Annotated in this window: 105 protein-coding genes and 1 riboswitch (1 of these 106 running past the window's edge); of the genes, 57 read left to right on the forward strand and 48 right to left on the reverse strand. The window is 64.4% G+C overall.

The genetic code is table 11. The annotated features are described in order from the left end of the window. Window positions 1-448: 448 nt before the first annotated feature. From DFS21_RS14870 to DFS21_RS14910, 9 genes are all read left to right on the forward strand, one after another. Window positions 449-2,092 carry an acetolactate synthase large subunit gene (locus DFS21_RS14870; RefSeq protein ID WP_102685196.1) on the forward strand — a complete coding sequence of 548 codons (1,644 nt, stop codon included), beginning with the start codon at window positions 449-451 and terminating at the stop codon, window positions 2,090-2,092. 221 nt (window positions 2,093-2,313) lie between these two features. Next, the gene (locus DFS21_RS14875) at window positions 2,314-4,260 is read left to right on the forward strand and encodes an FAD-dependent oxidoreductase (protein WP_111532567.1); all 1,947 of its coding nucleotides are present in this window, start codon (window positions 2,314-2,316) and stop codon (window positions 4,258-4,260) included. A 135-nt stretch (window positions 4,261-4,395) separates the two neighbouring features. Continuing rightward, window positions 4,396-5,292, forward strand: coding sequence for a nitrilase family protein (locus DFS21_RS14880; RefSeq protein WP_111532568.1), 897 nt, complete (start codon window positions 4,396-4,398; stop codon window positions 5,290-5,292). A 93-nt stretch (window positions 5,293-5,385) separates the two neighbouring features. After that, entirely contained in the window at window positions 5,386-6,453 is a 1,068-nt protein-coding gene (locus DFS21_RS14885) for a hypothetical protein (RefSeq protein WP_232968190.1), read from the forward strand. Next, the gene (locus DFS21_RS14890; protein ID WP_111532569.1) at window positions 6,450-7,427 is read left to right on the forward strand and encodes an asparaginase; all 978 of its coding nucleotides are present in this window, start codon (window positions 6,450-6,452) and stop codon (window positions 7,425-7,427) included. Before DFS21_RS14885 ends, DFS21_RS14890 begins: the two co-directional genes overlap by 4 nt. Before the next feature lie 82 nt (window positions 7,428-7,509). After that, complete coding sequence (locus DFS21_RS14895; RefSeq protein WP_111532570.1) at window positions 7,510-8,064, forward strand: UPF0149 family protein; 555 nt, start codon at window positions 7,510-7,512, stop codon at window positions 8,062-8,064. Window positions 8,065-8,241: 177 nt separating this feature from the next. After that, window positions 8,242-8,871: a glutathione S-transferase family protein gene (locus DFS21_RS14900; RefSeq protein WP_111532571.1), complete on the forward strand. Its 630-nt coding sequence runs from the start codon at window positions 8,242-8,244 to the stop codon at window positions 8,869-8,871. An 18-nt stretch (window positions 8,872-8,889) separates the two neighbouring features. Beyond that, on the forward strand, window positions 8,890-10,905 hold the full coding sequence (locus DFS21_RS14905) for a pyridoxamine 5'-phosphate oxidase family protein (RefSeq protein WP_111532572.1): 2,016 nt from the start codon (window positions 8,890-8,892) through the stop codon (window positions 10,903-10,905). A gap of 46 nt (window positions 10,906-10,951) precedes the next feature. Next, window positions 10,952-11,851, forward strand: coding sequence for a LysR family transcriptional regulator (locus DFS21_RS14910; RefSeq protein ID WP_111532573.1), 900 nt, complete (start codon window positions 10,952-10,954; stop codon window positions 11,849-11,851). Between the two features lie 50 nt (window positions 11,852-11,901). Here DFS21_RS14910 and DFS21_RS14915 read toward each other — a convergent pair whose 3' ends face one another. The 5 genes from DFS21_RS14915 to DFS21_RS14935 all read right to left on the reverse strand — a co-directional run bounded on the left by DFS21_RS14915 (window position 11,902) and on the right by DFS21_RS14935 (window position 18,481). Next, complete coding sequence (locus tag DFS21_RS14915; RefSeq protein ID WP_111532574.1) at window positions 11,902-13,320, reverse strand: PLP-dependent aminotransferase family protein; 1,419 nt, start codon at window positions 13,318-13,320, stop codon at window positions 11,902-11,904. A 23-nt stretch (window positions 13,321-13,343) separates the two neighbouring features. Further along, window positions 13,344-14,768, reverse strand: a complete 1,425-nt coding sequence (locus DFS21_RS14920; RefSeq protein ID WP_111532575.1) for an L-lactate permease — start codon at window positions 14,766-14,768, stop codon at window positions 13,344-13,346. A 288-nt stretch (window positions 14,769-15,056) separates the two neighbouring features. After that, window positions 15,057-16,361 carry a type II toxin-antitoxin system HipA family toxin gene (locus tag DFS21_RS14925; protein ID WP_102685186.1) on the reverse strand — a complete coding sequence of 435 codons (1,305 nt, stop codon included), beginning with the start codon at window positions 16,359-16,361 and terminating at the stop codon, window positions 15,057-15,059. Then, a complete protein-coding gene (locus DFS21_RS14930; protein WP_178082022.1) occupies window positions 16,358-16,735 on the reverse strand; it encodes a helix-turn-helix domain-containing protein in 378 nt (125 codons plus the stop codon). The genes DFS21_RS14925 and DFS21_RS14930 overlap by 4 nt, the downstream gene beginning before the upstream one ends. Window positions 16,736-16,981: 246 nt before the next feature. Beyond that, entirely contained in the window at window positions 16,982-18,481 is a 1,500-nt protein-coding gene (locus DFS21_RS14935) for a PLP-dependent aminotransferase family protein (protein ID WP_111532576.1), read from the reverse strand. Between the two features lie 224 nt (window positions 18,482-18,705). Here DFS21_RS14935 and DFS21_RS14940 point away from each other — a divergent pair, with 224 nt between their 5' ends. Together DFS21_RS14940 and DFS21_RS14945 are read left to right on the forward strand one after the other, a co-directional pair. Then, on the forward strand, window positions 18,706-19,176 hold the full coding sequence (locus DFS21_RS14940) for a GNAT family N-acetyltransferase (protein ID WP_110701207.1): 471 nt from the start codon (window positions 18,706-18,708) through the stop codon (window positions 19,174-19,176). A 242-nt stretch (window positions 19,177-19,418) separates the two neighbouring features. After that, window positions 19,419-19,739, forward strand: coding sequence for a helix-turn-helix domain-containing protein (locus DFS21_RS14945; RefSeq protein ID WP_023628809.1), 321 nt, complete (start codon window positions 19,419-19,421; stop codon window positions 19,737-19,739). Window positions 19,740-19,778: 39 nt separating this feature from the next. Here the strand turns inward: DFS21_RS14945 and DFS21_RS14950 are convergent, their stop codons facing one another. The 4 genes from DFS21_RS14950 to DFS21_RS14960 all read right to left on the reverse strand — a co-directional run bounded on the left by DFS21_RS14950 (window position 19,779) and on the right by DFS21_RS14960 (window position 26,707). Further along, window positions 19,779-20,318 carry a Bro-N domain-containing protein gene (locus DFS21_RS14950; RefSeq protein ID WP_111532577.1) on the reverse strand — a complete coding sequence of 180 codons (540 nt, stop codon included), beginning with the start codon at window positions 20,316-20,318 and terminating at the stop codon, window positions 19,779-19,781. Between the two features lie 399 nt (window positions 20,319-20,717). Further along, window positions 20,718-22,256 carry a hypothetical protein gene (locus tag DFS21_RS26485; protein ID WP_146603144.1) on the reverse strand — a complete coding sequence of 513 codons (1,539 nt, stop codon included), beginning with the start codon at window positions 22,254-22,256 and terminating at the stop codon, window positions 20,718-20,720. 78 nt (window positions 22,257-22,334) lie between these two features. Beyond that, window positions 22,335-23,585, reverse strand: coding sequence for a ribonucleotide-diphosphate reductase subunit beta (locus tag DFS21_RS14955; protein ID WP_084941718.1), 1,251 nt, complete (start codon window positions 23,583-23,585; stop codon window positions 22,335-22,337). 242 nt (window positions 23,586-23,827) lie between these two features. Beyond that, window positions 23,828-26,707 (reverse strand): ribonucleoside-diphosphate reductase subunit alpha, encoded by a 2,880-nt coding sequence (locus DFS21_RS14960; RefSeq protein ID WP_111532578.1) that lies wholly within the window; start codon window positions 26,705-26,707, stop codon window positions 23,828-23,830. A 771-nt stretch (window positions 26,708-27,478) separates the two neighbouring features. On the opposite strand from DFS21_RS14960, the gene DFS21_RS14970 reads away from it, so the two are divergent. Next, on the forward strand, window positions 27,479-28,174 hold the full coding sequence (locus tag DFS21_RS14970; RefSeq protein ID WP_111532579.1) for a response regulator transcription factor: 696 nt from the start codon (window positions 27,479-27,481) through the stop codon (window positions 28,172-28,174). After that, window positions 28,171-29,775 (forward strand): ATP-binding protein, encoded by a 1,605-nt coding sequence (locus tag DFS21_RS14975; RefSeq protein WP_111532580.1) that lies wholly within the window; start codon window positions 28,171-28,173, stop codon window positions 29,773-29,775. The genes DFS21_RS14970 and DFS21_RS14975 overlap by 4 nt, the downstream gene beginning before the upstream one ends. Here the strand turns inward: DFS21_RS14975 and DFS21_RS14980 are convergent. Then, complete coding sequence (locus DFS21_RS14980) at window positions 29,772-30,473, reverse strand: 4'-phosphopantetheinyl transferase (RefSeq protein WP_111532581.1); 702 nt, start codon at window positions 30,471-30,473, stop codon at window positions 29,772-29,774. The genes DFS21_RS14975 and DFS21_RS14980 overlap by 4 nt on opposite strands. Before the next feature lie 153 nt (window positions 30,474-30,626). Next, entirely contained in the window at window positions 30,627-31,418 is a 792-nt protein-coding gene (locus DFS21_RS14985) for a dienelactone hydrolase family protein (RefSeq protein WP_111532582.1), read from the reverse strand. A gap of 123 nt (window positions 31,419-31,541) precedes the next feature. Here DFS21_RS14985 and DFS21_RS14990 point away from each other — a divergent pair, with 123 nt between their 5' ends. The 4 genes from DFS21_RS14990 to DFS21_RS15005 all read left to right on the forward strand — a co-directional run bounded on the left by DFS21_RS14990 (window position 31,542) and on the right by DFS21_RS15005 (window position 36,014). After that, window positions 31,542-32,147, forward strand: a complete 606-nt coding sequence (locus DFS21_RS14990; protein ID WP_023632176.1) for an outer membrane beta-barrel protein — start codon at window positions 31,542-31,544, stop codon at window positions 32,145-32,147. Between the two features lie 110 nt (window positions 32,148-32,257). Continuing rightward, window positions 32,258-32,935, forward strand: a complete 678-nt coding sequence (locus tag DFS21_RS14995; RefSeq protein WP_023632177.1) for a response regulator — start codon at window positions 32,258-32,260, stop codon at window positions 32,933-32,935. Then, a complete protein-coding gene (locus tag DFS21_RS15000; protein ID WP_111532583.1) occupies window positions 32,932-34,272 on the forward strand; it encodes an ATP-binding protein in 1,341 nt (446 codons plus the stop codon). The genes DFS21_RS14995 and DFS21_RS15000 overlap by 4 nt, the downstream gene beginning before the upstream one ends. A 419-nt stretch (window positions 34,273-34,691) precedes the next feature. After that, entirely contained in the window at window positions 34,692-36,014 is a 1,323-nt protein-coding gene (locus tag DFS21_RS15005; RefSeq protein ID WP_102683610.1) for a dicarboxylate/amino acid:cation symporter, read from the forward strand. A 57-nt stretch (window positions 36,015-36,071) separates the two neighbouring features. Here DFS21_RS15005 and DFS21_RS15010 read toward each other — a convergent pair whose 3' ends face one another. Both DFS21_RS15010 and DFS21_RS15015 read right to left on the reverse strand, forming a co-directional pair. After that, window positions 36,072-36,566, reverse strand: a complete 495-nt coding sequence (locus DFS21_RS15010; protein ID WP_046854519.1) for a SprT family zinc-dependent metalloprotease — start codon at window positions 36,564-36,566, stop codon at window positions 36,072-36,074. Window positions 36,567-36,706: 140 nt separating this feature from the next. Continuing rightward, window positions 36,707-37,306 carry a Yip1 family protein gene (locus DFS21_RS15015; RefSeq protein ID WP_023630778.1) on the reverse strand — a complete coding sequence of 200 codons (600 nt, stop codon included), beginning with the start codon at window positions 37,304-37,306 and terminating at the stop codon, window positions 36,707-36,709. A 263-nt stretch (window positions 37,307-37,569) separates the two neighbouring features. Here DFS21_RS15015 and ttcA point away from each other — a divergent pair, with 263 nt between their 5' ends. After that, window positions 37,570-38,394 (forward strand): tRNA 2-thiocytidine(32) synthetase TtcA, encoded by an 825-nt coding sequence (gene ttcA / locus DFS21_RS15020; RefSeq protein ID WP_023630777.1) that lies wholly within the window; start codon window positions 37,570-37,572, stop codon window positions 38,392-38,394. Between the two features lie 4 nt (window positions 38,395-38,398). Next, a complete protein-coding gene (locus tag DFS21_RS15025) occupies window positions 38,399-39,070 on the forward strand; it encodes a DNA-3-methyladenine glycosylase I (protein ID WP_110701187.1) in 672 nt (223 codons plus the stop codon). A gap of 33 nt (window positions 39,071-39,103) precedes the next feature. On the opposite strand, the gene DFS21_RS15030 is transcribed toward DFS21_RS15025, so the two are convergent. The 3 genes from DFS21_RS15030 to arsC are packed head-to-tail and all read right to left on the reverse strand — an operon-like array spanning window position 39,104 to window position 40,465. Beyond that, window positions 39,104-39,517, reverse strand: a complete 414-nt coding sequence (locus DFS21_RS15030; RefSeq protein ID WP_031315197.1) for a DUF2069 domain-containing protein — start codon at window positions 39,515-39,517, stop codon at window positions 39,104-39,106. Next, window positions 39,510-40,115 (reverse strand): NAD(P)H:quinone oxidoreductase, encoded by a 606-nt coding sequence (gene wrbA / locus DFS21_RS15035; protein ID WP_046854520.1) that lies wholly within the window; start codon window positions 40,113-40,115, stop codon window positions 39,510-39,512. The genes DFS21_RS15030 and wrbA overlap by 8 nt, the downstream gene beginning before the upstream one ends. Continuing rightward, entirely contained in the window at window positions 40,112-40,465 is a 354-nt protein-coding gene (gene arsC / locus DFS21_RS15040) for an arsenate reductase (glutaredoxin) (protein ID WP_111532584.1), read from the reverse strand. Before arsC ends, wrbA begins: the two co-directional genes overlap by 4 nt. An 86-nt stretch (window positions 40,466-40,551) precedes the next feature. Between arsC and DFS21_RS15045 the strand changes: the two genes are divergently transcribed. Next, window positions 40,552-41,019, forward strand: coding sequence for a TlpA disulfide reductase family protein (locus DFS21_RS15045; RefSeq protein ID WP_110701181.1), 468 nt, complete (start codon window positions 40,552-40,554; stop codon window positions 41,017-41,019). A 60-nt stretch (window positions 41,020-41,079) separates the two neighbouring features. Here DFS21_RS15045 and DFS21_RS15050 read toward each other — a convergent pair whose 3' ends face one another. From DFS21_RS15050 to DFS21_RS15065, 4 genes are all read right to left on the reverse strand, one after another. Then, window positions 41,080-41,484, reverse strand: a complete 405-nt coding sequence (locus tag DFS21_RS15050) for an META domain-containing protein (protein WP_023632210.1) — start codon at window positions 41,482-41,484, stop codon at window positions 41,080-41,082. Then, on the reverse strand, window positions 41,485-41,919 hold the full coding sequence (locus DFS21_RS15055; protein WP_046854523.1) for a hypothetical protein: 435 nt from the start codon (window positions 41,917-41,919) through the stop codon (window positions 41,485-41,487). Window positions 41,920-42,111: 192 nt separating this feature from the next. Then, window positions 42,112-43,101 carry a 2-hydroxyacid dehydrogenase gene (locus DFS21_RS15060; RefSeq protein WP_111532585.1) on the reverse strand — a complete coding sequence of 330 codons (990 nt, stop codon included), beginning with the start codon at window positions 43,099-43,101 and terminating at the stop codon, window positions 42,112-42,114. A gap of 128 nt (window positions 43,102-43,229) precedes the next feature. After that, window positions 43,230-45,986 carry a response regulator gene (locus tag DFS21_RS15065; protein ID WP_110701175.1) on the reverse strand — a complete coding sequence of 919 codons (2,757 nt, stop codon included), beginning with the start codon at window positions 45,984-45,986 and terminating at the stop codon, window positions 43,230-43,232. Window positions 45,987-46,183: 197 nt separating this feature from the next. Between DFS21_RS15065 and DFS21_RS15070 the strand changes: the two genes are divergently transcribed. From DFS21_RS15070 to DFS21_RS15100, 7 genes are all read left to right on the forward strand, one after another. Continuing rightward, the gene (locus DFS21_RS15070) at window positions 46,184-46,900 is read left to right on the forward strand and encodes a response regulator transcription factor (RefSeq protein WP_110701173.1); all 717 of its coding nucleotides are present in this window, start codon (window positions 46,184-46,186) and stop codon (window positions 46,898-46,900) included. A 3-nt stretch (window positions 46,901-46,903) separates the two neighbouring features. Continuing rightward, window positions 46,904-48,304, forward strand: a complete 1,401-nt coding sequence (locus tag DFS21_RS15075; RefSeq protein WP_110701171.1) for a sensor histidine kinase — start codon at window positions 46,904-46,906, stop codon at window positions 48,302-48,304. A 94-nt stretch (window positions 48,305-48,398) separates the two neighbouring features. Continuing rightward, window positions 48,399-49,298, forward strand: a complete 900-nt coding sequence (cysM, locus tag DFS21_RS15080; RefSeq protein WP_110701169.1) for a cysteine synthase CysM — start codon at window positions 48,399-48,401, stop codon at window positions 49,296-49,298. Further along, a complete protein-coding gene (gene rlmD / locus DFS21_RS15085) occupies window positions 49,298-50,656 on the forward strand; it encodes a 23S rRNA (uracil(1939)-C(5))-methyltransferase RlmD (protein WP_111532586.1) in 1,359 nt (452 codons plus the stop codon). Before cysM ends, rlmD begins: the two co-directional genes overlap by 1 nt. Window positions 50,657-50,755: 99 nt before the next feature. Continuing rightward, a complete protein-coding gene (relA, locus tag DFS21_RS15090; RefSeq protein WP_046854530.1) occupies window positions 50,756-52,996 on the forward strand; it encodes a GTP diphosphokinase in 2,241 nt (746 codons plus the stop codon). Window positions 52,997-53,119: 123 nt separating this feature from the next. Then, complete coding sequence (gene mazG, locus DFS21_RS15095; protein ID WP_023630168.1) at window positions 53,120-53,953, forward strand: nucleoside triphosphate pyrophosphohydrolase; 834 nt, start codon at window positions 53,120-53,122, stop codon at window positions 53,951-53,953. 26 nt (window positions 53,954-53,979) lie between these two features. Beyond that, window positions 53,980-54,519 carry a DUF2058 domain-containing protein gene (locus DFS21_RS15100; RefSeq protein ID WP_110701163.1) on the forward strand — a complete coding sequence of 180 codons (540 nt, stop codon included), beginning with the start codon at window positions 53,980-53,982 and terminating at the stop codon, window positions 54,517-54,519. A 46-nt stretch (window positions 54,520-54,565) separates the two neighbouring features. Here DFS21_RS15100 and DFS21_RS15105 read toward each other — a convergent pair whose 3' ends face one another. The 4 genes from DFS21_RS15105 to purM form a co-directional block, all read right to left on the reverse strand. Then, the gene (locus DFS21_RS15105) at window positions 54,566-54,748 is read right to left on the reverse strand and encodes a hypothetical protein (RefSeq protein WP_023630170.1); all 183 of its coding nucleotides are present in this window, start codon (window positions 54,746-54,748) and stop codon (window positions 54,566-54,568) included. Between the two features lie 235 nt (window positions 54,749-54,983). Beyond that, window positions 54,984-55,694 carry a DUF3108 domain-containing protein gene (locus tag DFS21_RS15110; RefSeq protein WP_023630171.1) on the reverse strand — a complete coding sequence of 237 codons (711 nt, stop codon included), beginning with the start codon at window positions 55,692-55,694 and terminating at the stop codon, window positions 54,984-54,986. Window positions 55,695-55,702: 8 nt separating this feature from the next. Further along, window positions 55,703-56,356: a phosphoribosylglycinamide formyltransferase gene (gene purN, locus DFS21_RS15115; protein ID WP_111532587.1), complete on the reverse strand. Its 654-nt coding sequence runs from the start codon at window positions 56,354-56,356 to the stop codon at window positions 55,703-55,705. After that, window positions 56,356-57,414, reverse strand: coding sequence for a phosphoribosylformylglycinamidine cyclo-ligase (purM, locus tag DFS21_RS15120; protein ID WP_038706623.1), 1,059 nt, complete (start codon window positions 57,412-57,414; stop codon window positions 56,356-56,358). The genes purN and purM overlap by 1 nt, the downstream gene beginning before the upstream one ends. Window positions 57,415-57,756: 342 nt before the next feature. Between purM and DFS21_RS15125 the strand changes: the two genes are divergently transcribed. The 6 genes from DFS21_RS15125 (at window position 57,757) to DFS21_RS15150 (ending at window position 64,913) form a co-directional block, all read left to right on the forward strand. Beyond that, window positions 57,757-58,812, forward strand: a complete 1,056-nt coding sequence (locus tag DFS21_RS15125) for a DUF2066 domain-containing protein (RefSeq protein ID WP_110701159.1) — start codon at window positions 57,757-57,759, stop codon at window positions 58,810-58,812. A gap of 12 nt (window positions 58,813-58,824) precedes the next feature. Beyond that, window positions 58,825-59,898 carry an AI-2E family transporter gene (locus tag DFS21_RS15130; RefSeq protein WP_110701157.1) on the forward strand — a complete coding sequence of 358 codons (1,074 nt, stop codon included), beginning with the start codon at window positions 58,825-58,827 and terminating at the stop codon, window positions 59,896-59,898. A gap of 208 nt (window positions 59,899-60,106) precedes the next feature. Next, a complete protein-coding gene (gene hda, locus DFS21_RS15135; protein WP_031314897.1) occupies window positions 60,107-60,811 on the forward strand; it encodes a DnaA regulatory inactivator Hda in 705 nt (234 codons plus the stop codon). A gap of 125 nt (window positions 60,812-60,936) precedes the next feature. Next, window positions 60,937-61,572 (forward strand): C40 family peptidase, encoded by a 636-nt coding sequence (locus DFS21_RS15140; protein ID WP_031314898.1) that lies wholly within the window; start codon window positions 60,937-60,939, stop codon window positions 61,570-61,572. A 146-nt stretch (window positions 61,573-61,718) separates the two neighbouring features. Next, the gene (locus DFS21_RS15145; protein WP_110701155.1) at window positions 61,719-62,252 is read left to right on the forward strand and encodes a C40 family peptidase; all 534 of its coding nucleotides are present in this window, start codon (window positions 61,719-61,721) and stop codon (window positions 62,250-62,252) included. 111 nt (window positions 62,253-62,363) lie between these two features. After that, window positions 62,364-64,913, forward strand: coding sequence for a dermonecrotic toxin domain-containing protein (locus DFS21_RS15150; RefSeq protein WP_111532588.1), 2,550 nt, complete (start codon window positions 62,364-62,366; stop codon window positions 64,911-64,913). Between the two features lie 6 nt (window positions 64,914-64,919). Here the strand turns inward: DFS21_RS15150 and DFS21_RS15155 are convergent, their stop codons facing one another. Then, a complete protein-coding gene (locus tag DFS21_RS15155; protein ID WP_111532589.1) occupies window positions 64,920-65,498 on the reverse strand; it encodes a hypothetical protein in 579 nt (192 codons plus the stop codon). 149 nt (window positions 65,499-65,647) lie between these two features. Continuing rightward, window positions 65,648-65,866, forward strand: a riboswitch (cobalamin riboswitch). A 111-nt stretch (window positions 65,867-65,977) separates the two neighbouring features. Between DFS21_RS15155 and cobO the strand changes: the two genes are divergently transcribed. The 15 genes from cobO to DFS21_RS15225 all read left to right on the forward strand — a co-directional run bounded on the left by cobO (window position 65,978) and on the right by DFS21_RS15225 (window position 78,458). Beyond that, window positions 65,978-66,589, forward strand: a complete 612-nt coding sequence (gene cobO, locus DFS21_RS15160; RefSeq protein ID WP_111532590.1) for a cob(I)yrinic acid a,c-diamide adenosyltransferase — start codon at window positions 65,978-65,980, stop codon at window positions 66,587-66,589. After that, the gene (locus tag DFS21_RS15165) at window positions 66,586-67,881 is read left to right on the forward strand and encodes a cobyrinate a,c-diamide synthase (protein ID WP_110701149.1); all 1,296 of its coding nucleotides are present in this window, start codon (window positions 66,586-66,588) and stop codon (window positions 67,879-67,881) included. The genes cobO and DFS21_RS15165 overlap by 4 nt, the downstream gene beginning before the upstream one ends. Next, the gene (bluB, locus tag DFS21_RS15170) at window positions 67,878-68,528 is read left to right on the forward strand and encodes a 5,6-dimethylbenzimidazole synthase (protein WP_111532591.1); all 651 of its coding nucleotides are present in this window, start codon (window positions 67,878-67,880) and stop codon (window positions 68,526-68,528) included. The genes DFS21_RS15165 and bluB overlap by 4 nt, the downstream gene beginning before the upstream one ends. Next, complete coding sequence (cbiB, locus tag DFS21_RS15175) at window positions 68,525-69,433, forward strand: adenosylcobinamide-phosphate synthase CbiB (RefSeq protein ID WP_111532592.1); 909 nt, start codon at window positions 68,525-68,527, stop codon at window positions 69,431-69,433. Before bluB ends, cbiB begins: the two co-directional genes overlap by 4 nt. Continuing rightward, window positions 69,426-70,418, forward strand: coding sequence for a threonine-phosphate decarboxylase CobD (gene cobD / locus DFS21_RS15180; RefSeq protein WP_111532593.1), 993 nt, complete (start codon window positions 69,426-69,428; stop codon window positions 70,416-70,418). Before cbiB ends, cobD begins: the two co-directional genes overlap by 8 nt. After that, the gene (locus tag DFS21_RS15185; RefSeq protein WP_111532594.1) at window positions 70,415-71,869 is read left to right on the forward strand and encodes a cobyric acid synthase; all 1,455 of its coding nucleotides are present in this window, start codon (window positions 70,415-70,417) and stop codon (window positions 71,867-71,869) included. Before cobD ends, DFS21_RS15185 begins: the two co-directional genes overlap by 4 nt. A 1-nt stretch (window position 71,870) precedes the next feature. Further along, a complete protein-coding gene (cobU, locus tag DFS21_RS15190; RefSeq protein ID WP_110701139.1) occupies window positions 71,871-72,392 on the forward strand; it encodes a bifunctional adenosylcobinamide kinase/adenosylcobinamide-phosphate guanylyltransferase in 522 nt (173 codons plus the stop codon). Continuing rightward, the gene (gene cobT / locus DFS21_RS15195) at window positions 72,389-73,444 is read left to right on the forward strand and encodes a nicotinate-nucleotide--dimethylbenzimidazole phosphoribosyltransferase (protein WP_110701137.1); all 1,056 of its coding nucleotides are present in this window, start codon (window positions 72,389-72,391) and stop codon (window positions 73,442-73,444) included. The genes cobU and cobT overlap by 4 nt, the downstream gene beginning before the upstream one ends. Continuing rightward, window positions 73,441-74,010: an alpha-ribazole phosphatase family protein gene (gene cobC / locus DFS21_RS15200; protein ID WP_110701135.1), complete on the forward strand. Its 570-nt coding sequence runs from the start codon at window positions 73,441-73,443 to the stop codon at window positions 74,008-74,010. The genes cobT and cobC overlap by 4 nt, the downstream gene beginning before the upstream one ends. Before the next feature lies 1 nt (window position 74,011). Continuing rightward, window positions 74,012-74,743 carry an adenosylcobinamide-GDP ribazoletransferase gene (locus DFS21_RS15205; protein WP_110701132.1) on the forward strand — a complete coding sequence of 244 codons (732 nt, stop codon included), beginning with the start codon at window positions 74,012-74,014 and terminating at the stop codon, window positions 74,741-74,743. Between the two features lie 93 nt (window positions 74,744-74,836). Next, window positions 74,837-76,027 (forward strand): glycoside hydrolase family 5 protein, encoded by a 1,191-nt coding sequence (locus DFS21_RS15210; RefSeq protein WP_110701129.1) that lies wholly within the window; start codon window positions 74,837-74,839, stop codon window positions 76,025-76,027. Between the two features lie 42 nt (window positions 76,028-76,069). Beyond that, on the forward strand, window positions 76,070-76,474 hold the full coding sequence (locus tag DFS21_RS15215) for a MarR family winged helix-turn-helix transcriptional regulator (protein ID WP_102683641.1): 405 nt from the start codon (window positions 76,070-76,072) through the stop codon (window positions 76,472-76,474). A gap of 64 nt (window positions 76,475-76,538) precedes the next feature. Then, complete coding sequence (locus DFS21_RS15220; RefSeq protein WP_110701127.1) at window positions 76,539-77,741, forward strand: MFS transporter; 1,203 nt, start codon at window positions 76,539-76,541, stop codon at window positions 77,739-77,741. Then, on the forward strand, window positions 77,738-77,860 hold the full coding sequence (locus tag DFS21_RS26935) for a hypothetical protein (RefSeq protein ID WP_256205968.1): 123 nt from the start codon (window positions 77,738-77,740) through the stop codon (window positions 77,858-77,860). Before DFS21_RS15220 ends, DFS21_RS26935 begins: the two co-directional genes overlap by 4 nt. 46 nt (window positions 77,861-77,906) lie before the next feature. Continuing rightward, window positions 77,907-78,458 carry a glutathione peroxidase gene (locus DFS21_RS15225; RefSeq protein ID WP_111532669.1) on the forward strand — a complete coding sequence of 184 codons (552 nt, stop codon included), beginning with the start codon at window positions 77,907-77,909 and terminating at the stop codon, window positions 78,456-78,458. Window positions 78,459-78,496: 38 nt separating this feature from the next. Here DFS21_RS15225 and DFS21_RS15230 read toward each other — a convergent pair whose 3' ends face one another. Continuing rightward, window positions 78,497-78,757, reverse strand: coding sequence for a DUF2798 domain-containing protein (locus DFS21_RS15230; protein ID WP_110701125.1), 261 nt, complete (start codon window positions 78,755-78,757; stop codon window positions 78,497-78,499). Between the two features lie 116 nt (window positions 78,758-78,873). Between DFS21_RS15230 and DFS21_RS15235 the strand changes: the two genes are divergently transcribed. Then, a complete protein-coding gene (locus tag DFS21_RS15235; RefSeq protein WP_110701123.1) occupies window positions 78,874-79,803 on the forward strand; it encodes a LysR family transcriptional regulator in 930 nt (309 codons plus the stop codon). A 150-nt stretch (window positions 79,804-79,953) separates the two neighbouring features. After that, window positions 79,954-80,850, forward strand: a complete 897-nt coding sequence (locus tag DFS21_RS15240; RefSeq protein ID WP_111532595.1) for an RHS repeat-associated core domain-containing protein — start codon at window positions 79,954-79,956, stop codon at window positions 80,848-80,850. Between the two features lie 191 nt (window positions 80,851-81,041). Here DFS21_RS15240 and DFS21_RS15245 read toward each other — a convergent pair whose 3' ends face one another. From DFS21_RS15245 to DFS21_RS15255, 3 genes are all read right to left on the reverse strand, one after another. Next, window positions 81,042-82,319 carry an OmpP1/FadL family transporter gene (locus DFS21_RS15245; RefSeq protein WP_102683646.1) on the reverse strand — a complete coding sequence of 426 codons (1,278 nt, stop codon included), beginning with the start codon at window positions 82,317-82,319 and terminating at the stop codon, window positions 81,042-81,044. 144 nt (window positions 82,320-82,463) lie between these two features. Next, window positions 82,464-82,946: a hypothetical protein gene (locus DFS21_RS15250; RefSeq protein WP_110701119.1), complete on the reverse strand. Its 483-nt coding sequence runs from the start codon at window positions 82,944-82,946 to the stop codon at window positions 82,464-82,466. 244 nt (window positions 82,947-83,190) lie between these two features. Next, window positions 83,191-83,415, reverse strand: a complete 225-nt coding sequence (locus tag DFS21_RS15255; RefSeq protein WP_102683648.1) for a hypothetical protein — start codon at window positions 83,413-83,415, stop codon at window positions 83,191-83,193. Between the two features lie 938 nt (window positions 83,416-84,353). On the opposite strand from DFS21_RS15255, the gene DFS21_RS15260 reads away from it, so the two are divergent. After that, window positions 84,354-84,773, forward strand: coding sequence for a tetratricopeptide repeat protein (locus tag DFS21_RS15260; RefSeq protein WP_111532670.1), 420 nt, complete (start codon window positions 84,354-84,356; stop codon window positions 84,771-84,773). Window positions 84,774-84,983: 210 nt separating this feature from the next. Next, window positions 84,984-86,342, forward strand: coding sequence for a DNA recombination protein RmuC (gene rmuC, locus DFS21_RS15265; protein WP_178082031.1), 1,359 nt, complete (start codon window positions 84,984-84,986; stop codon window positions 86,340-86,342). Here rmuC and DFS21_RS15270 read toward each other — a convergent pair. Both DFS21_RS15270 and DFS21_RS15275 read right to left on the reverse strand, forming a co-directional pair. After that, window positions 86,314-89,790: a PAS domain-containing hybrid sensor histidine kinase/response regulator gene (locus DFS21_RS15270; RefSeq protein ID WP_111532597.1), complete on the reverse strand. Its 3,477-nt coding sequence runs from the start codon at window positions 89,788-89,790 to the stop codon at window positions 86,314-86,316. The genes rmuC and DFS21_RS15270 overlap by 29 nt on opposite strands. 131 nt (window positions 89,791-89,921) lie before the next feature. Next, window positions 89,922-91,112 carry an MFS transporter gene (locus DFS21_RS15275; protein ID WP_110701113.1) on the reverse strand — a complete coding sequence of 397 codons (1,191 nt, stop codon included), beginning with the start codon at window positions 91,110-91,112 and terminating at the stop codon, window positions 89,922-89,924. A gap of 159 nt (window positions 91,113-91,271) precedes the next feature. Here DFS21_RS15275 and DFS21_RS15280 point away from each other — a divergent pair, with 159 nt between their 5' ends. Then, window positions 91,272-92,411 (forward strand): TDT family transporter, encoded by a 1,140-nt coding sequence (locus DFS21_RS15280; RefSeq protein WP_111532598.1) that lies wholly within the window; start codon window positions 91,272-91,274, stop codon window positions 92,409-92,411. 6 nt (window positions 92,412-92,417) lie between these two features. Here DFS21_RS15280 and DFS21_RS15285 read toward each other — a convergent pair whose 3' ends face one another. Then, window positions 92,418-92,987: a LemA family protein gene (locus tag DFS21_RS15285; protein WP_102683652.1), complete on the reverse strand. Its 570-nt coding sequence runs from the start codon at window positions 92,985-92,987 to the stop codon at window positions 92,418-92,420. 1 nt (window position 92,988) lies between these two features. Beyond that, the gene (locus DFS21_RS15290) at window positions 92,989-94,104 is read right to left on the reverse strand and encodes a hypothetical protein (protein WP_146230428.1); all 1,116 of its coding nucleotides are present in this window, start codon (window positions 94,102-94,104) and stop codon (window positions 92,989-92,991) included. 272 nt (window positions 94,105-94,376) lie between these two features. Here DFS21_RS15290 and DFS21_RS15295 point away from each other — a divergent pair, with 272 nt between their 5' ends. After that, window positions 94,377-96,251 carry an MFS transporter gene (locus tag DFS21_RS15295; RefSeq protein ID WP_102683654.1) on the forward strand — a complete coding sequence of 625 codons (1,875 nt, stop codon included), beginning with the start codon at window positions 94,377-94,379 and terminating at the stop codon, window positions 96,249-96,251. 16 nt (window positions 96,252-96,267) lie between these two features. Here DFS21_RS15295 and sugE read toward each other — a convergent pair whose 3' ends face one another. The 8 genes from sugE to DFS21_RS15335 all read right to left on the reverse strand — a co-directional run bounded on the left by sugE (window position 96,268) and on the right by DFS21_RS15335 (window position 103,110). Then, complete coding sequence (sugE, locus tag DFS21_RS15300) at window positions 96,268-96,585, reverse strand: quaternary ammonium compound efflux SMR transporter SugE (protein ID WP_023631604.1); 318 nt, start codon at window positions 96,583-96,585, stop codon at window positions 96,268-96,270. A gap of 237 nt (window positions 96,586-96,822) precedes the next feature. Further along, the gene (locus DFS21_RS15305) at window positions 96,823-97,788 is read right to left on the reverse strand and encodes a bile acid:sodium symporter family protein (protein WP_110701105.1); all 966 of its coding nucleotides are present in this window, start codon (window positions 97,786-97,788) and stop codon (window positions 96,823-96,825) included. A 41-nt stretch (window positions 97,789-97,829) separates the two neighbouring features. Continuing rightward, window positions 97,830-98,483, reverse strand: a complete 654-nt coding sequence (locus tag DFS21_RS15310; RefSeq protein WP_110701103.1) for an HAD family phosphatase — start codon at window positions 98,481-98,483, stop codon at window positions 97,830-97,832. A gap of 13 nt (window positions 98,484-98,496) precedes the next feature. Next, entirely contained in the window at window positions 98,497-99,486 is a 990-nt protein-coding gene (locus DFS21_RS15315) for an ABC transporter ATP-binding protein (RefSeq protein WP_111532599.1), read from the reverse strand. Between the two features lies 1 nt (window position 99,487). Further along, window positions 99,488-100,282: an ABC transporter permease gene (locus tag DFS21_RS15320; protein WP_110701099.1), complete on the reverse strand. Its 795-nt coding sequence runs from the start codon at window positions 100,280-100,282 to the stop codon at window positions 99,488-99,490. Then, on the reverse strand, window positions 100,272-101,111 hold the full coding sequence (locus DFS21_RS15325; protein ID WP_111532600.1) for an ABC transporter permease subunit: 840 nt from the start codon (window positions 101,109-101,111) through the stop codon (window positions 100,272-100,274). The genes DFS21_RS15320 and DFS21_RS15325 overlap by 11 nt, the downstream gene beginning before the upstream one ends. After that, complete coding sequence (locus DFS21_RS15330; protein ID WP_046854568.1) at window positions 101,108-101,914, reverse strand: alkaline phosphatase family protein; 807 nt, start codon at window positions 101,912-101,914, stop codon at window positions 101,108-101,110. Before DFS21_RS15330 ends, DFS21_RS15325 begins: the two co-directional genes overlap by 4 nt. 137 nt (window positions 101,915-102,051) lie before the next feature. Further along, window positions 102,052-103,110: an ABC transporter substrate-binding protein gene (locus DFS21_RS15335; RefSeq protein ID WP_110701097.1), complete on the reverse strand. Its 1,059-nt coding sequence runs from the start codon at window positions 103,108-103,110 to the stop codon at window positions 102,052-102,054. 336 nt (window positions 103,111-103,446) lie between these two features. On the opposite strand from DFS21_RS15335, the gene DFS21_RS15340 reads away from it, so the two are divergent. Beyond that, complete coding sequence (locus tag DFS21_RS15340; RefSeq protein ID WP_111532601.1) at window positions 103,447-104,160, forward strand: UTRA domain-containing protein; 714 nt, start codon at window positions 103,447-103,449, stop codon at window positions 104,158-104,160. A gap of 36 nt (window positions 104,161-104,196) precedes the next feature. Here DFS21_RS15340 and DFS21_RS15345 read toward each other — a convergent pair whose 3' ends face one another. The 7 genes from DFS21_RS15345 to minC all read right to left on the reverse strand — a co-directional run bounded on the left by DFS21_RS15345 (window position 104,197) and on the right by minC (window position 110,816). Further along, window positions 104,197-106,350: a mechanosensitive ion channel family protein gene (locus DFS21_RS15345; protein ID WP_111532602.1), complete on the reverse strand. Its 2,154-nt coding sequence runs from the start codon at window positions 106,348-106,350 to the stop codon at window positions 104,197-104,199. A gap of 44 nt (window positions 106,351-106,394) precedes the next feature. Further along, a complete protein-coding gene (locus DFS21_RS26750; RefSeq protein WP_167388396.1) occupies window positions 106,395-106,565 on the reverse strand; it encodes a hypothetical protein in 171 nt (56 codons plus the stop codon). Between the two features lie 132 nt (window positions 106,566-106,697). Further along, window positions 106,698-107,987 (reverse strand): M18 family aminopeptidase, encoded by a 1,290-nt coding sequence (locus DFS21_RS15350; RefSeq protein ID WP_110701091.1) that lies wholly within the window; start codon window positions 107,985-107,987, stop codon window positions 106,698-106,700. A gap of 109 nt (window positions 107,988-108,096) precedes the next feature. After that, entirely contained in the window at window positions 108,097-108,732 is a 636-nt protein-coding gene (locus DFS21_RS15355; protein WP_046854572.1) for an RluA family pseudouridine synthase, read from the reverse strand. Window positions 108,733-108,886: 154 nt separating this feature from the next. Further along, a complete protein-coding gene (minE, locus tag DFS21_RS15360) occupies window positions 108,887-109,141 on the reverse strand; it encodes a cell division topological specificity factor MinE (RefSeq protein WP_023631120.1) in 255 nt (84 codons plus the stop codon). A gap of 3 nt (window positions 109,142-109,144) precedes the next feature. Further along, a complete protein-coding gene (gene minD / locus DFS21_RS15365; RefSeq protein ID WP_023631119.1) occupies window positions 109,145-109,957 on the reverse strand; it encodes a septum site-determining protein MinD in 813 nt (270 codons plus the stop codon). Window positions 109,958-110,054: 97 nt separating this feature from the next. Then, window positions 110,055-110,816 (reverse strand): septum site-determining protein MinC, encoded by a 762-nt coding sequence (minC, locus tag DFS21_RS15370; RefSeq protein WP_102685445.1) that lies wholly within the window; start codon window positions 110,814-110,816, stop codon window positions 110,055-110,057. A 100-nt stretch (window positions 110,817-110,916) separates the two neighbouring features. On the opposite strand from minC, the gene DFS21_RS15375 reads away from it, so the two are divergent. Further along, a complete protein-coding gene (locus tag DFS21_RS15375; protein ID WP_102685446.1) occupies window positions 110,917-111,852 on the forward strand; it encodes a lipid A biosynthesis lauroyl acyltransferase in 936 nt (311 codons plus the stop codon). A gap of 60 nt (window positions 111,853-111,912) precedes the next feature. Then, window positions 111,913-112,430 carry the 5' portion of a patatin-like phospholipase family protein gene (locus DFS21_RS15380; protein WP_111532603.1) on the forward strand. 625 nt of this gene lie beyond the right edge of the window, so only the first 518 of its 1,143 coding nucleotides appear in the window; the start codon lies at window positions 111,913-111,915; the stop codon falls past the right edge of the window.

Raw genomic sequence — 112,430 nt, forward strand, 5'->3', positions numbered from 1 at the left:
GTGTGGGGTTTCCCCATGTGAGAGTAGGTCATCGTCAAGATTCATTTCGCAAAACCCCTATCTGCGCGAGCAGGTAGGGGTTTTGTCTTTGTGCCCGGAAAATCGGCAGGCCATATCAACAGCAAGCCAGTTCTCACAGGTACTGCGCGGTCAGTGTGGGAGCCGGCTTGCCGGCGATGCGCCGCGTAAGCGGCGCTCTCTATGGCTGATTGGCTTCATCGCAGGACATCCCTGCGTTCACCGCAAATATCCTTTGCTCATCGACTACCTCACATCGCCGCGTCACAGGTGCGACAATATTGCCGTCACATTAAGTGACTTCCCCGTACCTACCCTGCGTCAAGGCTTAGGTTCGGGGCAATCCTGGCACCCGGACCGAGCGATGCCAGCGTACCGTGCTGCGCATTTCTGGACTTTCACCGTCCTATTACTTGAGGTTAGAAGCAAGATGGCCAAGGCCGCCGATGTCGTTGTGCAATGCCTGGAAAACGAAGGTGTCGAGTATGTGTTCGGCATTCCCGGTGAGGAAAACCTCGACCTGCTCGAGTCCCTGCGCAAGTCGAAGATCAAGCTGGTACTGACCCGCCACGAGCAATCCGCGGGCTTCATGGCCGCCACCTACGGCCGCCTGACCGGCAAGACCGGCGTCAGCCTGTCGACCCTCGGCCCTGGCGCGACCAACCTGGTGACCGCCAGCGCCTACGCCTACCTGGGCGGCATGCCGATGATGATGATCACCGGCCAGAAACCGATCAAGAAGTCCAAGCAAGGCCGTTTCCAGATCATCGACGTGTGCGGCATGATGGACCCCATCACCAAGTACACTCACCAGTTCGCCTCGGCCGACAACATTCCTGCGCGCATGCGTGAAGCCTTCCGCCTGGCGGAAGAAGAGAAGCCGGGCGCCGTGCACCTGGAATTGCCGGAAGACATCGCCGCCGAGCAGACCGACGCCCTGCCGATCCCGCGCAGCCTGCACCGTCGCCCGCTGGCCGAGCACGTGGCCATCGAAGCCGCCGTGCAGAAACTGCAGAACGCCCGCAACCCGATCCTGGTGATCGGTGCCGGCGCCAACCGCAAGATGACCGCCAAGGTCCTCAAGCAACTGATCGACAAGACCGGCATCCCGTTCATCACCACCCAGATGGGTAAAGGTGTGGTCGACGAGCGTCACCCGCGCTTCCTGGGTAACGCCGCGCTGTCCTCCGGTGACTTCGTTCATCGCGCCGTCGAAGCCGCCGACCTGATTGTCAACATCGGCCACGACGTGATCGAGAAGCCACCGTTCTTCATGGTTCGTGGCGGCACCGAAGTGATCCACGTGAGCTTCCGCTCGGCTGAAGTCGATGCCGTGTACTTCCCGCAAGTAGAAGTGATCGGCGACATTGCCAACGCCGTATGGCAGATCAGCGAAGCGCTGACCGATACCAGCCACTGGGACTTCACCCGCCTGATGGCCATCCGCGAAGCGAACGAAGCGCAGATCGCCGAAGGCGCCGACGACGACCGCTTCCCGGTCTATCCGCAGCGCATGGTTGCCGACATCCGTCGCGCCCTGCCGTCTGAAGGCATCGTCGCCCTGGACAACGGTATCTACAAGATCTGGTTCGCCCGCAACTACAAGGCCCACAAGCCCAACACCGTGCTGCTGGACAACGCCCTGGCGACCATGGGCGCCGGCCTGCCATCGGCCATGGCCTCGCACCTGGTGTACCCGGATCGCCCGGTCATCTCGGTCTGCGGCGACGGCGGCTTCATGATGAACAGCCAGGAGCTGGAAACGGCCGTCCGCCTGGGTATGCACATCACCGTGGTGATCCTGCGTGACGACGGCTACGGCATGATCCGCTGGAAGCAGGCCAACATGGGCTTCACCGATTTCGGCCTGGACTACGGCAACCCGGACTTCGTCAAATACGCCGAAGCCTACGGTGCCAATGGCCACCGCGTGGAAAGCGCCGAAGCCTTCCTGCCGCTGCTCGAGCACTGCATCAAGACCCCTGGCGTGCACGTGATCGACTGCCCGGTCGACTACAGCGAGAACGACCGCATCCTCAACAGCGAGCTGCGTGAGCGCGCGCTGGCGGTCTAAACCGTAGCATCCTCATCGCGGGGCAAGCCCGCTCCCACGCCATCCGCAACCACAGAGCTAATACAGGGCTTGAGGGAACGGGTAGCGTGGGAGCGGGCTTGCCCCGCGATTGCGTCTGTTCTGGCAACGACGCACTCAGCACCGCGATACCCCTCTACCGCTCCCCATCTCCCGGCTCTCGGCATGCTCAGGCTCCTCATCTACCTTGAGAACCCGAGACCATGACCATTGGTTCAACGTACAACCATCCCGCCGACCTGGCCGTCGAGCCGCACTCTCCAGTGCTGCCATGGGCCGCACGCTTCCCGAACCCGCCTGACCTGTGTTTCGACTACCGACGCCTCGTCGAACAACAGGACGGTATTGCCCAGGCTTCCCGTCCTGCACATCGCATCTGCATTGTCGGTGCTGGCGTCACCGGCCTTACCGTCGCACGTGAACTGCTGCGCTGTGGTTTTACCCATATCACCCTGATCGAGCAGGCCCGGCGTATCGGGGGACGTCATCTCACCGTGTCGACCCCAGCTGGCAAGCCGCCGGGATGCACCGCTCCCTTCGAGATGGGCGCCATGCGCATGCCGTTCTTCAACCGAACCGGCGAGCCGCCCAAGGCAGGCCGTTCATTGATGGCTTACTACGCCAACCTGTTTGACCTGCGTCTTTCCGCTTTCCCTAACCCTGGCACGCAGTGGGTCAATGCAACGGGTATCTACCTGCGTGAAGGCCAGCTTGAAGGGGAGGGCGATCCGAAGCTGCTGATCTGGAAGAATCCCGAAGGTCACACTCCACCACCTACCGCGGTACTACAGAGGATTCATGGCAAGTGGCGGCGCTTTGCCGAGCGTTTCGCCGAACAGGTGGCCGCCATTTACGGCACAGAAGGCTGGCTGGCGATGTGGTCGGCAATCGTCGAGCGATATCACAGGCTGTCGTTCCGTGAACTGGTATTGCTGTCGAGCCAGGAGGTTTGGGACCCTGGCAACCCAGGCGATTTCGGCGGCGTTGGCATGGACCGTGACGAATCGGCGATCTTCTATGCAATCGGTATCGGTGATGGCAGTTGGGGCGCCTTCTACGACGTGTGTTGCCTCTATCCGTTGCGTACTGCCATTTTCGGTTTCAGCAGCCATCTGCAGCTTGTGCATGGGCGTGTAGATGAAAGGGGGCGAGTGCTTGCCGCGCCGTATCAGGGTATCGAGACCGTGCCCGACAGCAAAGGCCTGCATTTCCAGGCACCTGCCTATCTGGGGATCGCCGCGTTGGATGAGGCCCTGCTGTTCATGGACATTGCTGGCTTGGGCGAATCCTTGTACAGCCAATGCGTGACGCGTAAGGATGGCCTGCTGACGGACAGCTCTGTTCATGGCCTGGAAAAATTGGCCGATGGCCGCATCCGCGTCGATTACCGTTGGCGGCACAGTGATGAAGCCAAGGCTCAGCCGATGAGTGAGGTGTTCGACAGCGTGGTGCTTACCACGCCGTCCTGGTTGATCGAAACAGGGATGCGCCTGGAGGGGTTCTCCCGGAACATGCTGCCACCGGACATTATCGAGGCCTGGAAGTACGCCCATTGGGAGACCAGCTGCAAGGTTTATGCGCCGCTGCGTAAAAGCTTTCTCGACCAGCATCCCCATCTGCCGCAGATCCTGGTCACCGACAGCTTCGTGCACGATGTCTATGCCTACCGTTACAACGATCAGCACAGCCGCGATTGCATCTTGCTCAGCTACACCTGGGAGGACGATGCCACCAAGCTGGCGGCGTATTCAGACGCCGAGTTGGTGGAAAAATGCGTAGCGGAACTCGATCGGATTCTGTTGCGTTGCGCCAACATCGGCGAGCCCATCTCGCCACACATCGATCTTGGAAATACCCGCATACAAAGATGGATGACAGACAGGAATGCACTTGGCTGTGCGAAATTGTACCGGCCGGGTGCCTATTACGACGCGGTAAGCCTGATGAAGTACAACCGCGAACTGAGTGCCCATTCAGGGCTCTACCTCGCCGGAGAGTCTTTCTCTGTCGATGCCGGCTGGACCGAGCCGTGTCTGCGCACCGCCATCGACACCGTGATCAACCTCTGCAACAACACCGGCGCACGTTTCAAGGATGGCTTCAACCTCGAGCACTATCCGAATTATCAGGTGCCTCTACAGGTGCTTTGAAACAACTTTGTAGGAGTGCTCCTCCCCGTATTTTCGCACTCTCCCGCAGCTCCAGAGGATCCTGCTGACTGTCGCTCCACCTGCCATGCCCGTTCTACTGGCGGCCTTCCATAACAACCAGAAAAGGAAGCCGCCATGCAGGAACACACCACCCCCGTCAGCCCCGTACGCATTGCCGTCATCCAGTACGACCCGCAGGTCGGCCTGGACCATTGTGATGGCAACCTGAGCCGTGGTTTGGCCCTGGCCCGCCGCGCCGTGCGTGAAGGGGCGAACCTGATCGTGCTGCCGGAGCTGGCCAACACCGGCTACACCTTCAACTCCCGCGCCGAGGCCTATGCCCACGCCGAATCGCTGGAGGATGGACGATGCCTGCAGGCCTGGGCGGAGTTCGCCCGTGAGCAGCAGGTGTATCTGGCTGCAGGCTTCGCCGAGCGTGACGGCCTCAAGCTTTTCGACAGCGCCGTGCTGTTCGGCCCGCTGGGGCTGCTCGGGCATTACCGCAAGGCGCACTTGTGGAACCAGGAAAAGCTCTGGTTTACCCCCGGCGACCTGGGCTTCCCGGTGTTTGAAACGCCCATCGGCCGCATCGGCCTGCTGATCTGCTGGGACATCTGGTTCCCGGAGGTGCCACGGCTCATGGCAGCGCAGGGCGCCGACATCATCTGCAGCCTGAACAACTGGGTCTGGACACCGCCGCCGCTGTTCGACGAGGCCGGACGCTGCATGGCCTCGTATCTGACGATAACCGCAGCCCACGTCAACAATGTCTATATCGCCGCCGCCAATCGCATCGGTCGGGAACGGGGCGGGCGCTTCCTCGGTTGTTCGCTGATTGCCGGCACCAACGGCTGGCCCATCGGCGAGGTGGCCGGTGCCGAGGAGGAGTGCATCCTCTATGCCGACGTCGACCTCAGCGTCGCTCGCTCGGCGCCTATCTGGAACAGTCTCAATGACCTGCCGCGTGACCGCCGCACCGACCTCTACGACGCCACCTTGGGTTATCGGCTGCATGCGCCGATGCCACGTTGAGGAGGCGCCATGGAACAGCACCTTTCTTTACCGCGACAACGGTCGTCGTCGCTGATACTCCTGGGCCTCGCGCTGCTTTGCGTTGCCAGCCTGATGTTGGGTGGATGGCCCGATTATGCGCAACTCGTCGCAACCCTCGACCAGCCGCTGAGCAGGCTGCGCTGGATGGTCGGCGATATCAGTGAGGTCGCCTTCTACAAGCACGAGTTGCCGGCACTGGGGCTGCTGCTGGGGGCGAGCCTTGCGCATTGGGCCCAGCAGCGTGGGCATCGCTGGCAGGGCTTCGCCATCTGCTACGGCACTGGGCTGTGGCCCTGGCTGATCATCAGCTCGCTGCTCGGCCTACTGCTCAGCCATGCGTTGTGGGGCTGGACGCTGGACGGTGGTACCTGGCAGCCGACCTTCGTCGCCTTCGTCTCGCTGCCGGCGGCCATGGTCCTGCTGTTTGGCGGCGGTTGGCGCGTCGCGATCAATGGCGCGCTGCTCGGTGCCGTGCTGGTGACGCCGGCCAGCCTGCTGCTGGTCAACTACCTGTGCTACCCGCTGCAGTTGCCGGTGGTGATCGGCAATGTCAGTGGCATGGCCTTGGCCAGTGTGCTGGCGTTCCTGCTGTGCAAACGCTTCCCGGTGCTGGTTCGCGATGGACAGCGCCCAGCGCTCGTAGCGACAGCCAGCCAGCCGGACTATGGCGTGGCCTGGACCCTGCGTCGGGTACTGGCCGATTTCAGCGAAGCGCCGTTCTTTGGCAATGAACTGGCCAGCCTCGGCTTGCTGCTGGGCGTATTGCTGGCTTATGTATTGGCCCCGGCGGCACCGGCCTACGGATCGCAACTGGTGCTGCAGATGGTGGCCGGGCAGGGGTTGGCATCGCTGGTCGGTGTGCTGTTCTGGCGACGGCAATGGAAGGAGCGGGGCTGGTATCCGACCTATATTCCCATCGTCTCGATCGTGCCCGCCGCCGTGCTGACACTGGGTGGCAGCTGGCAGGTGATCATCGCCAGCGCAGTGCTCGGCGCGCTGATCGCGCCACCGCTTGCCGTGGCAATCAGCCAGCGCCTGCCAAGCTACATGCACGGTTATATCGGCAATGTCCTGTCCATGGCCATCAGCACCCTGGGTATCGTGCCCCTGGTTGGTCTGCTTGCGGGAGGTAACCCATGACAGCACCACGTGTTTCCATCGGCAGCCTGGGCGGTACGGTCAGCATGCGATCCGGGGCGCCGGGGCAGGGTGTGACACCCCGGCTCGACTGTGCCGCGCTGTTGAGTGCCCTGCCTCAGTTGCAGCAACTGGCGCAGATCAGCACCGCCACGTTGTGCCTGGTGCCGAGCGCCTCCCTGGCATTCACCGACATGCTGGATGCGCTGGCCTGGGCAAACGCACAAGTGCAAGCCGGGGCCCAGGCCGTGGTGCTTACCCAGGGCACCGATACACTGGAGGAGACCGCGTATTTCCTCGATCAGCTTTGGCCCCATGACACTCCGCTGATCATGACCGGCGCCATGCGCTCGGCCTGCCAGCCGGGCGCAGATGGTCCGGCGAACCTGCTGGCGGCAGTGCAGGTTGCGATAGCCGATGGCAGCCGGGGGCGTGGCGTGCTGGTGGTGATCAACGACCAGATTCACTCGGCCGCCCGGGTACGCAAGACTGCCAGCCTGGCAATGGCGGCTTTCGAATCGCCTGGCGCAGGGGCGATAGGGGAAGTGGTGGAGGGCTGTCCCATCTATCGTCAGGCTGCCGCGCCACGCTGGGTGTTGCCCCTGCCGGCGCAGGTCGGTCACCAGGTCGTCCTGCTGGAGGCCTGCCTCGATGCCGATACGCGGCTGCTGCGCGCCCTTGGTGGCATGGGCTATTCAGGGCTGGTGGTTGCCGGCTTTGGCGCAGGCCATGTCTGCGAAGCCTGGGCCGAGGCTTTGGAGGACGTCGCAGACACCATGCCAGTGATTATCGCCACCCGCACCGGCAATGGCCCGACAGCCCGGGGAACCTACGGGTTCGTCGGTGGCGAGATCGACCTGCAGGCCCGCGGCCTGCACATGGCCGGCTGGCTTTGCCCGCGCAAATGTCGGCTCTTGTTGTGGCTGCTGGCCGGTAGCGGGCGGCAGGCCGAGCTGGCGCAGTGGCTGCAGCAATAGCCCGATGCCCGTTCCCATGAAGGGAGCGGGCAGGCGTTGCCTATGCTAGGGTGCACGCACATTTACCCAGGACACCCACCCCATGCTCCCCGCGCTCAGCGAAAAAGAACTCGACCGCCTCGAAGACCTGCTGATCACCTACGGCAACGATTATTCGGTACTCAACCTCGCCGAGCTCAACGGTTTCTTCACTGCGCTGGCCAGCTCCCCCAGCAAGGTCATCCCTGAGCAATGGCTGCCTTCTGTCGCCGGTGGCAAGGTGCCCAAGTTCAAGAAGCCTGCCCATGAAGAAGCGTATACCGCGCTGATGCTGCGTTATGCCAGCCAGGTGGCCGAAGAGTTGGCCACGGACCTCGAGGGCTTCGAGCCGATGTTCGAAGAGGGCGAGAGCGAAGAGGGCCCGACGATCATTCTCGAGGAGTGGTGCTTCGGCTACATGCGCGGCACGCAAGTGGCCGAGTGGAGCGAGCTGCCGCCGGAGCAGGATCGTCTGCTCAAGGCCATTTCGCTGCATGGTCTGGAGGACAACTTCGAGCTGCTCGACTCGATGAGCTTCGATGAGCGCCAGGCCTGTGTACCGCTGGTGGTCGAGGCGGCGCGGGGGTTGTACCAGTACCAGAAACAGCACCGGCATTGAGATCGCAACCGCGGGCGCGTGGGAGCGGCGATGCGGCGACCCGACTTGCCCCGCGATTGTGATTATTCCACCTGCCGAAATACTGGATTGCTCCCAGCACTGATTCTGTTGCCTGCCGATCCAGTGCAGCATGTTCTCCAGCAGCGCCACTCCCGGCGCTGATCCGGAGCCCAGAACATGCCAAGCCCGATCAAGCTCTACAACTTCCCCAAGTCCGGCCATGCCCACCGTATCGAGCTGATGCTGTCACTGCTCGAACTGCCTACCGAGCTGGTCTTCGTCGACCTGGCCAAGGGTGAGCACAAGCAGCCTGAATTCCTCGCCATCAACCCCTTCGGCCAGGTGCCGGTGATCGACGACAACGGCATCGTCATCGCCGACTCCAACGCCATCCTGGTCTACCTGGCCAAAGCCTATGGCGGTGAGCGCTGGTTGCCCCAGGATCCAGTCGGCGCCGCCCGCGTACAACGCTGGCTGTCGGTCGCCGCAGGCCCGCTGGCCTTCGGCCCGGCTGCCGCCCGCCTGGTGACCGTATTCGGCGCCTCGTTCAACACCGACGAAGTGATTGGCCGCGCCCACACCCTGCTCAAGGTGATCGACGCCGAACTGGCCAAGAGCCGGTTCCTGGTTGGTGACCAGGCGACCATCGCCGATATCGCCAACTACTCGTACATCGCCCACGCCCCCGAGGGCAATGTATCGCTGGAGCCGTACGCCAATGTGCGCGCCTGGCTGGCCCGGATCGAGGCGCTGCCGGGCTTCGTGCCGATGCCACGCACCGTCATCGGTTTACAGACCACGCTCTGAACCCAGAGGAATGCCGCCATGCGATCGCCCTGGCATGCAGGTGAAAAACGGCTGCAGGAGCAAGTCGGTGTTGCAGAGCGCATGGAGGTGTTCGGCCAGAAGGTCATCCGCGACTTCATGCCCGACCAGCATCGCGCGTTCTACCAGCAATTGCCGTTCCTGGTGGCCGGTGCCGTGGATGCTGCTGGCACCCCTTGGGCGACGCTGCTCGAAGGCGCGGAAGGCTTCGTCAGCTCGCCCGATCCCCGGCAACTGCTGATCGGCACCGCGCCTGCCGCTGATGACCCGGCCACGCCGGGCCTGGTGGATGGCGGTGCCATTGGCTTGCTGGGGATCGAGCTGCACACGCGGCGGCGCAATCGCCTCAATGGCTTGATCCGTCGGGCAGGCGCCGGCCAGCTGGAGGTGGTGGTCGAGCAATCGTTCGGCAACTGCCCCCAGTACATCCAGCTGCGCGAATACACCCGCGTCGATGAACCGCCGCAGGCGCGTCGGGATTCATCGACACTCGATGCCGCGTCCCGCGCCATGATCGAAAACGCCGATACCTTCTTTGTCGCCAGTTACGTCGAGCAGGAAAACGGCCAACGTGCCGTGGACGTCTCCCACCGCGGTGGCCGGCCCGGTTTCGTCAGGGTCGAAGGCAATCGCCTGACCATTCCCGACTATGCCGGCAACCTGCATTTCAACACCCTCGGCAACCTGCTGGTCAACCCGGTTGCCGGCCTGTTGTTCATCGACTTCACCACGGGCGATGTGCTGCAGGTTTCCGGGCGTACCGAGGTCATTCTCGACAGCCCGGTGATCAGCGCTTTCGAGGGGGCCGAGCGGCTCTGGACCCTGGACATCGAGCAAGTGGTGGTCCGCCCGGCTGCGGTGTCGTTGCGCTGGGCCTTCCAGGAATACGCCCCTACCAGCCTGATGACCGGCACCTGGGGCGAAGCCGAGCAGCGCCTGCAACAGCGTGAGCGCCAGCGCCAATGGCTGACCTGGCGCGTGCTGCGTATCGAGCAGGAAAGCCGCGATATCCGTTCGTTCTACCTGCAACCCGAGGAGGGTACGGCGGTGCCCTTCGTGCCCGGCCAGCATATTCCGGTGCGCTTGCAGGTTGATGGAGAGGCACCGCTGATCCGCACCTACAGCCTGTCCAGTGCGCCGTCCGATGGCCACCTGCGCATCAGCGTCAAGGCGCAGGGGCCGGCGTCACGCTATCTGCACCAGCAACTGAAGGTGGGCGACCCTTTACAGGTGCGCCTGCCCATGGGCAGTTTCACCCTGGATCACACCAGCGACCGGCCCCTCGTGCTGGTCGGTGCTGGTGTCGGTATCACCCCGTTGATCGCCATGCTCCGCGAACAATTGGCCTTGGGACTGGGGCGGCGCATCTACCTGTTCCACGGTGGCCGTACGCTGGCTGACCTGCCGTTCCAGCACGAGCTTGCCGAACTCCAGCAACACGCCGGTGGCCTGCTGAGCATTCACCGCGCCTTGAGCCTGCCCGAACCCCAAGCCGTGCAGGGCCGCGACTATGTGTTCGCCAGCCGCCTGGGCATCGAGCAGATCAAGGGCACGCTGCCGCTGGACGACTACGACTTCTACCTCTGTGGCCCGGCCAGTTTCACCCAGGACCTTTACGAAGGCCTGCGCACGGTGCATGTACCGGATGCCCGCATCCATGCCGAAGCCTTCGGCCCTTCGACCCTGCGTCGCCACAACGACGACAACCAGTCCACCCTGCAACAACCGCCGCCCGCCAGCGAACCGGTGCCGGTGTACTTCGCCAGCTCCGCCAAGGAAGCGCGCTGGGCGCCCGGGGGCGGCACCTTGCTGGAACTGGCGGAAAGCCGCGGCCTGTCGCCGGACTTCAGCTGCCGCGGTGGCTCGTGCGGTACCTGCAAGACCAAATTGGTCAGCGGCCAGGTCCACTATCCGAACCCGCCCGCCGAACTGCCCGAAGCCGGTAGCGTGCTGATCTGCTGCGCGATTCCGGCCCAGGCCGAGGAAGGCGTGCAGCCCTTGGTACTGGAGCTCTAGCGTGACCACGGCGATAATCGCTCGACGACAACGCGTGGGGCGCGGCATGGACCAGATCCACCTGATGAAAGTGTTCGTGGCCGTGGGCGAGCTGGAAAGCTTCGCCGCCGCCGCTCGCCGCCTGGCCATCTCGCCGGCGGCGGTGACCCGCGCCGTCAGCGCCCTGGAGGAACAGCTCGGGGTCAAGCTGCTGCTGCGCACCACCCGCAGCGTGCGCCTGACCGAGGCCGGCGGGCGCTATCTGGAAGACACCCGGCATATCCTCGCCAGCATTATCGAAGCCAACGAAGCCGCCGCCGGCATCAACGCCGCGCCCAAGGGCGACTTGGCGGTGACCGCGCCGATCCTGTTCGGCAAGAAGTTTGTCATGCCGTGCATCGTGCGCTACCTGCAGCAGTACCCCGAGGTGGACGTCTCGGCGTTCTTCCTCGACCGCGTGGTGAACCTGGTGGAGGAGGGCATGGACGTGGCCGTGCGCATCGGCCAGTTGCCCGACTCGGGCCTGAAGGCGCTGCGCGTGGGCAAGATGCGCCGGCTGCTGTGCGCCTCGCCCGAATACCTGGAACGCCATGGCACGCCGCGCCATCCCTCGGAGTTGCAGAAGCACGAAGTCATCGCCGCCGGGACGCTGTCACCTCGCACGGACTGGCGTTTCGGCGCCATCGACGACCCGACGCTGATTCGCATGAAGCCGCGCCTGACCGTGACCAGCAACGACGCCGCCATCGCCGCGGCCAGTGCCGGGCTGGGGATCGCCCGGCTGCTGTCGTACCAGGTGGCGGACGAAGTGGCGGCCGGGCGCTTGCAGGTGATTCTGGCCGAATACGAGGAGGCGCCGTGGCCGATCCATATCCTGCATCGCGAGAGCAAATATGGTTCGACCAAGGTGCGGACCTTTATCGATATGTTGGCCGAGCACTTGCGTAGCCAGGCGCATCTGGCGTGATTCCGGAACCTGGGGCTGCTGCGCAGCGGCCCCAAGTACCTCAAGCTCAATCAAGGCCTTGAAAGGCCAGCGCACTCCGCCAGCACCCTCAACCCGCCCATCACCTCCGGCGTAATCACCCGCCCCAGGCACACCCGCAACCCAGTGCCACACTCCCCATCAGCAAAGAACATCCCGCTGGCGCCCACGTTGCAGCCACGCTCCGCGGCAAGCCGTTGCAGCGCCAGCATGTCTGTCCCTCCCGGTAATTCGACCCAGTGGATGAAGCCGCCCCGAGGCGCCACATAGCGCGTCCCCGCCGGAAATACCGAGCGCACCAGCGCCTCCATCACCCCGGCCTGCGCCGCCAGCCGCCCACGCAGTTTCGCGCAGTGCTCGTCCATGTACCCCCGCCCGATGAATTCATCCAGCACCCGCTGCGCCAGGCTCGATACCGCCAGGTTGCGTGAAAACATCTGGGCCAGGATCGCATCCCGGTACCGTCCGGCCACGCACCAGCCCACCCGGTACCCCGGCGCCACGGTCTTGGAGAACGACGAGCAATAGATCGTCTGCCCGGTCATGTCGTAGTGCTTGATCGCCCTGGGGCGCTGCGCCTCGTCCACCAGGTCGAAGAAGATGTCGTCCTCGATGATCGGCACATCCGCCGCCTGCGCCAGCTGTGAGAGCCGTGCCCGCGCCGTGTCGGGCATGATGAAGCCCCGGGGGTTCTGCAGCGTCGGGTTGAGGAACACCACATCGACCTTCCCGCGCTTCAGGGCCCACTCCAGATGCTCGAGGTCCATGCCGCTGTCGGCGTGGGTGCGAATGGGCAGGGCGCGCATCCCCAGGCGTTCGATGGTCTGCAGGATGCCGTAGTAGGTGGGTGTCTCGATGGCCACCGTGGCGCCCGGCCGGGCGACGGCTTCGAGGGCCAGTTCCAGGGCCACGGTGTCGCCCGAGGTCACCAGGATATCGTCCGGCCCGCAGGCCACGCCGCGTTGCAGCATCAGCCCGGCGATACGCCGGCGCAGCGAGGCCAGGCCGGGTGGCGCGATCAGCCCGGCCAGCGCCAGATCGGCCTTGCTCGCCAGCGATGCCAGGCATCTGCTCAGCAGCACCTGGGGGGCCAGTTCGTCATGCAGCACTGCCGAGCTCAGCGAAAGCGTGGTGTTGCTGGCCGCCTGGGCGAGCATGGCGACCACCGCGTGGTCGACGTTGACGGTGACGCTGGCCAAGTCGAACCCCTGCACCTGGGCCGCGCCCTTGGCGACGAAATAGCCTACCCGTGGCCTGGCCTGCACATAGGCATTGGCCTCCAGCTCCGCCAGGGCCCGTTGCACGGTGGCGATGCTGCTGTCGAACAGCCGCGCCAGCTCGCGCACCGAGGGCAATTGCATGCCGCTGGGCCATTCACCGCTGTCGATCTGGCGCAGCAGCCAGGCGTTGACGGTGTGCCAGCGCTTGTCGGGCTTGGGAATGCGGTCCATGGGGGCTCTTTGTGGCGTCAGGTTCAGGCCCCCGAAAGGTAGAGCAAAACCACGCCGGTTGCAGCCACGATGACAATGTTCAGCACGACCAGGGCAAAACCGAAGCGGATCAGCCCGTGCTCCTCGTCGCGGTTGGCACCGGCCAGCCCGATGATCAGCGCCAGGATCGACAACGAGCCCAGCGCGCCGTGCCCGGCGGCACTGTTGGCCATGGCGGCCAGCCACGCACCATGGCTGTCGGACAATGCCGCGATGGCGGGCATCACCAAGGTGGTACCGCCGACATTGGAACTGGTGACATAGCCGGCCAGCCCTGCCAGCAACGACACCGTCGCGGCCAGCGATACGCCGGACAGCGACTGCAAGGCCCGTTGCGCCTCGACCAGGAAGCCCGCCTTGACCATCACCTGGGAGAGCAGCAGGAACAGGAAGATCGTCGCCACCGGAAACCGTGCGCGGGTGAACAGTGCCCGCCACGGGAAGCCGCCGCCCTGGCGCGCGGCCATCGCCAGCACCACCAGCAGCAGCGCCAGCCCCGGCGAGGCCAGTGGCTTCCACGCCACATTGGCGCCGTGCACCACCCACCCGCCGTCCCAGCCCGAGACCAGGAACAGCCCACGCGAGGCGACGATCACCCCCAGCAACGCCAGGTACGGCCACGCTGCCCGTGGCCAGTGCACCAAGGTTCCTCGCCGCGCCCAGGACAGCGCCAGGCCCGTGCAGGCCACCGCCAGCCCGGCCAGCACCCCCGAAGCCTCGGGCCCGATCCAGCGGTTGGCCGTATACAGCACTGTGCTGAACAGCAGCGAGATCGCCGCCAGCCCTAGCCATGCCTTGAGGCTGCGGATCCCCGCCAAGGCCAGTGCCACGGCGGCCAGGCAGAGAAACACCGGTGCGCTGACCAGCGCTGAATGGCTGCCCAGTTCCTGCGCCGGTACATGGGCCAGCAGCGCGCCGATCACCGTGGCCAGCCCAAGGGTGCCCCACGGCATCACCGCCATCCCCGCCAACGCCATCTTCATGCCCGTCTGGCGCGAAAACAGCCCCATCAGCAATGGCACGGTAGCGATCAGCGACACCCCGAACCCGGTCATTGCTTCCAGCAGCGGCGCCAGGCCCAGGACGATGAATATCACCTGCATCGGTGGCGTCCAGCCCAGCTCCCGTACCCAGGCCCCGATAGCCTGCGGGGCGCCGGCGCGCTCGACCAGAATGGCAAAGGCCAGGCCCGGGACGATCACGCCGGCGGTGCTGAGAAACAGGATCAGCGTGTCTTGCAGGATCGCGCCGGACACCGCCGTCGACAGCGGCTGCGCGACGCCTAGGCCCCACAGCAGCAGGACACCGGCCACGCCGGCCAGCGCGGCCTGCACGGGGGGGCGGCGCAGCAGCAGGATCAGGGTGATCACCAGGCCTATGGGGGACATTTGCAGCAGCAGGGCAGCCATGATGCGGGTTCCTTTAGCCATCCGGGGGAGTGTGGGAGGGATGGTGGAGGGAAGGGAGAGACGGCAATAGATACAGGGGGGGTGGGTTTTTCAATACAGCTCTGGCGGCTAGCGAGGAGCGGCGCTCGGTCCTGCGTTTGCAGCGTTGGAAATCCGCGCTACGCTTAATTATCAACTCGCCCATGACCACGTTCGACAGGATTTCCTGTCTGGCACTTTAGATGCCGATTTGTGGCGTGGGCGAGCCTACCTGCTTAATGCCTTAAGGGGGTCGCAGACGATCTTCGTTCACAGCCCCTCTCCAAGGTACAGGCGATGAACTTCGCCGATCCGCTTACTGGCGGTGGCGGGTACACCGGCCTCTCTGGCAAAACGCGGCCACTGTGCGACGGCTTCACAGACTTCCTTGATGATCCCTCGTGCATCCATCCCCCGGACCTGGCTGGCCACGCTCAGCAAATCGTCGAGGGTGAAGTCGTCGCGTTTGCCGTTCACGGTCATCTGGTGGCTATCGACCCAGAAGCTGCCAGGCAGGTAGGAATAGGACACGTCATACGCCGGCGTGAGGTACCAGGTGCCGTCGGTGTCCATCATGAAGGCCGTGTTCTTGGTGTGGTCGTCCTGGTTACGTGCCACCAGGTTGAACACCATGCGGCGGTAGAACTGTTCGGCGCCGTCGCGGGAAATCCGCAGCGCGCGCATCACCCCGAAGGCCTCGGCATAGGAGTATTGGCCAGGCTTGCGGAAGTCGGCGTGGTCGAGTGCGCACAAGGTCGCAACGTGGATCTTTTCACCTTCGGCCGTGCGGTCGAAGCGTCGGGTCATGAAGTGAGCGCGTCCACCTTCCTCTAGCAATCGGCACTCGGTCATGGTGATGCCGGCCGCCTTGGCCATGAGGTGGTAGGCGTACTCGATGCGCCCGTAGCCTTGTGAGTCAGCCAGCACGGTCGAGTCCTTGGCCACATCGAACTTGAGCAACCAGTACTCGAAGCCCGGCGGCGCGGTGACCTGCCCCGAACGGATCTCGCCTTCGGCATTCATGGCGATCACCGCCTTGGCCCGGGCGCCGCCCGCGCTGGTACCGATCTGGATGAGGTGCTGCAGGGCGCCGTCGTCCAGCGATGGGTCCTTGGCATCCAGGCGCTCGGCGATCGACTCGCGTTCGGACAACACCTCGCTGGCCAGGCGCACCAGTGCATCGATATGGATGCTCTCCCCCTTGTCCCGCTCGGTGGCCATCGCCGGGCGATACTCCAGGGCGCCCATGCCGCGCTTGCCCTGGTACAGCAGGCGCTCGACCGGGGTAAACGTTGCCTTGTCACGCCCCTGCTGGGCCAGCCAGGCATCGATCAGCGCGTTGCCGAAATCATCGGGCAGGGAGTCGGCGAGGATCGAGGGCAGGCCCTTGAAGGTTTCGCGGTCCAGCCCCTGGAACACGTAGGTGTAGTCCTGGCGCAACGGCATATGGACCGGTGAGATCTCAAGGCCCGTCCTGACGAACTCGGGGGTGTATTCGAACTCCCCGGTCTGGGTCTGCGTGTTCCAGTTGAGCGCGCCTACATACACATCCCAGAGATAGATCCGTGCAATCACCAGCTGTCATCCTTGTCGGGTTTCGAGCCACCAATGAGCGTGGGCTTGCCGATAGGCGTCCTGATTCCGTGTTCAGGCGCCGAAGGTGTAGCCCGTGTGACGGTCGCCCGCATCCGCTGCTTGCCCTGCATTTTTGCCAGTTGCACGGGGCTGGTCCTGACGTCCTCGATGAGGGAGGCGAGACGATCAAGCTCTCCCAGCACTCGCAAGACGGCAATCACGTTCACCAGGGTGCCTTTGCCTGCCGTGAGCTTGCGGTAGGTCTCCCGGGAAATCCCGGCTTCATGGGCGACGATGTCCTGGCCAATATTACGCTTCAGGCGGATAGCCTCAATGCGTTGGCCGATCTCGTTGGCGATAGCGTCGTCAGTCATTGATATGGCTTTCATAACGCCTGGGATCCTATGCTTAAAACGCCGTTATTGACCTGAATGCCTCTGATTCTAGGCTTTGTATAGTGCGCTTGAAAGGACAATTCGCTACTTGAATAAAGCCTAATTCTCTAGGCGTTAAGTGTGTATTTTGGGTTTTCCGCCAAGAATTATAGGCGTTGTCCGATCCTGGTGTTCGCGGCGGTTTTCAGCGTTTGGTTTACCACATTTCGTTTCGCGCAGAACTGGCTACCGAATCGAGCGTCCCGAAGTGACCAAACCTGCCAGCACCTTCCCCAGTTTCACCACCGCCTCCCTCATCTCAGCAGGCGTCAGTGCCGCAAACCCCATCAGCAAGCCGGCATCGTTCCTCGGCTGCGCATACAAGCTGCCCAGCCCCAGCAGATCGATCCCCGCCCCGCGTGCCGCCCTGACCACAGCGTCTTCCGCCAAGTCCTGAACGAAATGGCAGGGCATCTGCAGCCCACCCACCGGCACGTGTGGGCGCAGGAACGCCCCCAGGTGCCGCTGCACCAGGTCCGCCAGTACGTCGCGTCGCTCGGCATAGAGGCTGCGCATGGCCCGCACATGGGCGTTGAAGTGTCCGTCCTCCATGAACCGGGCCAGGGTCAGCTGGGCGATGGAGGCGTTGTGGCCATCCTGCAACGTTCGCGCGGCGGTCATTGGCGCGACGAGCTGGGGCGGCAGCAGCAGGTAGCCGATGCGCAGCCCGGCGCCCAGCGACTTGGTGAAGGTGCCGATGTACAGCGTGCGCGCGTGCGAATCCAGGCCCTGCACGCAGGCGGTGGGGCGGCCGGCGTAGTGGAATTCGCTGTCGTAGTCGTCCTCGATGATCCACGCCTGCTGCTGGCGCGCCCAGTCGATGGCCAGCAGGCGCCGGTCCAGCGACAGGGTGGCGCCGGTCGGGTATTGGTGCGAAGGCGTGAGGAACAGCGCCCGTGCATCCGGCGCCCGTTGGGCCATGCCATCCACCTGCAAGCCGTGCGCGTCCACCGGCACCGGCACGCCTTGCAGCCCGGCGGCGCTGATGGCCTTGCGGGTGCCCTGGTACAGCGGGTCCTCGACCAGTACCCGGTCGCCTGCGTCCATGAGCACCTGGGCGCACAGGCCCAGGGCCTGCTGCGAGCTGGTGAGGATCAGGATACGGTCAGCGGATGCCTGCGCGCCGCGTTCGAGGTTGAGGTAGTCGGCGATTGCGCTGCGCAAGGTGAGCATGCCCTGTGGCTCGCTGTGTTCCAGGGCACGGGTGCCGTATTCCTTGTACACCTGCCGCTCCAGCTTCTCCCAGACGGCCAGGGGGAAATGCCGGGTTTCCGCCACGCCCGGGGCGAAGGGGCGGGGTGATTGGAAGTTGTGAACGCCACCGCTGTGCAATAGCGCTTCACCTCGGCGGCTCAACTGCACCGGGGCCTCGCTGTGTGCCGGTCGCTGGCGCTTGCGCGACGGCAGGCAGCGGGCCCGTTGCGACACGAAGCTGCCGCTGCCCACGCGCCGCTCGATAAAGCCCTCGGCGTGCAACTGGCTGTAGGCCGACTCCACGGTGTCCCGCGAGACGCCCAGGGAACTTGCCAGCGACCGCGATGCCGGCAGCGGCTTGCCGACCGGCAGGGCACCCTCAAGGATCAACTGGCGGATGGCCCGCTGGATGCGCACGTGCCGCGCCAGTGCGCCATGGGCGGGATCCGTTAGCCAGGCTTTTACCGATTCCAGCTGGGCGTGTTTGAACATTGGCCTGGGTCCTTGGCGCGTGGATTTGAAAGGTGCCTGCCTATCCTGGGACGGATCGCGCCCGTGAAAATGGTCTGGTAACTACCGAATAATTGGCAGGTAAAAACCAGCCATTTATCCGCTATAAAACCCAGGTCCGCAAGCAATCACCAAGGAAGGCGAGCGCTACGGGCAGGCCGGCCCCCTCACTCATTCAGCTGTGTTGTCCAAAAGGGGTTTGAACAATGACCACCACCCAACTGCCCGTTTTCGTACGCGAAGTGAAGCAAACCGACCTGCAGCCATGGTCCGACTACTGGGCGCAATATCAGGCCTTCTACCAAGTGGATCTGGGCCCAGCCATCACCGAGCGCACCTGGGCGCGCTTCTTCGACCCGGCCGAGCCCATGCACTGCGCCGTGGCCACGGACGGCGAGCAAATCTTCGGCTTCGTTCACTACGTGTTCCACCGCTCGACCTGGGGGCGCAATGATTTCTGCTATCTGGAAGACCTGTTCGTGTCGCCGAATGCGCGGGGGAGAATGATCGGCAAGCGCCTGATCGAGTTCGTCCAGGACCAGGCCCGGCAGCAGCGGTGTGACCGGTTGTACTGGCATACCCAGCAGACCAACAAGACCGCGCAGCGGTTGTATGACTGGATTGCCGAGAAGCCGGGGGTGATCGAGTACCGGATGCCGTTGGAGGTTGCTCACTAAGTCCATAGTGAGCAGATGAGGGCGTGGGAGCGGGCTTGCCCCGCGAAGGGTGGCACCGGCTTCGGGGTGTAGGTCCCTGTGGCGCACAGCCGCTCCCATGCCCAGGCATCAGAAATTCCCTTTCGAAATCTGCCCGAGTCTTACGGTGCTGTCAGACCATTCAGAAAGACGACCCCTCCCTGGCAGTGGAATACTTAATCCAATATTTTGTGCCTTAACTGCCATCTACTCAGATAACACACATGAATTTGGATTTAAGTCTTACCAAACCCAGTGAACTCATGAGGGCGCTGTGCGAGCGCTTGCGCACCGAGCGGCTCGCTCAACAGATGTCGCAAGCGGAAGTGGCTGCTCGGGCTGGCATCGGCACCAATACTGTGTCCAACCTTGAAACGGGACGTAATGTCGGTTTTGAGAACCTGATCCGAGTGGCGATGGTTCTAGGCCGAAGAAAAGAGCTTGAGGCGCTGTTTTTGCCGAGGGTGGAGTGCATAGCCGACATTGCTCGCTACGAGCTCGGTGCCAAGCGCCAGCGCATCCGGAAGAAGTCAGGGCAGGGTTGAACAGGGCTGCATGGCAGCCCTTTCAATGGATCGCAAGGTTCAATCGCCAACCCCATGTAACCGCAACGCCCGCTGCGCACATTCCTTCCAGCTCAGCTTGCGCCGCTCGGGCACCACCACGGGCAACTCCGCCGCCATCACCACCGGCATATCCCGCATCCGTACCCAAGGCTCACTCTGCCAATACAACAGACTCGCCGTATGCCCACCCGGCCAGCACATCCTGCCCAGGCGCGGCAGGTCCTCCAGCGCGGAGTCCTGCCCATCGCGCAGCACCGCCACCACCTCATGGGTCAGCCAGTGCCGCAGGTGACGGTTTTCCGGAATGTGATGATGGGCCAGCAGGGTATAGGCCCCGGACTCGCTGACCATGGTGGTTTCGCCGTACTGGCCGTAGCGCAGCAGCAGCACGCTGCGATGCTGGTCGGGGTCGAGCTTGCGGATGCAGTGTTCGTCGAAGAAGCGCCCGGTCATCCGGCCGAGTTCGTGGGCACAGAACCAGGCTTGGGATTCGAGCCAGAGAGTGTGGAGGGGGCGGTTGTGGCGGGTGAAGAGGGTTGGGTCGTGGAAGTCAGTCATAGCTGGCCTCCATATTTCTAGGCGTTTTTTGCAGGCGGAACGCGTGTGCGATGGGCCTGCGAGTGTTCAACTCGATAGGCATTTCCTTTACCTCCGTGCGCGGTCAGCTTTCTTAAGGCTGGGGTGTCGGGAGCTAAGAAACCTACACGGCAGGCCGGACGTATTCCCCTTGCGGGTCTTGTATTAGCCCACTCCCGACATAACGGAGTGCATTTTGCGCGCAGCAGTAAACCACAGGCACAAAAAAGCCGCATCTGTCGGGAGCGGGTGGACCGCCGTGTTAGGCGTTTCTTAGGCGCCGAAAACACCTTAATTACGATCCTTTCCTCTGTCAATTAGTGTGACTGTAGGATGTTTCTGAATTCTCATAAGCAATCATTATGATTGATTAAAATATCATCAGGCAGTTTCTGGCTCTGATGGAAGTTCTTCAACCTCCCCTAGTACGGCTTCAAGCTCAATATTCTGCTGATTTAGTTTGATCCGTTGGAGAGGGTAGATTGGTGATTCCCTAACTCCTTTTGATCCACGGTGAGCATCTTGAAGCCAGAACTCTACAATTTCAATGTTACGCTTTCTTGGGGCCATAAAAAGCGCAGCGTCGAGGGTGTAGGCACTATAACGTCCAGCTCTGCCGGATGCGGCTGATGTGTTTTGATCAATCAGGTGGATTAGTTTGAAGTCGACTAGCTGCTGTAGCATTTCATGCTCGGCAGCCATTGCGTGAACGTCATCACTGGATACAAGAAATGCAGTTTTTTTCTTTTCTTTCAGACAGAACGAGATTATATCTGCGAAAGCGGCCTCAAGCGCTGGGGCATCAGTAACGCCAGCATCTTCCGATAAGTTTCTGCGTTTGTTTGGAATTGCTTGTGAAGCAGCAGCCTTATAGATGTATGTCGGCGTTAGTCTGTCTGTCTTCCCGCTGCTGACGGAAAGTGATACGGCCTCTACGAAGATGGTGAGAAAATCTCTCGGCACTCCCCCTGAGGCGAGTGTAAGTGCGTGAGCTGCATCGGCGTTAAACAAATTTCCCGAAACGCTATTTATTCCTAGGGTTCGTCCCATTTCATCAAGTATTGCCACAAGATAGTCTTGGGTTTGTCTAAGCGTATCCAATGTTTTGTCGAGATTTATTTCCTCGATGTCTTGGTTGAGCTCTACACCAATGGTCTGGTTCTCGTATCGACGAAGTTTGGTTCTATGGCGTATTGTTCCGATCTTCAGATAAAGATTTGTATCTCTGAATAATCTATGGAGATAATCAATAACGTCAGGTTGGAGCGAGTTGTTAACTAGGTAATAATCATCCAGGAGGATGTTTATAGCGTGATCTCTAGTTGGTACTGCTTCTTTTATGGCGCGTTTGTATTGAGAAAGGTGTCTTTCTAAAAAGTCTTGCTTCTGCCGGCTGAATTTTGACTTTACTGATAGTTCATTGCTGGCTTCGGCGCCAAATTCAATTAAGCTGTCTTTTGGTTTGAATGTCCCTTTCCCACTGTTTTTCTTGCGGCTTTCCTCCTCTATTGACTCTTCAAATGCGGTGTCTAGAGTCTTTTCGAGTTCGGAAAGGGCTGCCTGTATTTTATTGGTGCTAAATGGCCACCACCATTTTTTCTTTGCCCCGGGAAGCTGGCTGAAAATATCTATGAGAATACTTGTGAGTATGTCGGGGAATTTTAGGGTTTTAAATTGATCCATCCCAACATAGATAAAATTATTTTCGCCGGCTTCTTTGCTTTGGTTCATGCAGTAAACGAACAGGCAAGATTTTCCCGAGCCGCGACGACCGAAAATCACTTGATGCTGTGGGCTGGAAACTCTTCGGAAATGATCGCCGCCAATATCAAGATATATAGGGCGGTCATTCTCTCGCACTCTAAAGCTGTCTCGAATTTGGTGAAGAAGGCTCTGTGTTTCGGTGGAGTCTAACGACATTGCATTTCCTTTTGCTATCGGTAGTGTTTCTTGTGAATAGTAAAAAGGCCACCGTAGGGCAGCCTCTTTACTGTCAAGTCAGTCCCAGCTCAACGCCCCACCGGTCTGATACTCAATCACCCGAGTCTCAAAGAAGTTCTTCTCCTTCTTCAAGTCCATGATCTCGCTCATCCATGGGAACGGGTTGGTAGTCCCTGGATACTCTTCCTTCAGGCCAATCTGGGTCAGTCGACGGTTGGCAATGAACTTGAGGTAATCCTCCATCATCGCCGCGTTCATGCCCAGCACGCCGCGTGGCATGGTGTCACGGGCGTATTCGATCTCCAGCTGGGTACCCTGCAGAATCATCTGGGTAGCCTCTTCCTTCATCGCGGCATCCCACAGGTGCGGGTTCTCGATCTTGATCTGGTTGATCACGTCGATGCCGAAGTTCAGGTGCATGGACTCGTCACGCAGGATGTACTGGAACTGCTCGGCGACGCCGGTCATCTTGTTGCGGCGGCCCATCGACAGAATCTGGGTGAAGCCGCAGTAGAAGAAGATGCCTTCCAGTACGCAGTAGTAGGCGATCAGGTTGCGCAGCAGCTCTTTGTCGGTTTCGACGGTGCCGGTGTTGAACTCCGGGTCCGAGATGGCGCGGGTGTACTTCAGGCCCCAGGCCGCCTTCTTAGCGACCGACGGGATCTCGTGGTACATGTTGAAGATCTCGCCTTCATCCATGCCCAGCGACTCGATGCAGTACTGGTAGGCGTGGGTGTGGATCGCCTCTTCGAAGGCCTGGCGCAGGATGTACTGGCGGCACTCGGGGTTGGTGATCAGGCGGTACACGGCCAGGGCCAGGTTGTTGGCAACCAGCGAGTCGGCGGTGGAGAAGAAGCCGAGGTTGCGCATCACGATGCGGCGCTCGTCTTCGGTCAGGCCGTCCATGCTCTTCCACAGGGCGATGTCGGCGGTCATGTTGACCTCTTGCGGCATCCAGTGGTTGGCGCAGCCGTCGAGGTACTTCTGCCAGGCCCAGTCGTACTTGAATGGGACCAGCTGGTTGAGGTCGGCGCGGCAGTTGATCATGCGCTTTTCGTCAACGGCGACGCGGGCCGAGGAACCTTCCAGCTCGGCCAGGCCTTCGGCGATGTCCAGGGCGTCCAGGGCTGCCTTGGCGCGCTTGACGGCGTCGGAGTCCGAGGCGGTGGCGGCGCGGGCTTCCAGGGCGGCGGCACCGCCGGCGCTGTCGAGCTTGTCGAGGGTGGTGGTGGCAGCGGCCTGTGCGGCGGTGTTGCCCTTGGCGGCGACTTCGCCGTCTTCTTTGTCGAATTCGTCCCAGCTCAGCATGGTGAGATCTCCTGCTTGAGGGCCATCAATGAGTATGGCCGGTGGATCTTGGTTGCGGTGCGGTGCACGCAAATCTGGAATGCCCGGGGGAGGGCTGACCGGGGCGTTGGGCCCCGGCTTGTTATGTCTGGCTGTGGGGAGGTGCTGGCAGTGCCGGCCTCATCGCTGGCAAGCCAGCTCCCACAGGGTTCTGCGCCGTGGCGCAGAAAAGAGGCTACCCGGGGGTAGCCTCTGCGCAGCCCTTATTGGCAGGCTTCGCAATCCGGCTCGTCGATGGCGCAGGCCTTCGGTACCGGGGCTGGGCCCGCGGCCTGGACCGGGGCGCTGTCGCCGCCGCTCGACACGGCGTTGAGCTTGCCGGTGTTGATGGTCGACTTCTCGGTGCTGGTCGCGGCCAGGGCACGGAGGTAGTAGGTGGTCTTCAGACCACGGTACCAGGCCATGCGGTAGGTCACGTCGAGCTTCTTGCCCGAAGCGCCGGCGATGTACAGGTTCAGCGACTGGGCCTGGTCGATCCACTTCTGGCGACGGGAGGCGGCATCGACGATCCACTTGGTCTCGACTTCGAACGCGGTGGCGTACAGGTCTTTCAGCTCTTGCGGGATACGCTCGATCTGCTGCACGGAACCATCGTAGTACTTCAGGTCGTTGATCATGACCGAGTCCCACAGGCCACGGGCCTTGAGGTCGCGGACCAGGTACGGGTTGATCACGGTGAATTCGCCCGACAGGTTCGATTTCACGTACAGGTTCTGGTAGGTCGGCTCGATGGACTGCGACACGCCAGTGATGTTGGCGATGGTCGCGGTCGGCGCGATGGCCATGATGTTCGAGTTACGAATACCTTTTTGTACGCGCTCGCGCACCGGTGCCCAGTCCAGGCTTTCGGTCAGGTCGACGTCGATGTACTTCTGGCCACGGGCCTCGATCAGGATCTGTTGCGAATCCAGCGGCAGGATGCCCTTGGACCACAGCGAACCCTGGAAGGTCTCGTAGGCGCCGCGCTCGTCGGCCAGGTCGCAGGACGCCTGGATCGCGTAATAGCTGACCGCTTCCATCGACTTGTCGGCGAACTCGACAGCAGCGTCCGAGCCGTACGGGATGTGCTGCAGGTACAGCGCGTCCTGGAAACCCATGATGCCCAGGCCGACAGGGCGGTGCTTGAAGTTCGAGTTACGCGCTTGCGGCACCGAGTAGTAGTTGATGTCGATCACGTTGTCGAGCATGCGCACGGCGGTGTTCACGGTGCGTTGCAGCTTGGCGGTGTCCAGCTTGCCATCATTGATGTGGTTCGGCAGGTTGATCGAGCCCAGGTTGCAGACCGCGATCTCGTCCTTGTTGGTGTTCAGGGTGATCTCGGTGCACAGGTTCGAGCTGTGGACCACGCCCACGTGCTGCTGCGGGCTGCGCAGGTTGCACGGGTCCTTGAAGGTCAGCCATGGGTGGCCGGTCTCGAACAGCATCGACAGCATCTTGCGCCACAGGTCTTTGGCCTGGATGGTCTTGAACACCTTGATCTTGTTGTACTCGGTCAGGGCTTCGTAGTACTCGTAGCGCTCTTCGAAGGCCTTGCCGGTCAGGTCGTGCAGATCAGGCACTTCCGATGGCGAGAACAGGGTCCACTTGCCGTCATCGAAGACGCGCTTCATGAACAGGTCAGGGATCCAGTTGGCGGTGTTCATGTCGTGGGTACGACGACGGTCATCACCGGTGTTCTTGCGCAGCTCGATGAATTCTTCGATGTCGAGGTGCCAGGTTTCCAGGTAGGCACACACGGCGCCCTTGCGCTTGCCACCCTGGTTCACGGCCACGGCGGTGTCGTTGACCACTTTCAGGAACGGCACGACGCCTTGCGACTTGCCGTTGGTGCCCTTGATGTACGAGCCCAGGGCGCGCACCGGGGTCCAGTCGTTGCCCAGGCCACCGGCGAATTTCGACAGCATGGCGTTGTCGTGGATCGCGTGGTAGATGCCCGACAGGTCGTCCGGCACGGTGGTCAGGTAGCAGCTCGACAGCTGCGGACGCAGGGTGCCGGCGTTGAACAGAGTCGGGGTCGAGGCCATGTAGTCGAAGGACGACAGCAGGTTGTAGAACTCGATCGCACGGGCTTCTTTGTCTTTCTCTTCCAGCGCCAGGCCCATGGCCACGCGCATGAAGAACACCTGCGGCAGCTCGAAGCGCACGCCATCCTTGTGGATGAAGTAGCGGTCGTACAGGGTCTGCAGGCCCAGGTAGGTGAACTGCTGGTCGCGCTCGTGGTTGATCGCCTTGCCCATGCGCTCCAGGTCGTAGCCTTTCAGGGCTGGGTCGAGCAGTTCGAACTCGACGCCTTTCTCGACGTAGGCCGGCAGGGCCTTGGCGTACAGGTCGGCCATCTCGTGGTGGGTGGCGCTGTCGGCGACGTTCAGGAAGCCCAGGCCTTCGGCACGCAGGGTGTCCATCAGCAGGCGGGCGGTGACGAACGAGTAGTTCGGCTCACGCTCGACCAGGGTACGGGCGGTCATCACCAGGGCGGTGTTGACGTCCTTCAGGGCGACGCCGTCGTACAGGTTCTTCAGGGTTTCGCGCTGGATCAGCTCGCCATCGACTTCGGCCAGGCCTTCGCAGGCTTCGCTGATGATGGTGTTCAGGCGCGCCATGTCCAGCGGCGCCAGGCTGCCGTCGGCGAGGGTGATGCGGATGCTTGGGTGCGGCTCGACCACGGCGTCGGCGTTGCTGCGGGTGGCGCGCTCTTTTGCACGCTGGTCGCGGTAGATCACGTAGTCACGGGCGACTTTCTGCTCGCCGGCGCGCATCAGGGCCAGTTCGACCTGGTCCTGGATTTCTTCGATGTGGATGGTGCCACCCGATGGCATGCGACGCTTGAACGTGGCGGTGACCTGCTCGGTCAGGCGCGCGACGGTGTCGTGGATGCGCGACGAGGCGGCGGCGGTGCCGCCTTCAACTGCGAGGAACGCCTTGGTGATGGCAACGGTGATCTTGTCGTCGGTGTAGGGGACGACAGTGCCGTTACGCTTGATCACGCGCAGTTGGCCAGGGGCGGTGGCGGCCAGATCCTGGTTCGAATCGGCGGCCTGAGGCGCCTTGGCCTGCGGGTTCTCGCGAGTTGTGTCGGTTTGCATGGGTGGGTGTCTCCACAGTTTCTAGTTTGTTCAGGCGCCGTTGTCGGGCGCCACCGTTCCGTCCACTTGCTCGATGGCCCGGGCGGGGATGCGCGTGAAGCACACGCATCCGCCCGCTCGGGCTTACCGACTTCGGGACAGACTCAGGAATTAGGGGCAGTAACCTGCCGCTCCCTGGCCGAAGTCAAAGGTTCTGGGCGTACCCAAAATCTGTTGCTGATGAGTGCGGGCCTTGCCTGCAACACTCATACCCGAACAAGGCCGTCTGCGGCTTGCCTCGGTCGCCCTCCGCAGGAGCGGTTTGGCTGTTGAAATCACCTTAAGTTCAGCCAGAAAATTCGCTTGAATTTGCCTGTTGACTTGTGTTTGTGATTTTGCGCAAAACCCAATATCTAGTGGTTCGCTGCGATAGGGATACAAGATAATGCGGTCCAGGGGGCTTTGCAAGGTCGGCGCCTGTGGATAACTTGTGGGTACTTTGTGAGTCATCCGTGGGTATTCGCTGTAGGCCTTGTCCCAAGAGGTTTGCACTATTTTTTCTGGCTGCTACGCCCCGACGCATAATTTTGCGGGCGCGCACCCTATCACAAAAAACGGTTCAGTCGAGGGCTGTTTGCGGTAGTTGGCAGGGGTGGGAGCGGGACGTAGTATCCGGGGCTGATGTTGCGCTTTGGTGAAGGCGGATTTGCGCTGGAATCAAAGGGTTGTGCCGGCCTAATCGCGGGGCACGGACAACACAAGGCCAGACAATAACCAGAAAAAGGGGAGGCCATGGACCAGCCAATCAACCGCATCCTGATCGTCGAGGACGACCAGCGCCTGGCCGAACTGACTGCCGAATACCTCCAGGCCAACGGCTTCGAAGTGGCGGTGGAGGGCGACGGTGGCCGCGCCGCGCGGCGTATCATCGACAGCCAGCCGGACCTGGTGATCCTCGACCTGATGCTGCCCGGCGAAGACGGCCTGAGCATTTGCCGCCGCGTGCGCGGCCAGTACGCCGGCCCCATCCTCATGCTCACCGCCCGCAGCGACGAGCTCGACCAGGTCCAGGGCCTGGACCTGGGCGCCGACGACTACGTATGCAAACCGGTGCGCCCGCGCGTGCTGCTGGCGCGTATCAACGCCCTGCTGCGCCGCAGCGACGCCCCGGAGCGCCGCCAGGACCTGACCTTCGGCCCCCTGCATATAGACAGCCGCCAGCGCGAGGCGCGCCTGCACGGCCAATTGGTCGACCTGACCGGCGCCGAATTCGACTTGCTCTGGCTGCTGGCCAGCAACGCCGGGCGCGTGCTGTCCCGAGAGGAGATCTTCACCTCGCTGCGCGGCGTCGGCTACGACGGCCAGGACCGCTCCATCGATGTGCGCATCTCCAAGATCCGCCCCAAGATCGGCGACGACCCGATCACCCCGCGGCTGATCAAGACCCTGCGCAGCAAGGGCTACCTGTTCGTCGGCGAGGCGCCATGAACTCGATCTTCCTGCGTATCTATGGCGGCATGCTCGCGGTGCTGGTGCTGGTGGCCGTGCTCGGCGTGCTGAGCCTGCACCTGCTCAACGAGATCCGTGCTGGCCAGCACCGCGAGCGCCTGGCCCAGGGCACCTTCAGCCTGATGGCCGACAACCTGGCGCAGCAGAACGCGGTGGAGCGCACCCGTTCGCTGGTGATTTGGGAGCGCCTGCTCGGCGTGCCGCTGGACCTGCAGCCGCTGTCGGCGTTCACCCTCGACGGCGGGCAGCGGGCACGGCTGTACCGCGATCTGGTGGTGGTGGAAAAGACCGGCCCGCATGCCGCCCGGGTATTGCGTCGGGTCGGCCACGAAGACCTGCTGCTGGTGGCCGAGGTCAAGCAGATCAGCGAGCAGCTGGCCCGTGCCACGCTTTATCTATTGGCCGATGAGCTGGTGCGCTACCCGGTGACCGAGCAGCAGGCTTGCCTGGCACAGCTTCGGCAGAGCAAGGGTTTCGGCTTCGACATCGCCCTGCAGCGTATCGAGCGCGCCGCCCTGGACGACGACCAGCGCCGCCGGGTGGAGGAGGGCGACACGGTGATGGCCCTGGGCCGGGACGGTGATTCGATCCGCGTGTTCTCGGGGCTGTCCGGCTCGCCCTGGGTGCTGGAGATCGGCCCTCTGTATCAGCTCAACCCCTATCCGCCGCAGTTGCTGATCCTGATCGCCTTTCTCGGCTTGTGCCTGATCGGCCTGGTGGTCTACCTGCTGGTGCGCCAACTGGAGCGGCGGGTGTCCGGCCTGGAGGTGGCGGCCACGCGCATCGCCCAGGGCAGCCTGGACACCCGGGTGCCGGCCGGCGATGCCGACTCGGTGGGGCGCCTGGCCGAGGCCTTCAATGGCATGGCCGAGCACCTGCAACGTTCATTGACCATGCAGCGCGAGCTGGTGCGGGCGGTGTCCCACGAGTTGCGCACGCCGGTGGCGCGGCTGCGCTTTGGCCTGGAGATGATCGAGAGCGCCAGCACCGACGCTGCCCGGGCCAAGCACCTGGCGGGCATGGACGGCGATATCCAGGACCTGGACAAGCTGGTCGACGAGATGCTGACCTACGCCCGCCTGGAGCAGGGCGCGCCGGCCCTGCATTTCCAGGTGGTGGACCTGGACGAGCTGCTGGCGCGAGTGATCGAGGAGCTGGCGCCGCTGCGCGCCGAGGTGCGGGTAGTGCGCGGCGAATGCCACGGGCTCGACGGCGGTGATGCTCGGGTCGAGGCCGAGCCGCGCTACCTGCACCGGGCCCTGCAGAACCTGGTGCGCAATGCCATGCGCCATGCCGAGTCCGAAGTGCGCGTGAGCTATCACCTGGGACAGCAGCGTTGCCGCATCGATGTGGAGGACGACGGCCCCGGGATTCCCGAGGGCGTGTGGCACCGCATCTTCACCCCCTTCACCCGCCTCGACGACAGCCGCACCCGGGCCTCGGGCGGGCATGGCCTGGGGCTGTCGATCGTCCGGCGGATCATCTACTGGCACGGCGGCCGCGCCCTGGTCGGGCACAGCGAGCAGCTGGGCGGGGCGTGTTTCAGCCTGAGCTGGCCGCGGGAGCAGCCACGCGATTAAACGCTGATCAGGCTGAGCAGGTGGCCGTCCTGCAGGCAGAACTGGCCATTGAGTTCGACACCGTGGCGCCACTCGGCCGACAGGTCGGTGAGCAAGCGCAGGCGGGCGTGGCCGTCGCTGGACCATTCCAGCAGTTCGGCGTGCTCGAAATAGAAGCGCTTTTTCGTCAGCGGGTAGAGCGTCTTGAACAGGCTTTCCTTGAGCGAGAAGGTCAGGGTCACGGCCAGGGCCTGTTGGCTGCGGTCCAGGCGTTCCAGCTCCGCGGGGGTGAGGATCTCCCCGGCCAGGCGTTCGGCGCGGTCTTCTCCGAGCAGGGTTTCCTGGTCCAGCCCCAGGCCGCGGCATTGGCCCTCGGTAGCCACCACGGCGGCGGCCCAGCCCTGGCCGTGGGTAATCGAGCCGTGGATGCCGGCGGGCCAGATGGGCGAGCGGTCTTCGTGGGCAGCGGGCGCGTAGTCGCGGCCATCCAGATGTTGCAGGGCAGCACGGGCGCAGACTCGGCCGGCCAGGTACTCGGCCTGGCGCTTGGCCACCGAGCGTTGCAGGCTGGCGGTCTGTTCGATGCCGGCGCGCTGGAAGTCGTCGGCGGCCAGGCGGGTCGGGTCGAAGGCGCAGCTGACCAGCACCGCGCCGGGGACCGGGCGTGGCAGGGGCCAATGGTGCTGGAGCGGGGCGCAGCAGGTGGGGAGTCTGTTCATGGTCGATATTGTGCCAGCCGTGATCGCTGGCGCAAATCACCGGGACGTCATCGCGGGGCAAGTCGGGTCGCCGCACCGCCGCTCCCACGAGTCGCGTTGTTTTTCGGCGTGGGAGCGGCGGTGCGGCGACCCGACTTGCCCGCCAAGAGCCCTTCAGTCAAACGCCGTCTTGAGGAACGCCTGCATATCCTTCCACGAGCTCTCGTCAGCCGCCTTGTCATAGCCGATATCCGGCCCACCATGCTCGCCATGGCTCAAGCGGTCGGCATCCGGGTTGCTGAAGCCATGCTTGGCCCCCGGGATCCCGACGAACTTGTAGTCCGCCTTGGCCGCATCCATCTCCGCCTTGAACGCCGCCACCTGCTGCGGGGTGACCATGCTGTCGGCCTCGCCATGCTCTACCAGGATCTTGGCCCGGACCACCCCCGGCTTGGCCGGCGTCTGGGTCACCAGCGCGCCATGGAAGCTCACCACGCCGTCGAGCTTCTCACCGCGGCGCGCCGCGTCCAGCACCACCTTGCCGCCAAAGCAGTAGCCGATGGCCGCCAGCTGGTGCTTGTTGGTGTTGGGCTGGATCTTCAGCAGCTCCAGCCCGGCATCGAAGCGCCGGGCGGCGGCCGCTGGGTCCTCCATTGCCGCGGCCATGAACGCCTGCGCATCGGCGGGGTGCTCGGTGTTCTTGCCGTCGCCGTACATGTCGATGGCCAGGGCGTTGTAGCCCAGCGCCGCGAGGTCGCGGGCGCGGCGCTTGGCGTAGTCGTTCAGCCCCCACCATTCATGCACCACCACCACGCCCGGGCGCTTGCCCTCGACGGCGTCGTCGTAGGCGTAGTAGCCGATCAGGCGGTTGCCGTCGGTATCCTGGTAGGGGATCTCGCGGGTCTGCACCGCCGCCTGGGCGAGGGTGGCGCCGCACAACAGGGCCAGTGCAAGCAGGGTACGCATGGTCGAGCTCCTTGTTCGGTTCGTTCAGCCCAGGTTCAGGCCGGGTTCAGCAGGGGTTCAGGGCGCCCTCCCTACTCTAGTCCCCAGACAGAAACAACGCATCCAACCCGGAGTACCTGAACCATGAAAACGCTCAATACCCTGATCGCCGCCATGGCGGTTTGCGCCGCCGGCCTCACCACCGCCGCCCAGGCCGATGACAACTTCGCCAGCCTGACCTACGGCCAGACCAGCGACAAAGTGCGCAAGTCCGGCCTGCTGCAACGCAACACCGACGGCCTGAACGCCGACGGCATCATCGGCAAGGACAGCACCTGGGGCGTGCGCCTGGGCAAGATCAACGACCAGGGCCGCTACTACATGACCTACGACAACGTCTCGGGTGACCACAGCGGCGTCAAGCTACGCCAGGAAAACCTGCTCGGTAGCTACGACCTGTTCCTGCCGGTGGGCGATACCACCAAGCTGTTCGGCGGCGGCACCCTGGGCATGACCAAGCTGACCCAGGACTCGCCGGGCGCCAGCCGCGACACCGACTACGGCTATGCCGTGGGCCTGCAGGCCGGCGTGATCCAGGAAATCACCGACAAGGCCTCGGTGGAGATGGGCTACCGTTACCTGCGCAGCAACGCCGCCACCGAGATCGGCGCCCACGGCGGGCCGAAGGACGGCACCCTGCGCCTGACCAGCAGCGCGCAGACCTACCTGGCGGCAAGCTACAAGTTCTGAGGTCGCTGTTATCCTGTGCCGGCCTCATCGCGAGGAGTGCATGACCCGTGGGAGCGGGCTTGCCCCGCGATGAGGCCGGTACAGGCATTCGCTATTCAAAGGAGAACTGCATGAAATTGCTGGTGGTCGAGGACGAGGCGCTGCTGCGTCATCACCTGTTCACCCGCCTCGGCGAGGGCGGCCATGTGGTGCAGGCGGTGGCCAACGCCGAGGAAGCCTTGTACCAGGCCGAGCAGTACAACCATGACCTGGCGGTGATCGACCTGGGCCTGCCGGGCATGAGCGGGCTGGACCTGATCCGTCAGCTGCGCAACCTTGGCCAGACCTTCCCGATCCTGATCCTCACCGCCCGCGGCAACTGGCAGGACAAGGTCGAGGGCCTGGCCGCCGGCGCTGACGACTACGTGGTCAAGCCGTTCCAGTTCGAAGAGCTGGAGGCGCGCCTGAACGCCCTGCTGCGCCGCTCCAGCGGCTTCACCCAGTCGACCATCGCCGCCGGCCCGCTGGTGCTCGACCTCAACCGCAAGCAGGCCACCCTGGACGAGCAACCGCTGGCGCTGACCGCCTACGAATACCGCATTCTCGAGTACCTCATGCGTCATCACCAGCAGGTGGTGGCCAAGGACCGGCTGATGGAACAGCTGTACCCGGACGACGAGGAGCGCGACCCGAACGTCATCGAGGTGCTGGTCGGCCGCCTGCGCCGCAAGCTCGAGGGCGACAACGGCTTCAAGCCGATCGATACCGTGCGTGGCCTGGGCTACCTGTTCACCGAGCGCTGCCGATGATCCGTTCGCTGCGGGTGCGCCTGATGCTGGCGGCGGCGTTGCTGGCGCTGCTGTTCATGCTGGCGTTGCTGCCGGCGCTGCAGAAGGCCTTCAGCCTGGCGTTGCAGGAGTCCATCGAGCAGCGCCTGGCCTCGGACGTGACCACGCTGATTTCCGCCGCGCGCATCGAGCATGGCCAGTTGCAGATGCCGGCGCTGCTGCCGGACGAACGCTTCAACCTGCCGTATACAGGCTTGCTCGGCTACATCTTCGACCGCCAGGGCAAGCTGGTGTGGCAGTCGCGGGCCACGCGCAACCGCAACATCAACTACCACCCGCGCTATGACGGGCGTGGCAACGAATTCGCCCGTATTCACCAGGACGACGGCGAGGAGTTCTTCGTCTATGACGTCGAGGTCAGGCTGCTTGGCGGCAAGAGCGCGGCGTTCAGCATCGTCGCCCTGCAACCGGTCCGCGAGTACCAGGACACCCTCAATGGCCTGCGCGAGAAACTCTACTTCGGCTTCGGCGCGGCGCTGCTCGCGCTGATGGTGCTGCTCTGGGCCGGCCTGACCTGGGGCCTGCGCTCGCTGCGTCGGCTCAGCTCCGAGCTGGACGACGTGGAGAGCGGCGCCAGGGATGGACTGAGCCGCGAGCACCCACGCGAACTGCTGCGCCTGACCGGCTCGCTCAACCGCCTGCTGCGCAGCGAGCGTGAGCAGCGCCAGCGCTACCGCGACTCGCTCGACGACCTGGCCCACAGCCTGAAGACCCCGCTGGCGGTGCTGCAGGGCGTGGGCGAGAGCATGGAGCAGGGCGACCGCGAGCAGGCGCGGGTGCTGCAGAGCCAGATCGAGCGCATGAGCCAACAGATCGACTACCAATTGCAGCGCGCCAGCCTGCGCAAGAGTGGCCTGGTAAAGCACCAGGTCGAGCTCAAGCCGTTGCTCGACAGCCTGTGCAGCACCTTGGCCAAGGTCTATCGCGACAAACGCGTCGAGGTCGGTTTCGATCTCCCGGCCGATGCGCGGGTGCCGATGGAACAGGGAGCCTTGCTCGAGCTGCTCGGCAACCTGCTGGAGAACGCCTACCGGTTGTGCCTGGGGCAGGTGCGGGTCAGCCTGTGTGAAGCGCCGGGGCAACTGGAGCTGTGGATCGAGGACGACGGCCCGGGCGTGCCGCCCGACCAGCGTGAGCGCATTCTCGAACGCGGCGAGCGGCTGGACCGCCAGCACCCCGGGCAAGGGATCGGCCTGGCGGTGGTCAAGGACATCATCGACAGCTACGACGCCGAGTTGAGCCTTGGCGATTCGCCGTTGGGCGGGGCTGCGTTCCGCATCGCTTTCCGGCTCGATTGATTCTGCCTTTCCAGTGCAGGGGGCGGTGCGTGGGAGCGGGCTAGCCCCGCGATACCTGCGAAGTCGGTGCCATCCGGAGCGGTCCTCATCGCGGGGCAAGCCCGCTCCCACCGGGAAGTCCCACTGAATACCTCTGAGGCGGAAATCCGCCAACCCGCCCTGTACGATTTCCGCCATCGGGCGGAAATCCGCCATTTCCTACCGGCTACTGCGCCCCGTCCCGGGGCATTCACACCCTGTAATCATTGGCTGTGCACCTCAAGCGGGCACTTTGGCATCGCCCTTGCTATTCACCTGGCAGAGGCCTGCCCAGGCGCTCGAACACAACGACAAATCCCTCCGGGTACAGGAGGGTTCGCGATTCAGGTGCCCCGACATCCTGGGAAGGATGCGCCGGCCCACTTGAGGAAAAATTAGCCATGACGACTCGTCAGCCGCTGTACAAATCGCTGTATGTCCAGGTGATCGTCGCGATCACCATCGGTATCCTGCTCGGCCACTACTACCCGGAGACCGGCGTAGCCCTCAAACCCCTGGGTGACGGCTTCGTCAAGCTGATCAAGATGGTCATCGCGCCGATCATCTTCTGTACCGTGGTCAGCGGCATCGCGGGCATGCAAAGCATGAAGTCGGTCGGCAAGACCGGCGGTTACGCGCTGCTGTACTTCGAGATCGTCTCCACCATCGCCCTGATCATCGGCCTGGTGGTAGTCAACGTGGTGCAGCCGGGTGCCGGCATGCACGTCGACGTGAGCACCCTCAACGCCAGCAGCGTGGCTGCCTATGCCGCCGCCGGCGCGCAGCAGACCACCGTCGGCTTCCTGCTCAATGTCATCCCCAACACCGTGGTCGGCGCCTTCGCCAACGGCGACATCCTGCAAGTGCTGATGTTCTCGGTGCTGTTCGGCTTCGCCTTGCACCGCCTGGGCAGCTACGGCAAGCCGGTGCTGGACCTGATCGATCGCTTCGCCCATGTCATGTTCAACATCATCAACATGATCATGAAGCTGGCCCCGATCGGCGCCTTCGGCGCCATGGCCTTCACCATCGGCCAGTACGGCGTGGGTTCGCTGGTGCAGCTGGGCTACCTGATGGCCTGCTTCTACATCACTTGCCTGCTGTTCATCCTGGTCGTGCTGGGCGGTATCTGCCGCGCCCATGGCTTCAGCGTCATCAAGCTGATCCGCTACATCCGTGAAGAGCTGCTGATCGTCCTGGGCACCTCGTCCTCCGAGTCGGCCCTGCCGCGCATGCTGGCCAAGATGGAGCGCCTGGGCGCGAAGAAATCGGTGGTTGGCCTGGTGATCCCGACCGGCTACTCGTTCAACCTGGACGGTACCTCGATCTACCTGACCATGGCCGCGGTGTTCATCGCCCAGGCCACCGACACCACCATGGACATCACCCACCAGATCACCCTGCTGCTGGTGCTGCTGGTGGCCTCCAAGGGTGCCGCGGGCGTCACAGGTTCCGGCTTCATTGTCCTCGCCGCCACCCTGTCGGCCGTCGGCCACCTGCCGGTTGCCGGCCTGGCGCTGATCCTGGGTATCGACCGCTTCATGTCCGAAGCCCGCGCACTGACCAACCTGATCGGCAACGCCGTGGCCACCGTGGTCGTGGCCAAGTGGGTCAAGGAGCTGGACACCGACACCCTGCAGGCCGAACTGGCGTCTGGCGGCTCGCCGCTGATCGACACCCGTCCGACCGACGACCTGGGCGTGGCCGAAGGCCCGGCGCGTTGAGTGTGAGTTGAAATGCGAAAAGGCGACCCTCGGGTCGCCTTTTTCATGCGTTGACGATTATTCGACCCGCGTCTCGCCGCTGTACACCAGGATCTCCCGGCAGCGCCGGCACAGGTAGCGCCGCCCCTGGCGCACCAGCTTGTGGCGCTGGGCGGTGAACGGGAAATCGCTTTCCGGGCACGGGCAACGGTAGATGTAACGTGTCGCCACGCGCCGCTGCACTTCGTAGTTGTGACAGCGGTTCGGCGGCAGCTCGTACACCCCGCGCATGATCAACTGCCACTCCTCGCCATGGGCCTGGATGCGCTCGCCGAACAGCTGGTGGGCGATCAGGTGGGCGACCTCGTGGGCCACGGTCTGGCGCAGGAAGTCTTCGGCGTTCTCGCGGTACAGCTGCAGGTTGAAGCGCAGCAGGTTCTCGTGCAGGTGGGCGACGCCGGCCTTCTGTCCGCGCAGCTTGAAGCTGACCTGCGGGCGCGGGAAGGGGCGTTTGAAGAAGGTTTCGGCTTGCTGGTAACAGGTTTCGACGCGTTGTCTGAGCAGCTCGGGCATGGCGGGGTAGTTCTCCTGACCGGGCATTATGCCGCAGGCAGCGGGCGGCTGCCGAGCCGCCGGTCAGGCACACGAAGCGAGGCCGCCTTGCGGCGGCCTCGGTGATGCCCCAGTGTTGGTTGGATCTGGTTGGTATGCGTTCAGTTGGTATAGACGGGCCCCACGCCCAGTCCCCAGATGATCACGGTCGCGGCCATGATCGCCACCAGAACCACGAGGCCCACCGCCAGCACCGAGCTGGAGAACAGGAAGCCTTCATCCGACGGTATGTTCATGAACGTCGGCAAGCCGACATACAGCAGGTACACGGTGTAGCAGATCGCCGCCGTGCCGATCAGCATGCCCAGCCACAGGTGCGGGTACAGCGCCGCGAGGCCGCCGATGAACAGCGGGGTGGCGGTGTAGGTGGCAAAGGCGATGCACTGCGCCATGCTCGGGTTGGCGTCGTAGGTGCGCGCCATCCAGTGGATGAAGGCGCCCATCACCGCCACGCCGGCGAGCATCGCCAGGTAGGACATGATGCTCATCCATAACGCGCTTTCCATGGTCAGCATCACGGCTGGCCGCTCGCCGATCACCCAGCCGACCTGGGTGGTGCCGATGAACGCCGACACGGCGGGAATCGCCGCCAGGATCAGCGTGTGCGTCAGGTACATGTGGCTGATGCTTTCGTCCTCGCCACGAATCTCCCGCCACTCCTGGTCGGGGTGGGTGAACAGCCCAACAACGTGATGAATCATACGGGTCACTCCTATCGTCGTTGCCAAACGCCCCCCGGATGGAGCGCCTATGGCCCGAGGCCAGGACACCAGGTGCTGCGCCAATGTGGCCTTATGTCGCAGTATAGGAAGCGGATTCCCGCACAAAACCGGCTTTTTAGAGCAAATCGCGCTGTCAGCGACGTGGTTGATTCCCTTGAAGTCTTTATCGGATTCACCTACTGCGCCGCCCGGTTTGTGCGTAAAATAGCCGGCTTTTGTCACACCTCGCGGATTCAAGCGCTATGGGCACCCTCTCGGTCAACCAGAACAAACTGCAAAAACGCCTGCGTCGCCTCGCCGGCGAAGCCATCACCGACTTCAACATGATCGAGGATGGCGACAAGGTCATGGTCTGCCTGTCCGGCGGCAAGGACAGCTACACCATGCTCGACGTTCTGTTGCACCTGCAGAAGGTGGCGCCGATCAAGTTCGAGATCGTCGCGGTGAACATGGACCAGAAGCAGCCGGGCTTCCCCGAGCACGTGCTGCCGGCCTACCTCAAGGAACTGGGCGTCGAGTACCACATCGTCGAGAAGGACACCTACTCGGTGGTCAAGGAGCTGGTGCCCGAGGGCAAGACCACCTGCTCGCTGTGCTCGCGCCTGCGCCGCGGCACCCTGTACACCTTCGCCGACGAGATCGGCGCGACCAAGATGGCCCTGGGGCACCACCGCGACGACATCGTCGAGACCTTCTTCCTCAACATGTTCTTCAACGGCGCGCTCAAGGGCATGCCGCCGAAGCTGCGTGCCGACGACGGGCGCAACGTGGTGATCCGCCCGCTGGCCTACTGCAGCGAGAAGGACATCCAGGCGTATTCGGACATGAAGGAATTCCCGATCATCCCGTGCAACTTGTGCGGCTCGCAGGAAAACCTGCAGCGCCAGGTGGTCAAGGACATGCTGGTGGAGTGGGAGCGCAAGCACCCTGGCCGCACCGAGAGCATTTTCCGCGCCCTGCAGAACGTCGCGCCGTCGCAGCTGGCCGACCGCAACCTGTTCGACTTCACCAGCCTGAAGATCGACGAGAGCGCCACCCCGCGCTTCCTCGACGTGCTGAACATCTGATCTTATGCGCGACTACCAGTGGTTGCATGAGTACTGCCTGAACCGCTTCGGTTCGGCCAAGGCGCTGGAAGCCTTCCTGCCGCAGCCGCGCACACCCGCGCAGCTGCGCGACATCACCGACGACCGCTACCTGTCGACCCTGGCCCTGCGCGTGTTCCGCGCCGGGCTCAAGCACAGCCTGGTGGATGCCAAGTGGCCGGCGTTCGAGCAGGTGTTCTTTGGCTTCGACCCGGAGAAAGTGGTGCTGATGGGCGCCGAGCACCTGGAGCGGCTGATGCAGGACGAGCGCATCATCCGCCACCTGGGCAAGCTCAAGAGCGTGCCGCGCAATGCGCAGATGATCCTCGACGTGGCGAAGGAGAAGGGCAGTTTCGGCGCGTTCATCGCCGACTGGCCCGAGACCGATATCGTCGGGCTGTGGAAGTACCTGGCCAAGCATGGCAACCAGCTGGGCGGACTATCGGCTCCGCGTTTCCTGCGCATGGTCGGCAAGGACACCTTCATCCCCACCGACGACATGGCCGCCGCGTTGATCGCCCAGAAGATCATCGACAAGCCGCCGACCAGCCTGCGTGACCTGGCGCTGGTGCAGCAGGCGTTCAATCAGTGGCACGCCGAAAGCGGTCGGCCGCTGTGCCAGCTGTCGGTGATGCTGGCGCATACCGTCAACCATTGAGATCGCCGGGGCCGCAACGCGGCCCCGATACGTTCAGGCACCTTCGCCAGCCAGGCGTCGATCCTGCTGGAACTTCCAGCGCACGAACAGCAAGCCGCTGACGAACAGCCCCAGGCTCACCAGCACCTCGACCCAGCCGAACAGCGCTCGGGCGGGGTCGAACGCGGCCAGCACGCCCTTGATGAAGTAGATATTGACCACGAAGCAGGTCCAGGCATGCGCCCGGGCGCTGCCCATCAGCATGCCCGGCAGCAGCAGCAGCAGGGGGATCAGCTCGATGGCCAGGATCACTTCGACCCGCGCCCCGTGCAGGTTGGCGAACCACAGGTTGTTCACCACCAGCAGGGCGATCAGGCCGAAGAAGCAAGCCAGGCTCAGGGCGCGGGTCAGCCGTACGCGTGGGGCGAGCCACTCCAGTGGCGGCAGCACCTTGGGTTTTCTAGCCACGCTGGCCACCCAGGGCCTTGGCGGTGTTGGCCAGGCGTTGGCCGAGGGCGCGGCACAGGGTGATCTCGTGCTGGTCCAGCTCGCGCTTGCCGTCGGCGCCGGCATGGTGGCTGGCCCCATATGGGGTGCCGCCGCCGCGGGTATCGAGCAGCGCCGACTCGCTGTAGGGCAGGCCGGTGACCAGCATGCCGTGGTGCATCAGCGGCAGCAGCATCGACAGCAGGGTGGTTTCCTGGCCGCCGTGCAGGCTGGCGGTGGAAGTGAACACCGCCGCTGGCTTGCCCACCAGCTCGCCGCCCAGCCACAGGCTGCTGGTGCCGTCGAGGAAGTACTTGAGCGGTGCGGCCATGTTGCCGAAGCGGGTCGGGCTGCCCATGGCCAGGCCCGCGCAGTGGCGCAGGTCGTCGAGGGTGGCGTACAGCGCGCCGCTGGCCGGGATGTCCGGGGCCACGGCTTCGCACTCGGTGGAGATCGCCGGCACCGTGCGCAGGCGCGCCTCCAGGCCGGCCATCTCGACGCCGCGGGCAATGTGCCGGGCCATCTCGCTGGTCGAGCCGTGGCGGCTGTAGTACAGCACCAGGATGTAGGGTTCGCTCACGGCAGGATCTCCAGGACCTTCTCGGGTGGGCGTCCGATCACGGCCTTGTCGCGTGCGACCAGGATCGGGCGTTCGATCAGCTTGGGATGCTCGACCATCGCCTTGATCAGCTGAGCGTCGCTCAGGGCTGGGTTGGCCAGCTCCAGTGCCTTGTATTCGTCTTCGCCGGTGCGCAGCAGTTGGCGCGCGCCGATGCCCAGCTTGGCGAGCAGCTGTTCGAGGGTGGCGGCGTCCGGCGGGGTCTCGAGATAGCGCACGATGGTCGGTGCGAGGCCGCGCGCTTCGAGCAGTTCCAGGGCGCCGCGGGATTTCGAGCAGCGCGGGTTATGATAGAGGGTCAGATCGGTCATGACGGGTCGCATCCAGCTGGGTGTGGCGGCTATTCTAACCGCAGCGACCGACTTCAATGCTTGAAAACTTCGAGAAGGATTGACCCATGGCAAGGCGTTTGGCAGCTGCACTGGCCATCACCGCGAGCCTGCTGCTCGGCGGCTGCGGTGCGGACTACGGCGTGGACCAGCACGGCAATACGGTGAAGGCCGAACAGGTCGAGGGGCACTGGCTGGTGCTCAACTACTGGGCCGAATGGTGCGGCCCGTGCCGTACCGAAATACCTGAACTCAATGCTGCTGCCAAGCAGTGGGAAAACCAGGGTATCCGGGTGCTGGGGGTGAACTTCGATGGTTTGCAGGGTGCCGACCTCAAGGCTGCCGCCGAGACCCTCGGCATCGGCTTCACCGTGCTCGCGCAAGACCCGGCCGAGCGCTATGAGCTGCCGCGCAGCGAGGCGCTGCCGGTGACCTATATCATCGATGACAAGGGCAAGGTGCGCGAGCAACTGCTGGGCGAGCAGACGCTTGAAGGGCTGCAGGCGAAGATCAGGGCGCTCAAGGGCGGCGCCTGAGTTCCAGCATCGCGGAGCAAGCCCGCCCCCACGTGGGAGCGTGCTTGCTCCGCGATGGTTTCAGCCTTCCTCAGGCCAGAACCGCAGCGGCTTGCCCTCGGCCGGCCAGAAGCGGATCTGCTCGATTGGCGACACGTCCCAGCGCTGCACCGTCTCCAGCGCCTGCAGGAAGCGTTTCTCCTGGTCCATCAGCGCTGGCGCGCACAGCTTGCGGGTCTTGCCGACCTTGCCGAAGCTCAAGTGCTCGCCGTCCAGCGTATAGGGCGCGAACCAGTGGTTACAGCCGGCATTGCCATAGGCACGGCCATCGCTGGCCAGGGTCAGGGTCAGGTGGCTGTAGTCGATCAGCGGGCGTTCACCGATCCACTCCAGCAGGTAGCTTTGCTCCTGCTGCAGCTTCGAAGGTTGCGACGCGCAGCCCATCAGGCCGGTGGCGATCAGCACGCCGGTCAGCAGCTGTTTCACTCAGGCGCGCTCCTGGCACTGCGGGCACAGGTGCTTGTCGCCCTGGCTGGCCCAGCCCAGCTCCTGGACACGGGCGGTGGCTGCCGGGGCGTGGCCCTTCTTGCCGAGCTTGGCTTCGACGGCGAACTCGAAGTCCAGCACCGCGTCGCAGCCGTCGCACTTGACTTGCCACTCGTGGATTTCCAGTTCGTTGAATACTGGCCCCTGGGCCACGGCCACCCACTGCCCGGTGGGGTTGATCAGGTGGCGCACGCTGTCCACGGTCAGGCGCATGGACAGGGTTTTGCTGCCTTTGAGCGAAACCAGCAGCGCGTCGCCTTTCTGGATCGAGCCGCCGTTGCCGGTGACCTGATAGCGGCCCGGTACCAGCGCGCGGCACTCGATCAGGGTGTGTTGCGGGTTGAAAAGGGTGTAGCGGAAATCGTGTTCGACCATGGGTCCTCCAGAAATGCCGCGTATCTTAGTGTGGTGCTTCACAAATAACGACCCTAATTCGCGGCGCTTTTTGCGCTCATGCTGCGTTGTCGCTCCTCGCCGTAGCTGGGCTACGACTCGTCGCGACGCCTTGCTTGAGCACAAAAATCACGCGCGATTTATGGGGCGTATTTGCAAAGCACCACACTAGCATCAACCGTTTACAAGATTCTGCGGATTGCCTGCCGCCCAGCGGGAGATGTTGTCCAGGGTGGTGGCCGCGATGGCATCCAGGGCCTCGCGGGTAAGGAACGCCTGGTGCGCGGTGACGATCACGTTGGGGAAGGTCAGCAGCCGTGCCAGCACGTCGTCCTGCAGCGGCAAGTCGGAGCGGTCCTCGAAGAACAGCTGCGCCTCCTCTTCATAGACATCCAGCCCCAGGTAGCCGAGCTGGCCACTTTTGAGCGCGTCGATCAGTGCCGGGGTGTCGACCAGCGCGCCGCGGCCGGTGTTGATCAGCATGGCGCCGGGCTGCAGTTGGGCCAGGCTCTGGGCGTTGATCAGGTGGCGGGTGTGCTCGGTGAGCGGGCAGTGCAGGCTGATGATGCGTGCCTGGCGCAGCAGCTCGGGCAGTTCCAGGTAGCGGGCGCCGAGGGCGACCAGCTCAGGGTTGGGGTAGGGGTCGTAGGCCAGCAGCTGGCAGCCGAAGCCGGCCATGATGCGGGCGAAGGCCGCGCCGATCTGGCCGGTGCCGACCACGCCGACGGTCTTGCCGTGCAGGTCGAAGCCGGTCAGCCCGTGCAGGGTGAAATCGCCTTCGCGGGTGCGGTTGTAGGCCCGGTGCAGGCGGCGGTTGAGGGCCAGGATCAGCGCCACGGCATGTTCGGCGACGGCGTGCGGCGAATAGGCCGGTACACGCACCACTCTGAGCCCGAGGCGCTGCGCGGCGGCCAGGTCGACGTGGTTGTAGCCGGCCGAGCGCAGGGCGATCAGGCGTGTGCCGCCGGCGGCCAGGCGCTGCAGGACCTGGGCGTCGAGTTCATCGTTGATGAAGGCGCAGACCACCTCGAAGCCCTGGGCGAGGGCTGCGGTGTCCAGGGTCAGGCGGGCGGGCTGGTAGTGCAGCTCCAGGGCGCCCGCGCTGGCGGCGCGGGTGAAGCTTTCCTGGTCGTAGTGCTGGCTGCTGAACAACAGGGCGCGCATGGGGGCTTCCTTCTGTGAGTCGGCAACAGTCTAGGCCGTCAGGTAGATCGGGTATTGATCTGTGACGGCCCTGTCGCGGGGCAAGACGCACCGCCGCTCCCACGACTCTTGCGAAGCCTATGGGGGATTCAGGCGCTTTCGCGCGCCTGCTCGGCCAGTCGGCTGATGGCCTGGTCCAGTTCGTCCAGGGCCTGCAATGCCTGGGGGCTGTCCTGCTTGAGCAAGGTCTCGCTGCGCTGGCAGGCCGCGCGCAACTGCGGTACGCCGCAATAACGCGAGGCGCCGTTGAGTCGGTGTACCCGTTCGATCATGGCATTGCGATCGGCCGCGTCGCGAGCGGCCTGGATGGCCTCGCGGTCGGACTCCAGCGAGGCCAGGAGCATGGCCAGCATATCCGCCGCCAGGTCCGGCTTGCCGGCGGCCAGGCGCAGCCCTTCCTCCGGGTCGAGCACCTTCAGCTCGCTGCTGTCGGGCAGGCGCTCACTGGGGCGCTCCTGCGGCGGTGATCCCAGGCTCAGGCCGGTCCATTTCATCACCACCTGGGCCAACTGGCGCTCGCTGATCGGCTTGGTCAGGTAGTCGTCCATGCCGCTGTGCAGCAGGGCGCGCTTTTCGTTGGCCATGGCGTGGGCGGTGAGGGCCACGATGGGTAGGGGCGGACCGCTCTGGCTGGCCTCCCACTGGCGGATCTGTTCGGTGCAGGCACGGCCATCCATGCCGGGCATCTGCACATCCATCAGCACCAGGTCGAAGGGCTCGTCCTGCACGGCCTGCACCGCGGCATAGCCACTGTTCACCGCCAGTACCTCGGCGCCCATCCCTTCGAGCAGGGTCTGCACCAGCAGCAGGTTGGCCGGGTTGTCGTCGACGCAGAGGAGCTTGGGCATGCGCTGGCCGCCGTTGCTGCGCTGCTCGCATACTGGGCGGCGGGGTTGTACCAGTTCCAGCAGCAGGCGGCGCAACTTGCGCGTGCAGGTGGGCTTGGCCAGCAATTGGCCGTGGGCGTTGGGCAGGTAAGGATGGTAGAGCGGTTGCTCGGTGGTGGGGCACAGCACCACGCACTGGCAACCCAGGCGCTCGAGCTGTTGGTGGTACTGCCCCAATTGTTCCGGCGCCAGGCTGCCGAGGTTGACCCCGAGCACGGCGAACTCGAACGGCTGCCCGGCCTGGCTAGCCGCCTGCACGCCGTGCAGCAGCTGGTCGCAGGAGGCGAACACGCTGACCGCCAGGCCGCAGTCCTCCAGTTGGTGCTCCAACGCCTGGCGGGCCAGGTCGTGCCCGTCGACGATGGCCACGCTACGGCCGACCAGGGCCTGGGCGGGTTGCTCCTCGGTGTCGTCGTGGGCCTTGGGCAGGTTGAGGCTGATCCAGAACTGCGAGCCTTCGCCCGGCGTGCTGTCGACGCCGATTTCGCCCCCCATCTGTTCGATCAGGCGCTTGGAGATCACCAGGCCCAGGCCGGTACCGCCGGGCTGGCGCGACAGCGAGTTGTCGGCCTGGCTGAAGGCCTGGAACAGGGTGCGCACATCCTGCGGCGACAGGCCGATGCCGGTGTCTTGGACGCTGATGCGCAGTTGCACGCTGTCTTCCTGCTCGTCCTCGAGCATGGCGCGCACGACGATGGTGCCTTCGCGGGTGAACTTGATGGCATTGCTCACCAGGTTGGTGAGGATCTGCTTGAGCCGCAACGGGTCGCCCACCAGCGACAGCGGGGTATCGCGGTAGACCAGGCTGAGCAGCTCCAGCTGCTTGGCGTGGGCGGCCGGGGCAAGGATGGTCAGGGTGTCCTGGATCAGGTCGCGCAGGTTGAGCGGGATGCTGTCGAGCACCAGCTTGCCGGCCTCGATCTTGGAGAAGTCGAGGATCTCGTTGATGATCCCCAGCAGGTTGTCGGCGGATTTCTCGATGGTGCCGAGGTAGTCGAGCTGGCGCGGGCTGAGCTCGCTCTTCTGCAACAGGTGGGTGAAGCCGAGGATGCCGTTGAGCGGGGTGCGGATCTCGTGGCTCATGTTGGCGAGGAACTCGGACTTGATGCGGCTGGCCTCCAGGGCCTCCTTGCGCGCCATGTCCAGCTCGATGTTCTGGATCTCGATGGTTTCCAGGTTCTGGCGCACGTCCTCGGTGGCCTGGTCGATGCTGTGCTGCAGCTCTTCGTGGGCGCTGTGCAGGGTCTCGGCCATGCGGTTGATGCCGGCGGCCAGTTCGTCGAGCTCGTGGCTGCCCATGGCCGGCAGGCGTTCGTCGAGGTGGCCGTCCTTGAGCTGGTTGACCGCGTGCTTGATGCGGTTGATCGGGTCGTTGATGGTGCGGCTCATGCGCAGGGCAAGCAGCGCGGTAAGGCTCAGGCAGGCGAGGATCAGCAGCAGGCTGGTGAACAGGTTGCGGTAGCCGCGCAGCAGGGTGCCGTCGTGTGACAGCTCGATCTCCACCCAGCCGAGCAGGCGCTCGGCTTCGGCGGGCACGGCGTCGGTGGCCAGGTCGCGGTGATGGCCGAACACTGGCATCAGGTAACGGGTGGCATCGTTGCCGGTGCGCTGCAGCAGCTGCGTGCCGGTGCCGCCGCTGGGCGGCTGGTTGAGCATGCTGGGGCCGGCGTGGGCCAGGCGCGTGCGGTCGGCGGCGAGGAACGCCACGGCGCGCACGTCGACCTGCTCCAGGGCCTGGGCCGCGATGCGCTCCAGTTGCGCCGGGGACTGGCGGGCCAGCGCCGGCGCCGCCAGGGGCGCCAACTGCTCGGCGATCATCTTGCCGCGTTGCAGCAGCTGCGTGCGCAGGTCGCTCTGTTGCAACCAGGTGAAGTAACTGCCCAGCACCAGGGCCATCAGGCTGGCGGGGAGCAAGGCCAGCAGCAGGACGCGGCTGCGGATTCCCAAACGGTCGAGCACACCTGTCTCCTGTCATGTGCCTTTAAAAGCGCTGTTCGCGCATCAGCGGGAACGTTACTCCGCACCGGGGGCATTTGTAAGGCTTTTTGTTTGCCAAGTGAGGCTGGTCCCTCGATGGTGCGTCAGTCGGGCAATGGTTGCCTTGCCAGGAGCGCTTGCCCAATAATCACGCAACTGAGAATCGATGGCAGTTGCCAATGCATCCTGAAGCTATTCACGCCACCAATATCCTGGCCATCGAGGACGACCCCGTGCTGGGTGCCTACCTGCACGAAGAGCTGCGCCGCGGTGGTTTCCGAGTGACCTGGTGCCGCAGTGGCCTGGAAGGCCTCGAGGCGGCGGGGCGACAGGTCTTCGACTTGGTTCTGCTGGATATCCTGCTGCCCGGCCTCAATGGCCTGGATGCCCTGGCCAGCCTGCGCCGGTGCAGCGCCACGCCTGTCATCCTGATGTCCGCGCTGGGGGCCGAGGCCGACCGTATCAGCGGTTTCGAGCGGGGAGCGGACGACTACCTGCCGAAGCCTTTCAGTTTCGCCGAGCTGCGGGTGCGCATCGAGGCGATCCTGCGCCGGGTGGCCTTCGAGCGGCGGGCGCTGGCGCCACGCGAGGCGGCGGCGGGGCAGTTGCGCTTCGATGAGCAGGCGGCCGATGTCTGCCTCGCTGGCGCCTGGGCCGGCCTGACCCCCAGTGAGTACCGCCTGCTCGACACCCTGCATCGCAGCCAGGATGAGGTGCTGAGCAAGCCGTTCCTTTACCAGCAGGTGCTGCAGCGTGGCTACTCGCGGCATGACCGCAGCCTGGACATGCACGTCAGCCAGATCCGCCGCAAGCTCAAGGCCATCGGCTATCACGAGCGGCAGGTCCGCACCGTCTGGGGCAAGGGCTATGTGTTCGGCGTGGGCGAGGCCGACTGAACCGTGCTCGATCGCCATTCGCTGTTCTGGAAACTGACCGTCCTGCTGGTGGGCTTCTGTCTGCTGATGATCGGCCTCAGCTACAGCTGGGGTCGCCATATGGAGACCCAGGACGCCTTCCTTTCCGAAACTGCGCGTCAAGTGCTGCGGGGTTACGCGGCCGAGGCGGAGCAGGCCTGGCGCAGCGGCGGCGCTGACGGTGTCGACGCCTGGCTGGCCGGGATGCGTGGGCGCGAGCAAGGCTGGGTGGGAGTGCTCGATGGCGACCTGCAGCCGTTGGGCAGTGCCGACCTGACCGCCGGGCAGGCCCAGCGCCTGACCCGCCTGCGCGGCGTCGACTGGCCGATGAGCCGGCGCAGTATCGGCCAGCCGTGGTTGCGTCTGCCGTTCCCCGGCGCGCCGGAGCAGGGCATGCTGGTGATCGAGCTGCCGGAACGCTTCAACCCGGGCCAGTACCGGTTGTTCTGGCGCATCGTCACCAATGGCATCATCCCTGGACTGTTTACCTTGCTGTTGTGTGTGGGCCTGTACCGCATGCTGATCGTGCCGCTCAATCAATTGCGTGAACAGGCCAACGCCTGGCGCGCCGACCAGCTGGCGGCGCGCCTGGATTCGCGCACCACCCGGCGCAAGGACGAGCTGGGCGAACTGGCCCGTGCCTTCGATCAGATGGCCGAGCGCCTTCAGGGCACCGTGGCCTTGCAGCAGCAGTTGCTGCGCGACCTGTCCCACGAGCTGCGCACGCCGCTCAGCCGCCTGCGCGTGGCCTGCGACGGCGAGACCGACCTGCAGCGCCTGCGTGAACGCCTGCACCGCGAGGTGGACGGCATGCAGCAACTGGTCGAAGACACCTTGCAGCTGGCCTGGCAGGATGCCGAGCGCGCCCCGCTGAACCTGGAGCCGATCCAGGTGCCGGCGCTGTGGGACCTGCTCAGCGAAAATGCCTGTTACGAAAGCGGCTGGGCACCTGGGCGGTTGCGCTGTGCGTTGCCAGCGGACTGCTGGGTGCGGGGCAGCCTCAACGACCTTGCCCAGGCGCTGGAGAACATGCTGCGCAACGCCATCCGGCACTCGCCCGAGGCGGGGGTGGTGCGTCTGGGCGGCTGGCGTGAAGGCGGGTATTGGCGTATCGACCTGGAGGACGACGGCGGTGGCGTGGCCGAGGAAGACCTCGAGCGGATCTTCGCGCCGTTTTCCAGGTTGGACGGGGCACGGCCCGGGGACGGTGGCTTCGGCTTGGGCTTGAGCATTGCCCGCAATGCGATCCGCCGCCAGGGTGGGCTGGTGTGGGCGGTCAATGGCGAGCGTGGCCTACGCCTGTGCATGCGCCTGCCTGCCCATGAAGCGGGGCCATCGGTTGGTCCGGCGCGGGCAAGCCCGCGGCCAGGAAGTAACTCCTTATAGCTACCCGCTATAACCACCGACAATTGCGTGATATGGCCGCGCCGGGTTTGCCGGTATGATAGGCGCCCCTGCCGTCCGGATTGCGAAAACGCCCATGACCCTGCAGTACCCAACCATCGCCGACTGCGTCGGCCATACGCCGCTGGTTCGCCTGCAGCGCATCACCGGGAACACCAGCAATACCTTGCTGCTCAAGCTCGAAGGCAACAATCCGGCAGGTTCGGTCAAGGACCGCCCGGCGTTGTCGATGATCACCCGTGCCGAACTGCGTGGCCAGATCAAGCCTGGCGACACCCTCATCGAAGCCACCTCCGGCAATACCGGCATCGCCCTGGCCATGGCAGCGGCGATCAAGGGCTACAAGATGATCCTGATCATGCCGGACAACTCCACCGCCGAACGCAAGGCGGCCATGACCGCCTATGGCGCCGAGCTGATCCTGGTGACCAAGGAAGAGGGCATGGAAGGGGCTCGCGATCTCGCGGAAAAACTGCAGGCCGAAGGCCGTGGGCTGGTGCTTGACCAGTTCGCCAACGGCGACAACCCGATCGCGCACTACAACAGCACGGGCCCGGAGATCTGGCAGCAGACCCAGGGCACGATCACCCACTTCGTCAGCTCCATGGGCACGACCGGCACCATCATGGGCTGTTCGCAGTACCTCAAGGAGCAGAACCCGGCGGTGCAGATCATTGGCCTGCAGCCGATGGAAGGCTCGGCCATTCCGGGCATTCGCCGTTGGCCCCACGAGTACCTGCCGAAGATCTTCGACGCCACCCGGGTCGACCGCGTGGTCGACATGTCCCAGCAGGAGGCCGAGGAAACCACCCGTCGCCTGGCCCGCGAAGAGGGCATTTTCTGTGGCGTATCCTCCGGTGGGGCGGTGGCGGCGATGCTGCGCCTGTCCCGTGAAGTCGAGAACGCGGTGATGGTCGCCATCATCTGCGACCGCGGCGACCGTTACCTTTCCACCGGCCTGTTCGATCCGACCTGATGTCCAGAAAGAAAAGCAACACCGGCCTGCGCTTCCAGCCGGCCGGCGGCAACCGTGTCGCACAAGTGCCGGTGGGCAAGAAGCAGCGCCTGCTGATCGAGCGCGTGGCTGGTGACGGCCGCGGCATCGCCTTCAGCGAGGGGCGCACCTGGTTCGTCAGCGGCGCGCTGGGCGGCGAGGACGTCGAGGCGCGGGTACTTGCCGCGCGCGGCAAGGTGGTCGAGGCGCGCCTGGAGCGGGTGTTCCAGGCCAGCCCCGAGCGCCGTGAAGCGCCTTGCCGGCATTACGCCCGCTGTGGTGGCTGCAACCTCCAGCACCTGCCCCATGACGGCCAGCTGGCGCTCAAGCAGCGCCTGCTCGCCGAGCAGTTGCAGCGGGTGGCCGGCGTGCAGCCCGAAGAGTGGGCTGTTCCCTTGTGCGGACCGGAATTCGGCTACCGCCGCCGGGCGCGAGTAGCTGTACGCTGGGATACCAAGGCGCGTCAGCTGGAGGTCGGTTTCCGCGCCGAGGCTAGCCAGGACATCGTTGCCATCGACGACTGCGCGGTGCTGGTACAGCCCTTGCAGGCGATCATGCGCCACCTGCCGACCGTGTTGCGCAGCTTGAGCAAGCCGCAGGCGCTGGGGCATGTGGAGCTGTTCAGCGGTACCGCCGAGGCGGTGTTGGTACGGCATGTGGCGCCCTTGCCAAGTGAAGACCTGGCGCGGCTCGAGGCATTCTGCCGCGAAGCCGGCGCCCAGTTGTGGCTACAAGGCGAGGGCGAGCCGGCACCGGTGGAGGCTACGGCGCAACTGGGCTTTGCCCTGGAGCCCTGGGGCTTGGAGCTGGCCTGGCGACCGGGCGACTTCGTCCAGGTCAATGCCCAGGTCAATACCTTGATGATCCAGCAGGCTTTGGCCTGGCTGGCGCCCCAGGCGCATGAGCGGGTGCTGGACCTGTTCTGCGGCCTGGGCAACTTTGCCTTGCCCCTGGCGCGTCAGGCGCGCGAGGTGGTTGCGGTGGAAGGCGTGCAGGCGATGGTCAGCCGTGCCGAGGCCAACGCCCACGCCAACAATGTGCATAACGCACGGTTTTTTCAGACCGATTTATCGCAGCCTTTGGCGGGCGCCGGATGGGCTGCCGAGGGCTTTTCTGCGGTACTCTTGGATCCACCGCGCGACGGGGCTTTCGAGGTGGTGCAGGGCATCGCCCGGCTGGGTGCGAAACGGCTGGTCTACGTATCGTGCAATCCGGCCACGCTGGCGCGTGACGCGCAAGTGCTGGTCGGGCAGGGGTACCGGTTAAAAAGGGCCGGGATTCTCGACATGTTTCCTCAGACGGCGCATGTCGAGGCCATGGCGTTATTCGAAGTGGGCTAGCCGGGCTGGCCCTCTTGGTGCGGCCTTCAGGGAGTGAGGGGCGCACAGGTGATAGCCAGTGCACCCGCGTGGTGCGCTGTATGGAAAGGTAAAGCAAAGATGGTACAGGTGAGAGTGCACCAGCCGGTCAACAACGACGGCAGTATCAATCTCGAAGCATGGCTCGATCATGTGGTGAGCGTCGATTCGCAACTCGATCGCCCGGGGTTGAAAGAGGCCTGCGAGTTTGCCCATGAGGTCGAGAAGAAAGGCAACCCGGCCAAGCATTCCTGGGCCGATGGCACGTCCAGTTTCCAGGCGGGGCTCGAGATCGCCGAAATCCTCGCCGACCTCAAGCTCGACCAGGATTCCCTGGTGGCGGCGGTCATCTACCGTTCGGTGCGCGAAGGCAAGGTGACCTTGGCCGAGGTCGGCCAGCGCTTCGGGCCGGTGGTGTCCAAGCTGATCGACGGCGTGCTGCGCATGGCGGCCATCAGTGCCAGCCTCAGCCCGCGCCAGTCGCTGGTGCTCGGCTCCCAGGCGCAGGTCGAGAACCTGCGCAAGATGCTCGTGGCGATGGTCGACGACGTGCGCGTGGCGCTGATCAAGCTGGCCGAACGTACCTGCGCCATCCGGGCGGTGAAGTCCGCCGATGACGAAAAACGCCTGCGCGTGGCCCGCGAGGTGTTCGACATCTATGCGCCGCTGGCGCACCGCCTGGGTATCGGCCATATCAAGTGGGAACTCGAGGACCTGTCGTTCCGCTACCTCGAGCCCGACCAGTACAAGCAGATCGCCAAGTTGCTGCACGAGCGCCGGCTGGACCGCGAGCGGTTCATCAGCGATGTGATGAACCAGTTGCAGAATGAGCTGCTGGCCACCGGTGTCAACGCCGATATCAGTGGCCGGGCGAAACACATCTATTCGATCTGGCGCAAGATGCAGCGCAAGGGCCTGGAGTTCAGCCAGATCTACGACGTGCGTGCGGTACGCGTGCTGGTGCCGGAAGTGCGTGACTGCTACACCGCGCTGGGCATCGTCCACACCCTGTGGCGGCACATTCCGAAAGAGTTCGACGATTACATCGCCAACCCCAAGGAAAACGGCTATCGCTCCCTGCACACCGCGGTGATCGGCCCCGAGGGCAAGGTGCTCGAGGTGCAGATCCGCACCCATGGCATGCACGAGGAAGCCGAGCTGGGCGTCTGCGCCCACTGGCGCTACAAGGGTACCGACGTCAAGCCCAGCTCGAACCACTACGAAGAGAAGATCTCCTGGTTGCGCCAGGTGCTGGAATGGCACGAGGAACTGGGCGATATCGGCGGCCTGGCCGAACAGCTGCGCGTCGATATCGAGCCGGACCGCGTCTACGTGTTCACCCCCGACGGTCACGCCATCGACCTGCCCAAGGGTTCCACGCCGCTGGACTTCGCCTACCGGGTGCACACCGAGATCGGCCACAACTGCCGTGGCGCCAAGATCAACGGGCGCATCGTGCCGCTGAACTACAGCCTGCAGACTGGCGAGCAGGTGGAGATCATCACCAGCAAGCACGGCAGCCCGAGCCGCGACTGGCTGAACTCCAACCTGGGCTACGTGACCACCTCGCGGGCCCGGGCCAAGATCGTCCATTGGTTCAAGCTGCAGGCCCGAGACCAGAACGTCGCCGCCGGCAAGACCCTGCTCGAGCGCGAGCTGTCGCGTCTGGGCCTGCCGCAGGTGGACTTCGAGCGCCTGGCCGAGAAGGCCAACGTCAAGACCGCCGAGGACATGTTCGCCGCCCTCGGTGCCGGCGACCTGCGCCTGGCGCATATGGTCAACGCCGCCCAGCAGTTGCTCGAACCCGAGCGCCTGGAGCCGGTCGAGCTGATCCCGCGCCAGGCGCGGGGCATCCGTTCGGGCAAGCGCAACGACATCCAGATCCAGGGCGTCGGCAACCTGCTCACGCAGATGGCCGGCTGCTGCCAGCCGCTGCCGGGCGATGCCATCGTTGGCTACATCACCCAGGGTCGTGGCGTGAGCATTCACCGCCAGGACTGCGCTTCGGTGCTGCAGTTGGCGGGCAAGGAGCCGGAGCGCATGATCCAGGTCAGCTGGGGGCCGATCCCGGTGCAGACCTACCCGGTCGACATCATCATCCGTGCCTACGACCGCCCGGGTTTGCTGCGCGACGTGTCGCAAGTGCTGCTCAACGAGAAGATCAACGTGCTGGCGGTCAACACCCGCTCGAACAAGGAAGACAACACCGCCTTGATGTCGCTGACCATCGAGATCCCTGGGCTGGACGCTCTCGGGCGCCTGCTTGGCAGGATCTCGCAGTTGCCCAACATCATCGAGACGCGGCGTAACCGTACCCCTTGAGACAGAACGGGGCCGCTGTGCGGCCCATCGCTGGCAAGCCAGCTCCCACAGGTACGGCATAACCCTGTGGGAGCCGGCTTGCCGGCGATCGAGGGCAAGGCCCTCGCTGAGGAAAAGATATCCATGACCTACACCCTCGACGACCTGCTGCACCTGATGGCCCGCCTGCGCGACCCGCAATACGGTTGCCCCTGGGACCTCAAGCAGGACTACGCCAGCATCGTCCCGCACACGATCGAAGAGGCCTATGAAGTGGCCGACACCATCGAGCGCGGCGACTTCGAGCACCTGCAGGGCGAGCTGGGCGACCTGCTGTTCCAGGTGGTCTACTACAGCCAGCTGGCACGGGAAGAAGGGCGTTTCGAGTTCGACGGCGTGGTCGATGCGATCACCCGCAAGCTGATCCGCCGCCACCCCCATGTATTCCCCACCGGCGAACTCTATGCGCCGCTGGACACCCCCATGCTGGACGAGGCCCAGGTCAAGTCGCGCTGGGAAGAGATCAAGGCCGAGGAGCGCGCCGAGAAGAGCGAGCCTGAACAGCTCTCGCTGCTCGACGATGTGCCGGCGGCCTTGCCTGCGCTGTCACGGGCGGCCAAGCTGCAGAAGCGCGCCGCCACGGTCGGCTTCGACTGGCCGGACGCGCTGCCGGTGCTGGACAAGGTGCGCGAGGAGCTCGACGAAGTGCTGCAGGCCATGGCCGATGGCGACAGCGATGCGCTTGAAGATGAGCTGGGCGACCTGCTGTTCGCCACCGTCAACCTGGCCCGCCACCTGCGCCACGACCCGGAAAACGCCCTGCGCCGCGCCAACCGCAAATTCGAGCGGCGCTTCCGATTCATCGAACAGGCATTGCGCGAGCAGGGCCTGAACATCCAAGATCGTACCCTCGACGAGCTGGACGCCCTGTGGGGCGAGGCCAAGCGTCAGGAAAAGAACCTGCCCAGCTGCGGCTGAGCTGATGCATAAGTGAGTGAACTTCCATGAGCCTTTCCCTTCGCGACCAATTGCTCAAAGCCGGTCTGGTCAACCAGAAACAGGTTTCTCAGACCAACAAGGCCGAGAAAAAACAGAAACGCCTGGAGCACAAGGGCCAGGCCGAGGTGGACGACAGCCAGCAGCGCCTGGCCAAGGAAGCCCTGGCCGAGAAAGCCCGAAAAGACCAGGAGCTGAACCGCCAGGTCCAGGAAAAAGCCGAGCAGAAGGCCCGTGCCGCGCAGATCAAGCAATTGATCGAGGCGACCCGCCTGCCCAAGCTGAATACCGAGGACTACTACAACTTCGTCGATGACAAGAAGGTCAAGCGCATCGCCGTCAACGCCCTGATGCGCAGCAAGCTGAGCAACGGCGCGCTGGCCGTCGTCGCCCATGGCGGTGGCTATGAAGTGATTCCACGCGAGGCGGCGGTGAAGATCCAGGAGCGCGACCCCAATCGCATCCTGCTGCTCAACACCCATGTCGAGGAGGCGGACGAGGACGACCCGTACGCAGCCTACAAGATCCCTGACGATCTGATGTGGTAAGCATGAAAAACCCCGCCTAGGCGGGGTTTTTCGTTTGAAGGGGGTGTTATTGCGACGGTCGCTGGTTCTCTAGGTATTCCAGCTCCATGCGGTACTGCTGGGCTTGGTGCTCATCATGGAACATGCCGACCAGTTGGCCCTGTTGATGCACATCCCAGATCCGCACACCAGCGGCCAGGCCTTCGTGGGACATTTTCGATTCGTCGCGTTCGGTTACTTGGACTGTCATCGTTAAACTCCACTGCTTCAGTTGGCTGCGACAGCGTGTCGCACACCCTCTTTATAGAGTTTGTTAGCAGGCTAAGTAAATAAACTGTCGATGAAACAAGTTTCATGCAAGGGCGCAATCGCGGGGCAAGTCGGGGCGCCGAACCGCCGCTCCCACGCTGAACAGCTCGGGAGAACATCGGGGGCATGAAAAAGCCCCGCACAAGACGGGGCTTCGGGTATTGCAGGCAGCGCTATCAGTTGCCTTTGACCGCCTTGCCGTCCACCGTGCCATCCTGCAGCACGATCACGTATTCCTTGCCATCGGTCTCGACCTGGCGCAGCTGCACCAGCAGGTAGTCCCAGTCCTTGGCGAACCACAGCTCGGTGATGCGCTTGCTCTGGCTAGGGTCGCGCACGCGCTCGACCTTGACCGCGTCGACCTGGCCAGTCTTGGTGGCCACTTTCTCGGTGCCCAGCACGCGGAAGTCGTAGGTGTCGATCTCATCACCGTCGACCACCTGGTAGGTCATGCTTTTCTTGCCGGCGGCCACGTCATGCTGCAGCGCCAGTTGATAGGACGACTTGTCCAGCACGCCACGGTTGAGCGGCAGGCTGATCGCGTCGCCACGGTCGCTGCCAGTCACCTTCTTGCCGGTCCAGTCGAAGGTGAGGTCGACTTTCTTCGCCTTGCCCAGGCCGCCGCGTTCGAAGTGGTACTTCTGCGGCAGCAAGGTGTCGTTGTCGAGCTTGAGGGTGCTTTGCTCGGTCAGGCTGGCGATCATCATGGAGGCCTTGAAATTAAGGTCCCAAGTACCGTTGGCGTTCTTCACCAGGCTGCGCTCGGCAGTGCCGCTCATGGGCAGCTGCTTCCAGTCAGCCGTGTAGCTGGCTGCGAAAGGCTTCAGATCAGCTGCCTGGAGGGGCAGGGCGAGCACGGCGAGAGCCAAGAGCAGGGCGCGACGCATAAATTCTCCTAGGATCGAATCAAGTGACCGCTGGCCGCCAGCGGCTGGCCATCCAGTAATGCACCGTGCTCGCCCAGACGCAAGCGTCCTTCGGCGAACCAGCGCACCGCCAGCGGGTAGATCTGGTGTTCCTGCAGGTGCACGCGCTGGGCAAGCGTCTGCGCGCTGTCATCCGCTGCAACCGGCACCACAGCCTGTACGACCAGAGGCCCGCCATCGAGTTCCTCGGTGACGAAGTGCACGCTGCAGCCGTGCTCGGCATCGCCAGCCTCCAGCGCACGCTGGTGGGTGTGCAGCCCTTTATACTTGGGCAACAGTGACGGATGTATGTTGAGCAGGCGGCCTTGATAGTGGCGCACGAAGCCGCCACTCAAGATGCGCATGAAGCCAGCCAGCACCACCAGGTCGGGTGCGAAGCCGTCGATCAGCGCCATCAGCGCCGCATCGAAGGCTTCGCGGCCGTCGAAGTCCTGGTGCTCCAGCAGCGCGGTGTCGATGCCGGCTGCCTTGGCGCGTTGCAGGCCATAGGCATCGGCACGGTTGGAAATCACCGCGCGGATGCGTACTGGGCCGTTGCTGCCGCTGTTGCTGTCGATCAGCGCTTGCAGGTTGCTGCCGGAGCCCGACAGCAGTACCACGACGTTGCAGGTCTTGCCCGGCATCAGTGTGCCTTGAGGTTCTTGAGCTCGACCTGGGCGGCGCCTTCGGCGGCCTCGGCGATCTGGCCGATGACCCACGGCTGCTCGCCGGCGGCGCGCAGCACGTTCAGGGCGTTGTCGACCTGGTCCTGGGCGACGCAGATGACCATGCCCACGCCGCAGTTCAGCACGCGGTGCATTTCATGTTCGTCGACGTTGCCTTTTTCCTGCAGGAAGTCGAACACCACCGGGCGCTGCCAGCTGGCCACGTCGACCACGGCCTGGGCGCCTTTTGGCAGTACGCGCGGGATGTTGTCCAGCAGGCCGCCGCCGGTGATGTGAGCCATGGCCTTGACCGCGCCGGTCTGTTTGATCAGCTGCAGCAGGGGCTTGACGTAGATGCGGGTCGGCGCCATCAGCAGGTCGGCCAGCGGCTTGCCGTCGAGCTGGGTGTTGTCGATGTCGGTGCCGGACACTTCGAGGATCTTGCGGATCAGCGAGTAGCCGTTGGAGTGCGGGCCGGAGGACGGCAGGGCGATCAGGGCGTCACCGGTGACCACTTTCGAGCCGTCGATGATCTCGGCCTTTTCCACCACGCCGACGCAGAAACCGGCCAGGTCGTAGTCTTCACCTTCGTACATGCCTGGCATCTCGGCGGTTTCACCACCGACCAGCGAGCAGCCGGCCAGTTCGCAACCGGCGCCGATGCCGGTGACCACGGTGGCGGCCACGTCGACGTTGAGCTTGCCGGTGGCGTAGTAGTCGAGGAAGAACAGCGGCTCGGCGCCGCACACCACCAGGTCGTTGACGCACATGGCGACCAGGTCCTGGCCGATGCTGTCGTGCTTGTTCAGGTTCAGCGCCAGGCGCAGCTTGGTGCCGACGCCGTCGGTGCCGGAGACCAGCACCGGCTGCTTGTAGCCGGCCGGGATCTCGCAGAGGGCGCCGAAGCCGCCCAGGCCACCCATGACTTCAGGGCGTGCGGTGCGCTTGGCGACGCCCTTGATGCGTTCGACCAGTGCTTCGCCGGCGTCGATGTCTACACCGGCGTCTTTGTAGCTCAGGGAGGGTTGCTTGCTCATTGATCCAGGCCTTTAGGAGGGAGGGATTCAGAAAAACGACCGGGACGGCCAAGGCCACTTTCAGAAACGGTGGCTGCCTGTACGTCACTGGTCTGCGAAGGCGCGCGATTTTATCAGGGTTGCCCCAAGGCGGCCATCCTCAGGCCGACGGGCAGGCGGGAAATCTGGGCAAAAAACGCTGTTTCACCCTGTGCGACTGGTTGCCGCGTCGGCGCCTGTATAAGGTATAGGCATGGCGACGTGCGCAAAGGCGCGGCACAGCGGAGCATTTTCCGGCGTGGCGCGGTCACAGCCCACAGGCAAGGGCGCGTCGCCCCAAGGTCATCTGGACAGGAATCCTCAATGCGTCTTCTCAATTTCCTCGCTGGCGCCTGCCTCGCTGTGGCCGGCACCCTCGCGCAGGCCGAAACCGTCTCGGGCCTGTATCAGGTTCGCGAGCCCGTCGAAGGGCAGGGCAGCGAGGCCCGCGCCCAGGCGACCGGCAAGGCGCTCGATACCCTGGTGCTGCGCCTGACCGGCGACCCCAAGGCCGCGCAGAATCCGGCGCTGGCCGCGCTGCGCAAGGACCCGCAACAGATCATCAACCAGGTCGGCACCGAGGCAGGCCCACCGGAGTCGGTGCTGGTCGAGTTCGACCCCGGCAGCACCGAGCGCGCCCTGCGCCAGGCCGGTCTGGCATTGTGGGGCAGCAACCGGCCGTCGGTCCTGGGCTGGTGGCTGAACGACAGTGTCGAGGGCAGCAGCCTGGTCGGCGATGGCCAGGGCGCCGCCGAGCCATTGCGCCGGGCAGCCCAGCATCGCGGCCTGCCCCTGCGCCTGCCATTGGCCGATCTGCAGGAGCAACTGGTGGCCAATGCCAAGCTGCTCGAGGGTAACGACCCCGCGCCGCTGCGCGAGGCGTCCGAGCGCTATGGCGCCGATGCCTTGCTGGCGGTGCACGCCCATGAGGCCGACGGCAAGTGGCAGGGCAAGTGGCAGTTGTGGCTGGGCGACCAGCGTGAACAGGGCAATGCCGAGGGCAGCGACCAGGCGGCCCTGGCCGATGCGGTGCTGCTGGCGGTGAGCAACCGCCTGGCGCCGCGTTATGTCACGCGGCCAGGCGCCAGCAGCGACCTGCAGGTACAGGTGCAGGGGATGAACCTGCAGCGGTACGCCGAACTGAGCCGGGTACTGGAGCCTTATGGCGCCCGTTTGCAGATGGCCGAAGGCGGCACCTTGACCTACCGGGTCAGCGGCAATCGCGAGCAATTGCGCGCCCAGCTGGGCCTGGCCAAGCTGCAGGAGCTGCCTGCCGAACCTGCAGCCGCCACGCCTGCGCCGAGCGCGCAGGGCGATACCGGCACAACGCCGCCCACCACTGCCGCAACGCCGTTCGACGGCTTGCGCTTTCGCTGGTAAGGAGTGGCGCAAATGACTGACATGCGTCGTTGGGTCTGGGTGGGCGCGGCTTTGGTGATCGCCGCGCTGCTGTACTTCCTGCACAACATCCTCTCACCGTTCCTGGTGGGCATCCTGCTGGCCTACCTGGCCGACCCGCTGGTCGATCGCCTGGAGCGGCTCGGGCTGTCGCGCACCTGGGGCGTGGTGGTGGTGTTCAGCCTGTTCACCCTGATCTTCCTGGCCTTGTTGCTGGTGCTGGTGCCGATGCTGGCCAAGCAGTTGCTGCGCCTGTACGAGCTGGCGCCGCAGATGCTCGACTGGCTGCAGCACGTGGCGCTGCCTTGGGTGCAGAGCCGCCTGGGCTTGGCCGACGGCTTCTGGAAGTTCGACAAGATCAAGGCCGCGATCGGCGAGCACATGGGCCAGACCACCGACATCGTCGGCGTGCTGCTGTCCCAGGCCACCGCCTCGAGCCTGGCGCTGATCGGCTGGCTGGCCAACCTGGTGTTGATCCCGGTGGTGGGCTTCTACCTGCTGCGTGACTGGGACTTGATGATGGCCAAGCTGCGCAGCCTGCTGCCGCGTCAGCGCGAGCCGCAGGTGGTGGAGCTGGCCGGCGAGTGCCACGAGGTGCTGGGGGCGTTCGTGCGCGGGCAACTGCTGGTGATGCTGGCGTTGGGCGTCATCTATTCCTCGGGGCTGATGCTGGTGGGCCTGGAGCTGGGCCTGCTGATCGGCATGCTGGCGGGGCTGGCGGCGATCGTGCCATACATGGGCTTCATCATCGGCATCGGCGCGGCGCTGGTCGCCGGGTTGTTCCAGTTCGGCGGCGACCTCTACCCCATGCTCGGTATCGTCGCGGTGTTCATGGTCGGGCAGGCGCTGGAGGGCATGGTGCTGACGCCGCTACTGGTGGGCGACCGCATCGGCCTGCATCCGGTGGCGGTGATCTTCGCGATCCTGGCTGGCGGTGAGCTGTTCGGCTTTACCGGGGTGCTGCTGGCACTGCCGGTGGCGGCGGTGATCATGGTGTTGCTGCGCCATGTCCATGACCTGTACAAGGAATCGGACATGTACGCCGGGGAAGTAGACCCGGATCTGTGAGCGATCGCGGGGCAAGCCCGCTCCCATGCCCGGAGTCTTGAACACCCGGCGGGGGGCGGGCTTGCCCCGCGATGTGCTTGCATTAAACGCAACTGCTTGATTTTACTTGTGCTATTCCCCTGCCGGATTGTGCCGTCCGCGTTGCGGGTATAGACTTTGCACACTGTTCATCAAAGGCCCCCTGTGGTCCCCGCGACCGCCCGCGAGCATGAAACCGATCCAGTTGCCCCTGGGTGTGCGTCTGCGCGACGACGCCACCTTCATCAACTACTACCCCGGCGCCAATGCCGCGGCACTGGGCTATGTCGAGCGGCTCTGCGAAGCCGACGCCGGCTGGACCGAAAGCCTCATCTACCTGTGGGGCAAGCAGGGCGTGGGTCGTACCCACCTGTTGCAGGCCGCCACCCACCGCTTCCAGCAACTGGGCGAGCCCGCCGTGTACCTGCCCCTGGCGCAATTGCTCGAGCGTGGCGTCGAACTGCTCGACCATCTCGAGCAATACGAGCTGGTATGCATCGATGACCTGCACGTGATTGCGGGCAAGGCCGACTGGGAAGAGGCCATGTTCCACCTGTTCAACCGCCTGCGCGACAGTGGCCGGCGCCTGCTGCTGGCAGCCTCCAGCTCGCCGCGGGAGCTGCCGATCAAGCTGGCCGACCTCAAGTCACGGCTGACCCTGGCGCTGATCTTCCAGATGCGCGGGATGTCCGACGAGGACAAGCTGCGCGCCCTGCAACTGCGCGCTTCGCGCCGCGGCCTGCACCTGACCGACGAAGTCGGCCACTTCATCCTCACCCGTGGCACGCGCAGCATGAGCGCGCTGTTCGACCTGCTCGAACGTCTCGACCAGGCTTCCTTGCAGGCCCAGCGCAAGCTGACCATTCCCTTCCTCAAGGAAACCCTCGGCTGGTAGCGCTGAAAACACGGTGCCAGAGCGTCGAAACGGAAAAGTCACATGTTTTTCGATAAAATTTGCAAATGGGTCCGATAGAAGGCATAGTTTCCCCCTTCTAAAGGACTACAGACACGGTCGTGCCCATGCTGAAGCGCTTCGCACCCCTCGTGCCACTTGCACTTGTCACCCTTCTTTACGGCTGTGCCTCCACCGGCCCGGTCGCGCCTTCGCAGGATCAACGCATGGCCACCGAGCAATCGGTCAAGGCCAAGGCTTCCGCTTCTTCCGTATTCACCGAGGAAGAGCTGGCCAGCGAAGATGACCTCGAGGCATTTTCCAGCAACAGCAAGCCGTACCAGTTGCCCGTGCTGGCCGACAGCATTCTCGAACGCGGCATGGCGCTGATCGGTACTCGCTACCGCTTCGGTGGCACCTCCGAGAAGTCCGGCTTCGACTGCAGCGGTTTCATCGGCTACCTGTTCCGCGAAGAGGCCGGCATGAACCTGCCGCGTTCGACCCGCGAGATGATCAACGTCGACGCACCGAAGGTCGCGCGCAACAAGCTCAAGCCCGGCGACCTGCTGTTCTTCAGCACCAACGGTCGTGGTCGCGTCAGCCACGCCGGCATCTACCTGGGTGACAACCAGTTCATCCATTCCAGCAGCCGCCGCAGCGGTGGCGTGCGCATCGACAGCCTGGGCGATCGCTACTGGAGCAAGACCTTCATCGAGGCCAAACGCGCGCTCGCCATGGCGCCGACCACGATCTCGCGCAATTGAATTGATATCAAAATGCTGTACCCTGCCACGGCGGCGTAGCTGAAAAGCTCGCCGCCGTGCGCATTTACAGAAAGCGTCTAATCTAAATTCTCAACTCTTTTTACCTTCGGCCATGGCCGGGGGCTTCCCGACAGGACGTTTACATCATGGCGATGTTGGCGCGCTTCGCATTCTTCTCCCTCGTGGCCCTGCTCGCGGCCTGCTCCAGCCGTGCACCCGCTCCGGCACCGATGGCCAAGGCCCCAATGGTGTTCAACCCATCGCCCTCGTCGCCCGCGGCGGACGATGTGCTGTTCCGAGCCATCGGCCTGGTAGGCACGCCCTATCGCTGGGGCGGCAACACGCCGGACGCCGGTTTCGATTGCAGCGGCCTGATTGGCTACGTGTATCGTGACGCCGCCGGCATCAACCTGCCGCGCACCACCCGCGACATGATCGTCATGCGTGCGCCAAACGTGGACATCAACGCCCTGCAGTCGGGCGACCTGGTGTTCTTTGCCACTGGCGGTGGCTCGCAGGTGAGCCATGCCGGGATCTACGTGGGCGAGGGGCGTTTCGTGCATGCGCCGTCCGCTGGCGGTACCGTGCGCCTGGACTACCTGTCCAACAGCTATTGGGCCAAGGCCTACCTGCAGGCCAAACGGGTGATCCCTGCGGGGCATCTGGCGCAGAACCCTTGATACTGCGCCCACTCTGGCGCGTTGAAAGCTTGCAGGCATATGTATCTACCCCAGCACACTGCGTGCCTTGCCCGATGATGTTCGATTCCACATCCATTTCAGGAATCGAACATGACACCCCTCGAACAGACGCTTTGCCATAACCTTCAGGTGCTTGGCACGGGGCATGCGCTTGCCCGGCTTGTCGACGACGTGCTGCGGGATTACCCGGATCCCTACGAGCTGGCCTTGCGCAATGCACAAGCGATCCTGCAAAGGCATACGGGGAAAAAACTGGACCCAGAGCGGGTATGGTGGCATCAGTTCAATCACGCCAGTTCCAGCAGCCGCAGTTTCACTGGGTGGGTGCACAGCGGGCCGCCGGGCCGCTCCATGGGCTTGCTGCAGTTGATGATCCAGCGCTTCGATCTGCCGTTCCAGGATGCCAGTGACGAGCTGGATGTATACGGCGGTTTCTACCGGCAGGGGCCGGGTGCGGCGTGGTATGACGAGCGCAATGAAGTGCGGCTGCTGGCCCGTGACGTCCAGGCTGACTTCTGGGCATTGGACCTTGGGGCCAAGCATTGTGAGCAGGTGGCCACGTTCTGGTCTCGCCATGCCGAGAATTTTCGCGTACTGGCCAAGATCAACCTGTTGGCTCAAATCGCTGTCGCCCGGGACGCTGGCAGGCTTGCTCCGGATGACGCACAGTGCCTGCGGCAGATGGCGGATCAACACCTGACCGCGATCGGGGTTGCGCCAACCCTCGAAGGGCTGCGCCGACACGCCATGACCCCAATTACCGCGAGCTGGTTTGCCGTAGGCGGTAGCGACCGGGCGGCCATCACCTGTTTACGATTGTCGGGGACGCGGGTGGTGGTGTACCTGCCCTGGGCGCAGGAGGTGTTGCGCGCCTTCGAAACACCTCTGGCAATGGCCGCGTGGCTTCGCCAGCAACTGCAGGACGGCCAGCTGAGGGCAGGCTACCTGGGAGCCCTGACGGCCGATCCCCATGCCGCTGGTGCGGCAGCGATACGCGAGGCGCTGCAGGCCTTGGCCGACACGGACTGTGCGGCGGACGCATTGGCGTTGCTCCTGGCCTCCGCCCGGCCGGTGGTCGGTGATTATTTTGCCTTGCTGGCCGCCCAGGCGCGTGAAGAGATGCGCCGCGGCGCCGAGCGCATCACCAGCAACAGCGAGTTGCGTTCGGGTATGTGGCGCGGCTACCTGGGGGCCTTCCTGAAGATTTTCGGTAGCTTTGCGCCCTTGGGGTGGCCAGCGGCCTTGGTGCTGCTCGGGGCGACAGTGGGCAAGGTCGGCCTGGACGTGGATGCGGCGATTCACGCCAAGGACGCGCAAGGGCGCAAGGCGGCCCTGCGGACCGCGATGCTCGACAGCGTGTTCGCAGCCTTGGGAATGATCGAGGTCGGGTTCGGCAGCAGCTTCGCCTCGTTGTCCCATGTAGTGCCATTCCATGAAAACGACATATCGTTGCGTGGCTGGACCCTCTCGGCAAACCCGGCCGCCGAATTGGAGGTCCGGGTTGCCAACCGGGTACTCGGCGCGCCGATACAGACGCCAGGCCTGCTCCAGGGAATCACAATGGGACCGTCGGGGGATACCTGGATCGCCCTGGAAGGTGTGCCCTATCGCGTGCGCTACAGTTCCGAGCTCGAACACTGGCTGGTCGTGCCATCTGACAATCCCTTTGCCTATGTCCCACTACGGCCAGTGCGATTGTCTTCTGCGGGTGAGTGGGAGTTGTTGGAGCGGCCACGTCTGCTGGGCGGCAGCCCTCCTTCGAGCGGGGCCGGGCTGACCCGCCAGGGGTCGGCATTCTGGGATGAATACATGCGCACCGATCTGGTACGCAGCAATGCGCTCTCGAACATCGCGAAGGCTCGGCATCGTGCGCTGCTGGCCCAGCAGGACATCCTGTTCGTGGAAGAGGAGGGGAGCCCTCAGGATGCAGACGGCTTCTTCCACGTAATGTTGAACGGCGAGCCGGAATACACCTACCGTGATGGCGCTCACTATCGTAACGACCTGATCTATACCTACACCGAGGAAGACTCGCAGATAAACAGCTTCCTGCGCGAAGGGCGGCGGGAATTTGCCTATGGTGACGAAGTGGAGTATCTCAACAAGCTTGCCGACTCTTTGGTGGAGCTGCCAAAGGACAGCGATGTACCTTTGTATCGAGGTGGTTTTGGCGGTCGAGGTACCAGCGGTCAGCATTTTCGCAACGGCCAGCTCAAGGTTGGTGATCTGCTTGTCAGCACCGACCTGACCTCGTTCACGGAAAATCCGTACATCGTGCGTCGTTTTGCCGCTGACACAGATCAGAGCACGGCCACTGGTGTCGAGGGGGTGTTCGACGACACATCAGTGGTCTTCGAGCTGCCTGCAGGACACTATGAGCGTGGGGTGCCGATCACCTTGTTTTCCAGTCTGCCGGCCGAGGCTGAAACGCTGTTTCTGCCGGGCACCTGTTTTCGCATAGAAAACCTGAGCGAAATAGAAGGTGCCGACTATCACTTCGTCAACGTAGTCCTAAGAGAAGTGTCGCGCCCCGCGAGCGGCACATTCTACGAACTGCGTACCGGGCAGCCGTTCGACCTGCAGGCTTACGCCGCCAGGCTCGACAATCAGGCGTTGGCAAGCCGTTTCTTCGAGGACTGATCGTCCTCAGGCCTGCTTGAGCAGCAGTGCTACCCCGGGATAATACTGGCCCGATTCGTTGTGCAGCTTGCGATAGGCATAGGGGAAGTACCAGGCGATCGCACAGGCGGTGTGCTTTTGCAGGTCATCGGCCAAGTCCTGCAGTTCCTCGGGGCTGGCGTGCTGGCCGGCCTTCCACGGGGTGACGAACAGCGCCCCGGCCTTGAGCTGGCTGGCGTAAGCGATCGCCTTGGCCTGGTTGGCGGTTTCCAGTAGCGCCGGCGCCAGGTCGAGGCGGGCAATGCGTGGCCAGCGCTGGCTGGTGTGCAGGTGGATCGATTCCTCGGCGCTGCTGATGGCCAGGTCGCCACGGGCTTCGCGTTCGCCTTCGTCGCGCTGCTTCTTGCTCGTGTACTGCTGCAGCGCCACCAGCTCGGCCTGCCAGGCGGCGGCCGCGAGCAGCCCGGCATTGGCGGGGGCGCCGTGCCAGTACGGGGCTTCGTTGTCGCCCTGGAACTGATTGAAGCGGTCGATGCAGTCGACCCAGCGTTCCAGGGCCGGGCGCAGGAATTCCAGGCGCGGGTTGTTGATGATCAGGCCTTGCATGCTGCGCTCCTTGTATTTGTGATCGAGGTCAGCCGAAATGGTGGCTATGTGATATCACTGCTTTCAGTGTGGCACAAGCTGGCGAATCGGCCATTGATCCAGGCCAGATCGGTCCTCGTTCGATTGACGCTCCCGGTGCAACCCTCTAACCTTCGCGGCGTGTTTCAGGTGCCCGGCGAACCGAGGTTCGGCAGGGTGAAACTGGGAAGCCGGTGGGCGCCAGCAGGCGCGAATCCGGCGCTGCCCCCGCAACGGTAGGTGAGTAGAAGACGGCGTATAGCCACTGGGTACAGGTATCCGGGAAGGCGCGTCGTCCGGGCATGGCCCGCTCACGAGCCCGGAGACCGGCCTGTCACTGCCAACGGCATCACGGAGGGTGATGTGCGGTGTGATGTGGCCTGGGGCCACGGCTCCTGCGCGTTCTCCGTCTGCCCGCCTTTTCCCTGTCGCCCACCGGCGGCAGCCTGCGGAGACCCCTGATGAGCGAATCCACCGAACGCGACGAACGTCACCTGGCGCGCATGCTGCGCAAGAAGGCGATCATCGACGAGCGCATCGCCAATTCCCCCAACGAATGCGGCCTGCTGCTGGTACTGACCGGCAATGGCAAGGGTAAGAGCAGCTCGGCTTTCGGCATGCTCGCCCGCGCCCTGGGCCATGGCATGCAGTGCGGCGTGGTGCAGTTCATCAAGGGCCGCAACAGCACCGGCGAAGAGCTGTTCTTCCGTCGCTTCCCCGAGCAGGTGTGCTATCACGTGATGGGCGAGGGCTTTACCTGGGAGACCCAGGACCGCCAGCGCGACATCGCCGCTGCCGAAGCGGCCTGGGCGGTATCGCGCCAGTTGCTGCAGGATCCGTCGATCCAGTTCGTGGTGCTCGATGAGCTGAACATCGCCCTCAAGCATGGCTACCTCGACCTCGACCAGGTGCTCTCGGACATCCAGGCCCGCCCACCGATGCAGCACGTAATCGTCACCGGCCGCGCGGCCAAGCCCGAAATGATCGAACTGGCCGACACCGTCACCGAGATGGGCATGCTCAAGCACGCCTTCCAGGCCGGTATCCGCGCACAGAAGGGCGTCGAGCTGTGAGTGACTCACGCCAATGCCCCGCCGTGCTGATCGCTGCCCCGGCCTCGGGCCAGGGCAAGACCACGGTGACCGCCGCCCTGGCCCGCCTGCACCGCAACCTCGGGCGCAAGGTGCGGGTGTTCAAGTGCGGGCCTGACTTTCTCGACCCGATGATCCTCGAGCGCGCCAGCGGTGCGCCGGTCTACCAGTTGGACTTGTGGATGATCGGTGCCGAGGAGAGTCGTCGCCTGCTGTGGGAAGCGGCGGGCGAGGCCGACCTGATCCTGATCGAAGGCGTGATGGGGCTGTTCGACGGCACGCCATCGAGCGCCGACCTGGCCCGCCATTTCGGCGTGCCGGTGCTGGCGGTGATCGATGGCACGGCCATGGCCCAGACCTTCGGCGCCCTGGCCCTGGGCCTGGCGCGCTACCAGCCCGACCTGCCGTTCGCCGGAGTGCTGGCCAACCGGGTTGGCAGCCTGCGCCATGCGCAGTTGCTCGAAGGCAGTCTCACCGAAGGCCTGCGCTGGTACGGCGGGTTGTCCCGCGAGCGTGGCATCGAGCTGCCCAGCCGCCACCTGGGCCTGGTCCAGGCCAGTGAACTCAACGACCTGGACGCGCGCCTGGATGCCGCCGCCGAAGCGCTCGGTGCCAGCTGCGATGCCGCATTGCCGCCACCGGTCGGTTTTGCCCGGCCTGAGCCGCTGGGCGTAACCACGCCGCTTGCCGGGGTGCGCATCGGGGTGGCCCACGACGAAGCCTTCGCCTTCACCTATGGCGCCAACCTGGACCTGCTGCGCAGCCTCGGCGCGCAGCTCGAATTCTTCTCGCCGTTGCATGATCGGGAGTTGCCTGATGTAGACAGCCTGTACCTGCCAGGCGGCTACCCGGAGTTGCACCATCAGGCCCTGGCCGCCAACGCTCCCATGCTGGGAGCGATCCGTGGCCACCACGCCGAGGGCAAGCCGCTGCTGGCCGAATGTGGCGGCATGCTCTACCTGCTCGACGCACTGACCGATGTGGCCGGTGTGCGTGCGCCGCTGGCAGGCCTGCTGCCGGGCGAGGCAACCATGCAGAAACGCCTGGCGGCCCTGGCCCTGCAGGCCGTCGAGTTGCCCGAAGGCACCCTGCGCGGCCACACCTATCACCATTCGCTGACCAGCACCGAGCTGGAACCGATTGCCCGTGGCCTGAGCCCCAATGGCGGACGCGGCAACGAGGCGGTTTACCGCCTGGGGCGGCTGACCGCTTCCTACGTGCATTTCTATTTTCCGTCCAACCCCGACGCGGCGGCGGCGCTGTTGCGACCATGAGCGAACACGCGTACAGCGCCGTTGAGCGCGCGGCGATCTACCGGGCCATCGGTGAGCGTCGCGACATGCGCCATTTTGCCGGCGGCGAGGTGGCGCCCGAGTTGCTGGGGCGTCTGCTGGCCGCTGCTCACCAGGCCCCCAGCGTGGGCCTGATGCAGCCCTGGCGCTTCATTCGTATCAGCCAGCGCGGTTTGCGCGAACGTATCCAGGCTTTGGTGGAGGAGGAGCGGGTGCGCACCGCCGAAGCCCTGGGCGAACGCTCCGATGAGTTCATGAAGCTCAAGGTCGAAGGCATCAACGACTGCGCCGAGGTACTGGTGGCAGCGCTGATGGACAAGCGCGAGGCGCATGTTTTCGGCCGCCGCACCCTGCCGGAGATGGACCTGGCTTCGCTGGCCTGCGCCATCCAGAACCTGTGGCTGGCGGCGCGGGCCGAAGGGCTCGGCATGGGCTGGGTGTCGTTGTTCGAGCCGCAGGCCCTGGCCGATCTGCTGGGCATGCCCGCAGGCGCCAAGCCCATGGCGGTGCTGTGCCTCGGGCCGGTGACCGAATTCTACCCGGCGCCGATGCTGGTGCTGGAAGACTGGGCCGAGCAACGGCCGTTGAGTGACATGCTGTACGAGAACCAATGGGGGGAATGCCCATGAGCGTGGCCTTGCTGACCGTGGCCGGCGTGGCCCTGGATGCACTGCTGGGCGAACCGCGGCGGCGCCATCCCTTGGTCGGTTTCGGCAACCTTGCCGCACGTCTGGAGGAGCGCTTCAACGCCGGTGGCCGGGGCTGGCGCAGCCACGGTGTCACGGCCTGGTTCCTGGCGGTGGTGCCGCTGACCTTGCTGGCGCTTATCCTTTCCTGGCTGCCCGCTATCGGCTGGCTGGTGGACGTGCTGGCGCTGTACTGCGCCCTGGGCCTGCGCAGCCTCGGCGAGCATGTGCTGCCGGTGGCCCAGGCGTTGCGCCAGGGCGACCTGGCGGAGGCGCGGCGGCGCGTCGGTTACCTGGTCAGCCGCGAGACCCGTGAACTGGACGAACCTGCCGTGGCCCGGGCGGCCACCGAGTCGGTGCTGGAGAACGGCAGCGATGCGGTATTCGCCGCGCTGTTCTGGTTCGTCGTGGCCGGGGCGCCTGGGGTGGTGCTGTATCGCCTGAGCAATACCCTGGATGCCATGTGGGGCTATCGCAACGAACGTTTCGAGCGCTTCGGCTGGTGCGCGGCACGCATCGACGATGGGCTGAACTATATTCCCGCCAGGCTGGTGGCGCTGACCTATGCGCTGCTGGGCAAGACCCGCCTGGCCCTGGCCTGCTGGCGCAAGCAGGCGCCGCTGTGGGACAGCCCCAACGCCGGCCCGGTGATGGCGGCGGGGGCCGGTGCCCTGGGGGTGGAGCTGGGTGGCCCGGCGGTGTATCACGGCGAGCTGCACGAACGCCCGCGCCTGGGCGAGGGGCCGATGGCCGACGCCGACGCCATCGAAAGAGGCTGGAACCTGGTACAGCGCGGCGTCTGGCTGTGGGTGCTATTGATCTGCGTGGGAGCCTACCTGAATGCTTGAGCACGGTGGCCGCCTGCTACGGGCGGTGAAACAGTACGCGATCCCTCGGCACCAGTGGCTCGACCTGTCCAGTGGTATCGCACCCTGGCCTTACCCGATACCGCCGATTCCCATGGACGCCTGGGCTCGACTGCCCGAGACCGAGGACGGCCTGGAAGCGGCGGCGCGGCGTTACTATGGCGCGCAGCCGCTGCTGGCGGTAGCTGGCTCCCAGGCGGCGATCCAGGCCTTGCCGTACCTGCGTCCGATCGGTCGGGTCGGGGTGCTGACGCCATGCTATGCCGAACATCCGCATGCCTGGGCGCGGGCGGGGCATGCGCTGGTCGAGCTGGATGAGGCCCTGGTCGAGGACGCACTCGACAGCCTGGATGTCCTGGTACTGGTCAACCCCAACAACCCCACCGGCCGCCGTGTGCCGCGCGAACGGCTGCTGGCCTGGCATGCGCGTCTGGCTGCGCGAGGTGGCTGGTTGCTGGTGGACGAAGCCTTCATGGACAACACGCCGGCACACAGCGTGGTCGATCAGGCCGGACAACCCGGGCTGATCGTGCTGCGCTCGTTCGGCAAGTTCTTCGGTCTGGCCGGCGTGCGGCTGGGCTTCGTCGTCGCCGAGGCGGATGTGTTGCGGCAACTGGCCGAGGCGCTCGGGCCCTGGACCGTCAGTGGCCCGACCCGCGTACTGGGGCAGGCGTGCTTCGCCGACGAGGCGACGCACCTGGCGCAGATTGCCCGGTGCGCCCTGGCCAGCCAGCGCCTGGCCAGGTTGCTCGAAGGCGCAGGCTTGCCACCCAGCGGCGGTTGCGACCTGTTCCAGTACGTGCGTGACGAACGCGCCACGCACCTGCACGACTACCTCGCCCGCCGGGGCATCCTGGTGCGGCTGTTCGAGCGACCGTGCGCGCTGCGCTTCGGCCTGCCCGCCACGACGGCTGACGAACAACGCCTGGCCCAGGCCCTGGCGGACTACCACAAGGAATCGGCATGACCACCCTCATGGTGCAAGGCACCACCTCCGATGCCGGCAAGAGCACGCTGGTCACCGCCCTGTGCCGCTGGCTGCTGCGCCAGGGTGTCGCCGTGGTGCCGTTCAAGCCACAGAACATGGCGCTCAACAGCGCCGTGACCGCCGACGGCGGCGAGATCGGTCGCGCCCAGGCGGTGCAGGCCCAGGCCTGCCGGCTGGCGCCGCACACCGACATGAACCCGGTGCTGCTCAAGCCCAACAGCGACACCGGCGCCCAGGTGATCGTCCATGGCCGGGCGGTGACCAGCATGAACGCCGTGGCCTATCACGACTACAAGACCATCGCCATGCAGGCGGTGTTGGCCTCCCACGAGCGCCTGAGCGAAGCCTATCCGGTGGTGATGGTCGAAGGTGCTGGTTCCCCGGCGGAGATCAACCTGCGGGCCGGCGATATCGCCAACATGGGCTTCGCCGAGGCGGTCGACTGCCCGGTGGTCCTGGTGGCCGATATCAACCGGGGCGGCGTGTTCGCCCACCTGGTCGGCACCCTGGAGTTGCTGTCGGCGAGCGAGCAGGCGCGGGTCAAGGGCTTCGTCATCAACCGTTTCCGTGGCGACATCGCCCTGCTGCAACCTGGCCTGGACTGGCTGGAGCAGCGCACCGGCAAGCCGGTGCTGGGCGTGCTGCCCTACGTCACCGACCTGCACCTGGAGGCCGAGGATGGTATCGATACGCGCCAGGGCGAAAAGGGTGAGCGCCTGCTGAAGGTGATCGTCCCGGTGTTGCCGCGCATCAGCAACCACACCGACTTCGACCCGCTGCGCCTGCATCCGCAGGTGGACCTGCAGTTCATCGGCCCGGGCCAGCCGATTCCGCCTGCCGACCTGATCATCCTGCCCGGCTCCAAGAGCGTGCGCGGCGACCTGGCGCAACTGCGCGAGCGCGGCTGGGACACGGCCATCGCTCGGCACCTGCGTTATGGCGGCAAGCTCATCGGCATCTGCGGTGGCCTGCAGATGCTCGGCGAGCAGGTGCATGATCCCCTGGGCCTTGAGGGGCCGGCCGGCTCCAGTGATGGCCTGGGCCTGCTGGCGTACAGCACCGTGCTGGAATCCGAGAAGCAGTTGCGTAATGTGGCGGGTACGCTCGATCTCGAGCAGGCCCCGGTGGCGGGGTATGAGATCCATGCCGGCGTCACCAGCGGGTTGGCGCTGGAGCGCCCCGCAGTGCAACTGGCCGATGGCCGTGCCGATGGCGCCATCAGCGCCGACGGGCAGATCCTCGCCACCTACCTGCATGGCCTGTTCGAGGGTAGCCAGTCGTGCGCCGCGCTGCTGCGCTGGGCCGGGCTGGCCGATGCGCAGACCATCGACTACGAGGCCCTGCGCGAGCGCGATATCGAGCGCCTGGCCGATCTGGTCGAGCAGCACCTGGACACCGCGCGCCTGCGCGAACTGTGTGGAGTCGCCTGAAATGCACAGCCTGATCCTCGGCGGCGCCCGTTCGGGCAAGAGCCGCCTGGCCGAGCAACTGGCCGAAGCCAGCGGCCTGCCGGTGACCTATATCGCCACCAGCCAGCCGCTGGACGGCGAGATGAATGAACGCGTGCGCTTGCACCGCGAACGGCGTCCGCCCCATTGGGGGCTGGTGGAGGAGCCCGTGGCGCTGGCCGCCGTGCTGCACGCCGAAGCCGCCCAAGGGCGCTGCCTGCTGGTGGACTGCCTGACGCTGTGGCTGACCAACCTGCTGATGCTCGATGATGACCAGCGCCTGGCGCAGGAGCGCGACGCGCTGCTCGCCAGCCTGGCGCAACTGCCGGGCACGATCATCCTGGTCAGCAACGAAACCGGCCTGGGCGTGGTGCCCATGGGCGAACTGACCCGCCGTTATGTCGACCTGGCAGGCACGTTGCACCAGGCCGTGGCTGAACGCTGCCAGCGCGTGGTGCTGACTGTCGCCGGCCTCCCTCTCATGCTCAAAGGACCAGCCTTATGACCCCGATGTGGTGGCGTGACGCCTGCCAACCCCTCGACAGCGCCGCCATGGACCAGGCCCGCGCCCGTCAGCAACAGCTGACCAAGCCGGCCGGCTCCCTCGGCCAGCTCGAAGGCCTGGCGGTACGCCTGGCCGGCCTGCAAGGGCGCGAGCGTCCCAGCCTGGAGCGGGTCGCCATCACGATCTTCGCCGGCGACCATGGCGTGGTGGAGGAGGGCATCTCCGCCTATCCGCAGGCGGTGACTGGGCAAATGCTGCGCAACTTCGTCGGCGGTGGCGCGGCGATCAGCGTACTGGCGCGCGAGCTGGACGCCGAGCTGCAGGTGGTCGACCTCGGCACTATCGACGCGGACCTGCACCTGCCAGGCGTGCACCACCTGCGCCTGGGCGCCGGCACCGCCAACTTCGCCCGCCAGCCGGCGATGACCGACGCGCAGCTGGCGGCGGCGTTGCAGGCCGGCCGCGACAGTGCCTTGCGCGCGCTCGACAACGGCGCCCAGCTGTTCATCGGCGGTGAAATGGGCATTGGCAACACCACTGCCGCGGCCGCGCTGGCCAGTACCTTGCTGGGCTGCCCGGCGCGTGAGCTGAGCGGCCCGGGCACCGGCCTGGACAGCGCCGGCGTGCGCCACAAGGCCGAGGTGATCGAGCGCGCCCTGGTGCTGCACGGCCTGCGTGCTGACCAACCGCTGCGGGCATTGGCCTGTGTCGGTGGCTTTGAAATCGCCGCGCTGGCAGGTGCCTACCTGGCCTGCGCCCAGCATGGCGTGGCGGTGCTGGTCGACGGCTTCATCTGCAGTGTCGCCGCCTTGGTGGCGGTGCGCCTCAACCCGCAATGCCGCCCGTGGCTGCTGTTTGCCCACCAGGGCGCCGAGCCAGGCCACAAGGCCCTGCTGGCTGCGCTGGAGGCCGAGCCGCTGCTGGCCCTGGGCCTGCGCCTGGGCGAGGGCAGCGGCGCGGCGCTGGCGGTGCCGCTGATTCGCCTGGCTTGCGCCCTGCACGGGCAGATGGCGACCTTTGCCGAGGCCGCGGTGGCGGATCGCCCGGTATGATTCTCGAGCTGCTGCGTCATGGCGAGACCGAGCTCGGCGGCGGCCTGCGCGGCAGCCTCGACGATGCCCTGACCGAAAGTGGTTGGGCACAGATGCGTCATGCTGTCGCCGATGCCGGCCCCTGGGACGTGCTGGTCAGCTCGCCGTTGCAGCGTTGCGCGTCGTTTGCCGAAGAGCTGGGGGCACGGGTCAACTTGCCGGTGCAACGTGAGACCGGTATGCGTGAGCTGCATTTCGGCGACTGGGAAGGGCAGAGCGCCGCCCAGATCATGCAGGCCGACGCCGATGCCCTGGGGCTGTTCTGGCGTGATCCGTATGCGTTCACCCCGCCTGCGGGCGAGCCGGTGCTGGCCTTTGCCGAACGGGTGCTGGCCGCGGTCGAGCGCCTGCGCCGCGAGCATGCCGGCAAACGGGTGTTGGTGGTGACCCATGGCGGGGTGATGCGCTTGCTGCTGGCGCGCGCGCGCGGGCTGCCGCGCGAGCAACTGTTGCAGGTCGAGGTCGGCCATGGCGCGCTGGTGCGCCTGGCCGTGGCTGAAGACGGTCAGTTGCACGAGGTGCGCTGAGATGCTGCCGTTCTGGATTGCCCTGCAGTTTCTCAGCAGCCTGCCGGTGCGCCTGCCGGGCATGCCGGCGCCACAGGAAATGGGGCGTTCGCTGCTGTTCTATCCCGTGGTGGGGCTGCTGTTCGGTGTGCTGCTGTGGCTGGCCAGCCATCTGCTGCATGGCGTGGCGGCCCCTCTGCACGCGGCCTTGCTGCTGGCGTTGTGGGTGTTGCTCAGTGGCGCGCTGCACCTGGACGGCCTGGCCGACAGCGCCGATGCCTGGCTGGGTGGGTTCGGCGACCGCGAGCGCACCTTGCAGATCATGAAGGACCCGCGCAGCGGGCCGATCGCCGTGGTCACCCTGGTACTGGTGTTGTTGCTCAAGTTCTGTGCCCTGTGGGTACTGGTCGAGCGGGGGGCTGCTGGCCTGCTGGTGCTGGCGCCGGTGGTGGGGCGGGCGGCGCTGCTTGGGTTGTTCCTCGGTACGCCTTATGTGCGGCCCGGTGGGCTCGGGTCGGCACTGGCCGAGCATCTGCCGCGGCGCGGCGCCGCGTGGGTGTTGCTGGGCAGCGCGGCACTCTGCGTCACCTTGGGCGGCTGGTCGGTGCTATGGGTGTTGCTGCTGACGGCAGTGGCGTTCGCCTGGTTGCGACGGGTGATGTGCAAGCGCTTGGGAGGGACCACCGGGGATACCGCCGGGGCACTGCTCGAGTTGCTGGAACTGGTGGTGGTGCTTGGCCTGGCGTTGCAGTAGGTCGCGTCTGAAAAATCCTGCGGGGAAAACGGAAAACCATACCAAGCACTTGTTCTATCCTCGTTCGCTCGCCAACCACCAGGAATGCCTCGCATGCACCACTGGATCCTCGCCGGCCTGCTTGTGCTTGCCGGCATGCCCGCCAACGCCGCCGACCTGATCGACTTCTGGGATACACCTCGCCATGGCGGCAACAGCTTCAATCGCCTGCCCCCGGACCAGGCCTACTTCGATGCCTTGAAAAGCTACGGTGCCAGCTGGGTACGCCTGTCGTACGACAAATGGCAGCCGGCCAAGCGCGATTTCCTGTTGAGCAATGCCGACGATTACCAAGGCTTGGCTGCCAGCGATCTGCGGCAGCTGGTCGAAGTGCTAGACCGCGCCCACGCCGCTGGGCTCAAGGTGGTCATCACGCCACTGTCGCTGCCTGGCATGCGCTGGGCGCAGAACAACCAGGGCCGTTTCGACGACCGGCTGTGGCACGACAAGCGTTTCTGGACCCAGTCCGCGCGTTTCTGGCGTGATGTTGCCCTGGCGCTCAAGGATCACCCGGCCATCGCCGCCTACAACCTCGTCAACGAGCCTGCGCCTGAGAAACAGGGGGACCTGGCCGAGCATGCCGATCTTGCCCGGATGAAGCAGTGGTACGCCCGCGAGCAGGGAGGGCCGCGTGACCTGCCTGCGCTCTATCGGCAACTGGTAGCGGCGATCCGCGAGGTCGACGGCAAGACGCCGGTGATGGTCGATGCCGGCTGGTACGCTGCTGCCGACGCCTTCGGCTACTGGCCCGCGGCGCTGGAGGACGAGCGCGTGCTGTACAGCGTGCATATGTACGAGCCCTATGCCGCCACCAGTGCGCCGAACCTGGCGCGGCGCGAGCCATACGCCTACCCGGGGCCGGCACCGTTCGCCGGGAAGACGCAGCAGTGGGACGCCGGGCAAGTCGCGCACTACCTGCAACAACCGGTCGATTGGGCTGATGCCATCAAGCTGCCTCGTTCGCGCCTGGTGGTTGGCGAGTTCGGTTGCATGCGCCGCCTGCCCGGTTGTCGGCAGTACCTGGAGGACGTCCTCACGGTGCTTGACCGCCAGCAGTTGCATTGGGCGTTCTATAGCTTTCGCGAAGACAGCTGGGACGGCATGGACTACGAACTGGGTTCGGCCAAGGTGCCGTGGCGGTACTGGCAGGCGATCGACACGGGAGCGCCTGATCCACTGGTGCGCAAGGCCGCGGCGGAGTTCGAGCCGATCCGTCGGCGGCTGCAGCCCGGAATCACCCCTTGAAATGTCTTGCAACGTCGTTGATGCGGGTATATACACGTATCCATGCTGACCAGTGAATGCATCTGTACCCATCTACGTCGTGCCGCCCGTGGGGTGAGCCGGCATTACGACGAGGCCCTTGTCGGCTTCGGCATCAATGTCGCCCAGTTTTCCCTGCTGCGTCATGTCCAGCGCCTCGACCGCCCCAGTATCACCTGCCTGGCCGAGGCCATGGGCCTGGAGCGCAGCACCTTGGGTCGCAACCTCAAGGTGCTCGAGGCCGAGGGCTTGGTGCGGCTGGCCGACGGAGAAGACCAGCGCAACCGTGTGGTGCTGTTGAGTGAGGCGGGCAGGGCATGCCTGGATGCCGCCTACCCGGCCTGGCAGCAGGCCCAGGCGCAACTGGTGAAGCGGCTGGGTGAGGGGCAGCGCGACGAGTTGGTGCGCTTGCTGGAGCAACTCGCCTGATACACGACGATTAAAAGCGGGTATATACCCGCATAAACCTTGCGATGGGCTGGAGACAACGACAATGACTTCCCTTTGGCGGAGCAGCGGTTGGGTACTTCTGGGGGCGGCGCTGATCCTCGCGCTGTCGCTGGGGGTGCGGCATGGTTTCGGCCTGTTCCTGGCGCCGATGAGCGCCGATTTCGGCTGGGGCCGCGAGGTATTTGCCTTCGCCATTGCCCTGCAGAACCTGATCTGGGGCCTGGCCCAGCCGTTCACGGGTGCCCTGGCCGACCGCCTGGGCGCGGCCAAGGTGGTGGTCATCGGCGGTATTCTCTACGCAGTCGGGCTGGCGATGATGGCCTTTGCCGATTCGGCCTGGTCGCTGTCGCTCAGTGCCGGCCTGCTGATCGGCATCGGCCTGTCCGGTACTTCGTTCTCGGTGATCCTCGGCGTGGTCGGTCGCGCCGTGCCGGCGGAGAAGCGCAGCATGGCCATGGGCATCGCCAGCGCCGCCGGCTCTTTCGGTCAGTTCGCCATGCTCCCAGGCACCCTGGGGCTGATCCAGTGGCTGGGCTGGTCGACAGCCTTGCTGGTGCTGGGCCTGTTGGTGGCCTTGATCGTGCCGTTCGTGGGCATGCTGCGCGACCGCCCGCTGCCCAGCCATGGCGCCGAGCAGACCCTCGGCCAGGCATTGCGTGAAGCGTGCGCGCATTCCGGTTTCTGGTTACTGGCGCTGGGCTTCTTCGTCTGTGGTTTCCAGGTGGTGTTCATCGGCGTGCACCTGCCGGCCTACCTGGTCGACCAGCACCTGCCGGCGACTACCGGCACCACCGTGCTGGCGCTGGTAGGCCTGTTCAACATCGTCGGCACCTACACCGCGGGCTGGTTGGGTGGGCGCATGTCCAAGCCGCGCCTGCTGACCGGCCTGTACCTGCTGCGCGCCGTGGTCATCGTGCTCTTCCTCTGGGCGCCGGTGACCCAATACAGCGCCTACCTGTTCGGCATCGCCATGGGCCTGCTGTGGCTGTCCACGGTACCGCTGACCAATGGCACCGTGGCCACGCTGTTCGGCGTGCGCAACCTGTCGATGCTCGGCGGCATCGTGTTCCTGTTCCACCAGCTGGGTGCGTTCCTTGGCGGCTGGTTGGGCGGCGTGGTGTATGACCAGACCGGCAGCTATGACCTGGTGTGGCAGATCTCGATCCTGCTCAGCCTGCTGGCCGCGGCGCTCAACTGGCCGGTGCGCGAACGCCCGGTCGCCCGCTTGCAGGCCCAGACGGCATGAACCGCCTTCTCGGCCGCGGCCTGCTGCTGGTTGCCGCAGTGCTGGTATTGGCGCTGGTGTGGTGGGGCTGGCACAAGGGTGGCCTGGCACTGATGCAGTTGGGCATGAGCCTGTGTTAAGCGCTACCCTGCACAGTCAAGGAATCATGTGCAGGAGACCGATATCATGCATGCCCGCTGGCTGACCCTACCCCTGCTGGCCCTGGCCGCCGCCACTTCGAGCTGGGCGGCGGACTGCCCGGCGCTGCTTCAGAGCAGCCTGCCCGAGCTGCGGGGCAAGGAGCAGATCGACCTGTGCCAGCGCTTTGCCGGCAAGCCACTGGTGGTGATCAATACCGCCAGCTACTGCGGCTTCGCCCCGCAGTTTGAAGGCCTGGAGGCGACCTACAAGGACTACCGCAAGCAGGGCCTGGAAATGCTCGGCGTGCCGTCCAATGACTTCAAGCAGGAGGACGCCGACAGCGAGAAGACCGCCACGGTCTGTTACGCCAACTACGGCGTGACCTTCACCATGACCAAGACCCAGGTTGTTCGTGGCAAGGATGCGATCCCGATGTTTGTCGAGCTGGCTCGGCAGAGCAGTGCACCGAAGTGGAACTTCTACAAGTATGTGGTGGATCGCAAGGGCAAGGTGATCGGTAACTTCTCCAGCCTGACCAAACCGGATGATCCGGCGTTCAAGGCGGCGATCGACAAGGCGATTGCTTCGCAGCCTTGAAGGCGTTCAGGAATAGGCGCGGGGTGTCTGGCCTAGCGTTATTCAGGGTGTACAGTCAGTGACACCAGCCGGAGGACTACAGGCCGAACCATCAGCACACAGAAAAACGCCACTGGCATCGCCAGTTGATAAGCCTTCAGCACATTGTGCAGGTAGTCGACATCGATCCCGCCGTTGGCTGCGGTAATCACAAAGCACATTAGCAGTGCCATGATGGCTGACATGTAAAAAGCAAAAACATAGGGCGTTGTGCCTCGGTGCAGCTTGCGTCGGCGGCGCGGGGTAGCGAATCCAGTCATGGTACTTCCTCGATGATGGGGTGGATGCGCAGGTTAGCAACGGCTGTGCGAGGTGCTGTAGACCTTGATTGGTGAGTTCTTTATAAAGAGAAACTTACGAATCAGCCAGGCATCCCATGGACCTACTCAACGCCATCCGCAGTTTCATCAAGGTCGTCGAGGCTGGCAGCATCGCCGGTGGAGCCCGCAGCCTGGGACTTACTCCAGCGGCCGTGAGCCAGAACCTGGCACGGCTCGAGACACACCTGCAGGTACGGCTTTTGTCCCGTACTACCCGCAACATGGCCCTGACTCCGCCTGGCAGCTTGTACTACGAGCGTGTACGGCATATCGAGCGCGACCTTGCCCAGGCCGAGCAGGCGGTTATCACCCCGGACAGCGAGCCCCAAGGGCGGCTGTGCATCGCCTCGACCTCGGCCTTCGGCCGGCATGTGCTGGCGCCGTTGATCCCGGCATTCAGCGCCCGTTACCCGCTGCTTTCGATAGAGTTGGTGATGGCTGATCGCAAGGTCAATCACGCTCTCGAAGATGTGGATGTCAGCCTGCGCATCACCCCGCAGTTGGAAGACCACCTGCTGGCCCGGCATATCGCCCGTATTCCATTTGTCTGCTGCGCGTCGCCTGGCTACCTGGCCAGGGCTGGTCGGCCCACCGCCCCGGAAAACCTGCAAGACCACAGTTGCCTGGTGTTCCGCTACCCGGTGGATGGGCGCTTGCTGCCCTGGGGCTTCATGCGCGACGGGCTGCGTTTCGAGGCCCGGTTCGGCAGGGTATTGATCAGTGACGACATCGATGCGCTGACCCAGATGACCCTGAATGACGGCGGCATTACTCGCCTGGCGGAGTTCGTCGTGCGTCCGCACCTGGATGCCGGCCGGCTGGTGCCGTTGTTTGAAAACAATGGCGGTGGCCACGCTTATGCCCGGACTGAACCGATGGATGTCTATCTATGCTTGGCCGACCGCTTTGCCCTGACGACCAAGATGCGTGTATTCATGGAGTACCTGCAACAGTGCCTGGGTGAAAAATGGCCCGTGCAGGCATGAAAAAACCGCCACAAGGGCGTTTTTTTCATGCAGCGGTATAATAGGCCCAGCATGGAGTGAAAGGCGGGCTGACCTGATATTTTTGCCAGTTACCTCCGGCGCCTGAGTGATGCACGCTTGCTGAAAGATCACACATGCGCGGAGAGCATCATGGCACTGCAAAATCTAACACCATGTGACCAGCAACATTCAGTTCTGGCGTCGGCAGGTACTGCTCGAAGCTATCCGCCTTATGGTGCATTGCCAGCAGCCATTGGCCCACGGCTGGCGTATTGTGGTCAGGCGCGTGAAGCATCGACGGGCTTTTATCACTTGGGTAATGGGTATCGAAGTTATGATCCTTGCTTGATGCGTTTCTTGTCTCCCGATGCGTTGAGCCCGTTCGCAAAGGGAGGCATCAATGCATATACCTATTGTGCTGGAGATCCGATCAACTATCAGGATCGAAATGGTCGGGCGCCTCTACGTAATACTTTGCCGGCGATTGGCGCACCTGGTTGGAACCTTAGAGGTAATATGTTCCAGTCCGTCCCTAGCCCTGGAATTACTTCCCCAAGACCGACCTCGACACAAACTCATGACATAAGTACGTCGCCTTCGCCGGCAGGTGTCCTAGGGGTGGATGAATATGCATTGGTGCCTGCTTCAGCAGCTGCTGCTATGGTGCATGCACTGGTGGGCTTTAAACAGCTTGGCAGTAATCGCAAAGCAGCGCTTGCTAATTTTTTTGCAGCAGGCGTCCATGCCGTGGGGGCGGGCGTTGCGGCAGTGGAGTCTCGAGCGGGTTATTGGAGCGATAATCCCGGCCAGGAAAACCTACAAATTGGTCAATTCAGCTTTGGGGTGTTATCAAATGTTGTAAAAGGTGCACAAGTTGCAAGTAGCGCTTATGCAGCTTATCTGTCTGTGCCTGGTTCTAATACAAGGGCTAATGGTGGGCAGTCAGAAATTGATATTGAGCTGCAGGTGCTTAATTCAGGTGCTAGTTCTTCGTCAGCTGCAGCTGGAAATAGTCTAGAGGGCACGCAATTGCGCAGCAGCAGTTGAGCACCTTTTGGAGACAGTCATAATCGAAGGATTCGTCCGAAGTCCAGGGGCCGGGTGTCGACTTTACTGCGTCAGCGCACGCCCGTTGAGGTGTGAGGTGAAGTTCATGCACATGAATTTGGTCGAACAATGGCCCGCGCAGGCATGAAAGAACCGCCACAAGGGCGGTTTTTTCATGCAGCGGGTGACACTCAGAAGCGGTAGGTCAGGGAAGCACCAATACCGTGGGCGCTGTTTTCGTACTTGGCCTGGTAGCTGCCTTTGAGGCCGGCCTCGGTCAGGCTGTGCGGCTGGTTGTTGACCTTGGTGTCCTCTTCCCACAGGTAGGAGTAGGCCACGTCGATGGTCATGTCGTCGGACGGGCTCCAACCGGCACCGATGCTGAAGATCTTGCGATCGCCAGTGGGGATGCGCGGCGAACGGTTGGTGTTGTTGGTCGGCGACTGGTCAACCGAGAAACCGGTACGCAGGACCCATTCCTTGTTGACCTTGTACGAGGCACCAATGGCGTGAGCCCAGGTGTCGTGCCAGTTCTGCTCTTCGGTAATGGTCGCGAACTGCCCGGCAGGGCCTGCCGGTACTTCGTTGTTGACCGTGATGTTCTCCAGGCGGCTCCAACGGGTCCAGGTGCTGCCTGCGTACAGGGTCCACTGGTCGTCTAGCTCGTGGGTGACCGAGAAGTCCACCGACTCGGGGGTCTTGATCTTCAGGGTTGCATCGAACTTGTTGCCGTCCAGGCCCAGCAGCGGGTAGCTGACCTTGGTCTTGCCTTCGAGCTTGTAGTCGACCATCGAGTGGTAGGTCAGGCCGACGCGGGTGCGGTCGGTGGCCTGCACCAGGATACCGATGTTGTAGCCAACCGCGGTGTCGTCGCCCTTGATCTTAACTTCGCCATCGGCCGGACGCAGCGGCGAGATACTGGCCAGGTTGGAGCCCAGTTCACCCTCGATGCGGTTGATGGTCGGGCCGAAACCGATCGAGACCTTGTCGTTGAACGCATAGCTCACGGTCGGCTGGAAGGTCACGACCTGAACATGGCTTTTCTTGCCCCAGTAGCGCGCGGCATCGTCGCTGCCGTAGTCGGTGACCAGGCCGAATGGCACGTAGACGCCGAAACCGACGCTCCAATGGTCATCGATGGACTTGACGTAGTAACCCATCGGCACGCCGACCAAAGGCACCATGTCGCCGTCCATTTCCCCCCCTTTGTTGCTGCCGCGTCCGGAAATATCGGACTTGGCGATGACCGCGGCACCGCCAACGGTCATTTGATCGCGCTTCAGGCGGGACATGCCCGCCGGGTTGCCATACACGGTGCTGGCATCTTCGGCAGAAGAAGAACGACCCGCAAAACCTGTCCCCATGCCGCTGATGCTCTGTTCGTTCAGGGCAAAGCCGCTGGCGAGCAATTGGCTGGAAGCGAGGGCAACGGCAACGCCGAGAGAGGTTTTGAGCATAACTTTTTTCATTATTAGAAACTCCTTGGGATCTCCGGGGCGAAACGCTACCAACAAATGCCGCGCTGCGCTATAGGCTAGAACGCAGGAGATAGAGCGGTTTTGTAGGACAATCCGACCAAAATTCCGTTTATTCCGGTTGTAGGACGTGGCTGTTCAGGAGGCTTGGGTCAGCATCGGCTCAATGCACTGATGCCAGGCGTGGGTGAAATCCCGCAGGCGCCCCTGGGGGTGGAAGGTCTGCCGCCAGATCCGCGCCAGGCCAAGTAGATCGTCGGCGGCCGGCAGCGGCGTGGCCTGCTCTTCTATCAGCATCCAGGCGATGGCGGTGGCATAGCGCAGGTTGACGGTGAGTTCGAGGTGCGGGCCACCGAGAAAGGCATGCTGGCTGGCCAGGCCACGGACCAGGCTGGCGAGTTCGGGGTCGCGTGCGAGGTATTCGTCCCATAAACAACGGTGACGATTCTCACCGATCCGGTAAAGCCCATGGCCGCGTCGGTCATGCAGGGCAGCCCCCAGCCCCGACTGGCTTGCAGCAACGCCCAGTAACAAAGCTTCGGCGCTGTCGCAGTGGCGGCCCAGGTAGATCAGGGTCGGTCGGATCACGTATCGACTCAACTCGTTCGCAGCGATGCCCATGATGGCCTCTTACGAAAAGGGCCGACGGGCGCTGGAGCTTGGCAGCTGGTGAGTGGTCAGGCCCGCCGGAAGCGGCAGGTGCCGCTCGAGTTGAAGTGTAGTGTGATAACTGTGGTGTAAAGGGCTGTTTTTAAATCGATTGCAGCCAGAAGGCGCGGAGCATATGCCCGCTGGCGATTAAGCCAATTACCTTCAGGCTGGCGCGTGCAGCGTGTATTCATGACGTGAATTACCCGTCATTCATTCATGCCGTCAACGACTGGCGCGCACGCTCGATCACGGCCTGCAGCGGCTCGGCCCGGTTGTATTGTTCCGGATAGAGGCGCTCGCTGTGGCAGGCGACACCGTATTGGTCGACCAGGGTGAAGCTGAAGCTGCCCTTGCGTGGGGCAACGATAAGGCACTTGAGTGGAGCGAAGGCCTGGGAAAGGGTGCCAAAGGCAGCCTGGATTTGTTGATGGTTACTCATATTGTTGGATGTTCCTGCGTAAGACACGGTGTTTGATCCGTGCACAATAGAAACGTTCCAGTGACGTCTTTATTAAGGAGACGCAGAACCTGACTGGAACAGGGCAGCCAGAGGGGCGCATGCAATAAGTGGCGCTGGGCTGACTGGTAGGTACGACAGAAGGCAGGCAGCACACCGACACCAGGGTTCTGGGCGTCGGGGAAGATCCTGATCAATCTGAAAACGTGATTCGTGCTGGGCAGGATTTGCCGAGTGAATCATCGAATGGGCCGGTCCCGATGGGGCAGCGCCTGCTCGTCTTGAGCGTCGGGCTGTAGGGACTAAGTGGCCAGAATGACTTCAGCTGGGTACTAACAGGGCGCAACCCTACGCGAACATTCAAGGGTTGGCAAGTTTTTTATTTCTTGCGGGGAGCCGATCATTATGTCGCCTATTGCACCTGCTGTGAAGAGGGGGAAATGCCCCGGTAATCGCCTGGATGTGCCGTTTTCGGGCGCAGTCGTGCCGTTTGTTGGTGCACTTGTACACACTCGCCCAGAGACTTGTAACGCTCTAGCAACATCCTGTGGAAGGCTCGCCAATGACTTGACTAAGGGCTTAAGTCAATGAAAAAAAACACTAATTTTTGCTGGTGAAAAAATCGACAGTTTGACTGAAAGCCCCATTTCACAGGGGTTTGCGGGCTGCCTTCAGGGGTTGTCCACCGACTTATCCACAGGTTCTGTGGATTGTCCCGGGCGCTTGCTCTAGGACGGGCGTACCAGCTGTTTTGTCGATTGTCCGACAATTGGTGGCGCGGTCTGGCACGGGCATTTTCACCGTGAAAACGTCAAGAAAAAATCATCGAAAAAAATGTCGATCAGCCGAAAGTCGCCCGGGCCGGTTTGCGAAAAATCGAGTAGAGTGGCGCGCCTCTCGAGTCACCCTTGCTGTTGGTCATGAAGCTTCGCGGTAAACACTTCGCCAGTCCTGATGCCTCTCCATCGCTGCCGTCCCCCAAGCGCTTTTCCCTGAAAGTGGCCCTGTGGCTACTCGACAGCCCGCACCTGGGCGAGAAGCCCAGTGTCAAGCACCTGGCCGGGCGCATGCTCAAGCAACCGGCGCGCCAGGGCGTGGTGGTGGCGCAAAGCCGCCTGGGGCAGATGCTCTGCCGGGACTGCGGCAATTCCCGGGACCGGCGTATCGGTCATGAGCTGTTGCGTCAGGCGGCCCGGGCCGGCGACCGTCGGGCACAGCTGGAACTTGGCCGGTTGTGCCAGGCCCAGGAACCTGGGCAGGCCCGTTACTGGTTGGAGCTGGCAGCGGGGCAGGGTTCGCAGGAGGCGCGGCGGCTGTTGCGTCAGTGGTTCCCCGCCTGAAGAGGCGTGGGCTTGCCCACGACAGGGCTGCACAGGCAACCGCGTCAGCAGCCTGATAAGCTGCGCAGCATCAATCAGTGTTCGATCGGGGTAGGCATGACAGTGGATCTGACCAGCATTCTGCTGGGCTTGGTGGCAGGTGCCGTGCCTTGCCTGGGCTGGGTCATGCAGGTACAGCGCGGCCAGGGTGCGCGCAAGGCCGAGCAGGCGCTGCTTGCAGAGCGTCTTACCGCCGCGCAGCTGGCTCAGGCCGGTCTGCAGGCGCAGCTGGAGGCCAGCCGTGACGAGATCAGCGACCTCAGCGAGGCCAACACTGTCAAGCAGACCCAGCTGGCGGCCCAGAGCCGTGAGCTGGAGCTGCTGCAGATCGACCGCGACAACGGCCGCGATGCCGCCCACGCCTGGCACCTCGAGCGCGCCAACCGTGAGGCCGAGCTGCGCCGCCTGGAGGCGCAGGCCGCTCGCCTGGAGGCCGAGTTGCGCGAGCAGCAGGAAAGCCACCAGCAACGCCTGGAGGACTTGCAGGAAGCCCGTGACACCCTGCGCGCCCAGTTCGCCGACCTGGCCACCAAGATCTTCGACGAGCGCGAACAACGCTTCGCCCAGACCAGCCAGCAGCACCTGGGCCAATTGCTCGACCCGCTCAAGGAGCGCATCCAGGCCTTCGAGAAGCGTGTCGAGGAAAGCTACCAGCAGGAAGCCCGTGAGCGGTTCTCGCTGGGCAAGGAGCTCGAGCGCCTGCAACAGCTCAACCTGCGCCTGTCCGACGAAGCCACCAACCTCACCCAGGCACTCAAGGGCCAGAAGACCCAGGGCAACTGGGGCGAACTGATCCTGGAGCGGGTGCTGGAGCACGCCGGCCTGGAGAAGGGGCGCGAGTACCAGACCCAGGTCAGCCTCAAGAGCGCCGATGGCGAGCGGTTCCAGCCTGACGTGCTGATCATGCTGCCGGGCGACAAGCAGGTGGTGGTCGATGCCAAGGTCAGCCTCACCGCCTACCAGCAGTTCGTCGGCAACAACGACGAGGCCGCGCTCAAGCAGCATGTGCAATCGCTGCGCAATCACGTCAAGGGTTTGTCGAGCAAGGACTACAACCGCCTGGAGGGCCTGCACAGCCTCGACTTCGTGCTGTTGTTCGTGCCCATCGAGGCGGCCTTCTCGGCGGCGCTGCAGGCCGAGCCCAACCTGTTCCAGGAGGCCTTCGACCGGCAGATCGTGATTGTCAGCCCGACCACCTTGCTGGCCACCCTGCGGGTGATCGACAGCCTGTGGAAACAGGAACGCCAGGGGCAGAACGCCCGCGAGATCGCCGAGCGCGCCGGCTGGCTGTACGACAAGTTCGTGCTGTTCATCCAGGACCTGGACGAGCTCGGCGCCCGCCTGGCCCAGGTCGACAAGGCCTATGCCGCGGCACGCAACAAGCTGTGCGAGGGGCGCGGCAACCTGGTCAGCCGCAGCGAGCAGATCAAGCTGCTCGGCGCACGGGCCAGCAAGAGCCTGCCGGCCGAGCTGGTCGAGCGCGCCCTGACCGACGAGGCGCTTACTGAACCAGGCTCAGATGTCGATTGAGCAGGGCGCGCAGGGCTGCCGGCTTGACCGGCTTGGCCAGGTAGTCCAGGCCCGCGGCATGGACCAGGGCGATGGTCTCGTTGCGCCCGTCGGCGCTGATCACCACGCCGGGCACCGGCTCGCCCAGACGCGCCCGTAGCCAACCCATCAGCCCGGTGCCGGTCTCGCCGTCATCCAGGTGGTAGTCCACCAGCGCCAGGTGTGGGCGCAGGCCTTTGGCCAGCAACGCCTCGCATTCGGCCTGGTTGCGCGCGGTCCACACCTGGCAGCCCCAGCGGCTGAGCAGGCTGTTCATGCCGATGAGGATGCTGTCCTCGTTGTCCACGCACAGCACCTGCAGACCGGCCAGCGGCTGGCCGGCCTGTTCCACGGGGGCGGGCGTCGCAGGCGCGGGGCTTCGGGCGATGGGCACGTTGACGCGGAACACGCTGCCCTTGCCCGGCCAGGAACGCACCTCCAGCGGGTGCGCGAGTACCCGGCACAGGCCGTCGGCGATCGCCAGGCCCAGGCCCAGGCCTTTTTCGGCGCGGGTCTGGTGGCTGTCCAGGCGTTTGAACTCCTGGAAGATCACCGCCAGCTTGTCGTCGGCGATGCCAGGGCCGCGGTCCCATACTTCCAGCCACAGGCTTTCACCTTTGCGTCGGGCGCCGAGCAGGATCGGGCCTTTGCCGTAGCGCAGGGCGTTGGTGAGGAAGTTCTGCAGCACCCGGCGCAGCAGCTTCATGTCGCTGTCGACCCGCAGGCGGCTGCCGCGCAGGCGGAACGCCAGGCCTTTTTCGGCGGCCAGTACCTTGAACTCGGTGCCGAGGGTATCGAACAGCTCGTTGAGGGCGAAGGGCTTGATGTCGGGGGTGACCTTGCCGTTCTCCAGGCGCGAGATGTCGAGCAGGTCGCTGATCAGCTCTTCGGTCGAGCGCAGCGAACTGTCCATGTGCCGCACCAGTTGCCGGGCTTCGTCGTTCATGCCCTCGGCTTGTTGCGACAGGGCGGCGGAGAACAGCCGGGCGGCGTTGAGCGGTTGCATCAGGTCGTGGCTGACGGCGGCAAGGAAGCGAGTCTTGGACTGGCTGACCGCCTCGGCGCGGCTCTTGGCCTCGGTCAACGCCTGGTTCAGCTGCGACAGTTCGTGGGTACGCTCGGCGACCCGCTGCTCCAGCCCCTCGTTGGAATCGCGCAGGGCCTGCTCGGCTTCGCGGAACGGGGTGATGTCGGTGAAACTCATGACGAAGCCGCCGCCAGGCATCGGGTTGCCGATCAGTTCGATCACCCGGCCATTGGGGAACAGCCGTTCGGAAGAGTGGGCGCGGCCCTGGCGCATCCAGTGCAGGCGCCGCGCCACATGCACCTGGGCCTCGCCCGGGCCGCACAGGCCGCGTTCGGCGTTGTAGCGGATGATGTCGGCGATCGGCCGGCCGACGCTGATCAGCCCGTCGGGGTAGTTGAACAGTTCGAGGTAGCGGCGGTTCCAGGCCACCAGGTGCAGGTTCTGGTCGACCACGCTGATGCCCTGGTTGATGTTCTCGATAGCCCCCTGCAGCAGCGCACGGTTGAACTGCAGCACTTCGCTGGCTTCGTCGGCGATGCGCACCACGTCCTCGAGCTGCATGTCGCGGCCTTCGATGGCGGCCTTGACCACCGCCCGGGTCGAAGAGGTGCCGAGCACGCCCGCCAGCAGCCGTTCGGTGTGTTCAATCCAGTCGCCGTCGGCGTTCTGGTTGGGGTTGAAGCCCTTGCCCTGGCGGTAGGCGAAGCGGATGAAGCTCTGCCGGGCACGTTCCTCGCCGACAAAACGTGCGGCGAGCTTGAGCAGGTCGTCGATCTGTACCGCCAGCAAAGGTTTGCTGGAGGGGCGGGCGCTGGTCTGCTGGCCGATGAAGCGCCCGGCCTGCCAGTGCTCGGAAACCCGCGTGCGCGACAAGATCGAGACCCAGGCGAACAGGGTGAAGTTGCCCGCCAGCGACAGCACCACGCCCTGGGTCAGCGGGGTGATTGGCAAGTTGAGCGGGTTGCCGTGCAGCCAGGCCAGGCCCGGGAACAGTTGCAGCGACCAGCCCAGGCTGTGGGCGGCGATCGGCAACACCAAGGTGTAGAACCACAGGAAGATGCCGGTGGCCAGGCCCGCGAACACGCCGCGGCGGTTGGCCTGCTTCCAGTACAGCGCGCCGAGCATCGCCGGGGTCAGCTGGGTGACTGCGGCGAAGGCGATCTGGCCGATGGTCGCCAGGCTCGCGGTGGAGCCAAGCAGGCGGTAGCTGACGTAGGCCAGCAGCAGGATCACCACGATGGTCACCCGGCGCACCGAGAGCATCCAGTGGCGGAACACCTCGAACGGCCGCTCGGCGTTGTTGCGGCGCAGCAGCCAGGGCAACAGCATGTCGTTGGAGACCATGGTCGACAGCGCCACGGCCTCGACGATGACCATGCCGGTGGCCGCCGAGGCGCCGCCGATGAACGCCAGCAGGGCCAGGCTTGGGTGGGCCTCGGCCAGCGGCAGGCTGATCACGAAGGAGTCGGAGATCACCGTGCCCGGCAGCAGCATCTGCCCAGCCAGGGCGATGGGCACCACGAACAGCGCGGCCAGGGCCAGGTACAGCGGGAACACCCAGCGCGCCAGGCGCATGTCCTGGGGCTCGATGTTCTCCACCACGGTGACGTGGAACTGCCGGGGCAGGCAGATGATCGCCATCATCGCCACGGCGGTCTGCACCACCATCGACGGCCAGTTAATGGTTTCTTCCCAGTAGTCGTTCAGGTGCACGGACTGCCGCGCCTGGGTGAACAGGTCGTCGAAGCCGTCGTACAGGTTGAACACCACGAAGGCGCCCACGGCAAGGAAGGCCAGCAGCTTGACCAGTGATTCGAAGGCGATCGCCAGGACCATGCCGCGGTGGTGCTCGGTGACGTCCAGGCTGCGGGTGCCAAAGACGATGGCGAACAGCGCCAGCACCAGCGACACCACCAGCGCGGTGTCCTGCACCCGGCTGCCAGTGGCGTCGGCATTGGCGCCGATCAGCAAATTCACCCCCAGCACGATGCCCTTGAGCTGCAGGGCGATGTACGGCAGCACGCCGACCAGGCAGATCAGCGCCACCACCACCGCGAGGCTCTGCGACTTGCCGTAGCGGGCAGCGATGAAGTCGGCGATCGAGGTGATGTTCTGCTGTTTGCTGATCAGCACCATCTTCTGCAGCACCCAGGGCGCGAAGATGAGCAGCAGCACCGGGCCCAGGTAGATGGGCAGGAACGCCCAGAGCTGTTCGGCGGCCTGGCCGACCGCGCCGAAGAAGGTCCAGCTGGTGCAGTACACCGCCAGCGACAGGCTGTATACCCAGGCGCGCAGGCGCGGCGGCAACGGCGTGCTGCGGCGGTCGCCGTAGAAGGCGATGGCGAACATGATGGCCATATAGGCCAGGGCAACCACGGCGATCAGCCCGCTGGACAACGACATGCAAACTCCGGAGCAAAAAAGAAAACGCGGTCCCGATCAATCAGTCTGGCACGCAGGGCGCGGTTCGTCAGCGCCGACGATGGTCGCAGTGGCAGGACGTCGCAGGCCCCGTGATGGGCGGGTATTGCCAACTAAGCCTGCCGTGCCATGCGTGTCCCCAGCCAGTAGAACAGCGCCGCCAGCATCACCGACCCGATCAACAGATAGAACACCGTCACCGGCACCACATGCCCCAGCGCCAGGCCCACCAGTATCGGGCCGAGCCCCGCGCCCAGGTTGGAGAGGTTCTGCGCGCCATAGTAAACCCCGCGTAGGTGCTCCGGCGCGATCAGGTCGATGAACATGAATTCGGCCGGAATCACGATGATCTCGCCCAGGGTGAACACCAGCATGGCCAGACACCAGACCAGCGCCGAAGCGGCCACGGAGAATCCCAGCAACCCGGCAACGAACATGGCCATGCCAGCCATCAGCCAAGGCATCAGGCGCTGACGGGTGATGCGTCGGCCAATCAGGTACTGCAGGCCGATCACTGCGAGGGCGTTGGTGGTGACCAGGTAGCTGGCCAGGCGCGCCACCTCGGCGGGATCGTGCTGAGTCACCACCAAGTACTGCGACAGGTAGGCGGTGAACTGGCCGAACACCACAGCACTGAGCACGCCGCCGAGGGTGAAGCAGACCAGCCGCCGGTCGCGCAGCATGCCCAGGCCGACCTGGGCGAAGCTCGCCGCCTGCCCGGCCTCGCGCAGGCCCAGCAAGCTGCGTTCGCCCAGGCGGTAGTAAGCCAGGCTCAGGCCGAGGCCGATCAAGGCCGACACCACGAACGGCAGGTGGTCGTCCGCCTCTATCAGCATCACCCCCAGCATCGGCCCTGCGGCCCAGGCGATGTTGTTGAACGTGTACTTGATGGCGAACACTTCGCCGCGTCGGTTCTCTGGCAGCAGGGCGCAGAACCCGGCCTTGGCGGCAATGTCGACCACCGTCTGGGCCAGGTAGGCCACCACCAGGAAACAGAAGAACGGCGCAGCCGAGGTACTGGCCACGATGCCGACGAAGGCCAGGGCGAACACCAGGGTGCAGGCGACGATCAGCGTATGGCTGCGCAGGGTGTCGACCAGGTGTCCGCCGTAGAGGCTGAGCAGGGATGCCAGGAGCATCGCGCCGCCGACCAGCAGGCCGGTCTGGCCGACCGACAGGCCCAGGTGCGTTGACAGGTACACCACCAGATAGGGCAGGGTGATGGCCCGGGCCATGGTCAAGGTGAAGGTGGTGAACAACAGCAGGCGAACTGCGGCGGGATAGCCTTTCAGGGCGCGGAGCATTGACTGATCCTTGTCATTGTCAGCGGTCAAGCATATGCCAGGTGCCGGACTGGCTGCTATATCTTTAAAATCGATAACAGATAGAGAAATTACCCGTTATATAGATATTCTATGCAGGCATAAGATATCTCTACCTTACACAAGGGCAGGAGACACCTTATGCCATGCACCCAGACCCGCGCGCCTTCCTGGCGCCCGTTCAGCCAGTTGGCCCATCCCCGTGAAGTGATTCGCCAGTTCACCCCCAACTGGTTCGCCGCGACCATGGGCACCGGCGTGCTGGCCCTGGCCTTTCATCAGGTCCAGGTGCCGGGATTGGACAGCGTGGCCGAGGGACTGTGGTGGCTGACCATCGGCCTGTTTACCCTGTTCTCTGTCCTGTACGGCGCCCGCTGGGTGATGTTCTTCGATGAGGCACGGCGGATTTTCGCGCATTCCACCGTGTCGATGTTCTTCGGCACCATCCCCATGGGCCTGGCCACCCTCCTCAACGGCGCCCTGGTGTTCGGCTTGGCGCGCTGGGGTGAGGCCGTGGTGCCGTGGGTTGAAATGCTTTGGTGGCTGGACGTGGGCCTGGCGCTGCTATGCGGTGTGGCCATTCCCTACCTGATGTTCACCCGCCAGGAACACAGCATCGACCAGATGACCGCGGTGTGGCTGCTGCCGGTGGTGGCAGCGGAGGTCGCCGCCGCCAGTGGCGGGTTGCTGGCGCCGCACCTGGTGGATGCGCACCGGCAGTTCCTGGTGGTGATCACCAGCTATGTGATGTGGGCGGTATCGCTGCCGGTGGCATTCAGCATCCTCACCATCCTCATGCTGCGCATGGCCCTGCATAAGCTGCCGCCAGCCAATATGGCCGCGTCCAGCTGGCTGGCGCTGGGCCCGATCGGCACCGGCGCGCTGGGCATGCTGGTGCTCGGTGGCGATGCCCCCGCAGTGTTCGCCGCCAATGGCTTGGGCAACCTGGGCGAGGTGGCCCGGGGACTGGGGCTGGTGGCCGGGATCGTGCTGTGGGGTGCCGGGTTGTGGTGGTTGCTGACGGCGGTGCTGATCACCCTGCGCTACATGCGCCAGGGCATGCCGTTCAACCTGGGTTGGTGGGGGTTCACCTTCCCCTTGGGCGTGTACTGCCAGGCCACGTTGAAGCTGGCGGCCTGGCTGGGCCTGGGCTTCTTCACGGTGTTCGGCCAGGTGCTGGTGGTGGCGCTGGCGCTGCTGTGGCTGCTGGTGGCCAGCCGGACCCTGCGCGGGGCGTGGCGCGGCGAGCTGTTCGTGTCACCGTGCATTGCCCAGCGCTGATCGGCCTTACAGGTTGGGTGTGTAGTCGAAGGCGCTGGCGGCTTGGATATCGGTGAACGGGGTGACGGCCGCATGCTTGTTCATCACGCTGTTGACCAGAGAGCCTGGGAACATCTGGATGCCGTTGTTGAAGCGTTCCACTTCGCCGTTGAAAATCACGATGGCCGCGCCGACGTTCTGTTGCTGCTCGGCGATTTCGCGCATGAGGTTGTTCATCAGCTCCGAGGCCTTGAGGTCGGGGTAGGCCTCGAAGGCCACGCGCAGCCCGCCGAGCAGCGAACGGGTTGCGTCCTCGGCCTTGGCCAGGGTCTTGCCGTCCGCCTCGACAGGCAGCTCGGCAATGGCGCTGCGCAGGCGGGTGATTCCGGCCAGCACGCCTTGTTCATGGTCGCGGTACAGGCCGGCCTGCTCTTGCAGCGCATCGAGCACCTTGGTCTTCTGCCGCTCATAGGTCAGCACATCGGCCCAGGCGCGTTTGACCCGGTTATGGTTGCCGACGATGCCGTTGTGCAGGCTGATGACGATCAGCGGTACGCCGATCAGCACGGCGAGCAGGATAAGGGCGAAAAGGTCCATGTCAGTGCTCCGTCTGTAGCTGTGCCGGGGTAGGCACGGTGAAATTGTCGTCGTGCTGCTCGGCCAGGGTGTGCACGGCGTCGAGCAGAGCGCTGAGCTGTGGCAGGTGCACGCCGTGGTCGATCAGCAAGCGGAAATCGCTCGCGCGGGACAGCTCGCAAGTCAGCTTGAAAGCGAGCGGGTTGTCGTTGCAGCTCAGGCACAGTTGCCCGTGCTGCGAGAACTCCAGGTTGGGCGTATCAAGCTGGCGATGCAGGTCGATCAGGTGCAGCACCGTCACCGGCTTGGCGAAGCGGGCGCAGGCCATGGCCGAGCTGCCAGTGAGGCTGAAGGCGCGGTCGAAGTCGCTTGAGGCGGTCTTGAAGTGGTGCTCCATGTCGACCATGGATGAGCGGCCGCCGCTGCCGCCACCCAGGGCGATTCCCTGCACCCAAGGGAAGTCGATCACCAGGCTGTAGCGATCGTATTCCTGGTAGGAGGTCACGGTTTTCGAGGTCGTGCCGCCCTTGCCATCGGACTCGGTTTCCTGGTGGGTCTGTTTGTCCACGTAATGCAGGTGGTACCAGCGGTAGTTGAAGCTGTGCAGCCGACCCTGATAGTGGCCCTGCACGGCGCGGCGCAGGAAACGCTTGTGGTTGCCGCGCACATAGTCGCGAAACTCGATTTGCAGGCCCTTGAGCAACTGGCTGTCGGTCACCGGGATTTCCTGCAGGCCGGCGGTGATCAGGCTGGAGCGCTCGGCCAGGTCGTAGGCAAGCTTGGGGATGAGCTTCCTGCGCTGATAAAGGACGATCAGGCTGAACGCAGCGCCACCGAGCAGGCCGAGCGTGAGGTTGGACGCAAGCTGCGGCACGCTCTGGCCCAGCAGCTTGGCCAGCGGCGCCAGCAGCGGCTCGTACGCCTGCAAGTAGCCTGCGATGCTGGCAATGGCCAGTGGTCCACAGAGCAGGGCCATCAACCAGGGCACCCGGTTGTCGAACTGCATGTTGCCGTAAAAGGCGGCCATGGCGTCCACGGCGGCCAGCAGTTCCTGCTTGGTCGTCGCCGTGCGTGCGGTGTGGCTGGCCGCCCGCACTGTGCGTTTGAGCCGGGCGTTGTGGGTATTCAATTGAATCAATGGCTGGCCTTCATCCCTGTCCAGTTCGACCCCAAGTGGCGCACCTTTGCGCGTTGGTGAGGGGCGGCAGTCTGCCAGCTTCGCGGTTGCCGTTCCATCGTGTCGAGCGACAGGCGCTGAACTGACAGCCGCTGCTTCTGCCACAGGCGTGGCGCAGCCGAAACTTATGGAAGGAGCAACGGGCTTGCCTTCATCGTCCATTCCCGGGCAGATTTGTGGCTTTATGCGCTGAACGTGCCTCCAATGACAAAGCCCAACCAGGTACACGGACGATGAGTCACCCCTCGCAATTCACCCTGCTCGGCAAGCGGCGCTTCCTGCCGTTCTTCATCACCCAGTCGCTGGGTGCCTTCAACGACAACCTGTTCAAGCAGTCACTGATCCTGGCGATCCTCTACAAGCTGAGCCTGGAGGGCGACCGCTCGATCTGGGTCAACCTCTGCGCCTTGCTGTTCATCCTGCCGTTCTTCCTGTTCTCTGCACTGGCCGGGCAGTTCGGCGAGAAGTTTGCCAAGGACCGCCTGATCCGCGCGATCAAGCTGGCCGAGATCGTCATCATGGCCATTGGCGCGACTGGTTTCGTCACGCACCACCTCGAGCTGATGCTGGTGGCGCTGTTCGCCATGGGCACCCACTCGGCGCTGTTCGGCCCGGTGAAGTACTCGATCCTGCCTCAGGCCCTGCGCGAAGAGGAACTGGTGGGTGGCAACGGCCTGGTGGAGATGGGCACCTTCCTGGCGATCCTGGCTGGTACCATCGGTGCCGGCGTGCTGATGTCTTCCAGCCAGTACGCAACGTTGGCCGCTGCGGGCGTGGTGGGCACCGCGGTGCTGGGCTACCTGGCCAGCCGCTGGATCCCGCGGGCGGCGGCCGCCGCGCCGCAGATGAAGCTGGACTGGAACATCTTCAAGCAGTCATGGCTGACTCTGCGCCTGGGCCTGGGCCAGACCCCGGCGGTATCGCGCTCGATCGTTGGCAACTCGTGGTTCTGGTTCGTCGGCGCGATCTATCTCACGCAGATCCCGGCCTACGCCAAGGACTGGCTGCACGGCGACGAGACCGTGGTCACCCTGGTGCTGACCCTGTTCTCGGTAGGCATCGCCGTCGGTTCGCTGCTGTGCGAGCGCCTCAGCGGGCGCAAGGTGGAAATCGGCCTGGTGCCGTTCGGCTCGTTCGGCCTGACCCTGTTCGGTCTGCTCTGGTGGTGGCATTCGGGGGACGTCCCGGTCGGAGCCGCGCCCCATGACTGGCTGACCTTGCTGGGCATGAGCCAGGCCTGGTGGATCATGCTGTCGATCGTCGGCCTGGGCATCTTCGGCGGCTTCTACATCGTGCCGCTGTATGCGCTGATCCAGGCGCGCACCCCGGAAGGCGAGCGGGCCCGGGTGATCGCCGCCAACAACATCCTCAACGCGCTGTTCATGGTGGTGTCGGCGATCATCACCATCGTCCTGCTGAGCCTGGCCAAGCTGAGCATCCCGCAGCTGTTCCTGGTGGTGTCGCTGCTCAACATTGCGGTCAATGCCTACATCTTCCGCATCGTGCCCGAATTCACCATGCGCTTCCTGATCTGGCTGCTCAGCCACTCGATGTACCGGGTCGAGCACCGCGAGCTGCAGCGCATTCCCGACGAAGGCGCGGCGCTGCTGGTGTGCAACCACGTGTCGTTCGTCGATGCGCTGCTGATCGGCGGCGCCATCCGCCGGCCGATCCGGTTTGTCATGTACTACAAGATCTACAACCTGCCGGTGCTCAACTTCGTGTTCCGCACCGCCGGTGCCATCCCCATCGCCGGGCGTGGCGAGGACGAGGCCACCTACGAGCGTGCCTTTGCCCGTATCGCCCAGTACCTGGCCGACGGCGAGCTGGTGTGCATCTTCCCCGAAGGCAAGCTGAGTTCGGATGGTGAGATCGATGTGTTCAAGGGTGGAGTGAACCGCATCCTGCAGGAAACGCCAGTGCCGGTGATCCCGTTGGCGTTGCAGGGGTTGTGGGGTAGCTTCTTCAGCCGTGACCCGAACAAGGGCTTCTTCAAGCGCCTGTGGTCGCGGGTGACCCTGGTGGCCGGCGCCGCCATCCCAGTGGAGGCGGCGCAGCCTGAAGTGCTGCGCGAGCAGGTGAGCCTGCTGCGCGGCGACATGCGCTAAGGGAAAAGGAGGGAGGTCAGCTGGCGCTGACCTTCAGGCCGACCAGGCCGGTGATGATCAGGGCGACACTGGCCAGGCGGATCAGCGCCATGGATTCACCGAACAGGATGATCCCGGCGATCACCGTGCCGACCGCGCCGACGCCGGTCCAGATGGCATAGGCGGTGCCCAGCGGCAGCTCCTTCATGGCAAGGCCCAGCAGGCCGAGGCTGATGACCATGGCGCCGACCGTCAGAACGGTGGGCAGGGGGCGGGTGAAGCCGTCGGTGTACTTGAGGCCGACAGCCCAGCCAACTTCGAACAGGCCGGCGAAGAACAGGATGATCCAGGACATGGTGATTCTCCATCGTTATCAAAGATGGGGCCGTCCCCGGTATGTTCACGCACAGCGTCGTGAGGCCGTCCTCACAGTGCGCACTATAGTGCCCATTTGCCGAGGCTGGGGCAAGTTTCAAGGATCGGTGGTTGCCTCATCGCCGGCAAGCAGGCTCCCACAGGGTTAGCGCATGGCTGGCTTCATGCGGTCGGTGTGGGAGCCGGCTTGCCGGCGATGAGTCCGGGGCAGGTAACATCAATTTCTGGCAGATACGATGTTCTCTACCTCGGGCGCAGGCTCCTCCATTCGCCTGAACCACGTCGACAGCAAAGCCCCGGAGATGTTGTGCCATACGCTGAACAGCGCACTGGGCACCGCCGCCAGGGGTGAGAAGTGCGCCGACGCCAGGGCCGCGCCCAACCCGGAATTCTGCATGCCCACCTCCAGCGCCAGTGCCTTGCGCTGGGCCAGCGGCAGCTTGCACAGCTTGCCGGTCAGGTAGCCCAGCAGGAAGCCGAAGCTGTTGTGCAGCACTACCACCGCCATGATCAGCAGCCCCGATTCGGCGATCTTCGCCTGGCTGACCGCCACCACCGCGCAGACGATCATCACGATGCTTACCACCGACACCAGCGGCAGCACCTGCACCGCCAGCTGCACGCGGGCGCCGAGCAGGCGCTGGGCGAGCACGCCGAGCACGATCGGCAGCATCACCAACTGCAGGATCGACCAGAACATGTCCATGAACGAGACCGGCAGCCACGCCGAGGCGAGGAACCAGATCAGCGCCGGGGTAAGCAGCGGGGCGAGCAGGGTGGTCACCGCGGCGATCGCCACTGCCAGTGCCAGGTCGCCCCTGGACAGCCACACCATGACGTTCGACGCCGTGCCGCTCGGGCAGCAGCCGACCAGGATCACGCCCACGGCAATTTCCGGCGGCAGCTGGAACAGCTGGCACAACAGCCAGGCCACCCCGGGCATGATCACGAAATGCGCCACTACCCCCAACGCCACCCGCCATGGCTGGCGGGCGACGGCGGCGAAGTCGTCGAGCTTGAGGGTCAGGCCCATGCCGAACATCACCAGGCCCAGCAGCGGCACGATGGCGACCTTGAGGGCGATGAACCACTGCGGCTGAAGGAAGGCCAGGCAAGCGAACACCAGCACCCACAGGGCGAAGGTGTTGCCGACGAAGCGGCTGAGGGCGGCGAGGGCACGCATGGGCAATCCTTGTTGTTCTGTTCAGGTGCCCCCGATCATACTCAAGACCAGCTCAGAATGGGCCAGCCGTTGGTTTGCGCGTGCTCGCGCAGCACCGGGTCCGGGTTCACCACGTAGGGGTGATCTACCTTCAGCAGCAGCGGCAGGTCGTTGCGCGAGTCGGAATAGAAGCTCGCGCCCTCGAGGTTTTCCTGTTCCTGGTCGAGCCACTCCAGCAGTCGGGTGATCTTGCCCTCGCGGTAGGTGAGCACGCCATGGGTCTTGCCGGTGAACACGCCATTGACCGCTTCCAGTTCGATGGCGAGGTATTCGTCCACGCCCAGGCGCGCGGCGATTGGGCCGACGAGGTGGGTGCCGCTGGCCGAAATGATCAGAATCCGGTCGCCACGCTGGCGGTGCTCGGCGATGCAGCGGCAGGCGTCGCCGTAGATGATCGGCTCGATCACATCCTCTACCCAGGGCTCGACCAGGTGCTCCACTTCTTCCAGTGTGCGCCCGGCAATCGGCTCCAGGCTGAAGGCCATGTAGTCCTCCATCTGCAGGTGGCCTTTGCCGTAGGCTTCCATCAGTTCATGGTCGCGCTTGAGGAAACTCTTGCCATCGACCCAGCCCAGCCGGGCCATCTGCTCGCTCCACAACGACGCGCAGTCGCCGTGGATGAGGGTTTCGTCCAGATCGAAAATTGCCAGTGCCATGCGTTGAATCTCCTTAGGCCACTTCCCGTAGCGCCGTGGGGTCGATCGACAAGGATACCCGTTGCCCGTCCGCATGCAGATCGCTGGCGCAACGATTGAGTACGTCCACCACCAGTTCAACGCCGCGCACATGGACGCGGTAGCGGATCACGTTGCCCAGCAGGCTGTGGCTGCGGATCTCGCCATCCAGCTCGCCGTTCAGGCTCAGGGTGATCGACTCTGGGCGGATCGCCAGGCGCGCGGCCACCGGGCGTTGCAGCAGGCGGCTGGCGCTGTCGGCGTCGAGCAGGTTGTAGTTGCCGATAAAGCCGGCGGCGAACAGGTCCACGGGCGCGGTGTAGAGGGTTTCGGCATCGCCGCTCTGGACGATGCGTCCCTGGTTCATCAGGACGATGCGGTCCGACATGGTCAGGGCTTCTTCCTGGTCGTGGGTGACGAAGATGGTGGTAAGCCCCAGCTCGCGCTGGATGGCGCGGATCTGTTCGCGCAAGTGCTTGCGGATACGCGCGTCCAGCGCCGACAGTGGCTCGTCGAGCAGCAGCAGGCGCGGGCGGGTGACCAGCGAGCGGGCCAGGGCCACGCGCTGGCACTGGCCGCCGGACAGCTGGTGCGGGTAGCGCGTGGCGAAGCTGCCGAGCTCGACCAGGTCGAGTACCTCGCGTACCCGTGCCTGGCTTTCGTCGGCCTTGACCTTCTGCATGCGCAAGCCAAAGGCGATGTTCTGTTCCACGGTCATGTTGGGAAACAGCGCGTAGCTCTGGAACACCATGCCGATGCCGCGCTTCTGCGGGCTCAACGGCACGATGTCCTGGCCGTCGAGCAGGATCCGCCCGCTATCCACCGGGGTCAGCCCGGCGATGCAGCGCAGCAGGGTGGACTTGCCGCAGCCGGAGGGGCCGAGCAGGGTGACGAACTCGCCGCGTTCGATCTGGCAGTCGATGTTTTCGAACACCGGGCTGCCGGCGTAGCTCTTTTGCAGTTTCTGTACGCTGACGAAGCTCATGTCAGGTCTTGTCCTTGTTCAGGCGGTTGGCGACCCAGGTCAGCACCAGCACGAAGGCGAAGTAGGAGATTACCAGGGCGCTGTTGAAGTGGCCGCTGCTGTTGCGCATGTTGTTCAGGTACACCTGCAGGGTCTCGTAGCGGGTGCCTACCAGCAGGTTGGCGAACACGAACTCGCCGAACAGGAACGAGAACGACAGCAGCAGCGCCACCATCAGGCCTTTGCGCAGGTTCGGCAGTACCACCAGGAGCGCCGCCTGCCAGGTGCTGGCGCCGAGCAGTTGGGCGGCGTCCATCAGGTCGCGCAGGTTGATGGCCTGCAGGTTGTTGGTGATGGCTCGATACATGAACGGCAGGGCGATGGTGAAGTAGCAGCCGATCAGGATCCACGGCGTGCCGACCATGGCCATCGGTCCGCTGCCGTAGAGTTGCAGCAAGCCCACCGCAGACACCACGGGCGGCACCGCGAACGGCAGCAGGATCAGCACGTTCATCAAGGCGTCGAGCTTGGGGAAGTGGTAGTGCACCACGAACAATAGCGGCAGGATCAGCACTACCGACAGCACCAGCGCGCCCACGCACACCAGCAGCGACTGGCCGAAGGCTGCGAGAAAGCGCGGTTCGCTCCACAGGGCCACATACCACTTGAAGGTCAGCCCGCTGGGCAGCAGGGTGGCCGACCAGCTGGTGGCCAGCGAATAAAGCAGGGTGCCGGCAAGTGGCAGCAGCAGGATGAGGAACAGCAGGTAGACCACCACGCGGTGGTAGAGCCCGCCGGCCTTGTTTTCAGCGCGCATGGTAGCTCCTCTTGAGCAGCCATTGATGGGCCACCGTGACCACTGTCATCAGCCCCACCAGCACCATCGCCAGGGCGCTGGCCAGGTTCGGGTCGAGGCTGATGTCGCCGGCCACAAGGCCGGCGATGCGGATCGGCAGCACGTTGAAGTTGCCGGTGGTCAGGGCGTAGACGGTGGCATAGGCGCCCAGGGCGTTGGCCAGCAGGATGACGAAGGTGCCGAGCAGCGCCGGGGTAAGCACGGGCAGGCCGATGTGCCGCCAGAACTGCCAGTGGCTGGCGCCCAGCAGCGCGGCGGACTCACGCCAGTCTTCGCGCAGGGCGTCGAAGGCGGGGTAGAGCAGCAACACGCCCAAGGGGATCTGGAAGTAGGTGTAGACCAGGATCAGGCCGGTCTTGGAGTAGATGCTGAAGTCGCCGAGCAGCCCCATCTGCTTGAGCAGCAGGGTGAGCGCGCCATTGAAACCGAGCAGGATGATGAAGGCGAACGCCAGGGGCACGCCGGCGAAGTTGCTGGTCATGTTGGCAAAGGCGCTGACGAAGTCGCGCAGTTTCGAGTCGACCTGGCGCAGCGAATAGGCGCCCAACGTGGCGATGAAGATGCCGAACAGGCTCGACCAGAAGCTGATCTCCAGGCTGCGTTGCAATGCCTGCAGGTAGAACTTCGAGGCGAAGATCTTGCTGAAGTTGGCCAGGCCCCAGCCACTCTCGCTTTGCAGGCTGTTGATGGCGACCCAGGCCAGCGGCGCGATCTGGAAAATGATGAAGAACACGGCGAACGGCAGCAGGCAGAGCAGGGCCAGGTAGCGGCCGCGATGGCTTGCATTCACTTGAGCAGCTCCCGGCAGACCGGTTTGTCGTGGGCGGCGCCGAGCAGTTCGCAGATCGTGCCGCACAGCTCGGTCTGCAGCGGCTTGGCCGCAGGGTCGAGGCTGAAGGCTTCGCCGAACACGAACAGCGGCACTTCACGCTCCTCGGCGAGCAGGCCGTTGTGCGAGCGGTCGTTGTTCATGCCGTGGTCGGCGGTGACCAGCACCTGGTAGCCCTCCTCAAGCCAGCGCGGCAGGTAGTCGGCCAGCAGGATGTCGGCGCTGCGCGCGGCGTTACGGTACTGGCTGCTGTCCAGGCCGTGGCGGTGGCCGGCGTCGTCGATGTTCATCGGGTGTACCAGAAGGAAATTCGGCGCATGGCGGCGGCGCAGGTATTCGGCGTCGGCCAGCAGGTGCGAATCGGGGTAGTGGTCGGCGTAGTAGAACAGGCCGTGCTGGATCGGCAGCTTGGGGGCATGGGTGTGGCGGTCGCGCAGCGGGTCGAACGGCGAGCGGTTGTACAGCTCGCTCATCCAGTGGTAGGCCGCCGCCGCGGTGCCCAGGCCGGCCTCGCGGGCGTAGTGGAACACGCTGCGCTGGTTGGACAGGCGGTTGATGTTGTTATGCACGATGCCGCTGTCGATCGGTGGCACACCGGTGAGAATGCATTCGTACAGCGGTCGCGACAGCGACGGCAGCTCGCACTCCACCCGGTACAGCGCGGCGCGGTCGGCCTCGACATAGGCGTGCAGGTGGCCCATGGCGTGGTGGGCGACCTGGTGGTTGAGGCCGTCGAGCAGGACCAGGATGACGTTGTGTTGCATGGTGGCTCCGCAGGGGTATCAGTCGGTAGCGCGTCGCCCTCATCGCTGGCAAGCCAGCTCCCACAGGTCTTGCGCTGACCCTGTGGGAGCTGGCTTGCCGGCGACAGGGCCGGTTCAGGCAGAAGGGAATCTGCCCCTTATTCCATCTCGATGATCACCTGCTCCTGCCACTTCTGTGGCAGGGCCTTGGAGGTCGCTTCCCAGGCCGCAGCATCTTTGATTGGCTGGACGGCCTTGTACTGCTCGTTGGGCAGCAGCTTGGCCTGTACGTCCGCCGGCAGCTTCAGGTGTTCGGCACGGATCGGCCGGGCGTGGCCGATGGCCAGGTTGGTCTGGCCGGCATCGCTGAAGATGTATTCACGGGTCAGCTTGGCTGCGTTAGGGTGCTTGGCGTACTTGTTGATGATGGTGGTGTAGCCGGAGATGACCGAGCCATCGGAGGGGATCAGCACCTCGAAGCGATTCGGGTCGATCTGTTCGCGGTAGCTCAGGCCGTTGAAGTCCCACACCACGCCCACTTCCACCTCGCCTTTCTCCAGGGTCTGGATGGTCGGGTTGGCCAGCGACAGACGCTTCTGCTGGGCCAGTTTGGTGAACAGTTGCAGACCTGGCTCGATGTTGCTTTCGCTGCCCTTGTAGGCGATGGCGGCGGCAAGCACGCCGTTGGCGGCCTGGGCGGCGGTGCCGACGTCACCGATGGCGACCTTGTACTTGCCCTTTTCCAGGTCGTGCCAGGTGCTTGGGCGGTCCTCTTCCTTCACCAGATCCTTGTTGATAATGAAGGCGATGGTGCCGGTGTAGGCCAGCGCCCAGTGGCCGTCCTGGTCCTTGGCCCACGCCGGGACCTGGTCCCAGGTGCTTGGCTTGTAGGGCTGGGTCACGCCCTTGGTGACCGCGATCGGGCCGAAGGCCGCGCCGACGTCGCCGATATCGGCGCTGGCGTTGTCCTTCTCGGCATCGAACTTGGCGACTTCCTGGGCCGAGCTCATGTCGGTGTCGCTGTGCTTGAGGCCGTACTTTTTCGCCAGGTCTTCCCAGGTGCCTTTCCAGTTGGCCCAGGCATCGGGCATGCCCACGCTGTTGACCGTGCCTTCCTTGCGGGCGGCGTCTTCAAGGGCCTTGAGGTCCTGGGCCATGGCCGAGGTGCAAAAAGCGATGGCCGAACCGAGCAGTGACGCCATGAACAACTTTTTCATCCGAAGCTCCTTTGGTGGGTGCCTTGCATTCGTTGTTATGAACGGAAGCGGTGCTTGCGACCCCTTGGTCTAGGTCAGCAAACCTTGCGCCAAGGTAGGCCTGTTGCGTGACAGTTTGATGTAAGGGGCGGGGGCGGGTGGCAGGCCCAAGGCCCTGGAACTACAGCGTAGACCAGATCGAAAGCCTTGATTCGCGTGGGCTGGCGCGGATCTGGCATATCTGGCAAGTGCCCTGCGGCGCCTGTGTCACAGGATGTTCATCAGCCGTGCCTAGGCTTGCACTACGCTCCAACTGCCCCGTTTCGGGGCTGGACTAGTCCAGATAGGTAACCTTTGATGCAAGCGACGCCACCGCGCGCGGTAACAGCCATCTGCCACGCGCTGCAGGAGCAGATCGAACACGGCTTGCTGGCGCCCGGCGGCAAGCTGCCGGCCGAGCGCAGGCTCAGCGAGGTGTTCGACACCACGCGTATCACGCTGCGCGAGGCCCTGGTGCAGCTCGAGGCCATGGGCCTGATCTACCGCGAACAGCGGCGCGGCTGGTTCGTCGCGCCCGAGCGTCTGACCTACGACCTGATCGAGCGCAGCCACTTCCATGCGATGGTGCGAGACCAGGGGCGCGAGCCGCGTACGCAGCTGCTGTCGGCGCGGCTGCAGCCGGCTTCGGCGGCGATCTGCGCGCGCCTGCGGCTGCCGGCGCTGTCCAGCGTGGTGCGGATCTGCCGGTTGCGGCGTATCGACGGGCGGGCGGTGCTGTATGCCGAGCACTATCTCAACCCGCGCTACTTCCCAGGAATCCTTGAGCTGGACCTGGCCCGGTCACTGACCGAGATCTATGCGCGGGAGTACGCGATTCACTATGGGCAGGTGTGCTTCGAGATCCTGCCGACGGCGTTGCCGGTGGAGGCGGCGGCTGCCTTGAAGGTGTCGGCTGGCAGCCCCGGGCTGCATATCACCCGGGTCAACAGCGACCAGCATGGGCACCTGATCGACTGTGACCTGGAGTACTGGCGGCACGATGCGATCCGCATTCGCGCCGAGGCTGGGTAACAAAGCATCGCGGGGCAAGCCGGGTCGCGATGCGATCTAGCTGGAAACGTTGCTCTGAGCCGTCGCCCCTCCGCCAGCCGTCACCACCTGCACCGACAGCCGTGGCGTCGCCAGATCCAACCCCGCTTCATCGAGCTGGCGCTTCAACGCCAGGTTGAACGCCCGCGAAACCTCCCACTGCTTGATCGGAGCGGTCTTGAACCGCGCACGCAGGATCGCCGAGCCCGACTCGAAACTCTCCACCCCCTGCAACTCCAGCGGCGACCAGATGTTGCGGCGCATCAGCGGATCATTGCGCAGCTTCTGGCCCACTTCGCGGATCAGGGTGATGGCCTGGTCGATGTTCATGCTGTGCGGGATGGCCACACGGAAGATCGCGTAGCCGAACTCGCGGGAGTAGTTCTTGATGCTCTTGATCTCGCTGAACGGAATGGTGTGCACGATGCCGTCGATGTCGCGCAGGCGCACGGTGCGGATGGTCAGGCCCTCGACCGTGCCCAGGTGGCCGCCGACATCGACGTAGTCGTCGATGGCCAGCGAGTCCTCGATGATGATGAACAGGCCGGTGATCAGGTCGGCCACCAGCGACTGGGCGCCGAAACCGATGGCCAGGCCGATGACACCGGCACCGGCCAGCAGCGGGGTGACGTTCATGCCCATGTTGGCCAGGGCGACGATCACCGCGATGATGACGATCACCACGAACATCACGTTGCGGATCAGCGGCATCATGGTCTGCGCACGGGCGTTGGCCAGCCCGCGCCGCGAATGCACCAGGGCATGGTGCACGGCGGTGTCGGCGAGGATCCACACCAGCCAGGCGACGATCAGCGTGCCGGCCAGGCCCAGCAGGCGCAGGCTGACTTCATGGCCGTCACCCTCGGCGAAGCTGATCATCGAGTGGCCCCATACACGCAGGCCCAGTTCGATGAACAGCAGCCAGATGAACAGGTGCACCAGGACATAGCCGAAGTTGCGCAGGCGTTCGGTGTAGACCGCCTGGCGCTTGTTGGCGCGCCTGGGCTTGGCGGCATGGCGGCGGACCAGGCCATTGAGCACCATGCACACCACCACCAGCACCGTGCACATCAGCGACTGGCGCAGGGCGGTGCTGGTGTCGCCGGCGGAGACGAAGGTGGCGAACAGCGAAATTGCCACCAGGATCAGCGCCGGGATATACCAGAAGCTGCCGAGCAGTTCGATGGTGTCGCTCAGGGTGCGCCGGGTCAGGCGCCGTGACAGGGGCTGGTTGCGAATCAGGTGGGCGATCGGGCGGCGGAAGCGCAGGATGAACAGCCCGGTGCACAGCGCGGCGATCACATTGGCCAGGGTTGCCAGGGCGTGGGCCAGGTGGCTGCCCAGCGCGGTGGTCAGGCGTGGGTCGCTCATTGCCTCGCCGAACGCGGCGAAGCTGCCGATCAGCCACAGCGGGCGGAACGCCTGGTGCCGCAGAATGTGAAGGGCACGGTGGCGATGTGGGCCATCGAGCAGCGAGAAGGCAATCACGCAGATCGCCGAGAACAGGGTGCCGACCACCAGCGCGTAGGCCAGCACCATGGCCATCGACTTGCCCAGCGAGGAGGGCAGGGCGAAGCTCAGGTACACGGTGAACACCAGCGCCACCAGCCATGGGCCCAGCTTGCGCAGGGCAAAGCGCACCAGGTCCCAGGTCCGCGGGTGCTGCGGCAGGTCTTCGGTCAGGCCGAAACGCAGGCGCACACGGTGGCCGATCCAGTTGAAGGCATAGGCCAGCAGGCCCCAGACCAGGATGACTCCGGCGAAGCCGAACAGGATCGCCGGCCATTGATGCACCGGCACCACCAGTGCGGCCAATTCGTCCTGGGCCTGGTCGATTTCCAGCGACCAGCGCTTGAACGGGCTGGCATCGCCGCTGAACTGTTTCTCGAAATCATGCAGGGCACCGCCGATCAGGCCGAGCACGCCCTGTTCGACGGTGGGTTGCGATTGCCGGGTGGCGTCGCGCAGCTTTTTCAGGTCGGCCAGCAGCTTGGCGCGTTGCTGGTCGTTTTCCAGGTTCTTGATCACCTCGTCCAGGGACTTGCCCAAGGGCTCGTTGGCCTCGGGCTGGGCGGGCGTGCTGGAACCGAGCAGGCCGGGCAGGCCGGCGGCATGCGCTGGGGTGGCGAGCAAAAGGAACAGCAGCGTGATGCAACGCAGGAGGGCTGGCACCGGGAAATCTACCTCAGGTCAAACGTTTGCCCGAGTGTAGAGGTTTACGACGGCAGTTTCTCGAGGATCTTCCAGCAGGTGAGGCCGAAAATGCCGAGGGTGCCGATCCACATCATCAGCACGCCGACATTGCGCTCGCGCAGGCTGAAACCGATGGTCAGCAGCATCAGGAACAGGAACACCGGCACGAACAGGGACAGGAACGGCGATGACATGGACAGCATCCTTCTGTTTTGGGGGCCATGTATCAAGCATAGCGCTTTGCAAGCGAGGCGGATTGACCGGGGGCAGGCGGTGGGCAAGTCGCACCGCCGCTCCCACGGGGTCGCGTGGGAGCGGGTTGGCCGTCAGGGCAGTTCGCGGCTGCGGTAGAAGGCGCCGAGCACCTTCACCAGGTGGGCCAGGTCATGGCTGCCGCACAGCTCGCGGATCGAGTGCATGGCGAAGGTCGGCAGGCCGATATCCACCGTGCGCACGCCCAGGTGGCTGGCGGTGATCGGGCCGATGGTCGAGCCGCAGCCCATGTCGCTGCGCACCACGAAGCTCTGCACCGGTACTTCCTCGGCCATGCACAGGTGGCGGAAGAATCCTGCGGTTTCGCTGTTGGTGGCGTAGCGCTGGTTGTTGTTGACCTTGATCACCGGGCCGGCATTGAGCTTGGGCCCGTGGTTGCCGTCGTGCTTGTCGGCGTAGTTGGGGTGCACGCCGTGGGCATTGTCGGCCGAGACCATCAGCGAGCGCTGGATGGTGCGCACATAGTCGTCGCCATCGGGCAGCAGGCGTTGCAGGGTCTGCTCGAGCATCGGGCCATCGGCGCCGCAGGCCGAGCAGGAGCCGACTTCCTCGTGGTCGTTGCACACCAGTACGCAGGTCTCGTCGCCTTCTGCGTTCAGCAGCGCCTGCAGGCCGGCGTAGCACGACAGCAGGTTGTCCAGGCGGGCGGCGGCGATGAAGTCGCCGTTCAGGCCGATCAACGCGGCGTCCTGGGTGTCGTAGAAGCTCAGCTCGTAATCCAGCACCACGTCGGCGTTGAGGTCATGCTCGCGGGCCAACTGCTCGGTGAGCAGGGCGCGGAAGTCGATGCGCTCGTCGCCGGCGACCTGTGCCAGGATCGGTGGCAGCTCGGTCTGCGGGTTGATCTGCCAGCCTTCGTTGGCGGTGCGGTTGAGATGGATCGCCAGGTTGGGGATCACCGCGATCGGCAGCTTGAAATCGATCAGCTGGCTTTCCACCTTGCCGTCACGGCGGAAGGTGACCCGGCCGGCCAGCGACAGGTCGCGGTCGAACCAAGGGGCTAGCAGGGCGCCGCCATAGACTTCGACGCCCAGTTGCAGGAAGCCCTGGCGCTGCAGCTCGGGCTGCGGCTTGACCCGCAGGCATGGGCTGTCGGTGTGGGCGCCGACCATGCGGATACCGCCGATCAGCGGCGAATGCTTGCCGAGCTTGATGGCGATGATCGAGGAATCGTTACGGGTCACGTAGTAGCGACCACCAGGCGTAGTGGCCCAGCTGTCGCGCTCGTCCAGGCGCTGGTAGCCGGCGGCCTCGAGGCGTTGCGCGAGGCTGGCGGTGGCGTGGAAGGGCGTCGGGGAGGCCTTGAGGAATTCGATCAGGCCGGCGTTCAGGGCATCGCGCATAAGTCACTCCAGACAGCAGTGGCGCGAGTTTAGCGTAAATGCTCGAAAAATTGTGTCAGCCCTATCGCGAAGCGTGGGAGCAAGCTTGCCCCGCGATCGGGCCCGAGTCTCAGAACGGCGCCGGACACTCGAATTTCAGGCGTTCGCCAGACACCGGATGGGTGAAGCTCAGCATCGAGGCATGCAGGCACAGCCGCTCATGGGCCGCCAGCGCCTCGGGGTTGGCGTACAGCCGGTCGCCGAGCAGCGGATGGCCGATCGACAGCATGTGCACGCGCAGCTGGTGCGAGCGCCCGGTGATCGGCGTCAGTTCGACCCGGCAGTGATCGCCGCAGCGCTCGACGATGCGCCAGAAGGTCAGGGCATGCTTGCCCTGCTCATGGTCGACCACGTGGCGCGGCTTGGTCGGTGGGTCGTAACGCAGGGGCAGGTCGATGCTGCCGCTGTCGAGCGCGGGCTGGCCCCAGCACAGCGCGGTATAGGCCTTTTCGGTCTCGCGGTCGTGGAACTGGCGTGACAGTTCGCGGTGGCTGTCGGCGTCGCGGGCGAGCAGGATGATCCCCGAGGTTTCCCAGTCCAGGCGGTGGACGATCAGCGCTTCCGGGTAGCCGTTTTCCTGCAGGCGGGTGATCAGGCAGTCCTTGTTGTCCTCGGCGCGGCCCGGCACCGACAACAGCAGGGTCGGCTTGTTGATCACCAGGACGGCGGCGTCTTCGTGAAGGATCTGGATGTTCGACAGCGGCATTGCTCGGTCTCGGTGAAATGGCAGAAAGCACTGGGGCCGCCTTGCGGCCCATCGCCGGTAAGCCGGCTCCCACAGGATCCCGCGTTGTCTGTGGGAGCCGGCTTGCCGGCGATGGGCTGCAAAGCAGCCCCAATGATTACACCCAGCTGCGCGATCAGCGATCAGGCAGGGTGATGTTCAGTTCCAGAATCGAGCAGCTGCCCTGGTTTTCCAGTTCGATCTGTACGTCGTCGTTGCCGATGTTGACGTACTTGCGGATCACCTCGACCAGCTCCTTCTGCAAGGCAGGCAGGTAGTCCGGGGTGCTGCGTTGGCCACGCTCGTGCGCCACGATGATCTGTAGACGCTCTTTCGCTACCGACGCGCTGCTCTGTTTCTGTCTGCCACGAAAGAAGTCAAAAAGGTTCATGGTTTATTTGCCTCCAAACAGGCGCGCGAAGAATCCTTGCTTCGGCACTTCGATGAACCGCAGTGGCTTGGGCTTGCCCAGCAGGCGGTCGACGGTGTCGCTGTACGCCTGGCCGGCATCGCTCTGGTCATCGAGGATGACCGGGATACCCTGGTTGGAGGCCTTCAGCACGGCTTGGGATTCGGGGATGACACCCAGCAGTTCGACCGAAAGGATTTCCTTGACGTCCTCGACGCCAAGCATTTCGCCCTTTTCGACGCGCTCGGGGTGGTAGCGGGTGATCAGCAGGTGTTCCTTGATCGGGTCTTCGCCCTGTTCCGCACGGCGCGACTTGCTCGACAGCAGGCCGATCATGCGGTCGGAGTCACGTACCGACGAGACTTCCGGGTTGGTCACGACGATGGCTTCGTCGGCGAAGTACATCGCCAGGTGCGCACCTTTCTCGATACCGGCCGGCGAGTCGCAGACCACGAAGTCGAACTGGTCCTTGAGCTCCATCAATACCTTTTCGACGCCTTCCTTGGTCAGCGCGTCCTTGTCGCGGGTCTGGCTGGCGGCCAGCACGAACAGGTTTTCCAGGCGCTTGTCCTTGATCAGGGCCTGCTGCAGGTTGGCCTCGCCGTTGACCACGTTGACGAAGTCGTACACCACGCGGCGTTCGCAGCCCATGATCAGGTCGAGGTTACGCAGGCCGACGTCGAAGTCGACGATGACCGTCTTGTGCCCGCGCAGTGCGAGGCCGGTACCGATGGCGGCGCTGGTGGTGGTCTTGCCCACACCCCCCTTGCCGGAAGTAACCACGAGAATCTTGGCCAAGGTGTTTCACCCCTAAATAATTCGGGACAGACGTCCCTGCAAATACAAAAAACGGCAACGGGAAAAAAGTTGCGCTAAAAATGCCGGCAAGTATCCGTTAAAGACGGGTTATGTTCAACACGTCGCCGGACAGGCTGACTTGTACGCCCGAACCCCACAGCGGGTCGCGGCGCAGGTCTTCGCACACTTTGTACTGGCCGGCGATGGAGACCATTTCTGCGGTCATCTGCAGGCAGAAGATGCGCGCCTTGGTATTGCCCTTGATGCCGGCCAGGGCACGGCCGCGCATGGCGCCGTACACATGGATGTTGCCATCGGCGAGAAGTTCCGCGCCGGGGCTGACCGAGCCGGTCACCACCAGGTCGCCGCCCTGGGCGTAGATCTGCTGGCCGCCGCGCACCGTCGAGGTGATGATCCGCGTCGGGCGAACTTCGGGTTCGGCCGGCGCAGCTGGCGGCGCTGGCGCGGGCTCGGGCTTCTTCACCTCGGGCTCCGGCTCGAGCGGCCGTTCGCGGGCGCCGGACGGCGGCAGCACCGGCAGGTCGATGGCGATCGCGGCGGCGATGTCCTCGATGCGGCTGGCGCGGATCGCCAGGGTGCGCAGGCCATGGTGACGGCACACGCGCATCAATCCGGGCAGGTCAATGGCGCCTTCGTCATGGGGCAGCTTGTCCAGGGCCAGCACCAACGGTGTGTTGCTGAAGAAATTCGGCGCCTGCGCGACCTTCGCCGCCAGCTGGCGGTCGAGGGATTCGAGGTCGTTGCGCGCCAGTTCCAGCACGGTGATGGCAAGCATGCTGCCCTTGAGCTGGAACACGGGTGCGTTATCGGGTGTCGGGTTGGGGCTCATGGTCTGCATAGACGGCTTGTTGCGAAAAAAGTGCCCTGACTTATAGCGATAAGACCGTTTGCCCGCAACCGATGTAGAATGCCGGGCTCATGTCTTGCCGGAAGCTTCAATGGAACGCCCGCGTTTTCGATCCTCTTTCCTTCACCCGCGATTCTGGGGGCTGTGGCTGGGCCTGGGCCTGCTGTGGCTGGTCGCCCAGCTGCCGTACCGGGCTTTGCTGGGGCTGGGGCGCGCCCTGGGCGCGGTGATGTACCGGCTGGCGGGTGAGCGCCGGCGTATCGCTGCGCGCAACCTGGAGCTGTGCTTCCCGGCGCTGTCCGGCGACGAACGGCAGCGCCTGCTCAAGGAAAACTTTGCCTCCACCGGCATCGCCTTCTTCGAGATGGCCATGAGCTGGTGGTGGCCAAAGGCCCGACTGGCGCGGCTGGCGCACATCGAAGGCATCGAGCACCTGCAGGCCGCCCAGCGTGAAGGAGAGGGGGCCATTCTCATGGCCGTGCACTTCACCACCCTGGAGATCGGCGCTGCCTTGCTGGGCCAGGTGCACACCATCGACGGCATGTACCGCGAACATGGCAACCCGGTGTTCGACTTCATCCAGCGCCGCGGCCGCGAGCGCCACAACGCCGACTCGCTGGCGGTGGAGCGCGACGACGTGCGCGGCATGCTCAAGCTGCTGCGCAAGGGGCGGGCGATCTGGTACGCGCCGGATCAGGACTACGGCATCAAGCAAAGTATCTTCGTGCCGCTGTTCGGTATTCCCGCGGCCACCGTCACCGCCACCACCAAGTTCGCCCGGCTGGGCAAGGCGCGGGTGATTCCGTTCACCCAGAAGCGCCTGGAGGACGGCAGCGGCTATCGCCTGGTGGTGCATCCGCCGCTCGCGGACTTCCCCGGCGAAACCGAGGAGGCCGACTGCCTGCGCATCAACCAGTGGGTCGAGGGTGTGCTGCGCGAGTGCCCGGAGCAGTACCTGTGGGCGCATCGGCGCTTCAAATCGCGGCCTGAAGGCGAACCACGGCTGTACGACAAGAAAAAGCGTTAGGGAGCGGGCTTGCCCCGCGACAGGGCCGGTACTGGCAACCACTGACTCCAGGAAGGATGCATGACCTCAACCACCGGCCTGATCCTCTCCGGCGGCGGTGCCCGCGCCGCCTACCAGGTCGGCGTGCTGGCCGGCATTGCCGAACTGCTGCCACCGGGCGCCGCCAATCCTTTTCCGGTGATCGTCGGCACCTCGGCCGGCGCGATCAACGCGGTCAAGCTGGCCAGCGGCGCCACCCGCTTCGCCGAGTCGGTGCAGCAACTGACGGCCTTCTGGCAGAACTTTCGCAGCCACCTGGTGCTGCGCAGCGACTGGCCAGGCGTGATCCGCCAGGCCAGCCGCTTCGTTGGCCACAGCCTGCTGGGGCTCGGCGGCCAGGTGCCGGTGGCACTGCTCGACAGCCGCCCATTGCGCCGCCTGTTGCACGAGCATCTGGACCTGGACGGCATCGCTCACTCACTGGCGGCCAATCAGTTGCGCGCCATCGCCGTGACCGCGTTCGGCTACGAGTCCGGCCAGGCGGTGACCTTCTACCAGGGCCGCGACACCATCGAACCCTGGTTGCGCCACCGCCGCAT

This window comes from Pseudomonas sp. 2848 (genome assembly GCF_003253945.1).
Classification (GTDB): domain Bacteria; phylum Pseudomonadota; class Gammaproteobacteria; order Pseudomonadales; family Pseudomonadaceae; genus Aquipseudomonas.

Excerpts from the sequence above, each read along its gene's own strand:
- DFS21_RS15000 (WP_111532583.1), top strand. The coding sequence starts at position 32,932 with ATGATCCGTTCGCTGCGGGTGCGCCTGATGCTGGCGGCGGCGTTGCTG.
- bluB (WP_111532591.1), top strand. The coding sequence starts at position 67,878 with ATGAGCGAACACGCGTACAGCGCCGTTGAGCGCGCGGCGATCTACCGG.
- DFS21_RS15105 (WP_023630170.1), bottom strand. The coding sequence starts at position 54,748 with ATGACAGTCCAAGTAACCGAACGCGACGAATCGAAAATGTCCCACGAA.
- DFS21_RS14900 (WP_111532571.1), top strand. The coding sequence starts at position 8,242 with ATGCCAAGCCCGATCAAGCTCTACAACTTCCCCAAGTCCGGCCATGCC.
- DFS21_RS14985 (WP_111532582.1), bottom strand. The coding sequence starts at position 31,418 with ATGCGTACCCTGCTTGCACTGGCCCTGTTGTGCGGCGCCACCCTCGCC.
- cobT (WP_110701137.1), top strand. The coding sequence starts at position 72,389 with ATGACCCCGATGTGGTGGCGTGACGCCTGCCAACCCCTCGACAGCGCC.
- DFS21_RS15220 (WP_110701127.1), top strand. The coding sequence starts at position 76,539 with ATGACTTCCCTTTGGCGGAGCAGCGGTTGGGTACTTCTGGGGGCGGCG.
- DFS21_RS14920 (WP_111532575.1), bottom strand. The coding sequence starts at position 14,768 with ATGGCTGCCCTGCTGCTGCAAATGTCCCCCATAGGCCTGGTGATCACC.
- DFS21_RS14905 (WP_111532572.1), top strand. The coding sequence starts at position 8,890 with ATGCGATCGCCCTGGCATGCAGGTGAAAAACGGCTGCAGGAGCAAGTC.
- DFS21_RS15055 (WP_046854523.1), bottom strand. The coding sequence starts at position 41,919 with ATGGTCGAACACGATTTCCGCTACACCCTTTTCAACCCGCAACACACC.
- DFS21_RS15335 (WP_110701097.1), bottom strand. The coding sequence starts at position 103,110 with ATGAAAAAGTTGTTCATGGCGTCACTGCTCGGTTCGGCCATCGCTTTT.
- DFS21_RS14960 (WP_111532578.1), bottom strand. The coding sequence starts at position 26,707 with ATGCAAACCGACACAACTCGCGAGAACCCGCAGGCCAAGGCGCCTCAG.
- DFS21_RS15310 (WP_110701103.1), bottom strand. The coding sequence starts at position 98,483 with ATGGCACTGGCAATTTTCGATCTGGACGAAACCCTCATCCACGGCGAC.
- DFS21_RS15285 (WP_102683652.1), bottom strand. The coding sequence starts at position 92,987 with ATGGACCTTTTCGCCCTTATCCTGCTCGCCGTGCTGATCGGCGTACCG.
- DFS21_RS14880 (WP_111532568.1), top strand. The coding sequence starts at position 4,396 with ATGCAGGAACACACCACCCCCGTCAGCCCCGTACGCATTGCCGTCATC.
- purM (WP_038706623.1), bottom strand. The coding sequence starts at position 57,414 with ATGAGCAAGCAACCCTCCCTGAGCTACAAAGACGCCGGTGTAGACATC.
- DFS21_RS14945 (WP_023628809.1), top strand. The coding sequence starts at position 19,419 with ATGAATTTGGATTTAAGTCTTACCAAACCCAGTGAACTCATGAGGGCG.
- DFS21_RS26485 (WP_146603144.1), bottom strand. The coding sequence starts at position 22,256 with ATGTCGTTAGACTCCACCGAAACACAGAGCCTTCTTCACCAAATTCGA.
- ttcA (WP_023630777.1), top strand. The coding sequence starts at position 37,570 with ATGGGCACCCTCTCGGTCAACCAGAACAAACTGCAAAAACGCCTGCGT.
- DFS21_RS26935 (WP_256205968.1), top strand. The coding sequence starts at position 77,738 with ATGAACCGCCTTCTCGGCCGCGGCCTGCTGCTGGTTGCCGCAGTGCTG.
- DFS21_RS14885 (WP_232968190.1), top strand. The coding sequence starts at position 5,386 with ATGTTGGGTGGATGGCCCGATTATGCGCAACTCGTCGCAACCCTCGAC.
- DFS21_RS15305 (WP_110701105.1), bottom strand. The coding sequence starts at position 97,788 with ATGCGTGCCCTCGCCGCCCTCAGCCGCTTCGTCGGCAACACCTTCGCC.
- DFS21_RS15320 (WP_110701099.1), bottom strand. The coding sequence starts at position 100,282 with ATGCGCGCTGAAAACAAGGCCGGCGGGCTCTACCACCGCGTGGTGGTC.
- cobO (WP_111532590.1), top strand. The coding sequence starts at position 65,978 with ATGAGCGAATCCACCGAACGCGACGAACGTCACCTGGCGCGCATGCTG.
- DFS21_RS14975 (WP_111532580.1), top strand. The coding sequence starts at position 28,171 with ATGAACTCGATCTTCCTGCGTATCTATGGCGGCATGCTCGCGGTGCTG.
- DFS21_RS15230 (WP_110701125.1), bottom strand. The coding sequence starts at position 78,757 with ATGACTGGATTCGCTACCCCGCGCCGCCGACGCAAGCTGCACCGAGGC.
- DFS21_RS15255 (WP_102683648.1), bottom strand. The coding sequence starts at position 83,415 with ATGAGTAACCATCAACAAATCCAGGCTGCCTTTGGCACCCTTTCCCAG.
- DFS21_RS15250 (WP_110701119.1), bottom strand. The coding sequence starts at position 82,946 with ATGGGCATCGCTGCGAACGAGTTGAGTCGATACGTGATCCGACCGACC.
- DFS21_RS15145 (WP_110701155.1), top strand. The coding sequence starts at position 61,719 with ATGGCGATGTTGGCGCGCTTCGCATTCTTCTCCCTCGTGGCCCTGCTC.
- DFS21_RS15355 (WP_046854572.1), bottom strand. The coding sequence starts at position 108,732 with ATGCCGCTGTCGAACATCCAGATCCTTCACGAAGACGCCGCCGTCCTG.
- DFS21_RS15215 (WP_102683641.1), top strand. The coding sequence starts at position 76,070 with ATGCTGACCAGTGAATGCATCTGTACCCATCTACGTCGTGCCGCCCGT.
- DFS21_RS14995 (WP_023632177.1), top strand. The coding sequence starts at position 32,258 with ATGAAATTGCTGGTGGTCGAGGACGAGGCGCTGCTGCGTCATCACCTG.
- relA (WP_046854530.1), top strand. The coding sequence starts at position 50,756 with ATGGTACAGGTGAGAGTGCACCAGCCGGTCAACAACGACGGCAGTATC.
- purN (WP_111532587.1), bottom strand. The coding sequence starts at position 56,356 with ATGCCGGGCAAGACCTGCAACGTCGTGGTACTGCTGTCGGGCTCCGGC.
- DFS21_RS14935 (WP_111532576.1), bottom strand. The coding sequence starts at position 18,481 with ATGTTCAAACACGCCCAGCTGGAATCGGTAAAAGCCTGGCTAACGGAT.
- DFS21_RS15155 (WP_111532589.1), bottom strand. The coding sequence starts at position 65,498 with ATGCAAGGCCTGATCATCAACAACCCGCGCCTGGAATTCCTGCGCCCG.
- minC (WP_102685445.1), bottom strand. The coding sequence starts at position 110,816 with ATGCAGACCATGAGCCCCAACCCGACACCCGATAACGCACCCGTGTTC.
- DFS21_RS15315 (WP_111532599.1), bottom strand. The coding sequence starts at position 99,486 with ATGAGCTTCGTCAGCGTACAGAAACTGCAAAAGAGCTACGCCGGCAGC.
- minE (WP_023631120.1), bottom strand. The coding sequence starts at position 109,141 with ATGAACCTTTTTGACTTCTTTCGTGGCAGACAGAAACAGAGCAGCGCG.
- DFS21_RS15270 (WP_111532597.1), bottom strand. The coding sequence starts at position 89,790 with ATGTCGTTGTCCAGCGGGCTGATCGCCGTGGTTGCCCTGGCCTATATG.
- DFS21_RS15070 (WP_110701173.1), top strand. The coding sequence starts at position 46,184 with ATGCATCCTGAAGCTATTCACGCCACCAATATCCTGGCCATCGAGGAC.
- cobC (WP_110701135.1), top strand. The coding sequence starts at position 73,441 with ATGATTCTCGAGCTGCTGCGTCATGGCGAGACCGAGCTCGGCGGCGGC.
- DFS21_RS14940 (WP_110701207.1), top strand. The coding sequence starts at position 18,706 with ATGACCACCACCCAACTGCCCGTTTTCGTACGCGAAGTGAAGCAAACC.
- hda (WP_031314897.1), top strand. The coding sequence starts at position 60,107 with ATGAAACCGATCCAGTTGCCCCTGGGTGTGCGTCTGCGCGACGACGCC.
- arsC (WP_111532584.1), bottom strand. The coding sequence starts at position 40,465 with ATGACCGATCTGACCCTCTATCATAACCCGCGCTGCTCGAAATCCCGC.
- DFS21_RS14915 (WP_111532574.1), bottom strand. The coding sequence starts at position 13,320 with ATGGACCGCATTCCCAAGCCCGACAAGCGCTGGCACACCGTCAACGCC.
- DFS21_RS15375 (WP_102685446.1), top strand. The coding sequence starts at position 110,917 with ATGGAACGCCCGCGTTTTCGATCCTCTTTCCTTCACCCGCGATTCTGG.
- DFS21_RS15280 (WP_111532598.1), top strand. The coding sequence starts at position 91,272 with ATGCCATGCACCCAGACCCGCGCGCCTTCCTGGCGCCCGTTCAGCCAG.
- DFS21_RS15245 (WP_102683646.1), bottom strand. The coding sequence starts at position 82,319 with ATGAAAAAAGTTATGCTCAAAACCTCTCTCGGCGTTGCCGTTGCCCTC.
- DFS21_RS15015 (WP_023630778.1), bottom strand. The coding sequence starts at position 37,306 with ATGATTCATCACGTTGTTGGGCTGTTCACCCACCCCGACCAGGAGTGG.
- DFS21_RS15225 (WP_111532669.1), top strand. The coding sequence starts at position 77,907 with ATGCATGCCCGCTGGCTGACCCTACCCCTGCTGGCCCTGGCCGCCGCC.
- DFS21_RS15185 (WP_111532594.1), top strand. The coding sequence starts at position 70,415 with ATGACCACCCTCATGGTGCAAGGCACCACCTCCGATGCCGGCAAGAGC.
- sugE (WP_023631604.1), bottom strand. The coding sequence starts at position 96,585 with ATGTCCTGGATCATCCTGTTCTTCGCCGGCCTGTTCGAAGTTGGCTGG.
- DFS21_RS14980 (WP_111532581.1), bottom strand. The coding sequence starts at position 30,473 with ATGAACAGACTCCCCACCTGCTGCGCCCCGCTCCAGCACCATTGGCCC.
- cobD (WP_111532593.1), top strand. The coding sequence starts at position 69,426 with ATGCTTGAGCACGGTGGCCGCCTGCTACGGGCGGTGAAACAGTACGCG.
- DFS21_RS15340 (WP_111532601.1), top strand. The coding sequence starts at position 103,447 with ATGCAAGCGACGCCACCGCGCGCGGTAACAGCCATCTGCCACGCGCTG.
- cbiB (WP_111532592.1), top strand. The coding sequence starts at position 68,525 with ATGAGCGTGGCCTTGCTGACCGTGGCCGGCGTGGCCCTGGATGCACTG.
- DFS21_RS15240 (WP_111532595.1), top strand. The coding sequence starts at position 79,954 with ATGGCACTGCAAAATCTAACACCATGTGACCAGCAACATTCAGTTCTG.
- cobU (WP_110701139.1), top strand. The coding sequence starts at position 71,871 with ATGCACAGCCTGATCCTCGGCGGCGCCCGTTCGGGCAAGAGCCGCCTG.
- DFS21_RS15210 (WP_110701129.1), top strand. The coding sequence starts at position 74,837 with ATGCACCACTGGATCCTCGCCGGCCTGCTTGTGCTTGCCGGCATGCCC.
- DFS21_RS26750 (WP_167388396.1), bottom strand. The coding sequence starts at position 106,565 with ATGTCATCGCCGTTCCTGTCCCTGTTCGTGCCGGTGTTCCTGTTCCTG.
- DFS21_RS15350 (WP_110701091.1), bottom strand. The coding sequence starts at position 107,987 with ATGCGCGATGCCCTGAACGCCGGCCTGATCGAATTCCTCAAGGCCTCC.
- DFS21_RS14910 (WP_111532573.1), top strand. The coding sequence starts at position 10,952 with ATGGACCAGATCCACCTGATGAAAGTGTTCGTGGCCGTGGGCGAGCTG.
- DFS21_RS14990 (WP_023632176.1), top strand. The coding sequence starts at position 31,542 with ATGAAAACGCTCAATACCCTGATCGCCGCCATGGCGGTTTGCGCCGCC.
- DFS21_RS14950 (WP_111532577.1), bottom strand. The coding sequence starts at position 20,318 with ATGACTGACTTCCACGACCCAACCCTCTTCACCCGCCACAACCGCCCC.
- DFS21_RS15045 (WP_110701181.1), top strand. The coding sequence starts at position 40,552 with ATGGCAAGGCGTTTGGCAGCTGCACTGGCCATCACCGCGAGCCTGCTG.
- DFS21_RS15005 (WP_102683610.1), top strand. The coding sequence starts at position 34,692 with ATGACGACTCGTCAGCCGCTGTACAAATCGCTGTATGTCCAGGTGATC.
- DFS21_RS15140 (WP_031314898.1), top strand. The coding sequence starts at position 60,937 with ATGCTGAAGCGCTTCGCACCCCTCGTGCCACTTGCACTTGTCACCCTT.
- DFS21_RS14955 (WP_084941718.1), bottom strand. The coding sequence starts at position 23,585 with ATGCTGAGCTGGGACGAATTCGACAAAGAAGACGGCGAAGTCGCCGCC.
- DFS21_RS14930 (WP_178082022.1), bottom strand. The coding sequence starts at position 16,735 with ATGACTGACGACGCTATCGCCAACGAGATCGGCCAACGCATTGAGGCT.
- DFS21_RS15295 (WP_102683654.1), top strand. The coding sequence starts at position 94,377 with ATGAGTCACCCCTCGCAATTCACCCTGCTCGGCAAGCGGCGCTTCCTG.
- DFS21_RS15205 (WP_110701132.1), top strand. The coding sequence starts at position 74,012 with ATGCTGCCGTTCTGGATTGCCCTGCAGTTTCTCAGCAGCCTGCCGGTG.
- DFS21_RS15110 (WP_023630171.1), bottom strand. The coding sequence starts at position 55,694 with ATGCGTCGCGCCCTGCTCTTGGCTCTCGCCGTGCTCGCCCTGCCCCTC.
- DFS21_RS15275 (WP_110701113.1), bottom strand. The coding sequence starts at position 91,112 with ATGCTCCGCGCCCTGAAAGGCTATCCCGCCGCAGTTCGCCTGCTGTTG.
- DFS21_RS15010 (WP_046854519.1), bottom strand. The coding sequence starts at position 36,566 with ATGCCCGAGCTGCTCAGACAACGCGTCGAAACCTGTTACCAGCAAGCC.
- DFS21_RS15100 (WP_110701163.1), top strand. The coding sequence starts at position 53,980 with ATGAGCCTTTCCCTTCGCGACCAATTGCTCAAAGCCGGTCTGGTCAAC.
- DFS21_RS15025 (WP_110701187.1), top strand. The coding sequence starts at position 38,399 with ATGCGCGACTACCAGTGGTTGCATGAGTACTGCCTGAACCGCTTCGGT.
- rlmD (WP_111532586.1), top strand. The coding sequence starts at position 49,298 with ATGTCCAGAAAGAAAAGCAACACCGGCCTGCGCTTCCAGCCGGCCGGC.
- DFS21_RS14870 (WP_102685196.1), top strand. The coding sequence starts at position 449 with ATGGCCAAGGCCGCCGATGTCGTTGTGCAATGCCTGGAAAACGAAGGT.
- DFS21_RS14970 (WP_111532579.1), top strand. The coding sequence starts at position 27,479 with ATGGACCAGCCAATCAACCGCATCCTGATCGTCGAGGACGACCAGCGC.
- DFS21_RS15125 (WP_110701159.1), top strand. The coding sequence starts at position 57,757 with ATGCGTCTTCTCAATTTCCTCGCTGGCGCCTGCCTCGCTGTGGCCGGC.
- DFS21_RS14875 (WP_111532567.1), top strand. The coding sequence starts at position 2,314 with ATGACCATTGGTTCAACGTACAACCATCCCGCCGACCTGGCCGTCGAG.
- DFS21_RS15235 (WP_110701123.1), top strand. The coding sequence starts at position 78,874 with ATGGACCTACTCAACGCCATCCGCAGTTTCATCAAGGTCGTCGAGGCT.
- DFS21_RS15150 (WP_111532588.1), top strand. The coding sequence starts at position 62,364 with ATGACACCCCTCGAACAGACGCTTTGCCATAACCTTCAGGTGCTTGGC.
- DFS21_RS14895 (WP_111532570.1), top strand. The coding sequence starts at position 7,510 with ATGCTCCCCGCGCTCAGCGAAAAAGAACTCGACCGCCTCGAAGACCTG.
- DFS21_RS15130 (WP_110701157.1), top strand. The coding sequence starts at position 58,825 with ATGACTGACATGCGTCGTTGGGTCTGGGTGGGCGCGGCTTTGGTGATC.
- DFS21_RS15330 (WP_046854568.1), bottom strand. The coding sequence starts at position 101,914 with ATGCAACACAACGTCATCCTGGTCCTGCTCGACGGCCTCAACCACCAG.
- DFS21_RS15260 (WP_111532670.1), top strand. The coding sequence starts at position 84,354 with ATGAAGCTTCGCGGTAAACACTTCGCCAGTCCTGATGCCTCTCCATCG.
- mazG (WP_023630168.1), top strand. The coding sequence starts at position 53,120 with ATGACCTACACCCTCGACGACCTGCTGCACCTGATGGCCCGCCTGCGC.
- DFS21_RS14890 (WP_111532569.1), top strand. The coding sequence starts at position 6,450 with ATGACAGCACCACGTGTTTCCATCGGCAGCCTGGGCGGTACGGTCAGC.
- DFS21_RS15060 (WP_111532585.1), bottom strand. The coding sequence starts at position 43,101 with ATGCGCGCCCTGTTGTTCAGCAGCCAGCACTACGACCAGGAAAGCTTC.
- cysM (WP_110701169.1), top strand. The coding sequence starts at position 48,399 with ATGACCCTGCAGTACCCAACCATCGCCGACTGCGTCGGCCATACGCCG.